Origin of the sequence: Parahoeflea olei, assembly GCF_001703635.1 — a bacterium.
GTDB classification, from domain to species: Bacteria; Pseudomonadota; Alphaproteobacteria; order Rhizobiales; family Rhizobiaceae; genus Hoeflea; species Hoeflea olei.
On the sequence record NZ_LQZT01000001.1, the window covers coordinates 489,146 to 587,293 of the forward strand.

General features: G+C 65.5%; 94 protein-coding genes and 1 pseudogene. 48 read left to right on the forward strand and 47 right to left on the reverse strand.

What is annotated here, in order from left to right; translation table 11 throughout:
• From AWJ14_RS22655 to AWJ14_RS02250, 5 genes are all read left to right on the forward strand, one after another.
• On the forward strand, positions 1–413 hold a 413-nt coding region (locus AWJ14_RS22655; RefSeq protein ID WP_245304096.1), incomplete at its 5' end, for a carbohydrate ABC transporter permease.
• Position 414: 1 nt separating this feature from the next.
• Positions 415–1,374, forward strand: a complete 960-nt coding sequence (locus AWJ14_RS02235) for a carbohydrate ABC transporter permease (protein WP_066174326.1) — start codon at positions 415–417, stop codon at positions 1,372–1,374.
• Positions 1,371–1,643 carry a hypothetical protein gene (locus AWJ14_RS02240; RefSeq protein WP_066174329.1) on the forward strand — a complete coding sequence of 91 codons (273 nt, stop codon included), beginning with the start codon at positions 1,371–1,373 and terminating at the stop codon, positions 1,641–1,643. The genes AWJ14_RS02235 and AWJ14_RS02240 overlap by 4 nt, the downstream gene beginning before the upstream one ends.
• Positions 1,643–2,731 carry an ABC transporter ATP-binding protein gene (locus tag AWJ14_RS02245; RefSeq protein WP_066174332.1) on the forward strand — a complete coding sequence of 363 codons (1,089 nt, stop codon included), beginning with the start codon at positions 1,643–1,645 and terminating at the stop codon, positions 2,729–2,731. The genes AWJ14_RS02240 and AWJ14_RS02245 overlap by 1 nt, the downstream gene beginning before the upstream one ends.
• Positions 2,731–3,822, forward strand: a complete 1,092-nt coding sequence (locus tag AWJ14_RS02250; RefSeq protein WP_066174335.1) for an ABC transporter ATP-binding protein — start codon at positions 2,731–2,733, stop codon at positions 3,820–3,822. Before AWJ14_RS02245 ends, AWJ14_RS02250 begins: the two co-directional genes overlap by 1 nt.
• A gap of 93 nt (positions 3,823–3,915) precedes the next feature.
• On the opposite strand, the gene AWJ14_RS02255 is transcribed toward AWJ14_RS02250, so the two are convergent.
• Genes AWJ14_RS02255 through AWJ14_RS02270 form a run of 4 tightly spaced genes read right to left on the reverse strand, consistent with a single transcriptional unit; the run spans position 3,916 to position 7,773 of the window.
• Positions 3,916–4,899 carry a hydroxyacid dehydrogenase gene (locus AWJ14_RS02255; RefSeq protein WP_066174338.1) on the reverse strand — a complete coding sequence of 328 codons (984 nt, stop codon included), beginning with the start codon at positions 4,897–4,899 and terminating at the stop codon, positions 3,916–3,918.
• Between the two features lie 29 nt (positions 4,900–4,928).
• Positions 4,929–5,660, reverse strand: a complete 732-nt coding sequence (locus AWJ14_RS02260; protein WP_066174340.1) for a FadR/GntR family transcriptional regulator — start codon at positions 5,658–5,660, stop codon at positions 4,929–4,931.
• Positions 5,657–6,826 (reverse strand): mandelate racemase/muconate lactonizing enzyme family protein, encoded by a 1,170-nt coding sequence (locus tag AWJ14_RS02265; protein ID WP_066174343.1) that lies wholly within the window; start codon positions 6,824–6,826, stop codon positions 5,657–5,659. The genes AWJ14_RS02260 and AWJ14_RS02265 overlap by 4 nt, the downstream gene beginning before the upstream one ends.
• Before the next feature lie 59 nt (positions 6,827–6,885).
• Positions 6,886–7,773, reverse strand: a complete 888-nt coding sequence (locus AWJ14_RS02270) for a sugar phosphate isomerase/epimerase family protein (RefSeq protein WP_066174820.1) — start codon at positions 7,771–7,773, stop codon at positions 6,886–6,888.
• A 246-nt stretch (positions 7,774–8,019) separates the two neighbouring features.
• Between AWJ14_RS02270 and AWJ14_RS02275 the strand changes: the two genes are divergently transcribed.
• The 3 genes from AWJ14_RS02275 to AWJ14_RS02285 all read left to right on the forward strand — a co-directional run bounded on the left by AWJ14_RS02275 (position 8,020) and on the right by AWJ14_RS02285 (position 11,295).
• Positions 8,020–8,865 (forward strand): sugar phosphate isomerase/epimerase family protein, encoded by an 846-nt coding sequence (locus tag AWJ14_RS02275; RefSeq protein ID WP_066174346.1) that lies wholly within the window; start codon positions 8,020–8,022, stop codon positions 8,863–8,865.
• A gap of 172 nt (positions 8,866–9,037) precedes the next feature.
• Complete coding sequence (locus tag AWJ14_RS02280; protein ID WP_066174351.1) at positions 9,038–10,093, forward strand: sugar phosphate isomerase/epimerase family protein; 1,056 nt, start codon at positions 9,038–9,040, stop codon at positions 10,091–10,093.
• A gap of 14 nt (positions 10,094–10,107) precedes the next feature.
• Complete coding sequence (locus AWJ14_RS02285; protein ID WP_066174355.1) at positions 10,108–11,295, forward strand: Gfo/Idh/MocA family protein; 1,188 nt, start codon at positions 10,108–10,110, stop codon at positions 11,293–11,295.
• Between the two features lie 407 nt (positions 11,296–11,702).
• Here AWJ14_RS02285 and AWJ14_RS02290 read toward each other — a convergent pair whose 3' ends face one another.
• The 6 genes from AWJ14_RS02290 to AWJ14_RS02315 are packed head-to-tail and all read right to left on the reverse strand — an operon-like array spanning position 11,703 to position 17,176.
• Entirely contained in the window at positions 11,703–12,503 is an 801-nt protein-coding gene (locus AWJ14_RS02290) for a M55 family metallopeptidase (protein WP_066174357.1), read from the reverse strand.
• Positions 12,500–13,537: a DmpA family aminopeptidase gene (locus AWJ14_RS02295; RefSeq protein WP_066174360.1), complete on the reverse strand. Its 1,038-nt coding sequence runs from the start codon at positions 13,535–13,537 to the stop codon at positions 12,500–12,502. The genes AWJ14_RS02290 and AWJ14_RS02295 overlap by 4 nt, the downstream gene beginning before the upstream one ends.
• Positions 13,538–13,562: 25 nt before the next feature.
• A complete protein-coding gene (locus AWJ14_RS02300; protein ID WP_066174363.1) occupies positions 13,563–14,306 on the reverse strand; it encodes an amino acid ABC transporter ATP-binding protein in 744 nt (247 codons plus the stop codon).
• Between the two features lie 4 nt (positions 14,307–14,310).
• A complete protein-coding gene (locus AWJ14_RS02305; RefSeq protein ID WP_066174365.1) occupies positions 14,311–15,429 on the reverse strand; it encodes an amino acid ABC transporter permease in 1,119 nt (372 codons plus the stop codon).
• Positions 15,430–15,433: 4 nt separating this feature from the next.
• Positions 15,434–16,279, reverse strand: coding sequence for an ABC transporter substrate-binding protein (locus AWJ14_RS02310; protein WP_066174368.1), 846 nt, complete (start codon positions 16,277–16,279; stop codon positions 15,434–15,436).
• Between the two features lie 33 nt (positions 16,280–16,312).
• Positions 16,313–17,176 carry a D-amino-acid transaminase gene (locus AWJ14_RS02315; protein WP_066174371.1) on the reverse strand — a complete coding sequence of 288 codons (864 nt, stop codon included), beginning with the start codon at positions 17,174–17,176 and terminating at the stop codon, positions 16,313–16,315.
• 178 nt (positions 17,177–17,354) lie between these two features.
• Here AWJ14_RS02315 and AWJ14_RS02320 point away from each other — a divergent pair, with 178 nt between their 5' ends.
• Positions 17,355–18,326 carry a LysR family transcriptional regulator gene (locus tag AWJ14_RS02320; protein WP_066174373.1) on the forward strand — a complete coding sequence of 324 codons (972 nt, stop codon included), beginning with the start codon at positions 17,355–17,357 and terminating at the stop codon, positions 18,324–18,326.
• Positions 18,327–18,350: 24 nt separating this feature from the next.
• On the opposite strand, the gene AWJ14_RS02325 is transcribed toward AWJ14_RS02320, so the two are convergent.
• From AWJ14_RS02325 to AWJ14_RS02340, 4 genes are read right to left on the reverse strand one after another with little or no spacing between them, the layout of a single operon-like run.
• The gene (locus tag AWJ14_RS02325; protein WP_245304097.1) at positions 18,351–20,207 is read right to left on the reverse strand and encodes an acetyl-CoA hydrolase/transferase C-terminal domain-containing protein; all 1,857 of its coding nucleotides are present in this window, start codon (positions 20,205–20,207) and stop codon (positions 18,351–18,353) included.
• A complete protein-coding gene (locus tag AWJ14_RS02330; protein ID WP_066174378.1) occupies positions 20,200–22,284 on the reverse strand; it encodes a 3-hydroxyacyl-CoA dehydrogenase NAD-binding domain-containing protein in 2,085 nt (694 codons plus the stop codon). The genes AWJ14_RS02325 and AWJ14_RS02330 overlap by 8 nt, the downstream gene beginning before the upstream one ends.
• Positions 22,284–23,573 (reverse strand): acetyl-CoA C-acetyltransferase, encoded by a 1,290-nt coding sequence (locus AWJ14_RS02335; protein ID WP_066174381.1) that lies wholly within the window; start codon positions 23,571–23,573, stop codon positions 22,284–22,286. Before AWJ14_RS02335 ends, AWJ14_RS02330 begins: the two co-directional genes overlap by 1 nt.
• Positions 23,570–25,813 (reverse strand): acyl-CoA dehydrogenase, encoded by a 2,244-nt coding sequence (locus AWJ14_RS02340; RefSeq protein ID WP_066174384.1) that lies wholly within the window; start codon positions 25,811–25,813, stop codon positions 23,570–23,572. The genes AWJ14_RS02335 and AWJ14_RS02340 overlap by 4 nt, the downstream gene beginning before the upstream one ends.
• Positions 25,814–26,041: 228 nt before the next feature.
• Between AWJ14_RS02340 and AWJ14_RS02345 the strand changes: the two genes are divergently transcribed.
• Both AWJ14_RS02345 and AWJ14_RS02350 read left to right on the forward strand, forming a co-directional pair.
• The gene (locus AWJ14_RS02345) at positions 26,042–26,449 is read left to right on the forward strand and encodes a DUF4112 domain-containing protein (protein WP_066174387.1); all 408 of its coding nucleotides are present in this window, start codon (positions 26,042–26,044) and stop codon (positions 26,447–26,449) included.
• Entirely contained in the window at positions 26,446–27,330 is an 885-nt protein-coding gene (locus AWJ14_RS02350) for a formate/nitrite transporter family protein (RefSeq protein ID WP_210183481.1), read from the forward strand. The genes AWJ14_RS02345 and AWJ14_RS02350 overlap by 4 nt, the downstream gene beginning before the upstream one ends.
• A 480-nt stretch (positions 27,331–27,810) precedes the next feature.
• Here AWJ14_RS02350 and AWJ14_RS02355 read toward each other — a convergent pair whose 3' ends face one another.
• Positions 27,811–30,342, reverse strand: coding sequence for a membrane-bound PQQ-dependent dehydrogenase, glucose/quinate/shikimate family (locus AWJ14_RS02355; protein ID WP_083219956.1), 2,532 nt, complete (start codon positions 30,340–30,342; stop codon positions 27,811–27,813).
• A gap of 271 nt (positions 30,343–30,613) precedes the next feature.
• Between AWJ14_RS02355 and AWJ14_RS02360 the strand changes: the two genes are divergently transcribed.
• The 3 genes from AWJ14_RS02360 (at position 30,614) to AWJ14_RS02370 (ending at position 33,392) form a co-directional block, all read left to right on the forward strand.
• Entirely contained in the window at positions 30,614–30,994 is a 381-nt protein-coding gene (locus tag AWJ14_RS02360) for a hypothetical protein (RefSeq protein ID WP_245304098.1), read from the forward strand.
• Positions 30,995–31,171: 177 nt separating this feature from the next.
• Positions 31,172–31,981 carry a trehalose-phosphatase gene (gene otsB / locus AWJ14_RS02365; protein WP_083219957.1) on the forward strand — a complete coding sequence of 270 codons (810 nt, stop codon included), beginning with the start codon at positions 31,172–31,174 and terminating at the stop codon, positions 31,979–31,981.
• Position 31,982: 1 nt separating this feature from the next.
• Positions 31,983–33,392, forward strand: coding sequence for an alpha,alpha-trehalose-phosphate synthase (UDP-forming) (locus tag AWJ14_RS02370; protein ID WP_171904800.1), 1,410 nt, complete (start codon positions 31,983–31,985; stop codon positions 33,390–33,392).
• A 3-nt stretch (positions 33,393–33,395) separates the two neighbouring features.
• On the opposite strand, the gene AWJ14_RS02375 is transcribed toward AWJ14_RS02370, so the two are convergent.
• The 5 genes from AWJ14_RS02375 to AWJ14_RS02395 all read right to left on the reverse strand — a co-directional run bounded on the left by AWJ14_RS02375 (position 33,396) and on the right by AWJ14_RS02395 (position 39,102).
• Positions 33,396–34,388 carry an ABC transporter permease gene (locus AWJ14_RS02375; RefSeq protein ID WP_066174397.1) on the reverse strand — a complete coding sequence of 331 codons (993 nt, stop codon included), beginning with the start codon at positions 34,386–34,388 and terminating at the stop codon, positions 33,396–33,398.
• Between the two features lie 12 nt (positions 34,389–34,400).
• Complete coding sequence (locus AWJ14_RS02380) at positions 34,401–35,906, reverse strand: sugar ABC transporter ATP-binding protein (protein ID WP_066174400.1); 1,506 nt, start codon at positions 35,904–35,906, stop codon at positions 34,401–34,403.
• Between the two features lie 89 nt (positions 35,907–35,995).
• Positions 35,996–36,943 (reverse strand): sugar-binding protein, encoded by a 948-nt coding sequence (locus AWJ14_RS02385; protein ID WP_139112499.1) that lies wholly within the window; start codon positions 36,941–36,943, stop codon positions 35,996–35,998.
• Between the two features lie 149 nt (positions 36,944–37,092).
• A complete protein-coding gene (locus tag AWJ14_RS02390) occupies positions 37,093–38,079 on the reverse strand; it encodes a substrate-binding domain-containing protein (RefSeq protein ID WP_171904806.1) in 987 nt (328 codons plus the stop codon).
• A 42-nt stretch (positions 38,080–38,121) separates the two neighbouring features.
• A complete protein-coding gene (locus AWJ14_RS02395; RefSeq protein WP_066174407.1) occupies positions 38,122–39,102 on the reverse strand; it encodes an NAD-dependent epimerase/dehydratase family protein in 981 nt (326 codons plus the stop codon).
• Between the two features lie 159 nt (positions 39,103–39,261).
• On the opposite strand from AWJ14_RS02395, the gene AWJ14_RS02400 reads away from it, so the two are divergent.
• From AWJ14_RS02400 to AWJ14_RS02425, 6 genes are all read left to right on the forward strand, one after another.
• Positions 39,262–40,002 carry an ATP-binding cassette domain-containing protein gene (locus AWJ14_RS02400; protein ID WP_066174410.1) on the forward strand — a complete coding sequence of 247 codons (741 nt, stop codon included), beginning with the start codon at positions 39,262–39,264 and terminating at the stop codon, positions 40,000–40,002.
• 12 nt (positions 40,003–40,014) lie between these two features.
• Positions 40,015–41,004 carry an ABC transporter permease gene (locus tag AWJ14_RS02405; protein ID WP_066174413.1) on the forward strand — a complete coding sequence of 330 codons (990 nt, stop codon included), beginning with the start codon at positions 40,015–40,017 and terminating at the stop codon, positions 41,002–41,004.
• 46 nt (positions 41,005–41,050) lie between these two features.
• The gene (locus AWJ14_RS02410; RefSeq protein WP_245304099.1) at positions 41,051–42,049 is read left to right on the forward strand and encodes a LacI family DNA-binding transcriptional regulator; all 999 of its coding nucleotides are present in this window, start codon (positions 41,051–41,053) and stop codon (positions 42,047–42,049) included.
• Between the two features lie 291 nt (positions 42,050–42,340).
• Positions 42,341–42,994, forward strand: a complete 654-nt coding sequence (locus AWJ14_RS02415) for a GntR family transcriptional regulator (protein ID WP_280949298.1) — start codon at positions 42,341–42,343, stop codon at positions 42,992–42,994.
• A 34-nt stretch (positions 42,995–43,028) separates the two neighbouring features.
• Complete coding sequence (locus tag AWJ14_RS02420) at positions 43,029–44,012, forward strand: sugar phosphate isomerase/epimerase family protein (RefSeq protein ID WP_066174422.1); 984 nt, start codon at positions 43,029–43,031, stop codon at positions 44,010–44,012.
• Positions 44,009–44,914 (forward strand): PfkB family carbohydrate kinase, encoded by a 906-nt coding sequence (locus AWJ14_RS02425; RefSeq protein WP_066174425.1) that lies wholly within the window; start codon positions 44,009–44,011, stop codon positions 44,912–44,914. The genes AWJ14_RS02420 and AWJ14_RS02425 overlap by 4 nt, the downstream gene beginning before the upstream one ends.
• Here AWJ14_RS02425 and AWJ14_RS02430 read toward each other — a convergent pair.
• A complete protein-coding gene (locus tag AWJ14_RS02430; protein WP_066174430.1) occupies positions 44,896–45,735 on the reverse strand; it encodes an amidohydrolase family protein in 840 nt (279 codons plus the stop codon). The two genes, AWJ14_RS02425 and AWJ14_RS02430, sit on opposite strands and share 19 nt — an antisense overlap.
• Before the next feature lie 10 nt (positions 45,736–45,745).
• On the reverse strand, positions 45,746–46,774 hold the full coding sequence (locus tag AWJ14_RS02435) for an aldo/keto reductase (RefSeq protein WP_066174828.1): 1,029 nt from the start codon (positions 46,772–46,774) through the stop codon (positions 45,746–45,748).
• 94 nt (positions 46,775–46,868) lie between these two features.
• Here AWJ14_RS02435 and AWJ14_RS02440 point away from each other — a divergent pair, with 94 nt between their 5' ends.
• Genes AWJ14_RS02440 through AWJ14_RS02455 form a run of 4 tightly spaced genes read left to right on the forward strand, consistent with a single transcriptional unit; the run spans position 46,869 to position 50,815 of the window.
• Positions 46,869–47,681: a BtpA/SgcQ family protein gene (locus AWJ14_RS02440; protein ID WP_066174432.1), complete on the forward strand. Its 813-nt coding sequence runs from the start codon at positions 46,869–46,871 to the stop codon at positions 47,679–47,681.
• Positions 47,681–48,778: a M42 family metallopeptidase gene (locus tag AWJ14_RS02445; protein WP_066174434.1), complete on the forward strand. Its 1,098-nt coding sequence runs from the start codon at positions 47,681–47,683 to the stop codon at positions 48,776–48,778. Before AWJ14_RS02440 ends, AWJ14_RS02445 begins: the two co-directional genes overlap by 1 nt.
• A gap of 1 nt (position 48,779) precedes the next feature.
• Positions 48,780–50,273, forward strand: a complete 1,494-nt coding sequence (locus tag AWJ14_RS02450; RefSeq protein WP_066174437.1) for an FGGY-family carbohydrate kinase — start codon at positions 48,780–48,782, stop codon at positions 50,271–50,273.
• Positions 50,270–50,815, forward strand: a complete 546-nt coding sequence (locus AWJ14_RS02455; protein WP_066174440.1) for an SIS domain-containing protein — start codon at positions 50,270–50,272, stop codon at positions 50,813–50,815. The genes AWJ14_RS02450 and AWJ14_RS02455 overlap by 4 nt, the downstream gene beginning before the upstream one ends.
• A gap of 5 nt (positions 50,816–50,820) precedes the next feature.
• On the opposite strand, the gene AWJ14_RS02460 is transcribed toward AWJ14_RS02455, so the two are convergent.
• The 3 genes from AWJ14_RS02460 to AWJ14_RS02470 all read right to left on the reverse strand — a co-directional run bounded on the left by AWJ14_RS02460 (position 50,821) and on the right by AWJ14_RS02470 (position 54,564).
• Positions 50,821–51,738, reverse strand: a complete 918-nt coding sequence (locus tag AWJ14_RS02460) for a carbohydrate ABC transporter permease (protein ID WP_066174442.1) — start codon at positions 51,736–51,738, stop codon at positions 50,821–50,823.
• Positions 51,739–51,757: 19 nt separating this feature from the next.
• Positions 51,758–52,864, reverse strand: coding sequence for a carbohydrate ABC transporter permease (locus AWJ14_RS02465; RefSeq protein WP_066174447.1), 1,107 nt, complete (start codon positions 52,862–52,864; stop codon positions 51,758–51,760).
• Between the two features lie 68 nt (positions 52,865–52,932).
• Positions 52,933–54,564 carry an extracellular solute-binding protein gene (locus AWJ14_RS02470; RefSeq protein WP_066174450.1) on the reverse strand — a complete coding sequence of 544 codons (1,632 nt, stop codon included), beginning with the start codon at positions 54,562–54,564 and terminating at the stop codon, positions 52,933–52,935.
• A 242-nt stretch (positions 54,565–54,806) separates the two neighbouring features.
• Here AWJ14_RS02470 and AWJ14_RS02475 point away from each other — a divergent pair, with 242 nt between their 5' ends.
• The 3 genes from AWJ14_RS02475 (at position 54,807) to AWJ14_RS02485 (ending at position 57,422) form a co-directional block, all read left to right on the forward strand.
• Positions 54,807–55,871 carry an ABC transporter ATP-binding protein gene (locus AWJ14_RS02475; protein WP_066174453.1) on the forward strand — a complete coding sequence of 355 codons (1,065 nt, stop codon included), beginning with the start codon at positions 54,807–54,809 and terminating at the stop codon, positions 55,869–55,871.
• Between the two features lie 147 nt (positions 55,872–56,018).
• Positions 56,019–56,471, forward strand: a complete 453-nt coding sequence (locus tag AWJ14_RS02480) for an RbsD/FucU family protein (RefSeq protein WP_066174455.1) — start codon at positions 56,019–56,021, stop codon at positions 56,469–56,471.
• A gap of 30 nt (positions 56,472–56,501) precedes the next feature.
• On the forward strand, positions 56,502–57,422 hold the full coding sequence (locus AWJ14_RS02485; protein ID WP_066174459.1) for a ribokinase: 921 nt from the start codon (positions 56,502–56,504) through the stop codon (positions 57,420–57,422).
• A gap of 23 nt (positions 57,423–57,445) precedes the next feature.
• On the opposite strand, the gene AWJ14_RS02490 is transcribed toward AWJ14_RS02485, so the two are convergent.
• From AWJ14_RS02490 to AWJ14_RS02520, 7 genes are all read right to left on the reverse strand, one after another.
• A complete protein-coding gene (locus tag AWJ14_RS02490; protein ID WP_066174461.1) occupies positions 57,446–58,216 on the reverse strand; it encodes a carbon-nitrogen hydrolase family protein in 771 nt (256 codons plus the stop codon).
• Between the two features lie 101 nt (positions 58,217–58,317).
• Positions 58,318–59,484 carry an iron-containing alcohol dehydrogenase gene (locus AWJ14_RS02495; RefSeq protein ID WP_066174463.1) on the reverse strand — a complete coding sequence of 389 codons (1,167 nt, stop codon included), beginning with the start codon at positions 59,482–59,484 and terminating at the stop codon, positions 58,318–58,320.
• 23 nt (positions 59,485–59,507) lie between these two features.
• Positions 59,508–60,344, reverse strand: coding sequence for an ABC transporter permease (locus AWJ14_RS02500; protein ID WP_083219960.1), 837 nt, complete (start codon positions 60,342–60,344; stop codon positions 59,508–59,510).
• Complete coding sequence (locus AWJ14_RS02505) at positions 60,341–61,219, reverse strand: ABC transporter permease (protein WP_066174465.1); 879 nt, start codon at positions 61,217–61,219, stop codon at positions 60,341–60,343. The genes AWJ14_RS02500 and AWJ14_RS02505 overlap by 4 nt, the downstream gene beginning before the upstream one ends.
• Positions 61,220–61,221: 2 nt before the next feature.
• Entirely contained in the window at positions 61,222–62,319 is a 1,098-nt protein-coding gene (locus AWJ14_RS02510) for an ABC transporter ATP-binding protein (protein WP_066174468.1), read from the reverse strand.
• Between the two features lie 83 nt (positions 62,320–62,402).
• A complete protein-coding gene (locus tag AWJ14_RS02515; protein ID WP_171904801.1) occupies positions 62,403–63,533 on the reverse strand; it encodes an ABC transporter substrate-binding protein in 1,131 nt (376 codons plus the stop codon).
• A gap of 69 nt (positions 63,534–63,602) precedes the next feature.
• Positions 63,603–64,928 (reverse strand): glutamine synthetase family protein, encoded by a 1,326-nt coding sequence (locus AWJ14_RS02520; RefSeq protein WP_066174473.1) that lies wholly within the window; start codon positions 64,926–64,928, stop codon positions 63,603–63,605.
• A gap of 142 nt (positions 64,929–65,070) precedes the next feature.
• Between AWJ14_RS02520 and AWJ14_RS02525 the strand changes: the two genes are divergently transcribed.
• Positions 65,071–65,868, forward strand: a complete 798-nt coding sequence (locus AWJ14_RS02525) for a helix-turn-helix transcriptional regulator (RefSeq protein WP_066174475.1) — start codon at positions 65,071–65,073, stop codon at positions 65,866–65,868.
• A gap of 58 nt (positions 65,869–65,926) precedes the next feature.
• Here AWJ14_RS02525 and AWJ14_RS02530 read toward each other — a convergent pair whose 3' ends face one another.
• Positions 65,927–66,517, reverse strand: coding sequence for an NAD(P)H-dependent oxidoreductase (locus AWJ14_RS02530; RefSeq protein ID WP_066174832.1), 591 nt, complete (start codon positions 66,515–66,517; stop codon positions 65,927–65,929).
• Between the two features lie 607 nt (positions 66,518–67,124).
• Between AWJ14_RS02530 and AWJ14_RS02540 the strand changes: the two genes are divergently transcribed.
• From AWJ14_RS02540 to bioB, 4 genes are all read left to right on the forward strand, one after another.
• Positions 67,125–71,984: a beta strand repeat-containing protein gene (locus tag AWJ14_RS02540; protein ID WP_066174480.1), complete on the forward strand. Its 4,860-nt coding sequence runs from the start codon at positions 67,125–67,127 to the stop codon at positions 71,982–71,984.
• A 115-nt stretch (positions 71,985–72,099) separates the two neighbouring features.
• Positions 72,100–72,768, forward strand: a complete 669-nt coding sequence (locus tag AWJ14_RS02545; RefSeq protein WP_066174483.1) for a GntR family transcriptional regulator — start codon at positions 72,100–72,102, stop codon at positions 72,766–72,768.
• Between the two features lie 82 nt (positions 72,769–72,850).
• Positions 72,851–73,408: a biotin transporter BioY gene (locus AWJ14_RS02550; protein WP_066174486.1), complete on the forward strand. Its 558-nt coding sequence runs from the start codon at positions 72,851–72,853 to the stop codon at positions 73,406–73,408.
• A complete protein-coding gene (bioB, locus tag AWJ14_RS02555) occupies positions 73,405–74,388 on the forward strand; it encodes a biotin synthase BioB (RefSeq protein ID WP_066174489.1) in 984 nt (327 codons plus the stop codon). The genes AWJ14_RS02550 and bioB overlap by 4 nt, the downstream gene beginning before the upstream one ends.
• Before the next feature lies 1 nt (position 74,389).
• Here the strand turns inward: bioB and pdxR are convergent, their stop codons facing one another.
• Positions 74,390–75,805 (reverse strand): MocR-like pyridoxine biosynthesis transcription factor PdxR, encoded by a 1,416-nt coding sequence (gene pdxR, locus AWJ14_RS02560; protein WP_066174493.1) that lies wholly within the window; start codon positions 75,803–75,805, stop codon positions 74,390–74,392.
• Positions 75,806–75,894: 89 nt separating this feature from the next.
• Here pdxR and AWJ14_RS02565 point away from each other — a divergent pair, with 89 nt between their 5' ends.
• From AWJ14_RS02565 to pdxY, 3 genes are read left to right on the forward strand one after another with little or no spacing between them, the layout of a single operon-like run.
• On the forward strand, positions 75,895–76,593 hold the full coding sequence (locus AWJ14_RS02565) for a glutamine amidotransferase (protein WP_066174495.1): 699 nt from the start codon (positions 75,895–75,897) through the stop codon (positions 76,591–76,593).
• Complete coding sequence (locus AWJ14_RS02570) at positions 76,590–77,270, forward strand: MOSC domain-containing protein (RefSeq protein WP_066174498.1); 681 nt, start codon at positions 76,590–76,592, stop codon at positions 77,268–77,270. Before AWJ14_RS02565 ends, AWJ14_RS02570 begins: the two co-directional genes overlap by 4 nt.
• Positions 77,267–78,115: a pyridoxal kinase gene (pdxY, locus tag AWJ14_RS02575; RefSeq protein ID WP_066174501.1), complete on the forward strand. Its 849-nt coding sequence runs from the start codon at positions 77,267–77,269 to the stop codon at positions 78,113–78,115. The genes AWJ14_RS02570 and pdxY overlap by 4 nt, the downstream gene beginning before the upstream one ends.
• Before the next feature lie 21 nt (positions 78,116–78,136).
• Here the strand turns inward: pdxY and AWJ14_RS02580 are convergent, their stop codons facing one another.
• Positions 78,137–78,916, reverse strand: a complete 780-nt coding sequence (locus AWJ14_RS02580) for an alpha/beta hydrolase family protein (RefSeq protein ID WP_083219962.1) — start codon at positions 78,914–78,916, stop codon at positions 78,137–78,139.
• 387 nt (positions 78,917–79,303) lie between these two features.
• On the opposite strand from AWJ14_RS02580, the gene AWJ14_RS02585 reads away from it, so the two are divergent.
• Both AWJ14_RS02585 and AWJ14_RS02590 read left to right on the forward strand, forming a co-directional pair.
• Positions 79,304–80,191 carry a hypothetical protein gene (locus tag AWJ14_RS02585; protein ID WP_066174504.1) on the forward strand — a complete coding sequence of 296 codons (888 nt, stop codon included), beginning with the start codon at positions 79,304–79,306 and terminating at the stop codon, positions 80,189–80,191.
• Positions 80,192–80,263: 72 nt separating this feature from the next.
• A complete protein-coding gene (locus AWJ14_RS02590) occupies positions 80,264–80,734 on the forward strand; it encodes a hypothetical protein (RefSeq protein ID WP_210183482.1) in 471 nt (156 codons plus the stop codon).
• A 44-nt stretch (positions 80,735–80,778) separates the two neighbouring features.
• Here AWJ14_RS02590 and AWJ14_RS02595 read toward each other — a convergent pair whose 3' ends face one another.
• Entirely contained in the window at positions 80,779–81,384 is a 606-nt protein-coding gene (locus AWJ14_RS02595; RefSeq protein WP_171904802.1) for a hypothetical protein, read from the reverse strand.
• A 341-nt stretch (positions 81,385–81,725) separates the two neighbouring features.
• Here AWJ14_RS02595 and AWJ14_RS02605 point away from each other — a divergent pair, with 341 nt between their 5' ends.
• Genes AWJ14_RS02605 through AWJ14_RS02615 form a run of 3 tightly spaced genes read left to right on the forward strand, consistent with a single transcriptional unit; the run spans position 81,726 to position 83,668 of the window.
• Positions 81,726–82,265 carry an RBBP9/YdeN family alpha/beta hydrolase gene (locus AWJ14_RS02605; protein ID WP_066174513.1) on the forward strand — a complete coding sequence of 180 codons (540 nt, stop codon included), beginning with the start codon at positions 81,726–81,728 and terminating at the stop codon, positions 82,263–82,265.
• A gap of 1 nt (position 82,266) precedes the next feature.
• Positions 82,267–82,917 carry a LysE family translocator gene (locus AWJ14_RS02610; RefSeq protein WP_066174516.1) on the forward strand — a complete coding sequence of 217 codons (651 nt, stop codon included), beginning with the start codon at positions 82,267–82,269 and terminating at the stop codon, positions 82,915–82,917.
• Positions 82,918–82,924: 7 nt separating this feature from the next.
• Entirely contained in the window at positions 82,925–83,668 is a 744-nt protein-coding gene (locus AWJ14_RS02615; protein ID WP_066174519.1) for a sulfite exporter TauE/SafE family protein, read from the forward strand.
• Here the strand turns inward: AWJ14_RS02615 and AWJ14_RS02620 are convergent.
• Positions 83,659–84,255, reverse strand: coding sequence for a TetR/AcrR family transcriptional regulator (locus AWJ14_RS02620; RefSeq protein ID WP_066174522.1), 597 nt, complete (start codon positions 84,253–84,255; stop codon positions 83,659–83,661). The two genes, AWJ14_RS02615 and AWJ14_RS02620, sit on opposite strands and share 10 nt — an antisense overlap.
• Before the next feature lie 74 nt (positions 84,256–84,329).
• On the opposite strand from AWJ14_RS02620, the gene AWJ14_RS02625 reads away from it, so the two are divergent.
• A complete protein-coding gene (locus tag AWJ14_RS02625) occupies positions 84,330–85,193 on the forward strand; it encodes a DMT family transporter (protein ID WP_066174524.1) in 864 nt (287 codons plus the stop codon).
• A 37-nt stretch (positions 85,194–85,230) separates the two neighbouring features.
• Here AWJ14_RS02625 and AWJ14_RS02630 read toward each other — a convergent pair whose 3' ends face one another.
• A complete protein-coding gene (locus AWJ14_RS02630) occupies positions 85,231–86,604 on the reverse strand; it encodes an aminotransferase-like domain-containing protein (protein ID WP_066174527.1) in 1,374 nt (457 codons plus the stop codon).
• A 122-nt stretch (positions 86,605–86,726) separates the two neighbouring features.
• Positions 86,727–87,656, reverse strand: a complete 930-nt coding sequence (locus AWJ14_RS02635; RefSeq protein WP_245304100.1) for a branched-chain amino acid transaminase — start codon at positions 87,654–87,656, stop codon at positions 86,727–86,729.
• 161 nt (positions 87,657–87,817) lie between these two features.
• Between AWJ14_RS02635 and AWJ14_RS02640 the strand changes: the two genes are divergently transcribed.
• Both AWJ14_RS02640 and AWJ14_RS02645 read left to right on the forward strand, forming a co-directional pair.
• Complete coding sequence (locus AWJ14_RS02640) at positions 87,818–88,756, forward strand: LysR substrate-binding domain-containing protein (protein ID WP_083219963.1); 939 nt, start codon at positions 87,818–87,820, stop codon at positions 88,754–88,756.
• Between the two features lie 7 nt (positions 88,757–88,763).
• Positions 88,764–89,309, forward strand: a complete 546-nt coding sequence (locus tag AWJ14_RS02645; RefSeq protein ID WP_066174530.1) for a hypothetical protein — start codon at positions 88,764–88,766, stop codon at positions 89,307–89,309.
• Positions 89,310–89,330: 21 nt separating this feature from the next.
• On the opposite strand, the gene AWJ14_RS02650 is transcribed toward AWJ14_RS02645, so the two are convergent.
• Genes AWJ14_RS02650 through AWJ14_RS02660 form a run of 3 tightly spaced genes read right to left on the reverse strand, consistent with a single transcriptional unit; the run spans position 89,331 to position 90,902 of the window.
• Positions 89,331–89,816, reverse strand: a complete 486-nt coding sequence (locus AWJ14_RS02650) for a GNAT family N-acetyltransferase (RefSeq protein ID WP_066174533.1) — start codon at positions 89,814–89,816, stop codon at positions 89,331–89,333.
• Positions 89,817–89,859: 43 nt separating this feature from the next.
• Positions 89,860–90,411 (reverse strand): YbhB/YbcL family Raf kinase inhibitor-like protein, encoded by a 552-nt coding sequence (locus AWJ14_RS02655; RefSeq protein WP_245304101.1) that lies wholly within the window; start codon positions 90,409–90,411, stop codon positions 89,860–89,862.
• Entirely contained in the window at positions 90,408–90,902 is a 495-nt protein-coding gene (locus AWJ14_RS02660; protein WP_066174536.1) for a cupin domain-containing protein, read from the reverse strand. Before AWJ14_RS02660 ends, AWJ14_RS02655 begins: the two co-directional genes overlap by 4 nt.
• Positions 90,903–91,068: 166 nt before the next feature.
• Here AWJ14_RS02660 and AWJ14_RS02665 point away from each other — a divergent pair, with 166 nt between their 5' ends.
• Together AWJ14_RS02665 and AWJ14_RS02670 are read left to right on the forward strand one after the other, a co-directional pair.
• Positions 91,069–92,064 (forward strand): alpha/beta hydrolase family protein, encoded by a 996-nt coding sequence (locus tag AWJ14_RS02665; RefSeq protein ID WP_245304102.1) that lies wholly within the window; start codon positions 91,069–91,071, stop codon positions 92,062–92,064.
• Entirely contained in the window at positions 92,061–92,513 is a 453-nt protein-coding gene (locus AWJ14_RS02670) for a GNAT family N-acetyltransferase (RefSeq protein ID WP_083219964.1), read from the forward strand. The genes AWJ14_RS02665 and AWJ14_RS02670 overlap by 4 nt, the downstream gene beginning before the upstream one ends.
• Positions 92,514–92,647: 134 nt before the next feature.
• On the opposite strand, the gene AWJ14_RS02675 is transcribed toward AWJ14_RS02670, so the two are convergent.
• Together AWJ14_RS02675 and AWJ14_RS02680 are read right to left on the reverse strand one after the other, a co-directional pair.
• Positions 92,648–93,013, reverse strand: a complete 366-nt coding sequence (locus AWJ14_RS02675; protein ID WP_066174540.1) for a cupin domain-containing protein — start codon at positions 93,011–93,013, stop codon at positions 92,648–92,650.
• An 82-nt stretch (positions 93,014–93,095) separates the two neighbouring features.
• Positions 93,096–93,689: a LysE family translocator gene (locus AWJ14_RS02680; RefSeq protein WP_066174542.1), complete on the reverse strand. Its 594-nt coding sequence runs from the start codon at positions 93,687–93,689 to the stop codon at positions 93,096–93,098.
• A 132-nt stretch (positions 93,690–93,821) separates the two neighbouring features.
• Between AWJ14_RS02680 and AWJ14_RS02685 the strand changes: the two genes are divergently transcribed.
• From AWJ14_RS02685 to AWJ14_RS02695, 3 genes are all read left to right on the forward strand, one after another.
• A complete protein-coding gene (locus AWJ14_RS02685; protein ID WP_066174545.1) occupies positions 93,822–94,433 on the forward strand; it encodes a 2'-5' RNA ligase family protein in 612 nt (203 codons plus the stop codon).
• 89 nt (positions 94,434–94,522) lie between these two features.
• Positions 94,523–94,999 carry a PaaI family thioesterase gene (locus AWJ14_RS02690; RefSeq protein ID WP_066174548.1) on the forward strand — a complete coding sequence of 159 codons (477 nt, stop codon included), beginning with the start codon at positions 94,523–94,525 and terminating at the stop codon, positions 94,997–94,999.
• Between the two features lie 168 nt (positions 95,000–95,167).
• Positions 95,168–95,710, forward strand: a complete 543-nt coding sequence (locus AWJ14_RS02695) for an AAA family ATPase (protein ID WP_066174551.1) — start codon at positions 95,168–95,170, stop codon at positions 95,708–95,710.
• Positions 95,711–95,787: 77 nt separating this feature from the next.
• Here AWJ14_RS02695 and AWJ14_RS02700 read toward each other — a convergent pair whose 3' ends face one another.
• From AWJ14_RS02700 to AWJ14_RS22660, 3 genes and pseudogenes are all read right to left on the reverse strand, one after another.
• Positions 95,788–96,747 carry a glucokinase gene (locus AWJ14_RS02700; protein ID WP_066174554.1) on the reverse strand — a complete coding sequence of 320 codons (960 nt, stop codon included), beginning with the start codon at positions 96,745–96,747 and terminating at the stop codon, positions 95,788–95,790.
• A complete protein-coding gene (locus AWJ14_RS02705) occupies positions 96,744–97,781 on the reverse strand; it encodes an SIS domain-containing protein (protein WP_171904803.1) in 1,038 nt (345 codons plus the stop codon). The genes AWJ14_RS02700 and AWJ14_RS02705 overlap by 4 nt, the downstream gene beginning before the upstream one ends.
• Positions 97,782–97,813: 32 nt before the next feature.
• Positions 97,814–98,148: pseudogene (locus AWJ14_RS22660) on the reverse strand (gfo/Idh/MocA family oxidoreductase); the annotation flags it as partial.

The following is a 98,148-nucleotide window of genomic DNA, read 5'->3' on the forward strand; positions in this document are numbered from 1 at the left end:
CGGACATGGCGCTCTACGCCATCGCCATCGTCGATATCTGGATGTGGGCGCCGTTCGTGATGCTGTTGTCGCTGGCGGGGCTTTCGGCGGTGCCCAAGCACCTCTACGAGGCGGCCGAAATCGACCGCGCCTCGGGGCTTTACACCTTCTTCCGCATCACGCTGCCGCTGGTGGCCCCGATCCTGATGATCGCCATCATCTTCCGAACCATGGAAGCCTTCAAGACCTTCGATCTCGCCTATGTGCTGTCGTCCCAGCCGACCACCGAACTGATCGCGATCCGGCTCTACAAGATGGCGTTCCAGGAATGGCAGACGGGCATGTCCTCGGCATTCGCCTACATCGTGCTGATCATGGTCGTGGCGATCACCAATATCTACGTGAAATACCTCAACAAAGTGAAGGCGCGCTGACATGGCTGGCGTACGCACATCCCGGGAAATCGTCTCGAACAGGATCGCCGTCGTGGCGGTGTTCGTGGCCCTCGCCATCATGCTGACCCCGATCTACTGGATCGCATCGACGGCCTTCAAGCCGCGCAATCTCGCCACCACGATCCCGCCGACGGTGGTGTTCGAGCCGACCGTCTCGCCCTTCGTCAAGCTCTTCACCAAGCGCTCGCAGCTGCGCGAGCAGCCCAGCCAGGAAGAATATGACGCGGCCCCCTGGTGGGAGAAGATGGTGTTCGACGGCGGCGAGAAGGTGGTTCGCAATGCCAAGACCGGAGATGTCACCCTGTCCGGCTATGGCGACCGTTTCACCAACTCGCTGATCATCTCCATCGTCTCGACGATGCTCGCCGTGTCGATGGGAACGCTGACGGCCTACGGATTCAGCCGCTTCAAGGTGGCGGGCGAGGACGACTGGCTGTTCTTCATCCTGTCGACCCGTATGCTCCCCCCCGTGGTGGTGGCGATCCCGATGTTCCTGATGTACCGCGTGGTCGGCCTCAATGACACGCATCTGGGCCTGATCATCGACACCGCCTTCAACCTGAGTTTTTCGGTGTGGATCATGAAGGGCTTCATCGACGAGATCCCGCGCGAATACGAGGAAGCGGCGCTGGTCGATGGCTACACGCGCATGCAGGCCTTCTTCAAGGTGGTGCTGCCCGAGGCGCTGACCGGCATGGCGGCCACCGCCGTGTTCTGCTTCATCACCGCGTGGAACGAATATGCCTTCGCGCTGATCATGACCAACCGCAACGCCCAGACGGCGCCGCCCTACATTCCCTCGCAGGTCGGCAGCGGGCTTCCCGACTGGACCGTGATCGCCGCCGGCACCCTGTTGTTCCTCATACCCGTTGCCATTTTCACTTTCCTCCTGCGCAACCACCTGCTGCGCGGCATGTCCTTCGGAGCGATCCGCAAATGAGTTTTCGCAAGTTCAACCAGCATATTCTCGCCCCGGCGGCGCAAGGCCTGATGATCTTCGGCATCATCTCGCTGTGCCAGCCCTGGAGCCTGTTCCTGCACAAATATGGCGTGACGCTCACGCTGATCGGGCTGGTGGCCTTTCTGGTCACCTCCAAGATCGCGCCGGAGCCGGACCCCGAGGAGGATTTCTTCGACGAGTCGCTCGATGTGCTTGAGATCAACCATGCCGCCCGCCCGGCAGGCTCCGGCACCGGGAGCAAAGGCTGATGGCGCAGATCGATATCCGCAACGTGCAGAAATTCTTCGGCCACCTGCAGGTGCTGAAGGATCTCAACCTGACCATCAAGGACGGCGAATTCGTGGTCATGCTCGGCCAGTCCGGCGGCGGCAAGACCACCGCCCTGCGCGCCATCGCCGGGCTTGAAACCGTAAGCTCCGGCCAGATCCTGATCGACGGCGTGGAAGTGCAGGACCGCAAGGCGGCCGACCGCGACATCGCCTTCGTGTTCCAGTCGTTTTCGCTCTACCCGCACATGACCGTGCGCGAAAACATCGCCTTCCCCCTGCGCGCCGTGCGCATGAATGCGGCCGACCGGGACAAGGCGGTGACCGAAGTGGCGTCCACGCTTCAAATCTCGCAGCATCTCGACCGCAAGCCGTCGGCGCTGTCGGGCGGCGACATGCAGCGCGTGGCGATCGGCCGGGCGCTGGTGCGCCGGCCGCAGGCCCTGCTGATGGACGAACCGCTCGGCGTGCTCGACGCCAAGCTGCGCGAACAGATGCGCGCCGAAATCAAGCGCCTGCACATCGCCCGCGGCTCGACCTCGGTCTATGTCACCCACGACCAGATCGAGGCCATGAGCCTCGCCGACCGCATCGTCATCCTGCATGACGGCGTGCTCCAGCAGGTGGGCGCGCCCGACGAGGTCTATCTGCACCCCACCAACCTGTTCGTGGCGACCTTTGTCGGTTCGCCGGTGATGAACGTCAACGGGGTCCGCATCGAGGGCAACAGCGTGATGCTGAACGACGCAAGCCGCGGCTTCACCTTTCCGGATCCGGTCCTTGCCGGGCTCAGCGGAGGAGCCGGCGGCATAACGATGGGCGTGCGCCCGGAAGCCGTCCTGCTCCGCCATGAGCCGGCGGAAGGCTATGTCCAGGCCGTGACCACCAATATCGAGCCGCTCGGCAGCCACGACATCGTCGATGCGCAGGTGGACGGCGCAGTGCTGCGCGCGCGCACCGAAAGCGGCTTCGTGACCGGGGAGGGCCAGACGCTCTGGGTCCGGATCGATCCCGCCCAGGCGCATTTCTTCGACACGGCCACGGGCCTCACATTGCGGGGAGCGAACTGATGGCCGATATCGCACTCAAGGGCATCACCAAGAAATTCGGGCCCAACACCGCCTTGCGCGATCTCGATCTCGACATCAAGGACGGCGAATTCTTCGTGCTTCTGGGGCAGACCGGAGCAGGCAAGACCACCACGCTGCGCGTCATCGCCGGACTGGAAAAGCCCAATTCCGGACAGGTCATGATCGATGGCCATGATGCCACCCACTGGAACGCCGCCGAGCGCGACGTGGCGCTGGTGCTGCAGCAATATTCGCTCTACCCGCGCATGACCGTGCGCGGCAATCTCGAGTTCCCGCTCAAGTCGCGCACCCACAATTTCACCGCCGCCGAGATCGCCGACCGCGTCAACCGGGTGGCGGAGACCTTGCGCATCACCCGCCTGCTCGACCGCAAGGTCGAACGCCTGTCGGGCGGCGAGATGCAGCGCGTCTCGATCGGCCGCGCGATCGTGCGCCAGCCGCGGGTGTTCCTGATGGACGAGCCGCTGTCGGCGCTCGACGCCAATCTGCGCGACGTGTTGCGGGTCGAACTCAAGAAGCTGCACAACGATCTGGGCGCCACCTTCGTGTTCGTCACCCACGACCAGGTCGAGGCGATGTCGATGGGCGACAAGATCGGCGTGCTCAACAGGGGCCGGCTGGTGCAGGTCGGCACACCGTCGGAAATCTACGCCAAACCGCTCAACACCTTTGTCGCCCGGGCGGTGGGCACCCCGCCGATGAACCTGATGGACGGGGTGCTGACGGGGGATGGGGCGCTGCTGGACATGGGCGGCTTCAAGCTTCCGATCGCCGAGCGTCACGGTCCTGACGGCCACCGGTTGCGCTTCGGCATAAGGCCGGAAAACATGGTTCTCTCCGACGACGGCCCGGCAGCCGCCCGGGTGTTCGACATCGAAAACCACGGGGTTCTGAAAATCCTGACCCTCGACGTCAACGGAACCCATCTGCATGCGACCGTCTCCGCACAGACCCAGGTGCATATCGACGAGACCGTGAAATTTGGCTGGAAGCCCGACAAGGTCCTGTCCTTCGATCCGTTGACCGGCATGAATCTCGGCCTCGGTCAGGAGGGGCGGGACAGCGTTTAGAGCGCTCTCCCAGGGCGCGGAGCGGTTCGTCCGGACCAAAGGGGGTGTCCGGGCGGGCCGTTCCCGCATTTGTGGCCAGCTTTGCGCTGCCGCTCAGGCCGTCATGCCGAAACGGCTCCGGTATGCCGGCCAGACCTCCGGGTTGCAGAAATTGAGCGGCATGTCGCCGGCCAGAATCCGGCGCGTCTCCATGACCACGCCCTGCCCCATCCGCAGCATGCTTTCCTCCGTGATCCCGGCCATGTGCGGGGTCAGGATCACGGTGCGAAGCGTGAGCAGAGGATGGTCGCGCGGCAGCGGCTGGCGGTCGAACACGTCGATCGCCGCGCCGCCAAGGCGCCCCTCTCGGAGCGCGGCCAGCAGCGCTGCCTCATCGACCACCGGACCGCGCGCGACATTGACCAGGATCGCGCCCTCCCGCATGCGCGCCAATTCGGCGGCCCCGATCAGGCCACGGGTCTCGTCGGTGAGCGGACAGCACAGCGCCACGACATCGCTCTGCGCCAGAAGATGGGTGAGATCGCACGCTTCCGCCCCCGCCGGCAGATCGTTGGGCCGCGAGGTCAGGGCAAGCACCCGCATGCCGAAACCGTGATAGGCGATGCGATGCAGTGCACGGCCGACATTGCCCATGCCGACGATGCCGAGCGTCCGGCCGCTCAATTCCCGGCCATGGTCGGAATGGGCCCGCGCCGTTGCCCATCCGCCGGACCTGAGGTCAGCGCTCACTTCGGGATATTTCCGCAACAGCGCGAGCGCCGACCAGATGCAATGCTCGGCCACGGTGACCGCGTTCACGCCCGGCACATTCGCCACCAGAACGCCTGCGCGGGTGGCAGCCTCGACCGGGATCATGTCGAGCCCCGCCCCATGCCGCACGGCCGCCCTGAGCTCGGGTTCGCGCGGAAAAATCTCCGCCGGGATCGGCGCGCGCACCACGATGATCGAAGCGCCAGCGCTTTCCTCGATGATCGCTTCGGGCGTGGGCTCGCTGGCGATCACCAGCGTGCCGAGATCACGCAAATCGCGGGTCACCTCAGGGTGCAGCGGGTGAGTTGAAAAGATCACGTCGGACATCGCATCCCGCTGTCATTGAGTTGAAGGGATCACACATGCGCCCGCGGCAGCGCATCCTGCAACGGGTTTTTCTCACCGCTGGCTTCGAGGATCTCGGTCCAGTAGCTCTGCGCCCGGCCCAGATGGGTGTTCATCAGCGCCTGGGCGAGGATGCTGTCGCGCCGGTACAGCGCGTCGAAGATCTGCATGTGTTCGTTGTGCGACTTGATGTTGCGCTCGACCTTGCCGAAATAGATCGGCAACCGCTGTTCGCTGGCCGCATAAAAGCTCGAACAGATCTTGTAGAACATCTCATTCTGGGTGGCGCGCACGATCTCGAGGTGAAACTCGCCATCGAGCCGGTGCAACCCGAGCCCGTCAGCGATCTGCTTTTCCGAGCGGGCGAGAATGTCGCGCAGCCGGTCGAGATTGTCGTCGGTCGCGCGCTGGGCGGCGAGTTCCGCAGCCTTGATCTCGTGGATCTTGCGCAGTTCCACCGCTTCGAAGATCTGCCGCGGCATCAGTTGCACGCCCGCGCGCGCGAGCAGCGCCATCGAACTAAGGCCCGCCGAATCCATGGTGAGATAGATGCCCGACTTGGCGCGCCGCTCGATCAGTTGCAGCGCTTCGAGGATCGCCAGCGATTCCCGCACCTGGCCGCGGCTGACCGCAAAATGCTCGGCGAGTTCCCGCTCGGAGGGCGCCTTGTCTCCATTGGCGCCGGCCGTCTTGACGATATGGGCCACGAGGGCGGGGAGGAATTCGCTTTCGGTATTGTTCATAAGGGTCTGGCGTATTTCTGCAGGATGGCTTCGCGGATCGTGAAGCCGAGGCCCGGCTTTTCAGGGAATGCGATCATGCCATCGCGGGCTTCGACCGTTTCGTCAATGATATCATGTATCATCGGATTGGCGCCAAGGGAAAACTCGACCGTGAAGCTCGCCGGCGATGCGGCGCAGACATGCAGCCCCGCGAAGAAGCAGGGCGCGCCCGCCCACAGATGCGGCGCAAGCCGCAAGTTGAACGCCGAGGCAATGGTGCCGATGCGCATGGCTTCGGTGATGCCGCCGCAAAAGGCCGGATCGGGCTGGAAGATGTCGGCCGCCCTCAGAACGGCGAGATCGCGAAAGGCATAGCGCGTCGCTTCGCTTTCCCCGGTGGCGACCGGGATCGGCACAGCCGCGCGCAGTTCGGCAATGCCGGCCTTGTCGTCGGCGATGATCGGTTCCTCGAACCAGGCAAGATCGCAATCCGCGACCAGATGCGAAAACCGTTTGGCTTCCGCGACCGTGTAGGTGCCATGGGCATCGACGGCGAGTTCGATGTCCGGGCCGATCGCCTTGCGCGCCGCCCGGACGCGCTGCGCCGACACATGCGGCGCGGCGTCCATCGCGCCCACCCGCATCTTCACCGCCCTGAACCCGGCGGTGTCGATATAGGATTGCAGCTGCTCGCCGATCTTGTCCGCCCCGGCCCATCCGCCGGAAGCATAGGCCTGCATCCGGTCCGCCTTGCGTCCGCCGAGAAGCTTCCAGACCGGCTTGCCCTCGGACTTGCCCAGAATGTCCCACAGCGCGATGTCGATGGCGCTGATGGCCGCAACGGTGAGCCCCCGCCGCGCCATCTCCGGCATGGCATGGCCCGCCATCGCCGCCTTGTGCGCGCGCACGCCGTTGTAGAGATCTTCCCAGATGAAGGCGATATCGGCCGGGTCGCGGCCGATGATGCGCGGACCGAAATCCTCATTCAGCAGCCGCACCAGGGTGGCGTAGTCTCCGGAGCTGCCGGCGGCATTCTTGCCCTCCCCCCAGCCCACCAGCCCATCATCGGTCTCGATGCGCAGGATGGCGCTGTCGAAGGTGCGCAGGGTCCCGAAATCGCTGGTGTGCTGGCGGGCCTGCTCGATCGGGATCTGGATCCACCGCGCCTCAACGGATTTGACTTTCATGACAGGGACCCTCGCATCCCGGCGGCGGACCACCCGCCCCGGCAGACCGCCTCCAAGCTTTACTTGATCAACGGCAAGATCGTTTCTGCCGTGATCCGCATCTGGTCCGAGTAGAACTTCTCCGTAAGTAGGCTCGAGCCATGATCCTGGATGAATTTGAGCTGCTCGGGCGAGATGTCGACCGGATCGCGCTCGACCATGTCGGGATAGATCGCGGCCGGCGTGCGGTCGACCGGGGCGACGAACTCGTTGGTGAGCGCGCCGTCATAGCCGATCTCCTTGAGGGTGGCCACGATCTTGGGCCAGTCGAGATGGCCAAGACCGGCGGCGAAGCGGTTGTTGTCGGCAACATGGAAATCATAGAGCCGTTTGCCAGCAAGCCGGATGGCGTCGTAGATGTCGGATTCTTCCATGTTGAGGTGATAGGCGTCGAGGCACACGCCGCAATCGGGGTGCACCGCATCGGCGAGCGCCAGCGCCTGGGCGCAGCGGTTGAAGATATAGGTCTCGAAGCGGTTGAGCGGCTCGATGGCGATCTTCACCCCCACCTTCTGGGAATGCGCAAAACATTCCTTGGTGGCGTCGACCAGCCATCCCCATTCCTCGGCTTCGGTCGCATCGGGCTGCACCTTGCCCACGGTCGCCGGCACCAGCGTGATGATCTCGCCCTCGAGTTCGCTCACCATGGTCAGCACGCTTTTCACGTAATCGACCGTGCGCGCACGCTGGCCTTCGTCCTTGGCGGCGAGGTTCCGCTCGCCGAGCGTCAGCGTCACCGCGCCCCAGCAGCGAATGCCATGCTCCTTGAGCAGCGCCCGGGTTTCCTTGGTGTCGTACTGGGTCGGCTCGCCGGAAATCTCGATGCTCTCATAGCCGAATTGCTTGATGCGCCGAAGCGTGACCTCAAGCGGCTCGGCCCGCATCCAGTTGTGTGTCGACAGGTGCATGCTCATCCTCCCTGGAAGCAGGGCTCCTCCACCCCGCACTCATTGCAAACGCCATTCTGGTTAGACCAATTAATCCGGATTTTTCACATAATCAAGCCTGAGATGAGATTTTGCAGAGCGATTTCCAACAAAATCCGTGTATTTTCCACCTTGCGCACCGATTGGAAAAATGATGTCGTAGCAGCCTTGAGTTTTTGGTATTACCAGATTAGTTCGAATGCATATGCGTGGAACGGGGAGACCGGCGTGAAAATCGGCATGAACATGTTCTTGTGGACCACCCATGTCGGCATGGAACACCACGCGCTGCTGGCGCAGCTGAAGGCGTGCGGCTTCGACGGCGTGGAAATCCCGATCTTCGAGGGCGACGTCGCCCATTACCGCACGCTGGCAACCATGCTCGACGATCTCGGCCTTGAGCGCACGGCAGTCACCGCCATGGGCGACCCTTCGATGAACCTGATCGGCACGGCCCAGGAGCGGGCCAGGGGCGTCGATTACATGCGCGCCACGCTCGACAAGACCCAGGCGCTCGGCGCCAGCCTGATCTGCGGGCCGATGCATTCCACGCTCGGGCATTTTTCCGGCAGCGGGCCGACCGAAGAGGAATTCGCCCGCTCCGCCGGCTCGCAGCGCCAGATCGGCGCCCATGCCGCCGATCTCGGCATCACCATCGCGCTGGAAGCGCTCAACCGCTTCGAATGCTACCTCGTCAACACCATGGACGGTCTCGCCGCCCATCTCGCCGAGATCGACCATCCGAATATCCGCGCGATGTATGACACGTTCCACGCCAATATCGAGGAAACCGATCCGATCGGCGCCCTCACCCGCAATGCCGGCGTCGTGGCCCATATCCACATTTCGGAAAACGATCGCGGGGTACCCGGCCGCGGCAATATACCTTGGGCCGAAACCTATGCCGCAATCCGCGACATCGGCTATGATGGATGGCTGACGATCGAGAGTTTCGGCCGCGGCCTGCCGGAACTGGCTGCGGCCACCAGGGTATGGCGCGACTTTGCCGAAAGCCCCGAGGCAGTGTATCGGGAGGGATACGACCATATCCGCCGCTCGCTCGGCGGCCGCTAGGGAAGCCGCACCAGCTCCCCTCGCGGGACACGAAAGATGGGGGACGACATCGGCGGGAAAGCCCGCCTGTTGCGGATCGTCCGGGTCCGCCAATCCAGGGGCGCAGACCGCGCGCCTCCCAACACAAGCGCCGCAAACGGCGCAGCAAACTTCAGTCTGGAGGTAACGACCAATGAAAACCATCAAGGGCCCCGCACTGTTCCTGGCACAATTTGCCGGCGACGACGCGCCGTTCAATTCCTGGAAATCGATCACCAAATGGGCCGCCGATTGCGGCTACAAGGGCGTTCAGGTGCCAAGCTGGGACGGCCGCCTGATCGATCTCGCCAAGGCCGCCGCATCGAAGGACTATTGTGACGAGTTCAAGGGCGTCGCCGCGGAGAACGGCGTCGAGGTGACGGAGCTGTCGACGCATCTTCAGGGCCAGCTGGTCGCCGTGCACCCGGCCTATGACGAGGCCTTCGACGGCTTTGCCGCGCCCGAGGTGCGGGGCAACCCCAAGGCGCGCCAGCAATGGGCGGTCGAGCAGGTGAAGATGGCGCTCAAGGCCTCGCAGCACATGGGCATCGGCGCGATGGCGTCCTTCTCCGGCGCGCTCGCCTGGCCCTATATCTATCCCTGGCCGCAGCGGCCGGCGGGCCTGGTCGAGACCGCCTTCGACGAACTCGCCAAGCGCTGGCGTCCGATCCTCGACCACGCCGAAGAGTGCGGCGTCGACGTCTGCTACGAGATCCACCCGGGCGAAGACCTGCATGACGGCGTCACCTTCGAGATGTTTCTCGAGCGCGTCGGCAACCACGCGCGCTGCAACATGCTCTACGATCCGTCGCACTATGTGCTGCAGTGCCTCGACTACATCGACAACATCGACATCTACAAGGACCGCATCAAGATGTTCCACGTCAAGGATGCGGAGTTCAATCCGACCGGGCGGCAGGGCGTCTATTCGGGCTACCAGTCCTGGGTCGACCGGGCCGGACGGTTCCGGTCGCTGGGGGACGGCCAGGTCGATTTCGGCGCGATCTTCTCGAAGATGGCCGCCAATGATTTCGACGGCTGGGCCGTGGTCGAATGGGAATGCTGCCTCAAGCACCCCGAAGACGGTGCGCGCGAAGGCGCGCAATTCGTCGCCGACCACATCATCCGGGTAACCGAGCGGGCCTTCGACGATTTCGCCGACGGCGGCACCGACGAGGCCGCCAACCGCCGCATGCTCGGCATTTCGTAAGCGGGAGGCGGACCATGGCAATCGAAGGAACCTCAACCGCAGCCTCGCGGCGCATCCGGCTCGGCATGGTCGGCGGCGGCCGCGATGCCTTCATCGGCGGCGTGCACCGCATCGCCTCGCGCATAGACGACCGCTATGAGCTGGTAGCCGGCGCCTTCTCCTCGACGCCCGAGAAATCGAAGGCCTCTGCCGCCGATCTCGGCGTGGCGCCGGACCGGGCCTATGGCGACTATGTCGAAATGGCCAAGCGCGAGGCGCGGCTCAAGAACGGCATCGAAGCGGTGGCGATCGTCACCCCCAACCACATGCACTATCCGGTGGCGCGCGAGTTCCTCAAGCGCGGCATCCATGTGATCTGCGACAAGCCGCTGACTTCGACGCTCACCGACGCCCGCAAGCTTGCCAAGGCGGCGGAGGCCTCGGGCGCGCTGTTCGTGCTCACCCACAACTACACCGGTTACCCGATGATCCGGCAGGCCCGCGACATGATCGCCAGCGGCGAACTCGGCACGATCCGGCTGGTGCAGGTCGAATATGCCCAGGACTGGCTCTCGGAGAACCTCGAAGAGACCGGCCAGAAGCAGGCGGGTTGGCGCACCGACCCGGAGCGCTCGGGCCTCGGCGGCTCGACCGGCGACATCGGCACCCACGCCTTCAATCTCGCAAGCTTCGTCTCGGGCCTCAAGCTCGAGGAACTCTGCGCCGATCTCGACGCCTTTGTCGAAGGCCGCAGGGTTGATGACAACGGCCATGTGCTGATGCGCTTCGAGGGCGGGGCCAAGGGCATGCTCTGGTGCAGCCAGGTGGCGCCGGGCAACGAGAATGCGCTCAAGCTCCGGATCTACGGCACCAAGGGCGGGCTGGAATGGGCGCAGGAAGACCCGAACTATCTCTGGCACGCGCCGCTGGGCCAACCCAAGCGCCTGCTCACGCGCAACGGCGCCGGCGCCACCGCGGCCTGCCAGCGCATGAGCCGGATCCCGGGCGGCCATCCCGAAGGCTATCTCGAGGGCTTCGCCAATATCTATACCGAAGCCGCGGAAGCGATCCGGGCGCGTCAGGCCGGAAAGCCCGCGCCGTCCGAAGTCATGTTCCCCGGCATCGAGGACGGTCTTGCGGGCGTGGCCTTCGTCACCGGCTGCGTGGAGTCCTCGCGCAAGGGCGCGGCCTGGGTGAAGTTCGCCAATTACATGCGCCGATAGCACTCGGCGCCTGACCCGGCCAGGACATCGGCGTGCAGCTTCTCGTCCCCGATCAGGGATCACGAACGCTGCGCGCCGCTGTTCGTGTTGCGGCACCCGCAGGGTCTGCCACCGCAGGGCCTTACCATTCAGCTTGGCACCAGCCGATCTCGACATCCGTCGCTGCACTTCAGGTTGAGATCCTACTTGCCGACGACGCTCGGAACTTGAAGCCCCGGGACTCGTGCCACAGAAGACCTGGGGGAGAAGCGCAATGGACCAACGAGCCCTGCTTTCACGACGCGCTGTGGAACAGGCCACCCGGCGCGCACGGCAGGGGCCTTGTCCCGGCATCCAGACCGGCCCTTGAGCCGGAAGACCGCCGGGCACGCCCATGCCAAAGATCGGCTCTTGTGCCGGCAACCTCGTCAGGCGGTCAGGAAGCGCAAGGCCCGTTGGATTTCGAAAAACTCCGCGGCCTTGAACGCGACCGAACGGTCCTTGCGCAGCTCGGCGCCGGGATACCAGGACACGCGCCAGGCATCGGTCGGATTGGCGAATTCGACCACGACCTCGAAGGGGCCTTCCAATCCCGGAATCCGCTCCGACGGCGCAGCCGACAGCGCAGCCTCGACGCCGTCGCGGATCGCCTCCCGCGCCCGGGCCGGGCTGATCGAGAGAGCCGCGCGGCCGAACCCTTCAAGCGTCGCCACGGTGGCTATCCCCGGCACCAGCGCCTGCGCGTCGGCACAGATTTCGGCGTCACCGGACAGGAACACCGACGGCACCCGGTAGCGGGCGGCGCACAGGGCATTCATGGTGAATTCCGACACCACCGCACCGTTGAGCAGGAGCCGCGAGATCCGCAGCGTGCTGGTGTGGGCGAGCGGATTGGCTTCCGAACCGGCCTTGGCGTGATAGCCCGTGTAGAGGCAGGCGGTAAAATCCGGCGAAAGCCCGAACATCATGCTGTCGGGATGGCCCGACCAGCCGCGCATCACCCGGGCATAGGCGGGAAGCCGGTCGAGCCGCAGGTTGCGGCCACTGTCATGCGCATCCTTGACCATGATCTCGGTGGCGCCCGCGGCGCGCGCACCCTCGCAGGCCGCGACCACTTCCGCCGTCATCAGCTCGCGGAATTCCTGGTAGTCGGCGTGGGTGCGTTCCGCCTCGTCCCAATGGGCGATGCCCGCGGTGCCCTCGATATCGGCAGAAATGAAGATCTTCATGGTCGATTGGCCTCCGCCCAGTCGGCAAGGGAAGGAAAGCTGCGGCCCGACCGGCCCGCGGTCGCGGGGCTCGCGCACAGTGCGTTGAGCACCGCCTCCTGCGTGGCTTCAGTGGCTGCCCGGAACGGGATGTCGATATGCCGGTCGGCGATCCGCGCCACCGACTGGAAATCCGGGCCGTCATGGGCCACCGGATCGGCGGTGGTGAATCCGAGCGCGATGTCACCAGAGCCGTGCCCCCAGAAAGCGCCGAGTCGGGCGAGCCCCGCGCCCGCACGCCGCGTCACGCGCTGAAGCTGGCGGTCGGACAGCGGCAGGTCGGTGGCGAGCAGGACGATCACCGATCCCTTTTCCGGAGCCGCGGGGCCGCGCGGGTCCGGCCGGCGGCCATCCGGCAGCACGAGGTCGCCCGCCCGCCCGAAATTGGCGAGCACCAGCGCGCCGAGCATGTGGTCGCGACCGCCGATGCGCATCTTTCGCGACGCGGTTCCGATGCCGGCCTTGAACCCGAAGGCGGTCATGCCCGTCCCCGCGCCGACCGCGCCCTGCGCAACCGGACCGGAGGCTGCCGCGTCGAGCGCTTGATCGGCATGCTGCGGCGTGACCGCCAGCGCCTGGATGTCGCTGATGGCGCCGTCATTGCATTCGAGCACGACCGCGTTGACGGTCGAGGTCTCCCGTCCGATCGCGGGATTGGCCGCGATCGCGCGCCGGACCAGCGCCTCCGTGCAGGCCGACACCCCGAATGTATTGGTCAAAAGGAGCGGCGTCTCGATCGTGCCGAGTTCGGCGACCTGGACCAGTCCCGCCGATTTGCCGAAGCCGTTGATGATCTCGACGGCCGCCCGCACCTTGAGACGGAACGGGTCGTCCCCGTGCGGCAGCACCGCGGTCACCCCGGTCGCAAGGCCGTTGCCCGACAGCGTGTGATGGCCCACGCGCACGCCCTCGACGTCGGTGATGGCGTTGAGCGGCCCCGGCGCGAGGCTGTTGGGGCCGTCGCTCCACAGATGGAGGTCGCGCGCTGTGGTCATGTCCGGTCCTTCCCGTTCGGGCGGCCTAGAGCCGCCCGGCTTTTCTCAGGCTGCGCAGGAAGGCCTGGGTGCGTTCGCCCTGCGGATTGCCGAGGATGTCGGCCGGCGGTCCCTGCTCGTAGACCTTGCCCGCCTGCAGGAAGCATATCCGATCCGCCACTTCGCGCGCAAAGCCCATTTCGTGGGTGGCAAGGATCATCGTCATGCCGCCGGCGGCAAGGTCGCGGACGATGTCGAGCACCTCCGAGACCAGTTCCGGATCGAGCGCCGAGGTGATCTCGTCGAGAAGCAGCAGCATCGGCTCCATCATCAGCGCCCGCACGATGGCGACACGCTGCTGCTGGCCGCCCGACAACCGGTCGGGATAGTCGTTGGCTTTGTGGGTCAGCGCGATCCGCTCGAGAAAGGCCATCGCCTTTTCCTCGGCCTCGCGGCGGCTCATGCCCAGCACCTTGGTCGGCGCAAGGATCGTGTTCTCCAGAACCGTCATGTGCGGAAACAGGTTGTAGCCCTGGAACACGATGCCGATGTCGCGGCGCAACCGGTCGAGATCCACGCCGGGTCCGGTGATCCGGTCGCCATGGATGCGGATCTCGCCCGACGAGATTTCCTCGAGCCGGTTGACGCAGCGGAGCAGCGTGGACTTGCCGCAGCCCGAAGGCCCGATCAGGCAGATCACCTCGTGCTCCTCGATATCGAGCGAAAAGTCGGAGATGACCTCAAGGTGGTCGTAGCGTTTGGTAACGTGGTCGATTTCGACGAGCGCCATCGGTCTATCCTCCTGCCCGCATGCGCCGGCGGTCCCGTTCGCTGAGCTTGTCGACGATGCGCGCCTGCGGAATTGTCACCGCGATGAACAGGATCGCGACGGTGGTCACCGCAGACAGGTTGAAGTTATTGGCGGCGATGATCTTGGCCTGGTTGAAGGCGTCGATCGCGCCGATGATGGCGACGAGCGCCGTGTCCTTCTGCAGGCTGATGCAGTTGTTCATCAGCGGCGGGATGATGTTGCGCACGGCCAGCGGCACCACCACGTAACGCATGGTCTTGACGTGGCTGAGCCCCAGCGAGCGGGCAGCGGCGACCTGGCTGTGATGCACGCCTTCGATGCCCGCCCGGTAGATCTCGGATGTGTAGGCACCGTAGGTCAGCGTCAGCGCGATGATGGCGTAGGACGTGCTCGACAGGTCCGACAGGAACGGCAGGTTGGTGAGCGGCAGCCCGAAGCCGATCAGATAGATGGTGATGATCGCCGGCAACCCGCGAAACAGATCGCCATAAGCGATCGCCAGAACCCGCAACGGCCGGCCAGCCGCCCCAGGCAAGGTGCGGGCAAGCGCAATCACCAGCGCCCAGACGAGGATCAGCACCGCCGAGACGGAGAAGATCAGGATATTGGTGCCGAAGGCGCGCAGCACCTTGCCGGCCGAATCGCGGATCAGCACAAGATCGAAAAAGGTTCGGCTGACGGCGGCGTCATTGACCACCATGAACCAGGCGCCGGCGGTGACGATCAGCAGCGCCCCCGTCCAGGCAAGCGCTTTCCACGAGCGCGTCGAGGCCTCGTCGCCCAGCAGGCGGGCGGTGTGAACATCCTCCTGCCGCCCGGCGGCAAGGGATTTCAGGAAGGCGCTTGCCGCCATGACCAGCACCAGCGCCGCAACCAGCGCCGCAATCATGCCCGGCAGCGAGGCAGCCACCGGCGACACCCCCTGGGACACGGCATAACTGCCGATATGCTGCGCCGAGGCGGCGACGACCAGACAGGTCAGGGCCGAAAGCATGAGCGTGAAGCTCGCCCGACCCCTGTAGGTTTTCGTGGAGCGTCGGGCGCGCCATTCGGCGGCGCGCCCTGCTTCATCCTGCGATACCAAGATGATGTGATCGGTCATCGGATCAGTTTTTCCAGACCGGGACATCCTCGGGCTTCAGGCCGCCACGCGCGGCCGCAAGATACTCTTCCTCAAGTGCGGCCAGCGTGCCGTCGGCCGCCATGTCGGCGATGATCCGGTCGATCACTTCCGCCTGCTTGGCGCCCTTGGGGTAGACGCCTGCCGTATCGCGGCCGCCCGCATACTGGCCGACGACCTTGAGCCGGCCATTGGAATTGGAGACCTGACCGAGCACGACCGAGATGTCGGTCATGACCACATCGACATTGCCGGCAGCCAGCGCGGTGAACATCGCACCCGTGTCGTCGAACACCGACAGCTGCGCCTCGGGCAGGTTTTCCTGCACCCAGTCGACCATGATGGTGCCAGCCTGGGTGCCAAGCTTGGCCTGCTTGATGCTGGTCTCGTCGATATCGGAATCCGCGCGCACGGCGAGGCCGAAGGCACCGCGGGCATAGGGCGTCGAGAAATCGACCACCTTCTTGCGCGGCTCTGTGACCGAAATCAGCGCAAGCGCGATGTCGAAAGCCTTGTTCTGGCCGGCAACGATCGAATCGAACGAAGCGTTCTTGAGCACGACCTTGTCGAGGCCCAGGCGCGAGGCGATGTTGACCGCCATGCAGAACTCGCGCCCACTGGTCACCGTCTCGGGCGTGTCACCATTGAACTCGCCGACCGCCGGCAGGTTGATGACGACAGTGAACTGGCCGGGGACGGCGGGTTCGATCTGCTCGGTGCCGGCCTTGCCGAACAGCTTGCAATCGCCATAGCCTTCGGTGGCCAGCGTCGGGGTTGCGAGGGCCAGGAATGCGCCGAGCGCGGAGCCGAGATATTTTACCTTGTTGTTCATTTCGTTCCCTTTTTGGTTCAGCTTGTTGATCGTTCAGAGAGTCATGGCCTCGCGGATGCCCGCTGCATCGAGGTAATAGGCTTGCAGTTTCCGGGTCAGCGGCCCCGGCTCGCCACCGCCCAGCAACGTTTCGCCGATGCGGACCACCGGCGTGACGAAGCTGGATGCGGATGTCTGGAAGGCCTCGACGGCGCTCTGCGCTTCGGCGAGGCTGAAACTTCTTTCCTCGACCACCAGGCCCTGGGCCTCGCACAGCCGCATCAGCGCCCGGCGGGTGCAGCCGGGGAGAGTGGCGTGCGAGTTGGCGCGCGTGACGATGCGGCGGTCGTCCGGAATGATGAAGGCGGTGGAGGAAGCCCCTTCGGTCACGGTGCCGTTTTCGACGAACCAGACGTCGTCGAACCCGCGGGCGCGCGCCTCCCGCTTGGCCATCACCTGGCCGAGCAGCATGGCCGTCTTGATGTCGCGCCGGGCCCAGCGCGGATCGGGAGCGATGTCGACAGCAACGCCATTGCGTTGCGCCTTGGTATCCCGGAGCGCCTTGGCCTGGGTGAAGGCCACGAAGGTCGGCGTGAGATCCGCAGCGTAGAGGAACTCGCGATCCGCTTCCCCGCGCGAAACCTGAAGATAGACGGCGCCTTCCATGAGATTGTTGCGTGCAATCAGTTCACGCTGGATCTCGACAATGCGGTCGAGCGGCATCGGCAACGGGATCGAAAGCTCCGTCAGCGAACGGGCGAAGCGCGCCAGATGCAGGTCGTTGTCGATCATGCGGCCGCCCAGGACGGCGGTCACTTCATAGGCCGCGTCGCCAAACAGGAAGCCCCGATCGAAGAGACCGATCCTTGCCTTTTCCTCGGGCACGAACTCATTGGCACAGTAGACGACTCTTCCCATTTCAGCAGCGGTCCCAGCAGTTTTCAACTGGCAACCGACTATGAACAGGGCCGGAAACTTGTCCAATTCGCATTGGGCAGTTCTCGATGCAAAAATTGCATACTTAACGCAAATCAATGGATTACAGGAGGAATTCGGCTATGATTTCGGGTTCGGGAGCAGAAGGAGCGCGATCTTCATGGAACTCAAATGGCTCGAAGACTTCGTCACGCTTGCGGAGACGTCGAGCTTTTCGCGGGCCGCCGAGATCCGCAATGTCACGCAGCCCGCCTTCAGCCGGCGCATCAAGCAGCTCGAGGTCTGGCTCGGAACGCCGCTGATCAACAGGGGCATGCTGCCGGCGGAACTCACCCTGGCGGGACGCACCTTCCTGCCGATCGCGCAGAACACCATCCGCACGCTCCAGGCCGCACGCGAAACGCTGCAGCCCAATTCGGAAGCCGGCATGGTCTGTTTTGCGGCGCTGCACACGCTGACCGTCACTTTCGTCCCGGCGTGGCTGCAACTGCTCGAGAAGAAGTCACCCGAGACCCGCTTGTCGCTGATCCCCGACCGCGGTGGAATCGAGGCCAACCTGGCCGCGCTGACCGATGGCGAAGTCGATTTCTTTCTCACCTATGCCCATCCGCGGGTCCCCTTTCATCTCGACCGCGAGCAGTTCGATTTTCTTTCGGTCGGGCATGACCGCCTGATCCCGGTGGCCGCGCCGCGCGTGCGATTGCAGGCCGAGAAATGGGTCGATGGCGCAGGCCTGCTCGACAAGGCAGTGACTGAGGGCCTGATGCTGCCCTATCTGAGCTATGGGTTCAGTTCGTTCTTCGGCGTCGCCCTTGGCCGGCTATTCGTCGAACGGCCAAATTTCCGCCGCCGGCCGGTGCATGAGAACTCGATCAGCGCCGGGCTGAAGACAGTCGCGCTGACCGGCGCCGGCATCTGCTGGCTGCCGGAAAGCCTGATCCTCGAAGAACTCGCGACCGGCGCCCTGGTGCGCGTGTCCGCCCGGGAAGACTGGATCCTCGATCTCGACATCCATCTCTACCGGCATCTCGGCAACCAGAGCCGGATCGTCAAGGCTTTCTGGCAGACGGCCAACGCCATTCTGGCCGACACCCGGCAGGAGCGGCCTGCGGACGCTCCTTCGCCCGGGTGATCACCGGGCACGCGCCAGCGACCTTCACGCCGTGTCCGCAGCGCTCTCGGCAATCGCACCGCTCACCAGCAAGCGGTACACCCGTTCCGTCAAAGTCGAGCATTCCCGAATCCCGAGCCGCTCAAGACATGCCGCGTCGGCCGGTGCCGTCAGGCCGCGCGCCGCAAGCCGCACCAGCGATGACCAGGACGCCGAAGCGTTCTTGAGCAGCGCCAGCGCCGGCAGCAGCCGTTGCTCGGTCTCGTTGAAATCGGTGCCGAAGGGGAAGGCTTTGAGCACCCCGTCGCGCCGCGCCGGCTTGAGCCACCGGCCCAGCCGTTCGGGCGTGTTGTTGCGGGCGTCCGCGGGGATTTCGAAATCCGGGGCGATCTTGCCCGCCTTCCTGGCGCTGCCAACGAGTTCCTTCTGAAAACGGCTGTCGGCAATGCCGATCATGGCGGCGATGCATTGCTCGTCGGTCTTGCCGCGCAGGTCGGCCACCCCGTATTCGGTGACGACGATGTCGCGGAAGTGCCGCGGCACGGTTTCATGCGGATAGGCCCAGCGGATGTTGGACACGGTCCGGCCGCCGCTCGACCGCGTGGCGTGCAGCGTCATGATCGATCGCCCACCCTCGAGCGCCGCCGCCTGTTCCACGAAATTGAACTGCCCGCCCACGCCGCTGACGACCTGCCCGCCCTCGATCCCGTCCGAGACCACGGCTCCGAGGCAGGTGACGATCATGGCATTGTTGACGAAGCGGGCATCGCGACGCGCGGCGCGCTTGGCCTGCTCGTCGCCATAGAGCGAATTGGTGAAGGACACCGGCATCATCGCGATCCTGGCACGCTGATCCGCAGGCATATCCCTGAGTTTGCGATAGAAGTCGCGACACTCGAGAAAAAAGCCGGCATGGATTGCGGCGCCGTCGACCTCCCTGCGGATGATCCCGGCCTCGAACAGTTCGAGGATGCCCCCCACCAGCATTTCCGTTACGGCATAGAGCCCGACCTCGAACGGGGCGTGATGGGAATTCGGTCCCGCTTGCGCAAAGGGGCTCGCCTGCACCAGCGGCAGGTAGCTGGCATTCTCCCGGTGCCTGAGAAGCAGCGCTTCGGCGATCGCGTCGCCGATCGAGCCGATGCCGATCTGCAGCGTGCCTCCGTCCGGCACCAGCTGCGAGACATGCAGGCCGATTGCCATGTCCTCGAGGCTCACCGGCCGCCGAACCACGGAGAACGGTTCGAACGACGTCTCCGGTTCATAAACCATGTCGACCTCACCGGCCGGGATCAGTGCCGGCCCCGGCATGAAGGGAAGGCCCTCATTGACCTCGACGGCCAGGCAGAAATCAGCCCTGCCCTCGCGCCGCGCCTTGAGCAGGTCTACGGTGATGTCGGTGTTGCAGCTCAGGCTGAGACTGCCGTCAGCCGCCCGCGCCACCAGTTGCGCCACCACATTGGGCCGGAAATCGATCAGGTAGTCGAAGGCATGGGTGTAGTTAGCCGAGATGTAATGCCGTTGCGCATAGCTGTTGCCGAGCCAGCGCCCCGCCTGGAAGAAGAACTCCCGCACCTCGATATTGGCGGGCAACGTGCCCTCTTCAATCATCCGCGCATAGAGCAACGGCTCGTAGCGGCCGAACAGGCGGTCGCCGGCAGGCTCCAGGAACCGCCGTTCGAGTTCGGATTTCGCCTTCGGGCGCTGCAGCGTCAGCGCGGTCAGGATGACCATGCTCACGGACGGGTCCTCGCAGGCCGCCCGCGTCAGCGCATTGACGATGCCATTGGCCTTGCCGAGGCCCAAGGGGAGCGCGAGCCGGATCTGGCCGCCGGTCCGGTCGATGATCCGGCGGGCCAGGGCGTCGGCATCACGATCTCGCAAGACTGCGTCGTCAGCCAAGGTCTTTCCAGCCGTCATCGGGGGCGAAGCGCGGGCCATGCCGGGTCGCAAGTTCCTTGAGCGCTGCCACCACATCCACCACGCCACGCTCGCGCGCGTAATGGATCGGCCCGCCGCAGAACGGCGCAAATCCGGTGGCGAAAATCACAGCCGCATCCAGCGTGTCCGCATCGGCGACCACGTCCTTGCGCAGGCATTCGACCGCCGCATTGAGCATCGGCAGGATCAGCCGGTCCTGCGCGTCCTCGGGCAACGGATGCTCGGCGGGCTTGCCCTTCTGCGGCTTGCCCTCCTCCCAGCGATAGATGCCCTCGCCGGTCTTGGCACCGAGCTTTCCGCTCTCGACACGGGCGCGCATCCAGTCCGGCACGTCGGGAATGGGCGTCGACAGGTTTTCGCGCAGGCTGTCGGCCACATGCAGGCAGATATCGAGCCCCACCTGGTCGGCCACTTCGAGCGGTCCCATCGGCATGCCGAAGCGTTCCGCCGCATGATCGATCGCGGCCGGGTCGTGCCCCTCATCGACCATCAGCGCCGCCTCGAGGAGATACGGCGTCAGCACCCGGTTGACCAGGAACCCGGGATAGGTCCTGACCGGCGCAGGCAGGTGGTCGATCGCGCCCACGAAGGCGTTGAGCCGGGACAGGGTCTTCTTGGTTGCCTTCTCGTGCGAGACCACCTCGACCAGATCGAGCTTCGACACGGGATTGAAGAAATGCAGCCCCGCGAACCGCCCGGCCGTCCTGACCGCGGAAGCGAGGCCGTCGAGTTCGAGGCTGGAGGTGTTGGTGGCAATGATCGCATCCGGGCGGGCGCGGGCCTCGATCATGGCCAGCAACTCGCGCTTCAGCTCCGGCTTCTCAGGCGCAGCCTCGATGACGAGATCGGCGGTGCGAAGACCGTAGCCCTTGGGGTCGGGCATCAGCCGGTCGAGGGCGTCGCGGATCTCGATATCCGTGAGATGCGCATCGCTGGCGATGCGGGCGGCATGCTTGACCGCCTTCGCCAGCGGCTCGAGCTTGACGTCGCCCAGCGTGACCCGGAACCCCTTGATGGCACAGACGGCGGCGATCTCGGCGCCCATGGTGCCGGCTCCCAGCATATGCACGTGATCGACGCCGCTTTCGCCGGCGCCGTTCTTCTTGAGCCCCTCGCGCAGGAAGAACACGCGGATCAGGTTCTGCGCCGTCTTGGTGGTCAGGAGCCTGGCGAAGGACCGGATCTCCGCCTCCTGCATGGCCTTGCGGTCGCCGCCATGGCTTTCCCACAGGTCGATCAGCGCATGGGGGGCGGGGTAATGCGCCTGCGGCGCCTTGGCCTCGGTCTGCGTGCGCATGCGCGAGGCGGCGAGCTTGCGTGCCGGTTCCAGATCGAAGATCGCGGCCTTGAGCCCGCGGCCGGAGGCTTCCCCGGGCTTGCCGGCCAGGGCCTCCACCGCAGCGCGGACATGGCGCTCCTCGACCACGGTTTCGACGATCCCGAGTGCCTTGGCCTTTCGGGTATGGGCCGACTTGCCGGTCAGCATCATCGTCATGGCTTCGGTCGGATCGATCAGCTCGGACAGGCGGAAGGTGCCGCCGAGCCCCGGATGCAGGCCGAGCCGGACTTCGGGAAAGCCGAACCAGGCCCCCGCGACGGCGATGCGGTGGTCGCAGGCAAGCGCGAGTTCGAAGCCGCCGCCGAGTGCATAGCCGTGCACCACCGCAACGGTGGGACAGGACAGCGCCTCGAGCCGGTCGATCACGCCATGGCCCTCGCGCAGCCGCGCGGTGACGGCAGCCTCGTCGCTGGCATCGCGGAATTCGGAAATGTCGGCGCCGGCGGCAAAGCCCGACAGCTTGGACGAGCGCAGCACCAGAAGCTTCGGCAGGTCGGCCTCAACCGCATCGAGAAGCTTCGACAGGTCTTCAAGCACAGCCTGGGACAGCGTGTTGGCGCCGCCCCCCTTGCCGTCGAGGATCGCCCAGGCGATGCCGGCATCGTCACGGCGCAGCCGCCAGGTGCCAAAGGACCGCGCCTCGCCGGATCCGAGTTCGAGTTCGATCTCTCCGAGCACGTTCAGCACAGGTTTGGTCATCAGGCAGCCTCCACCAGCATGGCGCCGCCTTGGCCGCCGCCGATACATTCGGTCGCAATGCCGCGCTTCTTGCCGAGCCGGGACATCGCCTGAATCAGGTGCAGGACGATGCGGTTGCCGCTGGTGCCGACCGGATGGCCGAGCGCGATCGCCCCGCCATCGACATTGAGGCTGTCGCGGTCGATCCGGCCGAAGGCGTCCGGCAGGTCGAGCACCTCGCGACAGAATTTCTTGTCTTCCCAGGCGGCAAGGCACGCAAGCACCTGCGCGGCGAAGGCCTCGTTGAGCTCCCACAGATCGATCGCCTCGCGCGTAAGCCCGTTGCGCTGCATCATCCGGGTCGAACACAGAACCGGCCCCAGTCCCATGACCGAGGGATCGAGCGCCGACCACTCGCTGTCGCGGATCACCGCGAGCGGCTTGAGCCCGTGTTCTTGGACGGCCTTTTCGCTTGCCAGCACGAGCCAGGAGGCGCCGTCGGTGATCTGCGAGGAGTTGCCGGGCGTCACCTTTCCGTAGGGCTTCTCGAAAGCCGGCGACAGCTTTGCGAGACTTTCCATGTCGCTGTCAGGGCGCACGCCGTCATCGGCATCATAGGCCTTGCCTTCGCGATCGAAGGCCGGTTCCACTTCGCCTTCGAGCCAGCCTTCCTTTTGAGCCCGCCCCAGCCGGTGATGACTTTCCATGGCGTAGCGGTCGGCCTGTTCGCGGCTGATGTTGAAACGATGCGCCAGGATCTCGGCGGTCTGGCCCATGTTGAGGTCCGTGATCGGATCCGTGAGGCCGCGCTCCAACCCGATCACCGGCTTGAAGAAATCAGCCTTCACGCCGGCCATCCGGGTCACGCGGTCGAGCGGCCCCTTGGCGCGCGCCATGCCCGCATACCATTCGACCGCATCGCGCCTAAGCACCAGCGGGGCGTGGCTCAGGGCCTCGGCGCCGCCGGCGAGCACCAGATCGGCCGACCCGTCGCGGATATAGCGGTAGGCAGTGTCGATCGACTGCATTCCGGAGCCGCAATTGATCTGCACGGTGAAGGCGACCATGTCGTCGCCCATCCCCAGACGCAGCACGGCCACCCGGGCCGGGTTCATCTCGTCGGCGATCACGTTGACGCAACCGAGGATCACCAGGTCGAAGCTGTCACGCTTGAGCGGCAGGCGGGCGAGCAGCGGTCGCCCGCACTGGACCGCGAGATCGACCGGGGTGAACGGACCCGGGCCGCTGCGCGCCTTGAGGAACGGCGTGCGCGCGCCATCGACGATGTAGACGGGGCGGCGATCGCTCATTGCGCGGCCTCCCGCGGCCGCTCGTCGAAGCCATCGCGGACGATCTCGGATGGATCGAAGTCATCGACCGCGACCACCTTGTCGACCAGCGCATCGGCCGCGCGCAACTCGGCCGCTTCCGCCTCGCTCAGCGTGCCGTTGGCGACGGCGGCGTCGAGCGGGAGCCTGGCGTCACGCAGCTTGCGGCGCAGCGGCTCGGTGGCGACCACCAGCGAGAAAGCCTCCTCAAGGGTCTTGAGCGGCCCGGTGGCGCCGACCGCACGCACGCCGCGGGTCAGCCGGTCGCGGGTCGGCGACGGCGTGGTCAGAAGCTCGGCGCATTCGCGCGTGAGCTCGTCGGACGGGCCCCGGTGCGATCCGCCCGGCAGCGTCACCGCCCTGAGGAAGACCGCCGCGGCGCGGTTTGGCAGATTGGCGAGCACGGCATCAAGGCTCGCCGCGATCCTGGCAAAGGAATCCTCGGCGGTCCATTCGACCAGCGGGAAGTCGGCCGCCATGTGGCCCTCATCATGCCAGCGCTTCATCACCGCCGAGACGAGATAGAGTTCAGACAGCACGTCGCCGAGCCGGGCCGAGAGCATCTCCTTGCGCTTGAGCGAGCCGCCGAGCGTCAGCAGCGCGAAATCCGAGATCAGCGCGAAGGCGGCGGCATAGCGCGACATCCTGCGGTAGATATCGGCAGCATTGCCATGCGCGTGATCAGGGGCCGGCGCGAAGGCCGCGCCCGTCCAGGCCCGGCCCCAGGCGCGGAACAGGGTCTTCACCGAATGGCCGACATGCGCCCAGAACGCCTTGTCGAAGGCATCGAGCGCCTTGTCCCCGTCCTTGTTGTCGAGCGCCAGGATTTCATCGAGCAGATAGGGATGGCAGCGGATCGCGCCCTGGCCGAAGATGATCAGGTTGCGGGTGAGGATGTTGGCGCCTTCGACGGTGATGCCCACCGGCACGGATTTGTGCAGGTTGCCGAGATAATTGTTGGGGCCGTCGATGACGGTCTTGCCGGCATGGATGTCCATGGCATCGTCCACCGCCTCACGCATCCGGTAGGTGGCGTTCGATTTCATGATGCCCGAAATCACCGCGAGCTTGCGCCCTTCGTCGAGACCGGCACAGGTGAGCCGCCGCGCCGCGTCGAGCGTATAGGCATTGGCGGCCAAGCGTCCCAGATGCTCCTGAACGCCCTCGAACTTGCCGACGGAGATCCCGAATTGCTGGCGGATGCGGGCATAGGCCCCGGTCGCATGCGCCGACAGCGAGGCCGCGGCGCAGGAGAGCGACGGCAGCGAGATGCCGCGCCCTGCGGCGAGCGCACTCATCAGCATCATCCAGCCCTTGCCGGCGAATTCCGGTCCGCCGATGATGTGGTCGAGCGGGACGAAAACGTCCTTGCCCGAGTTCGGGCCATTCTGGAACACCTGTCCGCAGGGGATATGCCGGCGGCCGATATTCACGCCCGGCAGGTGGGTGGGGATCAACGCGCAGGTGATGCCTTCGGCATCGGGGTTTTCGAGAAGCCCTTCGGGATCCTTGAGCTTGAAGGCGAGGCCGAGCACGCTCGAGACCGGGCCGAGCGTGATATAGCGCTTGGACCAGTTGAGCCGCAGGCCGAGCGTCTCCTTGCCGTTCCACATGCCCCGACACACCACACCGGTGTCGCGCATGGCGGAGGCATCAGAGCCCGCATCCTCGCTGGTGAGCGCGAAGGCGGGGATTTCCTGCCCCCTGGCGAGCCGCGGCAGCCAGTGGTCGCGCTGCGCATCGGTGCCGAACTGCATCAGCAATTCGCCGGGGCCGAGCGAATTGGGCACCATCACGGTCACGCCCGCCGCCACCGAACAGGTGGAGATCCGCCGCACCACTTCGGAATGGGCGAAATTGGAGAAGCCGAGCCCGCCGTATTTTTCGGGAATGATCATGCCGAAGAAGCGATGCGCCTTCAGAAAATCCCAGACCGGCCCCGGAAGGTCCCCGGCCCGGGAAATCTTCCAGTCATTGAGCATCGCGCAAAGCTCCTCGCACGGCCCGTCGAGAAACGCCTGCTCCTTGTCGGTGAGCGCGGCGGGCTTGACGTCGAGAAGCTTGCTCCAGTCCGGATTGCCGCTGAACAGATCCGCGTCCCACCAGACCTCGCCGGCATCGATCGCATCGCGCTCGGTCTCCGAAAGGCTCGGAAGCTGGTTGCGCGCCCAGTTGAAAATGGGGCGCGTGAAGGTATCGCGTCGAAAGGTTCGGATGGACATGCGGCGCTCCTGATGGCTGCTCGGGCGGCAAGCGGGGCGACATCGCCGCCCCTCGGCGCCCGCTTATTGCGGCGCGGGTCCCGATGCCAGGAGAGCTTGCGGCCGCCAGGCCTCAAGCTTTGGCGCACGGGTTCACGCCCGGCTGTGGGCTCGATGGGCTAACGCGCGCCGGTTCCATTTGTTCCGCACCGCGAAGGAACAAAAACCGGGCCACGGGGTTGTGACCTCATGCCTCACGCCACTGCAAGCTTCGACCCGATACCTGACCAGGAACTGATCTGTATCGAAAGGGAACTGGTCCGGCTCGACCGGCTGGCCCGCGCGCTCGACAGCCAGTTCCGCTTGCCCGGAACGTCGCTGCGCCTTGGCTTCGATACGATCGTGGGTCTGGTCCCGGGCATCGGCGACATCCTGACGACCGCCCCCGCCACGTTCATCATCTGGCGCGCCCACAGGATGGGGCTCGGCAAACATCATCTCATCCGCATGCTCGCCAATACCGGCCTCGATTTCGCGATCGGCTCCGTTCCGGTGATCGGCGACCTTTTCGATGCCGGCTTCAAGTCGAACCTGCGCAACATTGCGATCCTGCGACAGGTGCTCGGCGCGCGGCAGGCGGCGAGGACGGGCACGTGAGCGGGAGCAGGGACGCACCCAAAGGGGAAGACGGCAAAGATCAGGACGAGATCGCCGACGTGGTCGAGGAGGCCAAGGAGAAGTCCGTCGACAAGGCCTCCAAGCTCTCGCCGCGGCTGATCCATGAAGTGATCCGCCGCGACGGTGAGGAAGAGCTTAAGCGACCCTTTCATTCGCTGTTCTGGTCCGGTCTCGCCGCGGGCATCCTCATCAGTTTCTCGATCACCGGCAAGGCGATGCTGCGCACCTATCTGCCGGACACGGACTGGCGGCCGCTGGTCGATAATTTCGGCTACAGTTTCGGCTTCCTCCTGGTCATTCTCGGCCGCATGCAGCTGTTCACCGAAAACACGATCATGACCGTCCTGCCCGTGGTCGCCAAACCCTCGCGCAAATCCGCGATCAAGCTGGCACGCCTGTGGGGACTGGTGCTGGTCGCCAATGTGATCGGCTGCTTCATCGCCGCCATCACCATCGCCCATGCCGGCGTGCTGCCGGACAATCTTCTCCCCGCCTTTGACGCGCTCGCCCGGCACGCCATGGAGATCCCCGCCGCCGAAGGTTTCGCCCGGGCCATCCCTGCCGGCATCCTGATCGCCGCCTTGGTCTGGATGCTGCCGCAGGCGGAAGGCTCGAGCTTCTGGGTGATCACGCTGTTCACCTGGCTGATCGGGGTATGCGGCTTCACCCATATCGTCGCCGGTTCGGTGGAAATGGCCTGGATGCTGGTGACCGGACAGACCGGCATCGCCCATGCGCTGGGCTCGTTCTTCTTCCCGGTTCTGGCGGGCAATGTCGTCGGCGGAACGCTGATCTTCACCTTCCTGACCTGGGCCCAGGTGCATCAGGAAATCCCTCAGCGGGATGGCGAGCCCGACTGACGCTCCAGCGCCGCAGGGGTGTGTCGCGCCAACAGGCTCATCAGCAATCATGACCGGTGCCGCCGGTAATCCGCCTTTTCCGGCCAGCCCGCCTGCCCGCAACCGCGCCAATCTGGAGTCCCTGGGGAAGACGCAGACGCGCAAGCTGCGGATGCCGCCTCCCCGGTCTCTGGCGTTTGCGAGCATCGACCGCACGTGTGAAGCAATGACCCAGCCGGGAACGGCCATGCCCCTGAACCACGGACGCCGTTCCCTAGAATGATGGCGGGCGGCTGGCGGCTCGCAGCAACGCCCCCTTCCAGCCAACATGCGCACAGACCATGAAGTGCCTGCACCAGAGGGAGAGCCGTGCCGCAAACAGAACCCGGCCCCGTAGGTGGGTCACCACACCGGGGCCGGGTTCTGTTTCGTTTCCGCACGCGGCGCGGGAGGTGGCGGCCGTCTCCGAGGAGACGACCTGCCGTTCCCCTCCGGCGAATTTCAGCGCCTTTCGGGCAACGCATAGGCGATGACATAGTCGCCGATCGGCGTTTCCATGAAGTGATGCCCGCCCGGGGCGATCACGATGTATTGGCGGCCGTCCACTTCATAGCTCATCGGCGTGGTCTGCCCGCCGGCCGGCAACACGGTCTGCCACACCACCTCGCCGGTTTCGATGTCGATCGCCCGGAGCAGGTCGTCGGTCGCCGCGGCGATGAAGATCAGCCCGCCTGCGGTCACGAGCGGACCGCCATTGTTCGGAGTGCCGATCCGGAACGGCAGCATCGAGGGGATGCCGAAGGGGCCGTTGGTGCGGGCGGTGCCGATCGGCTGGTCCCACAGCGTCTTGCCGGTCTTCAGGTCGATGGCGCGGATGCCGCCATAGGGCGGCTCCTTGCACAAAAGCCCTGTGGGCATGCGCCAGCCGGCATTCACGTCGATCGCGTAGGGCGATCCGGCCTGCGCGCCGGCTTCGCCGCCTCCGCCCTCGCCGCCTTCGTTGATCGGCAGGATGCCCTCGGCATCGGCCTCTTCGCGCGGGATCAGGCGATTGAAATTCGGCATGTCGTTGTAATTGGCGATCAGGATGCCGCGCTCGACATCGACGGCGACGCCGCCCCAGTCCGAGCCGCCATTGTAACCGGGATACTGGATCCAGTGACGGTCGGCCGTGGGCGGCGTGTACTCCCCGTCATAGGCGGCGCGGCGGAACTGGATGCGGCACCAGAGCTGGTCAAGTGGGCTCATGCCCCACATGTCCTTTTCGGTCAGCCGCGGCATGTCGAGCGAGGCATAGCCGGAATAGGGCTGCGTCGGCGACAGGTTGTCCGGCTCCACGCCACCCGAGGGCACCTCGCGTTCTTCCACCGGAAACAGCGGCTCCCCGGTCTCGCGGTTGAGCACATAGATCTGGCCCTGCTTGCTCGGCACGATGATCGCCGGAACCGGACCGCCATCGGCGGGGAAGTCGATCAGCGTCGGCTGCGAGCCGAGATCGTAATCCCAGACGTCATAATGGACCGTCTGGAAATGCCAGGCGACCTTGCCGGTCTCCACGTCGAGCGCCACGAGCGCGGTCGAATACTCGTTCTCGGCTTCGGACCGGTTGCCGCCGTAATAGTCGACCGAGGAATTGCCCATCGGCAGATAGACCAAACCCAGGTCCTCGTCGCCGGCGGCGAGCGTCCACATGTTGGGCGTGCCGCGGGTATAGACCTCGCCTTCGGGCGGCAGGCCGTCGATCTCGGGATTGCCGAGGTCCCAGGCCCAGACCAGATCGCCTGTCACCGCGTCATAGCCCCGGATCACGCCCGAGGGCGCGTCTTCGGCCTGGCCGTCCTTGACCTGGGCGCCGGTCACCGCGATGCCGCGCACAATGGTGGGCGGGCCGGAAACGGCATACCAGCCCGGCACGGTTTCACCGATGCCGGCATTGAGATCGACGATGCCCTGCTCGCCGAAACCGGGGCAAGGCTCGCCGGTGCCCGCATCGACAGCGATCATGCGGGCGTCGAGCGTGGTCTCGATCACCCGTGCCGCACAAACCGCATCCGCCTCCGCTTCGGGATCGGCATAATAGGCGACGCCGCGGCAGGTCGCGCCATAGGGAATGGCGTCGGGGGACACGCCCGGGTCGTAGCGCCACTTTTCCGCACCGGTGGCAGCGTCGAGTCCGATCATGATGTTCATGGCCGTGCAGACATAGAGGCTTCCACCCACCTTGAGCGGCGTGTTCTCCGGCGAATATTTGCCCTCGGTCTTGCCCGTCGGCATGTCGCCGCTGCGGAATTGCCAGACCTGCTCGAGATCGCCGACATTGTCGCGGTTGATCTGGTCGAGCGGCGAATAGCGCCGACCTTCATAGCTGCCGCCATAGGCAGGCCAGTCCGCCCCGACCTCGAGCTTCTGCGCGGGGTGAAGCACAGGGGGCTGCTCCTCGGTCGCCGCGGTCGTGGGCGCGCTTGCGTCATCAGCGACGGCTTCAGGTATGGTATCCGTCGCGGTTTCGGAGGCATTGTCCGCAGCAGCTGCCGGCGCGGCATCCGCCGGCTGATTGCCGGACGTCGCATCCCCTGGTACCGTCTCTCCCGACTGGGCTGCTGGAGGTGTCTGCGCCTGCGCAATCGCACGATCCGGCACAAGGGCCGAAAACGCGAGCCCCAGCGCCAGCAGCATGGCGAGCGGCTGGTAGGCCCTGCCATGCGGCGCGATGTATTTGCGCGATCCGGGGCGCGCGGCGAAGGCGGGGATGGTCAGACCGACGAGCGCGAGAATGATGGTGGGCGCCACCACCCGCGGCACCAGCGGCCACGGATCGAGCCCCACTTCCCAGACGGCCCAAAGCAGCGTTCCGATCCAGACCAAGAGATAGACGCCGACGCCCGTCACATTCTTCTCGACCAGCAGTCCCCCGCTGGCAACGAGCCCCAGGCCGGCAATGGCATAATACCAGGACCCGCCGAGCGCCACCAGCCAGACCCCGCCGGCCGCCAGAACGATGCCCAGCAGCAGCAGCAGGCATCCGATCGCCATGATGTAAATGGATCCGAAGGACGGTCGCGCCCTTTCCGAACCTGAAGGGGTTTCAAGCTTCCCTGTACCGGAAAGGGATTTGTCCGCGCGCATTCCATACTCCAGTCTTGATGAGACTCGTGAAACGCGGAAGCCGGGCAAAGGTTCCCTTTGGGGAAGCATTTTTCTGCTGCCGCACGAAATCGGCGCAACCATGCGGTTCGGCCGCAACCAAAATCGCTCTCGGCCGTTTGCCTGTCATCGACCCATTGCCCGAGGAAGGAAGTGACCGATGAACCATCATCCGACGACACCGCGCCAGTTCCGCCGCGAAAGCCTCCAGCCGACGGTCGGCGCGCTCACCGCCGGGACTGCGGCAACGCAGGATGGAGAGGGTCTGAAGCTCTACCGGCTGGTGCCGAGTGCTGCCCCGCACGACCCTCGCTGGGATAATGCCCCCCGGCACGGAGTGGTGCAGGTACGCGCGTTCTCGCCGGCCGATGCGCGTGTGGTGGCAGCCCAGGCGGAGATCGACTTTCTCGACATCCCCGCCAAGCCGGGCGATGGCACTACCACCGAGTCCGCGAGCGCGTTTCGCGACGACAAGCTCTACCATGTCGTGCTGGAAAGCGAGACCGCCGGCGACGGGCCGCGCGGGATTGTCGCCCGATGATGCGTCCCGGCACGCTCTCGCTTCACGCCCCTTGGTCGGACGGCGGGCGGCGCAAGGACAGCTCGCACCCGCCAAGGTCGCAGTCCCCGCGCCTTTCACAGGCCGGAAATCCGCTGCGCACGGGAACCAATTCGCCGCGCTCCCGTTTCACCATGAACCAAGAGATCTTTTTCAGCCATGGAACAGCGACTGGATTACTACACCCTGATTGGCTTCTCGCCGGAAACGGCAGCGCCCGAGGACCTCGATTCTCTCACCCTCCCCGCACAGGGCACCGCCCTGCTTCTCGACTTCGACGGAACCCTGGTGGACATTGCGGAGACGCCCTCCGCCATCAAGGTCGGCGCACGCGAGCGGACACTGCTCAACGATCTGAGCAAGCGGCACGACAACGCCGTGGCGATCGTGTCGGGGCGCAACCTGCATGAGATCGATCACTATCTTTCCGGTTTCACCGGGACGATTTCCGGTGGCCACGGCGCCGAACTGCGCCATGACGGAGAGCATCTGCCCGGCATCGAATGCGATTTCGAACAGCTCGAACATATCAAGAGCGCGGTGATGGAATTCGCGATCATCGATCCGCGGGTGATCGCCGAAGACAAGAGCTTCGGCATCGTGCTGCATTACCGGCAGCATCCCGAGATCGAATGCAAGGTGCGCGATTTTCTCAAGAGCCTCGTGGACGACGATGGCGACTTCGAGCTGCAGGCCGCGAAGATGGCTTTCGAGATCAAGCCGAAGAGCATTTCCAAGGCCATGGCGATCGAGCGCATCATGACGTTCGAGCCCTTCCGGGGCCGCACCGTGATCTATGCCGGTGACGATGACACCGACGAGGTCGCCTTCCGTTTCGTCAACGAACTCGGCGGCACGTCGATCAAGATCGGCGAGGGGCCGACCACGGCCCGGTACCGCACGGCGAGCCCCGCCACCTTCAAGACATGGCTGCGTGCGCAGTCCCGCGCATCCGGGCGGGAGGCCTGAGGTGGCGCGACTGGTCGTCGTTTCAAACCGCGCACCATCCGTCGACGGCTCCAGTGATTCAGGCGGGCTCGTGGTCGCGCTCAAGGAGGCCCTCGCCCGGAACGGCGGCCTCTGGATCGGCTGTGCCCCGGAGCAGCGGGAGGCGCCGTCGAACGAACTGGTGATGCACCAGCGCCCGGATTTCGACATCGGCCTGTTCGAACTCGAACCGCCGCTCTATCGCGATTTTTATCTCGGTTATTCCAATTCCGTGCTCTGGCCGGCGCTGCATGGCCGTGTCGACCTGATCGACGTCAAGCCGCGTTACGCCAAGGCCTATCGCGACGTGGGCCGCCGTCTTGCCCGCCTGGTCGCAGGCGCCGTCAATGACGACGACGTCATCTGGGTGCACGATTACCAGATGATCCCGCTGGCCCATGAGCTCAAGGCACTCGGGGTCAAATGCCGGATCGGCTTCTTCCTGCACATTCCCATGCCCGACCTGCAGACCTTCAAGGCCATTCCCGAATGGCAGGATCTGGCCAGGTGCCTCTCGGACTACGACCTGCTCGGGTTCCAGACCCGGCGCGACCTCAGCCACATGATCAACATCTTCCGCAACACCCTGCGCGGCGAATTGCGCGCCAACGGCACGATGGGCATCTCGGGGCGCGAAGTGGCGCTCGGAAGCTTCCCGATCTCGATCGATGTCGCGGGCTTCAGGGAACTGGCAGCTTCCGGCGCCGACAAGGTTTCGCCCCCGCCGCTGCCGCGCCTGATCGGCGTCGACCGGCTGGATTACTCCAAGGGGCTGCCGCAGCGGCTCGCGGGCTACGAGGCCTTTCTCGAAACCCATCCCCAATATCGCAGCCGGGTCTCCCTGCTGCAGATCGCGCCGCCCACCCGCGACGATGTCGATGCCTACAAAGCGATCCGTTCGGAGCTCGAGTCGCTCTCGGGCCATATCAACGGCCGCTTCGGCACGGTCGACTGGACGCCGGTGCAATATATCCACCGCGCGCTGCCGCGCACCGAACTCGCTGTTCTCTACCGGCTGTCGCGCGTGGGCCTTGTCACGCCGCTGTTCGACGGCATGAACCTGGTCGCCAAGGAATTCGTCGCCGCCCAGGATGAACGCGATCCCGGCGTGCTGGTGCTGTCGCAGTTCGCAGGCGCTGCGGAGGAGATGCCCGAAGCCCTGATCATCAATCCACACGATCCCCATGACATCGCCCAAGCCATCAAGACCGCACTCGACATGCCGCTCAGCGAACGCATGAAGCGCCACAGCGCGCTCTATGCCCATCTCGAGAGCCACAACGTGACGCGCTGGAGCACTGCCTTTCTCAAGCAGCTGACCTCGGTGGAGCGGATCGGACCCGACGGGGTGGCACCGCTTCCCGGGTCGACGCCCTGGTCCCGCACCGCCTGAGCGTCAGCCCTTGTCGCTGTCCAGAAGCGCCTGCATGGCGATCTGCTGGCGCCGGACCTCGCGGTAACGCGAAAACTGCGTGTCGGCGATCACGCCCGCGAGGATGACGCTGCCCATCACCGCGAAATTGAGCGACGACGGAATGCCGAGCAGGTTGACGAGGTTCTGCAGGATCTGCAGCAGGATCACCCCGAGCACCACGCCGACGATCGAGCCTTCGCCGCCGCGCAGCGAAAACCCGCCGAGCACGGCGGCGGCAATGCCGTAGAGTTCATAGAAATTGCCATGGGACGAGGGTTGCACCGAACGGGTATACATGGCGAAGAACACCGCCGAAATGCCCGTCAGAAAGGCGCACAGCACATAGGCCTGGATGATCACCCGGTCGGTATTGATCCCCGAATAGCGCGCCGCCTCCGCATTCTTGCCGACCGCGAACAGGTGGCGGCCGAACACCGTGCGGTGAAGCAGGAACCACGCCCCCACCGCCACCAGCGCGAAGGCGATCACGGAATGCGGGACCCCCGCGGTGCGCCCGGAAACGAGGAACTCGAGCATCGGGAAGTCGGAACCGAAGGTGAAGCCGGCGGTGCCGTCCCTGGTGTAGAACCGCGCCACCCCGCGATAGATCAGGAGCCCGCACAGCGTGACCACGAAGGGCTGCAGCTTGAGCCGCGTAATCAGCCAGCCATGCAGCAGCCCGATCAGCAGCGACAGCACCATGACGATCGCAAGCGCCACCGGCCAGGGCACCCCGAAGCTCGCGATCAGATCGACGAAGATCACCCCGATCAGCGCGATCACCGACCCGATCGACAACTCGATGCCGGCGGTGACGATGACGAAGGCCTCCGCGATCGAGAACAGCCCGAACAGGCCGATCAGGTTGGCGGTGTTGGCCAGGTTGATCGGCGAGAGAAACCGCGGGTTCACCGCGGCAACGATCGCACCGACGGTGACGACAAGCGTGGCAAGGCCAATGTCTTTTTTCTGCATCCTCAGCTCTTTCTATTCCACGGCAAGCCACAAGATGGCTTCCTCGCTCAATTCGTGCCTCTCCAACACCCCGCTGATCCGGCCGCGGCACATGACGGCCACCCGGTCCGACACGCCGATCACCTCCTCCATGTCCGACGAGATCATCAGGAGCGCCACGCCCTGGGCCGCCAGCGCCTGCATCAGCTGATAGACTTCCGCCTTGGCGCCGACATCGATGCCGCGCGTGGGTTCGTCGAGGATGATCACCTTCGGGTTCATCGCCAGCCACTTGGCGAGCACCACCTTCTGCTGGTTGCCGCCCGACAGCTCCGCCACCGCCCGGTCGAGGCTCGCAGCCTTGATTCTGAGCTTGTCCTTCGAGGCATTCGCCAGCATCGTCTCCGCCTCCAGGTCGACGAAGCCGCCCCGCGCCATTGCCCTATGGCTTGGCATTGCGATGTTTTCGAGGATGGGAAAGTCGAGAAACAGGCCCTCGGCCTTGCGGTCTTCCGGCACCAGGCAGATGCCCGCGGCGATCGCGTCGGGAACCGAGTGGCTCGCAAGCCGCCGGCCGCCGATCTCCACCGAACCGCCTTCGAGCGCATCGATGCCGAAGATCGCGCGCGCAAGCTCGGTCCGGCCCGCGCCGACAAGCCCCGCAAGGCAGGTAATCTCGCCAGCCCGCAGGCTCAGATCCACCGCGTGGGTCGGATAGGCTTTGGTGCGCACGCCCTTGAGCGCCAGCACCGGCTGCCCCGGCGCATGGTCGGACTTGTCGTAGAACTGGTTCACATCCCGACCGATCATCATCCGCACCATCCGGTCCCGGCTGATCTCGCCGCGGTCGAGCTCTCCCGCATTGCAGCCGTCCCTGAGCGCCACCACCCGGTCGGCCACCTCGACGATTTCCGTGAGCCGGTGGGTGATGAACAGCACGGCCACTCCGTCGTCGCGCAATTTGCGGATCACGGCGAGCAGTCGGTTGGTTTCCGAGATCGTCAGGCTGGAGGTCGGCTCGTCCAGGATCAGAAGCCGCACATTGATCGACAGCGCCCGGGCGATCTCAAGCAGTTGCTGGTCGGCGAGCGAGAGATCGGCGACGGGGTCACGCGGGCCGAACCGGGTGCCGAGCAGCTCGAGGATGGGGCGGACCTTCTCCTCCATCGCCGCCCGGTCGATGAGCCCGAAGGCGCCGCCGCGCATCTCCCGCCCGAGCAGCACATTGGCGGTCACGTCGAGATTGGAAAACGGATTGAGTTCCTGGTGCACGAAGGCGATGCCGAGCCGGGCCGCGCGCGCCGGCGTGAGCGCGCTCACCGCCTGACCATCGATGATCACCTCGCCCTCGTCGGGCGCGATCGTGCCGCCGAGCACCTTCATCAGCGTGGATTTGCCGGCGCCGTTCTCGCCGATCAGGCCGACCACCTCGCCGCCGCGAATGCCCAGCGAGACCTTGTTGAGCGCGACCGCACCGGGATAGACCTTGGTGATCCCGGAGAGTTCGAGCGAGAGTGGGCCGTTCGTCAATTCAGTCATCTGGGGGTCCGCATGAAAGACGCCACGGGAAGGCTGCACGAACCTTTCGGGCCCGTGCAGCCTCGGACAAGGCGGTAGGATGAGCCGCCTTATCCTCCGATGCGGGCCTTGAGCTCCGCTTCGAACGCATCGACATTGTCCTTGCTGATCTTCTTGGTGGGCACGATGATCAGCCCGTCATCCGGGATTCCGGACTTGTCGCCTTCCAGATAGGCCGCCATCAGTTTCATGCCCTGATAGCCCCACTGGTAAGGGTCCTGCACCACGGTGCCGGCGAAGCTGCCTTCGCGCACGGCGCCGAGCGTGATCGGATCTTCATCAAAGCCGATCACGGTGATTTCGCCGAGCTTGCCGGCGGCCTGCAGGGCCTCGTAGATCTTGGGCGGATTGTAGGAATAGAACCCGACCATGCAGGTGATGTCCGGATTGGCGGCCAGCACATCGTCGACATTCGACCGCGCCCGGGCGAAATCCACGTCGTCGCCGCGCACGTCCACAAGTTCGATGCCCTTGCCCTCGACCGCCTGGCGGAAGCCGGCGATGCGTTCGACCGCGTTGTCGGCGCCAAGGAAGCCGACAAAGCCCATGCACTTGCCGCCATCGGGCATCGCCTCGACCGCGATCTCGCCGGCCTGGACGCCGGCCGCGGTGTTGGACGAGCCGAGATAGGCGATGCGGTTGCTGTCAGGCGCATCGCTGTCGGTGGTGAACAGCGGCACCTGGGCGGCGATGCGGTTGAACGCATCGATCGAGTTCTTCGGGTCCGCCGACGAAATCATGATCGCGTCGGTGCCTGCGGCCACCAGATCGTCCATCAGGGCGTTTTGCAGCGCGGCCGTGCCCTGAGCCGGATAGCGGAACTGCAGCTCGTAGCCGGGAAGTTCGGCCTGGGCCGCCTTCACGCCGGCTTCCGACAGCTTCCAGAAATCGGAGGCCGCATTGACCACGAATGCGAGCGCGGGCTTTTCGTCCGCCACGGCGGCGTCGGCGACAAGCACGGCCCCGGCTGCGATGATAATCGACTTCAGATTGAACATGTCATTCCTCCCTGCAGCCTGTTCCTCCCAGGCCGCGATTGAAAACAGCAGGTTCCGCGAACGATTATAACTGATAATATTACCAACCGGCCGCGAGAGAGACGACGGGGCAGCCCTTGCGGACCGACCCCGCCGCCCTCGGGAGAACCCTAGTTGTTGGCGCAGAAGCCGGGATCTTCCTGGTTGCAGACGTCAAGTCCGGTGAACAGCGGATCCTCGACGGACTCGCCATTGATCAGCTGGATCATGACGTCGGGCGCGCGATAGCCCATCTCGAATGGCCGCTGACCGACCTGCGCATGGCTGCGGCCATCGCGGAAGGCCTGGGTCTGCGGCGGCAGGGTGTCGCCGGCGATGATGATCAGCTCCTTGCTCTTGAGCTTGTCCATCACCTGGTCGGTCACCTGCGCGTAGGCCTGTGGCGCGAACTGCGCCCAGCCGCCGATCAGGATGAAGGCATCGAGATCCGGGTTTGCCGTGAACACGTCCGACATCTGCTGGTTGGCGAGATCGGCCTGGTCGTTGGTGAACACCGGGCAGCCCTCGACCTCGGTCCAGCCGCCCTGGCCGGTCAGCCGGTCGATGCCCTTTTCGCCCGATGCGGTGTCCCGGAAGCCCTGGGCGCGCGCATTGATGTTATCGGCGGCAACGTTGCCGAGCTGCAGGCAGACCGTGCCGCCCTCGGGCTTGAGCGCAGCGGCCTGCTCGGCCATTTTCACGCCCATCAGGTAGTTGTCGGTGCCGAGATAGGTCTTGCGCAGGTCGCGGTCCTGCTCGAGGAAGTCCGCGTCCACGGTCATCACCGGAACCGAGGGCGCAATCGCACGGATGCGGTTGGCCATGGCCGGCGCGTTCGAGGGCGAAATGGCGATTGCCGCCACGCCGCGGGTCAGAAGATCGTCGACGATCTGCACTTCGCCGGCTTCGTCGGCCGACGAGGCCGGGCCGGTGTAAAGGCATTCATATTCGCTGTCGGCATTTTCCGACATCCACTTCTTGCAGCCCAGATTGATCTGCTCGAAGAACGGGTTGTCGAGGCCCTTGACGACGATCGCCAGGGTCTTCTTCTCCTGTGCTGCGACCGGACCGGCCGCAAGCACCACCGCCGACAAGGCGGTCATGGCCATCAGTTTCAGTTTCATGTCTCTCTCCTCCACTTAAACCGGCAAGCCTCCTGCCTAACCGGGATACCAGACGACGCGCGGGTCGTTCTCCTCGCGCTCGTAGTGAAACGCGCGCTCGGCGAGCTGTTCGAGCCCCACCTCCGGCGCCCAGCCGAGCACCATCCGCGCCTTCGAATTGTCGAGCCAGTTGCTGTGAAACGGGGTGTCGATCTCGATCGGCTCCAGGTCGGCACCGGCCTTCAGCAGCCGGCCCACCGCGCCGTAATCCACCGGCCGGTCCATCGCGATGTTGAACAGCTGGCCATAGGCGCGCGGATTGGCGATCGACGCCAGGATCGCCGAAACCAGATCGTCGACATGGACGAAATTGCGCTTGAGATAATTGCCGCCGGCATCGCGCAGCACCGGCACGTAGCGCCCATTGCGGTAGCGCGCGAGCGCCGCCTCGTCGACGATCTCGGTCCAGGGCGGGCCGCCGAACTGGCCGTCGCCGAAGTCGAGCGCGAAGCGGAAATCGTCCTTTTCCATGATCCAGGGCGCGCGCAGCGTGGTCCAGTCGACGCCGTACTGGACGCCAAACTGCTCGACCATGGTCTCCTCGAGCACCTTGGTGAGCGCGTAGCAGCCCGGATAGGCCTTGCGCGCGGAAGCTTCCGTGATCGGCGCGTCATAAGGCTGGAAGATGTGGCCGACCACGCAGTCCCCGCTCAGCAGGATGAACTGGCGCGACGCCGCCGATCCCCGATAAGCCTCGAGCAGCAGGTAGAGCCCCTTGAGCGCCACATCGAAGATCAGGCCCGGCGATTCCTTGACGGCCGCCAGATGCAGCACATGCGTGACCCCGGCCATGGCCTCGGCAACGGTTGCGGCGTCGGAGAGTGACCCCGAGACGATCGCGACCCGCTCACCCTGCTCCACGGGACGGTTGTGACACAGCGCGACGATCTCCCAGTCCGCAAAGCGCGGATCGGCCAGGAAGGCAGGAATGAACACCTGCCCCACCTTTCCCGCCGCCCCCGTCACCAGCAACCTCATCCATCCCTCCCCTTTTCTGCCATTTCTTTCGCAAGTGTTGTTTACTAATAATATTAAGTCAAGATATTAGTGATGCGGCGTGCTAGACTGCGCAGTGGAGGAGCGGGAAGGCGGCGATCAAACGGCGCACCCATAGGGCGAAAAGCGCGAGGAGGAAGAATGTCGCGGCTAGTGATTTCAGGACTGTCGAAAAATTTCGGGGCGATTCAGGCGCTGTCGGATGTGTCGCTGTCGATCGAACCGGGAGAGGTGCTCGGCCTGATGGGCGACAACGGCGCGGGCAAGTCGACGCTGGTCAAGATCATCGCCGGAAACTTCCGGCCGTCGGCCGGCAGCATCAGGATCGACGACAAGCCGGTCGATTTCCACAGGCCGATCGACGCGCAGCGCGAAGGCATCGAGATGGTCTACCAGGACCTCGCGCTCGCCGACAACATGACGGCGGCCTCCAACGTGTTTCTCGGACGCGAGCCGATGCGGAGCCTGGGGCCGCTGAAATATATCGACTACCGGCGCATGAATTCGGTGTCCACGGAGCTCTTCAAGCAGCTCAAATCGGAGACGAGACCGCGCGACCTGGTGCGCAAGATGTCGGGCGGCCAGCGCCAGGCGGTCGCCATCGCGCGCACGCTGCTGTCCGAGCCCAAGATCGTTATGATGGATGAGCCCACCGCCGCGATCTCGGTGCGGCAGGTGGCCGAGGTGCTCGATCTCATCCGGCGCCTGAGCGACCGCGGCATCAGCGTGGTCCTGATCAGCCATCGTATGCCGGACGTCTTCAGCGTTTCCGACAAGGTCGCGGTGCTGCGCCGCGGCCAACTCGTCTGCAGCAAGCCCGCGGCCGATTCGTCCCCCGAAGAAGTGACCGGACTGATCACCGGCGCCATCGAAGCCGCCTAGGAGGACAAGACCATGACCACACTCGATGACATCATCGGCCGCTCCCAGCACGAGAGCCTGTTTTCGCGCATCAGGGGACTTCAGCTCTTCTGGGTCTTCACCGCGGCCGTTCTGGCCTGCCTGGCGCTGACCTTGCTCACGGACAGTTTTGCCAGCGAACGCAATCTCTTCAATGTCGCCCGCAACTTTGCCTTCGTCGCCATCATCGCCATCGGCATGACGGCGGTGATCGCCTCGGGCGGCATCGATCTTTCGGTCGGTTCCACGGTTGTGCTGAGCGCCATGGTGATCAGCGTCGCCATGGCCTCGGGCCTGCCCTTCTGGATCTCCGCGCTGCTGGCGCTCGGCGCGGCCCTTCTCGTCGGGCTCGTGAACGGCGTACTGATCGCCTATGCGGGCATGCCCGCCTTCGTCGTCACACTGGGAACATTGTCGGCGGCGCGCTCGCTCGCCATGGTTCTCTCCGACAACAAGATGATCTGGGAGTTCGGCCCGGACCACGATCTGCTGCTCTGGATCGGCGGCGGCTCCACCTTCGGGCTCCCGCATCCGCTCTGGGTCATGACCATTCTTGCCGTGGTGATGTCGCTGGTCTTCAAATGGACCCGCTGGGGCCAGCATCTCTTCGCCATTGGCAGCAACGAAAACGCAGCCGTGCTGACCGGCATCCCGGTCAAACGGCTCAAGGTGAGCATCTACATGTTCTCGGCGTTGACCGCCGGGCTCGCCGGCATCCTGATGGCCGGCTGGCTCGGCAGCGTCACCACCAATCTGGGCCAGGCGATGGAACTCACGGTGATCGCCGCCGCGGTGATCGGCGGCGCCAATCTGGCGGGCGGGGAAGGCACCGCGCTTGGCGCGGTCGTCGGCGCGCTGTTGATAGAAGTGATCCGCAATTCCCTCATCCTGCTCGGCATCTCGACTTTCTGGCAGGGAATGTTCATAGGTACCTTCATCATCGTGGCCGTGGCATTCGACCGATTCCGCAACCTGCGCACCTAGGGGAACGCGAATTCGGGGCGCCAGGGCACGTAGCATGGAGAATGCCTTGAGACCGACAATGATGGATGTCGCCGCGCGGGCGGGCGTGTCGCAGGCCACGGTATCGCTGATCCTCAATGGCAGTTCGGGCGCCCGGTTCAGCGAAGCGACGCGCAAGCGGGTGATGGATGCCGTCAACGAACTCGGCTACCGCCTGCCGAACCGCTCTGTGGCCGCCGAGCCCTCGGAAAACCGCGTCATTGCCTTCCTCACCGACGAACTGACGACCGACCCGTGGATGGCGCTCGCCTTCGAGGGCGCGCGCGAAAAGGCGCTCGAACTCGGCGTCATCGTCACGCTCGGCATCTTCCGCGCCGGCGAGGATCCGAACGAGGACGTGTTTTCGCTGTGCCAGCGGCAGCCGCTGCTGGGCTATATTTTCGGCACCATCCTGACCCGCAAGATCGACCCGCCGGCAGCCCTGTTCAAGCTGCCGTCGGTGCTGGTCAACTGCTACGACCAGAGCCGGCGCCTGCCCTCGATCCTGCCTGGCGACGTGGCGGGCGGGCGCGCCGCCACCGAGCGGCTGATCCAGGCCGGCCGCAAGCGCATCGGCCTGATCAACGGCCAGGACGGCCTCGACAACCCGCGCGACCGGCTGCGCGGCTACAAGCAGGCGCTCGCCAGCAACGATTTCAGCTTCGATCCCGCGCTGGTGCGCTACGGCAACTGGGAGCCGTCCTCGGGCTATTCCGAAACCCATGCGCTGATGGATCTTCCCAATCCGCCCGACGCGATCTTCTGTGCCAACGACCTGATGGCGCTTGGCTGCATCGAGGCGCTCAAGGAGCGCGGCAAGTCGGTGCCCGGCGACGTCTCGGTGATCGGCTTCGACAACCGCGACATTGCCCAGTTCCTCCGCCCGCCGCTGACGACGCTGCACCTGCCGCTGTTCCAGATGGGCGCGATGGCGGTGGAAATGATCCACGACATAGCCGGCGGGCTGAAAAGCAGCCACGACCAGTTGAAGGTCGAATGCACGATCGTCGAACGGGAGTCCGTGTAGGACGAGGGCAGCCAGCCGGGCGCCTCCAGGCTCCGCGATCACGCCCCAAAACAACCCCTTGGGCCGGGGTGGCGCTTCCAGGGAACTTCGAACAGATGACACAGATGCCGCAGTCAGCCGGCGGCCCCAGGCTGCGGACATGGCCATATCGGCCATGCCGCCCGAGGGTTTGCTTGACAGACCCGATCTCAATCTAACATTCTAGAATGCTGCAACCCTGAGGATAGACCGCTGTCTGACGACACCACCCCACGCCCTGCCCTTCCCCCCCTGGACCAGTTCTCCGGCTCACTGGCCCAGAAGGTCTACATGTCGTTTCGACAAGCGATCCTGGGGCTGACCTTCCGGCCGGGCGAAATCATGCAGAAGCAGGAGATCTGCGCCGAACTCGGCGTCTCGCGTTCGCCGGTCGCGGAAGCCGTCGCGCGGCTTGCCGCCGAAGGCCTCGTCAATGTGGTGCCGCAGGCCGGCACCTTCGTGGCCCGGCTCTCGGTGGAGGAGATCCGCGAAGGCGCCTTCCTGCGCGAGGCGCTGGAGCTGGCGGCCGTCGAGATCGTCGCCTCCACCATCACCGAGGAGCAGCTCGTGCTGCTCAGGCGCAACCTGCGCATCCAGGAAGCGCTGATGCAGGACGGCGACAATGCCGGCTTCTACCAGATGGACGCCAAGATGCATGAGCTGATCCTGTCGTTCACCAGCTACAAGCGGCTGGCTGGCATGGCCGAGACCGCCTGGGTGCATGTCAACCGCGCCCGGCAGCTGATCCTGCCTGCGCCGGGGCGGATCCAGGCCACGCTCGAGGAGCACAAGGCCATTGTCGCGGCGCTCGAGGCCCGCGACCCCGAAGCTGCACGCGCGGCCACGCGCCATCATCTGCGCCAGCTGATCACCTTTCTCGAACCGCTCGCCGAGCAGCATCCCGACCTGTTCGACACCCGCATCTGAAGGCGGTTCGTCACCCCGCCCCGAAAGGCTTCCCATGCCCGTGCTTTCCAATCGACCGCGCTATGCCGCCCGCCTCAACGCCTTCAAGACCGGCCTTCCGGGAAAGCCGACCGCGGCCGACATGATCGCCCGCGCCGGCACGGTCGAGGGGCTTGATGCGGCGGATCTCAACTATCCCGACCATTTCGACGCGCATTCGCCGCAGCAGCTCTCGGCGATCCTGTCGGACCACGGCATGGCGCTCAACGGGCTGGCGATGCGCTACTACACCGACCCGGGCTTCCGGCTCGGCGCCTTCACCAATCCCGACGCCAGGGTGCGCCAGGCCGCGATCGACATCACAAAAAAGGGCCTCGACGCGCTCGCGGCGATGGGCGGCAGGCTGATGACCCTCTGGATGGGCCAGGACGGGGTCGATTACTCCTTCCAGGGCGATTACGCACGGATGTGGGACGACACGATTGCCGCGATCCAGGCCGTGGCCGATCACAATCCGCAGATCGACATCGCCATCGAATACAAGCCCAACGAGCCCCGCGCCTATGCGCTGATGCCCGACATCGGTACAACGCTGCTCGCGATCCGCGACGCGGACCGGAAGAACCTCGGGGTCACGCTCGATTTCGCCCATGTGCTCTATGCCGACGAGATCCCGGCGCAGTCGGCGCGCCTCATTGCGCGGCATTCGAAGCTTCTGGGCGTGCATCTGAACGACGGCTACGGCAAGCGCGACGACGGGCTGATGGTGGGGTCGGTGCATCCGGTGCAGACGGTGGAACTTTTCGCCGAACTCGACGCCATGGGCTATGACGGCGTGATCTATTTCGACACCTTCCCCGATCATGGCGGCCTCGACCCCTGCGCCGAAGCCAGCGCCAACATCGTGATGGCCGAGCGCCTGCGCGCGATCGCGGCCAGCCTTTCCGGTCACACGGGCCTTGCCGAGGCCATCGCTCGCCAGGACGCCACCGCTTCCCTGCGGATCGTCGCCGACGCGCTCTACGGGGCGGGCCGGTGAGCGTCTTCGTCTGCGGCTCACTGCATTACGACGTCGTCGTCAACGCGCCGCATTTGCCCCGCCTCGATGAAACCGTGCCCGGCACCGGCGTGCGCTACATTGCGGGCGGCAAGGGCGGCAACCAGGCGGTCGCCGCGGCACGCATGGGCGCGCCCACCGCCTTCGCCGGCCGGATCGGCGACGATGCCTTCGGCGCGAGCCTGCTTACGACCCTTGCGAATGCCGGCGTCGACACCAGCCAGATGCAGCGCGGCGCCGGCGCCTCGGGCATGAGCGTCGCCATTGTCGACCCCGCAGGCGGCTATGGCGCGGTGATCGTTTCGGCGGCCAATCTTGCCATCGACCCGTCGCTGATCTCGGTCCCGGAGCATACCAAGGTGGTGCTCTTGCAGAACGAAGTCCCCGAAGCGGTCAACCTGACCGTCGCGCTCAAGGGCCGGGCGGCCGGGGCGAGCGTGATCCTGAACGCAGGCCCTGCGCGGCCGATGGGCGCGGACCTTCTGGATGCGATCGACATTCTCGTGGTCAACCGGGTGGAAGCGGCGGACCTGCTGTCGGTACCGGAGGCCACCCTCGATCCGCTTGAGGCCGCGAAGGCGCTGAGCCGGCTCGGCCCGCACGCGGTCATCGTCACGCTCGGGGGTGACGGCCTTGTGTTCTACGAGTCAGGTGTGGCGACCCACCATCCCGGTCATGCGGTCGGGGTTGTCTCGACCCATGGTGCGGGCGATGCCTTTCTCGGCGCACTTGCCGCCGCCAGCGCATCGGGGCACCCGCTCGAAGCCGCGGCCCGCTTCGGGCAGGCGGCAGCCGCGCTGCATGTCTCGACCCCTGTCGACCAGCGCCACATGATCACGCCCGCCGCGGTTCGCATGCTGATGGCTCAGACCTCAAGTCGATAGAACCGCTTCGCCGTTCCGCCAAAGATCTCCCCTTGGTCGGCCGCGCTCAATCCCGCTGCAAACCCTTCCGCCGTCGCGAACCAGGTCTCGTAATCCGAGGCCAGACGGCAGACCGGCCAGTCGGAGCCCCACATCACCCGCTCTGCCCCGAAGGCCGAAATCACGTGGCTTGCATAGGGGGCGAGATCGGCCTCGGTCCACTCCGGCGCGGCTTCGGTGACGAGCCCCGAGAGCTTGCAGCAGGCTCGCGTCTGGTCCGCGATCCGCGCCATGCCGTCGGCCCAGACGCGGAAACTCTGCTCGCCATGGCTGCGAATCTGCGGTTTCATGCAGTGGTCGACCACGGCGCGCATGTCCGGATAGCGCTTCAGGAGCTTGAGGAAATTGTCGAGGTGCCGGGGAAAGCCGAGCGCGTCGAAGGTGAGATCGAAATCGCACAGCGCGCGAAAACCCCATTGCACGTCCTCCCGATGCATCCAGTCGACATCGGGAATGTCCTGGATCATCGGCCGCACGCCCTTGAACTTCGGGTGCTTTGACAGACGCTTCAAGGTTTCGAGATCGGAGGGGTTTTCGAAATCCACCCAGCCGACCACACCCGCCACCGACGGCGTCGCATCGGCGATGCCGAGCATGTATTCGGTCTCGCATACGGTCGCCGCCGCCTGCACCAGCACGGTCGCGCCGATGCCGCAGGCCTCGAGATGCAGGGCGAGGTCGGATAGCACATAGGGACGGGCGAGGATCGCGTTGTCCATGGGCATCCAGTCATAATCGCCGCGCGCGGGCTGCCAGAAATGCTGGTGTGAATCGATCCGCATGCGTCCCTCCTCAGCCGTTGACCGGCGCATCGGCGCGCATCAGGCCCTCGGCCTTCAGATCCGCCCACAGCGCCTGCGGCATCTCCGCGGTCGCGGCCTTGAGATTGGCCTCGACCTCGGCGACACCCTGCCCGCCGGGGATGACCGACACCACCGCCGGATGGCGCAGCGGAAACTGGAACGCGGCATCGACCATGCGCACGCCATGGCGCTGGCAGACCTTTTCGATCCGCGCCACCTGGTCGAGGATCGCCTGCGGCGCCGGGTCGTAATTGTAGAAGGCGCCCGGTTTCGGCCCGGTCGCGAGAATGCCGGAATTGTAGGGCCCGCCGATGATCACGCCGATCCCGCGCTGCTCGGCGAGAGGCAGGAAGCTTTCGAGCGCCTCCTGCTCGAGCAGCGTGTAGCGGCCCGCGAGCAGGAACAAATCGAAATCGCCGCGCTCCGCCATCCATTGGCAGGGCTGCCATTCGTTAACGCCCGCGCCGAAGGCCGTGATCACGCCCTGATCGCGCAGGTCCACCAGCGCCCGATAGCCGCCGTCCATCAATTCCGCGAGCTTGGCGTCGAGCGCTTCCTGGCTGCCGTGATTGAAGATATCGAGATCGTGAGCGAACAGGATGTCGATGCGGTCGACCCCGAGCCGTTCGAGCGAGGCTTCGAACGAGCGCATCACCCCGTCATAGCTGTAGTCATAGACTTCCTTGCGCGCCGGAACGTCGAAGAACTTGCCGATGCAATCGCGCTCTTCACCCGCCTCGCAGCGCCTGAGCAGACGCCCGATCTTGGTGGAGAGCACATAGTCGCCGCGCGGTTTTCCGCGCAAGAATCGGTTCATCCGCGTTTCCGCAAGCCCCAGCCCATAGAGCGGCGCGGTGTCGAAATAGCGCAGGCCCAGATCCCAGGCGCGGGCAAGCACCGCATCGGCCTCCTCCTCGCTGATCGCCCGGTAGAGATTGCCGAGCGGCGCCGTGCCGAAACCGAGTTCCGTGAAGCTGAGCCCGCCATTGCCGAGCCTGTCCCAATGTCGTGTCTTCAATTGCATCTGCGCCTCCCTGCCTGCTAACATGCTAGTATAATTGTGGATCGGCTGCATAGTCCCGCCGGGGCCTTGCCGCAAAGGGAGGATTATTTTGAGCAATTTCAGGACTGTGTTCGGGCAGAAGAAGCCCGTGATCGGAATGGTGCATCTGGGGGCGCTGCCGGGTTCGCCTCTGCATGACAGCGAGGCCGGGATCAAAGGGCTGGTCACTGCCGCGCGCGCCGACCTCACCGCGCTGCAGACCGCCGGCTTCGACGCCATCATGTTCGGCAACGAGAACGACCGGCCTTACGAATTTGCGGTCGATACCGCGTCCACCGCAACGATGGCCTATGTGATCGGCCAGCTCCGCAACGAGATCACCGTGCCCTTCGGCGTCAATGTGCTCTGGGACCCGATGAGCACCATCGCGCTTGCGGCTGCGACCGGCGCCCAGTTTGTGCGCGAGATCTTCACCGGCACCTATGCGAGCGACATGGGTCCCTGGACGCCCGACGCCGGCAAGGCCATGCGCTACCGCGACCGGCTGGGCCGGCGCGATCTTGCCATGCTCTACAATGTCTCGGCGGAATTCGCCGACAGCCTCGACCGCCGGCCGCTCTCCGACCGCGCCCGCAGCGCAGTGTTTTCCTCCATCCCCGACGCCGTTCTCGTGTCCGGCCAGATCACCGGCGAGGCGGCGGCGCTGTCGGATCTCGAAGCGGTCAAGAAGGTGCTGCCGAACACGCCCGTGCTCGCCAATACCGGCGTCAAGCATGCCACCATCGCCGATATCCTCTCGATAGCCGACGGCTGCGTCATCGGCTCGGCACTGAAGATCGACGGCGACACCTGGAAGGCGATCGACCCGAACCGCGCCCAGGACCTGATGGACCGGGCCCGCGCCGCGCGGGGGGGCGCGTGATGCGCGACAGGCTGCGCAGGGAACTCGCCGACCTGATGATGATCCCCGGCCTTTCCGGCCACGAGGAACGGGTTGCGCGCTACATCCGTGACCGGCTCTCGGAGGCCGGTATCGAAAGCCGCGTCGACCGCATGGGCAATGTGATTGCCACGCTTGAGGGTGATGCTGCCGCCCCGTCGGTGATGATCTTCACTCACATGGACCAGTTGGGCTTCTTCGTGCGAAAGATCGAGGCCGACGGGCTGATCCGGGTCGAGCGCATGGGCGGCGTGTCCGAGCGCGCGATGGCGGCGCAGGCGGTGACGCTGTGTGTCGGCGAAACCCGCGACGTGCCGGGCATCATCATCAACAAGGCGCATCACGCCACCACACCCGACGAGAAATACAAGGTGCTGACCGCGCCGGAGATCCTGATCGACACCGGCCACGGATCGAAACAGGCGGTGGAGGCGGCGGGCATCCGCATCGGCACCCCGGTGGTCTATCAGTCCCGCGTCATCGAACTTGCCGGTGATCGTGTGGCCGGCACCTCGGTCGACGACCGTGCGGGATGCGCGGCGCTGCTTGAGATCGCCTGCGGTTTGGCGAAGGGCGGCAGGGCACGCCCCACCGTGCATGTGGTGTTCAGCGTGCAGGAGGAGTTCAACCTGCGCGGCGCGCTGGTGGCGGCCCAGACGCTCAAGCCCGATATCGCTATCCAGATCGACCTGATGCTCGCCACCGACACGCCGGAGCTTGCGGACCGCGGCGAGATGCGGCTCGGCGGCGGCCCCGGCATCAGCCTCTATTCCTTCCATGGCCGCGGAACGCTCAACGGTGTGATCCCGCATCCTGCGCTGGTCGACCTGTTCGAGCGCACCGCCGACAAGCTTTCGATGCCGCTCCAGCGCTCGGCGCAGGTGGGGGTTTTGACCGATCTCTCCTATGTCCAACTGGTGGGCGAAGGCGTGGCCTCGATCGATATCGGCTTTCCGATGCGCCATTCGCACTCGACGGTCGAATGCTGCGACCTCGCCGATCTCGAAGCCATGGCGCAACTCGCCGTCGCGGCCATCACGGGCATCGGCTCCGATTTCAAACTGACGCGGGAGACCTGAGATGGGCTACACGCTCGGCGTCGATATCGGAACCTTCGAATCCAAGGGCGTGCTGGTCGAGGACGGCGGCCGCATCGTCGCGCAGGCCGCCCGCGCCCACGAAATGATCGTGCCCCGCGCCGGCTGGGCCGAGCACCGCGCCGAGGAAGACTGGTGGGGCGATTTCGTCTTCATCACCCGCAAGCTCATCTCCGAAACCGGCATCGATGCCGCCGAGATCCGTGCGGTGGCGACTTCGGCGATCGGCCCCTGCATGCTCCCCGTTGACGGCAACGGCACGCCGCTGATCAACGGCGTGCTTTACGGCGTCGACACGCGGGCAGGCAAGGAGATCGAGGAACTCAATGCCGCAATCGGCCCGGACACGATCCTCGACCGCTGCGGCAATGCGCTCACATCGCAATCGGTCGGCCCGAAGATCCTCTGGTTCAGGCGCAACCATCCCGACCTCTGGGCAAAGACCGCCAAGATCCTGACCTCGACCAGTTACCTGACTTACAGGCTCACCGGGGCCTACGCGATCGACCATTACACGGCGGCGAATTTTTCCCCGCTCTATGACATCGCCCAACAGGACTGGTGCTTCGACCTCGCCGACATCTGCGGGCCGGAGATGTTGCCGAAGCTGATGTGGACGACCGAGATTGCCGGCCATGTCACCGCAGAGGCGGCCCGCGAGACCGGTTTGGCCGAGGGCACGCCCGTCACCTGCGGCACCATCGATGCGGCGGCTGAAGCCGTCAGCGTCGGCGTCCGCGGCTCCGGCGACATGATGATGATGTATGGCTCCACCATCTTCATCATCCTGCTCTCAGACAGGCGGCTGTCCGATCCGCGGCTCTGGCATGCGCCATGGCTGTTTGAAGGCGAGCACGCGGCGATGGCGGGGCTTGCGACCTCCGGCACGCTGACCCACTGGTTCCGAGACCAGTTCGCCCGCGAACTCGAGCGCGACGAAGCCTTCCAGGTTCTGGCGCGCGAGGCGGAAGCCTCTCCGCCCGGCGCGAAGGGACTGATCTGCCTGCCCTATTTTTCTGGCGAGCGCACGCCGATCCACGACGCGCGCGCCAAGGGCACCTTTTTCGGCCTCGACCTGACCCACTCCCGCGGCGACATGTACCGCGCGGTGCTCGAAGGCATCGCCTCGGCCACGCGCCATATCGCCGACACCTATGCCGAGGCGGGGCAGAAGCCCGCGCGCGTGCTCGCCGTCGGCGGCGGCACCAAGAACAGGCTGTGGCTCAAGGCGACGTCGGACCTCTCGGGCCTCGACCAGATCGTCTCAGCCGTCACCATCGGCGCCTCCTATGGCGACGCCTTTCTCGCGGCCCTCGCCGTGGGCCAGGCGGACCCGGACAATATCGCCACATGGAATCCGGCGGAGGAAACCATCAAGGCCGAGCCCCATCCCGCCTATGCCCGGCAGTATCCGCTGTTCCTGAAACTCTATCAGCAGACCCGGGAGATCATGGCGGCGCTGGAGGCGGACCGATGAGGGATTTCGACACAGCCTTGTCTGAACTCGGGGCCGTGCTCGACGCCATGGACATCGGCGAGATCGAGCGCGCGGTGGAGATGATTGCGGAAGCGGGCACGATCGTTGCCTATGGCTGCGGCCGCGAGGGACTGCAGGTGCAGGGCTTCGTCATGCGGCTGTTTCATCTGGGCCTCACCGCCTCGATGCAGGGCGCGATGACCACGCCGCCGCTCGGCCCGGGCGATCTGTTCCTCTGTTCGGCAGGTCCCGGCGAACTTTCGACCGTGAGCGCGCTCATGGGCGTGGCCCGCAAGGCCGGCGCGAAAATCCTGTTCCTGACCGCCGAGCCTGGTTGCACGGCGGCGAAGGAAGCCGACCATGTGCTCGCCATCCCCGCGCAGACCATGGCGCGCGACGTGGGCGGTGCATCGATTCTGCCGATGGGCTCGGTCTATGAAGGCGCGCTGTTCGTGCTGTTCGAGATCATGGTGCTCAAGCTCAGGGACCGGCTCGGCGAAACCAGCGAGACGATGCGCGCGCGGCACACCAACATGGAATAGGCCCGCTATTTCACCGCGCCCGCAGCCATGCCCTTGATGATGTAGCGTTCGAGCACGATGCCGATCGCGATCAGCGGCAGGATCGCGGCAAAGGACAGCGCGGCCATCGACCACCAGCTGATACCCTGGCTGCCGGTCTGGCTCGCCACCATCACCGGCAGCGTATTGGCGTGGGTCGAGGTCAGAAGGGCCGCGAAGAAATACTCGTTCCAGGTCAGCACCAGCGACAGGATGAAGGCCGCGACCATGCCCGGCAGCGCGATCGGCAGCACGATGGTCGTGAACGCGCCCCAGATCGACAACCCGTCGACCAGCGCCGCCTCCTCGAGCTCCTTGGGGATACCCGCGAACTGGTCGCGCATGATCCAGATGACGATCGGCAGCACCGTGAGCGTGTAAAGCAGGATCAGGCCGATCCGCGTGTCGAGCAGCGCGAGCGCCTTGTAGAGCACCAGGAACGGCAGCGCCAGGACCACCGGCGGCAGGATCAGCTGGCTCAGGAAGAAGAAGGAAATGTCGGAATTGCGCATGAAGCCGAAGCGGTAGGAAAAGCGCGACAGCCCGTAAGCCGCGAGCGAACCCAGGAACACGGCCAGCGCCGAAGAGCAAAGCGCGGCGATCGCCGAATTGAAGAAGCGCTTCAGGAACTCCTCGCGCACCGTGGATTCGGCGCCGATGGTTTCGGGCGAGAGGCCCAGCGAGCGCCAGCCGAGCCATTTCGGGGTGTAGTCCCAGAACGGGATCAGGTTGCCGCGCATCACGTCCGGCGCCATCTTGAACGAGGTGGTGATCGTCCAGTAGATCGGAAACAGGCAGATGATCGCCCAGATGATCAGCGCGCCATAGAGCGCCACGCGGGTCGAGAACCATTTGACCCGGGTCGCGCGGTCGGCGGGGCTGTCGTAGAAGATCTGCTCGCTCATGGTCGTCTTCCCTTCCCGCTCAGTACCGCGGCCGCGCCCAGCGATCGGTCAGCTTCATGACGATCGTGATCGCGATCACGATCAGCACCAGATAGACCATCGCCAGCAGCGTGCCGTATCCCACGTTCGAGCGGTCGCGGTATTCGCGGAAGATGAAGCTCGTCACGCTGTCGGTCGCGCCGCCGGGGCCGCCGGCGGTCACGTTGATGATGATGTCGGCCAGCTTCAGCTTGAAGATGATGCGGATCAGGATCACCGTGATCGACACCGGCAGCATCAGCGGAAACGTGACTTCCCAAAAGCCGCGCCAGGCGCGGGCGCCGTCCACCTTGGCGGCCTCCTGGATGTCCTTCGGGATCGCCTGCAGTCCGGCCAGGATCATGATCATCATGAACGGGATATAGGTCCAGGCGTCCATCACCATGATCGTCAGCCGCGCCATCTCGGGCGTGCCGAAGAAGGAGGGGTTCTCCCAGCCGAGTTCGCGTGCGAGCCGGGCCAATGGCCCGAAGCGGGCCTCCAGCATCGACTTGCCGATCATCCAGCTCACCGCCACCGGCGAGAGCATCAGCGGCATCAGGAAGGCCACACGAAAGAACTTGCGCGCCCTAATCTGCGAATTGAGCATCAGCGCCAGCCCGAAGGCGATCGCGTATTCGACGATGATGGCGAGCGTGTAGCGCACCATGTTGGCGAGCGCATTCCAGTAGAAATCGTCGCGCCACATCTGGCGCATATTGTCGAGACCGTTGAAGGTCCGACCGGTCGGCGAAGACAGGTTCCAGTCCGAAAACGCGATCACCAGCCCGAACAGGAGCGGGAACACCACCATGGAGATGACGAACAGCGCCGCCGGCAGCACGAACAGCACGCGCTTGCCGCGTTCGCCGCGGATGAGCACTTGGCCCCAGCACAGGCACACCGCCCACAGCACATAGGCGTAGAGCGTGGGCCGCCAGTTGGCGAAGCCGAAATCCATGCGGCCCGCTTCCTGCAGCGCCTGCAGCCCGGCGGTCACCGCCATCACCAGCGCGGAACCCCAGATCAGGGCACGGCCAAGCGCAATCCGGCGCTCGGAAAGATTGTCATTGGTGACAACGTGAAGGAAATCGCCCTGATCAGCCACTTGCGGATATCCCGAATTGCAGGACGGCGCCGGCGGTCCTGCCGCCGGCGCCGAGGTTGGTCACCCGGTCAGAGCCCGAGCGAGGCCTTGTAGAGCGCAATCTGGCTCTCGCGGCCGATCTGATCGGTGATCTTCTCCCAGGCGGCGGCAATCGCGTCGGCGGTTTCCTGGGCGGAACCGTATTGTCCGGCAAAGCCCTTCGCCAACTCGTCTTCCGCCACAGAGTAGTACTGGAAGATGCCGGGGATGCGGGGCTCGATGGCCGCGTTCGGGTGGTTGTAACTGTCGAGGTTCGAGCCGAGATAATCCTCGATATAGGCGCGGTCGTAGCCCGCCGCTTCCCATTCGTCGTACTGGAAGTGGCTGTTGCGGTAGGGCTGGAAGCCCGAAGGATAGGCCGCCGTCCACAGCGACAGGTCCTTGCCGCCGAGATGTGCCGCAGCCGACCAGGCCGCCTTGCGCTTCTTTTCGTCGCCCGACACCCGGTTGGTGACATAGATGCCCCAGCCGATATAGGCCATGCTCGGCGCCTCGTTCATTTCCTCTTCCCAGGCCCCGGTGCGCCAGTTGTAGCGCCGATCGGAAGCCGGGTTGATGCCGAAGCCGACCACGTCGCCCACCACCGAGGTGTCGGAGGTGCGCGCCGAGGAGCCCACATCGCCCCACCACATCAGCATCGAGCCGGTGCCGGCGAGGAACTGGCTGAAGGCGGTGGTGCCGGGATCGGCGTTGATCTGGTCGGCCGGATAGGCGCCTTCGGTGTTGATCAGGTCCATCACGTCCTGGAACGCCTGCACCCAGCCCGGATTGTTGACGAGCGGCTTCATCGTGTCGGGTTCGAACAGCCAGGCCGGCTCGCCGGGATGCTTGACATAGGCCGTGGCGCGGTTGGCGACGAAGTAGAAGCCGAAGCCGCCCCAGCCCTTGAGCGGATCGAGATAGCCATGCGCGGGAAGGCCGGTGAGCGGGTCGGTCTTGCCGACCAGCGCCTTAGTGACCTCGTTGACCTGCTGCCAAGTCTTCGGAACCTCGGCGCCGCCAATGCCGTCAGGTCCGAAATAATCCGTCCGGTAGGAGAAGGTGTGGCAGTCGCCGTCGATCGTCACGCGGTAGGTCTTGCCGTCCCAGGTGCCGACCGGCGCCTTGAGGTAATCCACCAGGTCGTCGGCCTCGATCTGCGTGGCCACCCAGTCGGGCATCTCGTCGAGCAGGCCGCGGCCTGCGGTATCGCCCTCGAACGGGGCGCCCATTTCGAGAATGTCGAAATCCACCGTTCCGGTGGCGATCGATTGCTGCAGGCGGGCATTGTAATCGGCCTGGGCAAGGTCGATCCAGTTGATCTTCGCGCCGGTATAAGCTTCCCACGGCTTCAGGAAACCGCGGAACAGGAAATTGTGCAGGTTCTGGTTGTTGAGCCCCATGAAGGTCAGCTCGACCCCTTCGAACTCACCTTCAGCCACATTGGCCTTGGTCGCCGCAAGGCACAGTTCTCCGACTTTCTGCCAGTCGGCATCGGTGGGCGAACCGGCGCCCACGCCCGGAATCTTGAGAATTTCGGCACGCACATTGTCCTGCGCGGCGGCACTGCGCGTGCCAAGCCCGCCCATGGCGGCCATGCTGCCGACCGCAGCGGCGCCCTGCAGCAGCCTGCGGCGGCTCATCGCCACCCTGACTGCATGTTCATACAGATCGACTTTCATGAAACACCTCCCAAGGTTACCCGCTCCTCATGCGGTCCGGACCAGGGAGGCGATCCGACTTTGGGTCGTTGAACGCCTTGTCTTCCCAACGGCCGGGTCCGGAAATCCGGACAGGCGGAAAACATTTCAGCCTTCAATCAAGCTGTCAAGCATCTAACATGCTAGCATGATTGGATGATAGACACGGGCTATCAGCTGCGTTACGACTTGCCGACCGGAGCAGCGCAAACCACGGGGGCGGCATGGCGGACGTCAGGATCGAGAAGCTCTACAAGGCCTACGGCACGCTCGAGGTCATTCATGGCGTCGATGTCGACATTCCGGATGGCGAATTCGTCGTGCTGGTCGGCCCCTCGGGCTGCGGCAAGTCGACTTTGCTGCGCATGATCGCGGGCCTTGAGGGCGTGACGGCCGGGGCCATCAAGATCGGCGGACGTGTTGTCAACAACCTGCCCCCCGCCGAGCGCAACATCGCCATGGTGTTCCAGAACTACGCGCTCTACCCGCACAAGACGGTTGCGGCGAACATGGGCTTTGCGCTCAAGATGCAGCGCATGCCGAAACCCGAAATCGACGCGCGCGTGGCCAAGGCCGCAGAAATCCTGGGCCTGAAACCCTATTTGGGGCGCTATCCGCGCGAGTTGTCCGGTGGCCAGCGCCAGCGCGTCGCCATGGGCCGCGCGATCGTGCGCGAACCGCAGGTGTTCCTGTTCGATGAGCCCTTGTCCAATCTCGACGCCAAGCTCCGGGTGCAGATGCGCACCGAGATCCGCGAGCTGCATCAGCGGCTGGCGACGACCACGGTCTATGTCACCCACGACCAGATCGAGGCCATGACCATGGCCGACCGGATCGTGGTGATGCGCGACGGCCATATCTCGCAGCAGGGCGCGCCGCTCGAGCTCTACGACCGCCCCGCCAATGTTTTCGTCGCAGGCTTCATCGGCTCGCCGTCGATGAATTTCCTGGAAGGGCACGTCTCGCGCCAGGGCGGGACGGTCAGTATCCTGGTCGATGGGGTGACCCTTCCGGTCACCGACAGGCCGGGGCTCGAAGAGGGGCGCAAGGTGACCTACGGCATCCGCCCGGAACATCTGGCGCTCGATCAGGCCGGCTTTGAGGCCAAAGTGACGGTGGTCGAGCCGACCGGACCGGAGATCCATCTGGTGCTGCGGGTCGCTGACCGCGAGATCATCGCCGTGTTGCGCGAACGCCACCCGATCCGTCCGGGCGACACGATCCGCATAGCTCCGCAGCCGCAGATGGCGCATCTGTTCGATGCGGAAACCGGTCTGCGGATCGAATGACGGGATGAGGTGCGCGCGGCCGGGGTTCAGGTCCGCCCGGCCCCTGTGATTGGGGGAGACCGTTCGGCACGCAAGAGGCGACCGAACGGGGACAAATTGACAACCGGACCGCCGGACTGGCGGCCGGACCTGCAGGGAGGAACAGACATGCTCAAGGGACTCGATCCCCGTTTGAACGCCGAAGTTCTCTACGCGCTGCGCGCCATGGGCCACGGCGACATGCTGATCATCGCCGACACCAATTTCCCCTCCGATGCCATCGCGCGGCAAACGGTGTTCGGGGAATTGCTGCGGATGGACAACCTGACCGCCGGCGAGGCCGCCGAGGCGGTGCTGTCGGTGCTGCCGCTCGACAGTTTTGTCGATGATTTCGCCGGGCGGATGGAGATCGTGGGCGAGCCCGACACCGTTCCGCCGGTGCAAAGCGAAGTGCAGCAGGCCATCGATGCGGCCGAGGGAAAGCCGCGGCCGATGGTCGGCATCGAGCGTTTCGCCTTCTATGACATGGCCAAGCAAGCCTATGCGGTGATCCAGACCGGCGAGCGGCGGTTCTATGGCTGCTTCATGTTCCGCAAGGGCGTGATCGCCCCCGACGACTAGACCCGGAGCAAGGCCCCAGGGAGGAACTGCATGGCCAAGGTTGTCATTCTCGGTGTCTTCGTCGCCGATACCGCCTATCGTGCCCAGCGCGCGCCGCGCATGGGCGAAACCATCCTGGGCGAAAGCTTCGCGCTCGGCCCCGGCGGCAAGGGCTCGAACCAGGCGGTGGCCGCGGCGAAGGCAGGCGCCGAGACCCATTTCATCACCCGCCTTGGCCGCGACACCTTCGCCGAGATGGCGCTCAAGACCTGGGCCGAGGCCGGCGTCACCCCGGCCGTCACCCAGCACGACGAGGGCTATACCGGCGCCGCCTATATCTTCGTGGAAGCGGGTACCGGCAACAACGCGATCATCGTCTGCCCCGGCGTGGCGGGCGAGATCTCGCGCGCCGACATGGACGCGCGTGCGGAGCTGATCGGCTCGGCATCGGTGTTCGTGACCCAACTCGAACAGCCGATGGACGCCGCGCACCGCGCGCTCGAAATCGCGAGGGATGGCGGCGCGGTCACGATCCTCAATCCCGCGCCTGCCGCCGATCTGCCCGCAGGCATGCTCGCGCTTTGCGACTACGTGACCCCCAACGAATCCGAGGCCGAAGCCCTGACCGGGCTTCCGGTAACGACGCTCGAGGAAGCGGTGCTGGCGGCGGAAAGGCTGATTGCCATGGGCGCCGGCGCGGCGGTGATCACGCTCGGCGAAAAAGGCGCGCTCTATCACGACGGCAAGACAGGCACGCATGTGCCCGCCTTCGATGCCGGCCCCGTATGCGAAACCACCGGCGCCGGCGATGCCTTCAATGGCGGCTTTGCCGCAGCCCTCGCCCGCGGCTTCGCCCCGGTCGACGCGGTTCGCTACGGCTGCGCCACGGCCGGCATCTCCGTCACTCGCTCGGGCACGGCGCCCTCGATGCCTTCGGCGGACGAGATCGACGCGCTGCTTACCCGCAGCTGAGCGCCCAGGAAGGGGGGCCGGTTCTACAGAAGGTCCCGGAGATAGGTGTTTTCGCTGCGCGACCGGTCATAGGCCGACGGGTCGACATCGGCGGTAAGCAGCGCCTCCGACAGCTCGGCCGTCGCCAGCGCCGAGCCGTCGGGCGCGGCGACGATCGACCGGCCGGCAAACTCGAAATCCCCGTCATTCCCGCAATTGTTGACATAGGCCACGAAGATCTGGTTCTCGAAAGCGCGCACCGGAACCATCTTCTCGGCGATGAACGTGCCCGAGGCGCCCGCCGGCGTCGCGGTCGGCACCACGATCAGCTCCGCGCCGGCAACGGCCAGCCGCCGCACATTTTCCGGGAACTCGACATCGTAGCAGATCAGCATGCCGAGCGTGATGCCTTGGTGGGTGAACAGGCAGCTCTGCGGCGCCTCCGGCGTAAACAGCGCACGCTCGTAGTCGCCGTAAAGATAGGCCTTGCGGTAGACCGAAGGCGGGGTCGTGCCATCGGCATAGACGGCGGAATTGTAGACCGCGCTGCCGGCCTTCTCGGCGAAACCCGCGACGATGGCGATGCCGCTGCGGCGCGCGACTTCCTCGAGCCGGCTCACCGCCGGGCCGTCCGCAGGCTCGGCCAGATCGACCATCCGCTCCCCACCGCCATAGCTCATGAGGCTGAGCTCCGGCGTGACCAGAAGCGAGGCGCCGGCCGCTGCCGCCTGTTTGGCGGCGCGTTCGATGCGCGACAGGTTGGCGTCGACATTCGCGCCGGCGGTCTGCATCTGCAAGGCGGAAATACGGATCATGGCGGCTCCTTCAGGGGTAGCGGGCCGGAATGCGCCCACCCGCGCAAACGCCTGTCCGCGCGCTGTGGTTCCCGTTGAGCGACAGGGGCGAAAGCGGCACGTTAGCCTATCGCAGCCCTCAGGATCCGTTTCAAGCCCTGCTCGTCGAGCGGCACCGGGTTGCCCCCGGCGCACGGATCGACCACGCCCATGGCCGCGACCCTGTCGACGTCGATATCGGTGAGGCCCATTGCGGTCAGCGTCTCGGGGATGGCGAGCGTTTCGCGCAGGGTGCGGATCCAGGTGACAACGCCCGCAGCGCTTGCATCCGGGAGATCGAGGAAACGGCCGAGGAAATCGAGCTTGTCGCGGATCGCCGGCATGTTGAATTCGACGACATAGGGCATCAGCACCGCGTTGAGCAGGCCATGCGGGGAATCATGCAGCGCACCCAGCGGATGGGCCAGCGCGTGAATGGCGCCAAGCCCCTTCTGCAGCGCCACGCAGCCCATGCCCGAGGCAATCAGCATCTGCCCGCGCGCCTCGAGATTGCCGCCGTCGAGCGTGGCGACCGGCAGCCATTGCGCGATCAGGCGCAGCGCATTGAGTGCCACGCCCTCGGCCATCGGATGGAACGACGGCGCGCAATAGGCCTCGAGCGCATGCGAGAGCGCGTCCATACCGGTCGCGGCGGTGATGTGCGGTGGCAGCCCGGTCGTCAGTTCCGGATCCATCACCACCACGTCGGGCATCATGCGGGGATGGAACACGATTACCTTGCGGTGCTCGTGTTCGTGCGTGATCACCGAAGAGCGGCCCAGTTCCGAGCCGGTGCCCGCCGTCGTCGGCAGGGCGATCACCGGAATGAGGTTCGACGTGTCCGCGCGCGTCCAGTTGTCGCCGATGTCTTCGAGATCCCACATCGGGATCGTCTGGCGCGCCATCAACGCGATCGCCTTGGCGGCATCGAGCGCGCTGCCGCCGCCGATGGCGACGACGAGATCATGCCCGCCGGCACGCAAGGCGGCGACGCCGTCGGCGACATTGGTGCCCGTCGGGTTCGGCTTGACGTTCGCAAACAGCGCCACCTCGAGCCCGTCGCCGCGCAACGCCTTGAGCGCGCGCTGCACCGGATAGAGATCCTTGAGCCCGTTGTCAGTCACCACCAACGGCCGGTTGCAGCCGAGTTCGCGGGCGATGGCGCCGAGCTGCGAAACGCGGCCATTGCCGAACCGCACCGAGGTCGGAAAGCTCCAGTTGCTGGACACGATCTGGGTATGAAACGACATCGTAACTGCCTTCTTGGTAATCTTCAGGAAAGGGGCTGGGCGGCGTTCTGCCGCCTCAGCGCGCGCCGGCGCATGAACTCCGCGAGGCCCACCAGGATCAGCGCCGGAATGAAGTTCAGCGTCGCGAGCGCCGGATAGATCGGCGACGAGCCGACGGCGATGCCGCTATAGACGAAGATCGGCAGCGTGCGGTCGGTGCCCGACAGCGAATAGGAGACGTAGAAATTGCCCCAGGAGAGCAGGAACGCGAAGATCCCGGCCGAGAAGATGCCGGGCCACAGCAGCGGGAAGGTGATCTCGCGGAACACTTCCCAGCGGTTGGCGCCGGCATCGCGCGCGGCGTCTTCCAGCGTCTCGTCGAAGCCGTAGACCTGAACGGCGACGATCACCAGCGCGAACGGCGTGATATAGACCACATGGCCGATGATGACGGTGGCGAGACCAGCGGAGAAATTAAGCCAGTTGCCCAAGACCGAGAACCACAACAGCATGACCACGCCCAACAGCAGCTGCGGGAACAGCAGCGGCGCGAAGGTAACGATGCGGAACAGGGTGCGGAACCGGAAATAGTAGCGGATCCAGGCAATCGCGCCGGCAGTCCCGAGCACGGTCGCGATCACGGTGGAAACGGCCGCCACGATCGCCGAATTGATCACCGCGGGAAAGAAGTCGGGCTTGGCGATCAGTTCGCCATACCATTCGAGCGAAAATCCTTCGATCGGGAAGGTCAGCACCCGGCTCGAGGTGAACGAGAACGCCACCAGCGTAACGATCGGCGCATAGAAAAAGATGAGCAGCAGCACGATGGTGCCGACGAGAGCCGTATCGACGAAAGCATTCTTGACGCGTTGCGACATCATGCCGGCTCCCCCCTGCGCGATGGCGTGCGACGGAACACGAAGCCCGCAGCAAGCGCGAGCGTCAGCGCGCCGATGGCGATCAGCACGATCGTCAGCGCCGCCCCGAGCGGCCAGTTGACCCGCGTCTCGAAGCTCTGCCGGATCAGTTCCGAGGCAAGTGGCGAGGTGCCGCCGCCGAGCACCTTGGGCTCCAGGAACGCGCCGAGGCTGAGCACGAAGACCAGCACCGCGCCGGAATAGAGCCCCGGCTTCGACAAGGGCAGCGTGACTTCGAAGAAGGTGCGGATGCGCGAGGCGCCGGCGTCATAGGAGGCGAGGATCAGGTCGCGGTCGAGCCGCGCCAGCGACAGGTAGATCGTGAACATCGGATAGACGGCCAGATTGTAAACCATGCCGATCATGGTTCCGGTGGGCGTGAACAGGATGTCGAGCGCCTCCGGCCCGAAGCCGAGATAGGACAACAGCCAGTTGGCGACGCCGTTGCGGTCGAGCACCAGGATCCAGCCGAAGGTCTTGAGCACCGCATCGGTCAGGAACGCGAAGATGATCAGGATCTGGATCTGGGTGTTGTAGGTCTTGAGCCGCGTCGTCAGCGCATAGGCCGCCGGATAGGCGATCACCACCGAAATCGCCACGCAAATCAGTGCCATGCCGACGGTGCGCAGCATGATCGTCCAGTAATGCGGCTTGGAGAAGATCTCGGTCCAGATCTTGAGGTCCCAGGTCCAGTTGAGCCGGTAGTACTGCGTCGTCTGGAAGGTGAGCACCACCGTCATCGCGAGCGGAATGAGAAAGAAGACCAGCATGACGAGCGCCAGCGGCATCACCGCTGCCACCAGGACCGGGTCGTTCCATGTCTTGCGCTGGCTTTTCATGGCTACTCCGACAGCAGGAAGGCGCGGGCGGGCTCAAAGCCGATCCGGACCTCTTGATCGACATCGGCAGCGAGTTCGAACGAGCCCGGCAGGTCCATCACCACCGGCGCTTCGAGCCCGGCAACCCGGATGCGGTATTGCGTCGACGACCCCTTGATGAAGTATTCGTCGACCACGCCGCTCAGCGTCCAGGTCTCAGGCCCGGGCTCGCCCTTGACGAAGGTGATGGATTCGGGGCGGATCAGAAGCGATTTGCTGCCCGCGCCGAGGAATTCGGAAACATTGCCGGGCGCGATCACCGCGGGCGCGCCGGAGGCCAGCGACGAACTCACCGTCATGCCGCCATTGCCGGCGGGGGCCACATCGACGGGCAGGAAGTTCGTCTCCCCGATGAAGCCGGCGACGAACATATTGGCCGGGCGATAATAGATGTCGGTCGGCGTGCCGGTCTGCACCACATGGCCCGAGCGCATCACGCAGATCTTGTCGGCGAGCATCATCGCCTCTTCGAGATCATGCGTGACCAGAACGAAGCTGGTGCCGATCTCGCGGTGCAGCTTCTTGAGCTCGGCCTGCAGCGATTTCTTGAGCTTGGCGTCGAGCGCGCTCATCGGCTCGTCGAGCAGAAGCACGCCCGGCTGCGAGACCAGCGCCCGCGCCAGCGCCACGCGCTGCTGCTCGCCGCCCGAAAGCTGCGCCGGAAAGCGGTCGAGATAGGCGATGTTGAGATGCATCAGTTCGAGCATGGACCTAACGCGCCGGTCGATCTCGGCAGGATCGACCTTCTGCAGCTTGAGCGGAAAGCCGATATTCTGGGCGACGGTCTTGTGCGGGAACAGCGCGAGCTTCTGGAACACCATCCGGGTCGGCCTCTGCGCCGCCGGAACGCCGCGCATGTCCCTACCCTCGATTTCGAGCAAACCGTCAGTCGCCTCCTCGAACCCGGCGAGAATTTTCAGAAGCGTGGTCTTGCCGCAGCCCGACGGGCCGACGAGGGCGACGAATTCGCCTGCGCCCACCTCGAGCGAGACGCCGTGCAGCGCCCGCACCCGGCCGTAGTCCTTGATGATTTGAGACGCATCGATGATCGGGGTTGCCAAGAGGAGCTTCCTCGCTGTGGTAAATGGCTGCCGGCGCCGCCCGCTCATGAAAACGGGCGGCGTCTTTCGCTTTGGGCCTCGCCTTAGCGGGCCGCGAGTTCTTCCTGCCAGATGGCGAGCATGTCGTCGATGTTCGGCGCCACGGTGTGGAACTGGCTGTTGTCCCAGGCGGTCCACATGTAGTCCATCTGCAACGCCTTCTTCTCTTCCTCGGAGAACAGCGCTTCGGCCTTGGCATTGGGCACCAGGTTGCAGGTGGCCTCGGTGATGGCGAGATGCTTGGCCACTTCCGGCGAAACGATGTATTTCAGGAAGTCGGCGGCAACCTGCGAGTTCTTGCCGTTGTCGATCAGGCCCGTGGCTTCCATCCAGATGATGCCTTGCTTGAGCCCGTCCTTGGGTTCGGGCACGATCGACTGGATGTAGTCGTGACCCTTGAGCCGGAGCGACGAGGTGCAGTAGGTGCCGCCGCCGATCAGCGCGCGGAACGAGCCGTCAAGCAGGCCCTTCTGGGCAATCGCCAGGTCGCCGACGATGGCGCGTGTGTTCTTGAAGGCAGCACGGAGAACCTTGCGGACTTCGCCGAGCGCTGCGTCGTCGAGTTCCTCGTAGGGGTTGACGCCGGCATAGAGCGCGAGCGGCATGATCGGCCAGTCACCCCAGTCGAGCAGGCAGATCTTGTCCTTGTAGGCGCTGTCGAACACCGGCGCATAGCTCGACCAGGTTTCGAGCTTGTCGAACTTGGTGTTGACGGTCGGGCCGACCCAGCCCCAGCGCGTGGGCAGGCCGGTGGCCTTGCCGTCGAACTGCAGCGGCTCGAACGGCGCCTGGAACTGCGGATAGAACTCGGCATACTGGTCGGCGAACTCGGCGTCGTCGAGGAAGCGGCAGAAGCCGGCGGGGCCCATGCGCTGGATCCAGGGGCTGTCGGAGGACACGAGATCGAAATCGCGCGAGGCGCCGGCTGCAAGCTTGGCGAAGCCGCCGGCCGAGTCCGTGATCAGGTCGACGGCGATGCTGACATCCTTGTCCTTCTGGAACGGATCGAGGATCGAAGGCGCGTTATAGCCTTCCCAGCACATGTAGTTGAGGCTCTCGGCGGCCGAGGCGCCGCGCGGCAGGCCGAACAGGCCAGCGCCTGCGGCGGCGAGGCCGATGCCGCCCATGCCCTTAAGCATCGAACGGCGGTTGATGTCATTTGGAAGCTTTTGCATCCTGTCTGTTCCCTTCTTCTTCATGTCGGTTTCTTTCTTCGGTCAAACACAAGACCCGCGGAGAACGGGTCAGACGATCCCCAGGTAGCGCCTGATCTCCCACTCGCTCACCTGTTTCTGGTACTCGGCAAACTCGACCTGCCTGGAGCCGACGAACCAGTCGACGAACTCCGCCCCGAAGATCTCGCGCGCCACCGGGCTGCGGTCGAGGCGATCGGCCGCCTCGCCGAGATCCCGCGGAAAGGCGGCGTCGGCAGCGGGTGCAGCGGCATAGAAGTCCTCGCCGCTGCCCGCCGGCGGCTCGATTTCGTTGCGGATGCCGTAAAGCCCCGCCCCCACGCAGAGCGCAAGCGCGAGATAGGGATTGGTGTCGGCCGAGGGGACGCGGAATTCGAGCCGCGTGGCCTCGGGGCTGTCGTTGATCACGCGCACGGCGGCCGTCCGGTTCTGGACGCCCCAATTGGAGGAGGTCGGCGCCCAGGCGCCGGGCACCATCCGCTTGTAGGCATTGACGGTCGACGAGCACATCGCCAGCAGCTCCGGCATCAGCTTCACGAGCCCGCCGATGAAATGTCGCGCGGTCCGGCTGATGCCGTCCGCTGCGTCGGGATCGGCGAAGGCCGGATTGCCGTCGCGGTCGCGCAGCGACACATGCAGGTGGCCCGACTGGCCCGACAGCGCCGGCGACAGTTTCGACATGAAGCTGACCGTCAGGTCGTTGCGCGAGAAATAGGCGCGCGCGAAATTCTTGAACAGCATCGCATCGTCGGGCGATTTCATGCCGGTGGCATAGGTCAGCGGCGCCTCGAAACACCCCGGACCGAGTTCGGTGTGGATCGCATCGAGCCCGACGCCAAGCGTGGTCATGGTCTCATCGAGCCCCGCAAGCAGGTCTCCGTGCATCGCCGATGTCTGCAGCGAATAGGTACGGTTGCCGGGGGCGAATTGCTTGAGGTCACGATATTTCTTGGCGCGCAGGCTTTCCTGCGTCTCGTCGAAGACGAAGAACTCGAATTCGAAGGCCGATACCACATCGAAGCCGATGGCGGCCGCTTCGTCGATCAGCGCCTTGCAGACATTGCGCGGCGACCGCTTGCCGAAATCGCCCTCGAAATCGGCCAGGCAGATGGCGCTGTTGTCCGCGAAGGGATATCTGCGCACGGTGTCGGCGAACAGCCTCGCCGGACGGTCGACGAAGGCGCCGTCCAGATAGGTCTTCTCAGCGATATCCCAGAAATAGAGAACCTCGCAGAAGGGATAGCCGGATTTGCCGAGCTTGACGGCCTTGTCGGCCGAGACCAGCTTGTCGCGAAACTCCCCTTCCGGGTCGACCATGCCGACATGGACGGATCTGGCATTGATCTTCTCGAGCGCAGCTTGCAAATTGGCGGGCATTTATTTCGGGCCTGGCTTGGTTGTCTTGGCAACAATCGCCTCAGGTTAGGTCCGGTTCGAGTGCAAGAAAATAGCCCGATGGGGATAGACGTGGCAGTCTTGCCGTGGTCCGTTCTGCCGGCAGAAAAGGAGAAGTCTACCGGTGGACAAGGCATTTGCAGCGTGGAACGAGGCGATTGCAAAGGCGATCGCATCTGTCGGCACGCCACAATTCGCCCCACGGCTCGGCGACGCCCTGTCCAGCATCCTCGATTTCGACATCCTGATGGTGTTTGCCTATCTCGGCACCGACAAGCCGGTCTGCCTGCACCACAACATGACGCCGATGCGCGCACGCACGGTGGTGGACGCCTATGTGTCCGGCCCCTACGTCCTCGATCCGTTCTACAACACCGCCAATGATCCGGCGGCATCCGGCGTCAGGCGACTGCGCGACATGGCGCCCGACCAGTTCCACAAATCCGAATATTACCGTCGGCATTACAAGCTGACCGGCATCCGCGACGAGGTCGGCATCCTGTGCCGGCCCGCCGGCTGGACCGGCGTCGTCGTCAGCTTCACCCGTCCGGTCACCGCACCGGCCTTCGGGCGCCACGACATCAAGGCGGTCCGCGCCGCCCAGCCGGTGATCCAGATGCTGGCCGACAGGCACTGGAGCCGCAGCACCTCAGCCGGGGAAGCTTCGGACAAGCCGCCGGCCCCGCCGCGCGACCCGATCATCGCGCCGCTCAACAGAATGACCGACGGCATTCTCACACCGCGCGAGATCGAGATCACCGCGCTGGTGCTTCAGGGCCATTCCAGCGGTTCGATCGCCCGGCACCTCACCATCGCCGAAGGGACGGTGAAGAACCATCGCAAGAACATCTATCACAAGCTCGACGTGTCGAGCCAATCCGAGCTGTTCGCGATGTTCATCCAGCAACTGTCCGCGCACTGAACCGTGCGAGGCGACCACAGCCGCCGGCATCGGCCCGGCCGGGGGCACGGGACGGAACTCAGGCCAGTTTTGCGGTCATGTTCACGAGCCGCCGGGCCTGATGCGCCACCGAGGCCTTGCCCTTGTCGCTGATTTTGCCCGGCTCCATGGAGTAGCCATAGGGGTTGCCGCCGGTTTCGAAGATGGCCTGGTCGGTGTAGCCCGGCGCAACGATGATCGCGCCCCAATGCATGGCCGTGGTGTAGAGCCCGATCAGCGTGGTCTCCTGGCCGCCGTGCGGGTTTTGCGCGCTGGTGGTGGCGGTAAAGGTCTTGTTGGCGAGCTTGCCTTCGAGCCAGAGCGGGCCCAGCGTGTCGATGAAGGCGCGAACCTGGCTCGGGGCCGAGCCGTAGCGGGTCGGCACACAGAAGAAATAGCCGTCGGCCCACAGCATGTCGTCATGGCTGATTTCGTCGATCGCGGAAGCGCGTTCCACCTGCGCCTTCCAGGCATCCTGGCCTTCCACAACGGATTTCGGCGCGGTTTCGGCGAAGCGGCGAAACCGGACATCGGCGCCGGCCGCCTTGGCTGCCTCGACCGCGGCCTCCGCCACGCCCTGGTTGGTGCCGTAGGTGCTGTAAAACGCAATCAGTATCTTGGGGGATGCCATGTCTGTCTCCTTGATTTCCAATTGTCTGGGGTTTCCAATTGTCTTGGGTTTCCAATTGACCGGGGTTTCCGGTTGACCGGCGCGAGCCGCCGGGGTCGTGGCCGCCCCGCCCATGCAGAACCGAGCGGATTGGCGACAGCGCTTTCGTCACGCCCCGTCGGGGCTGTTCGTGGCCGCCATCGCATCGACCGGGGCCGCATCGAAACACCGTCCGTCGGGCTGCACCACTCCTCGCCGGCCCATAGTGTGTTGCGGCGGCTCCTGATAGCAAACGATGCAACGCCCTCCCGGTTCCAGCGAACATGGCTTGAAGCGCCATGATACCGGCAGCACGGATGGTCCCGGATCTCCTTCGGGACGTGCGGATTGCCGGTTCGACGCGTCGCCTCGTCGCCTTCCCGGACAACCAGGGGATGGACCCGGTCCGCAGTGACCGCGGAGGCTGCCCCCCCCCGGAACGGTATTCGCACGGATGCCTTCCGGACCCGACCAGATTCCTCATCCCGACCAGATTCCTCATGCTGAAATGAGATATTTTCAATAATGGCCGGTTCGGGCCAGCGGATAAGGTCGATGCTACATTTCCCTCCATCGATGCGATTCCGCCATGACGTATTTCAATTTCGACATGAAAAAGCTTGGCCTTTCAATGAAGACCGAGCGCAAAGCTCTTTCCCGTCTCGCCATGGCGGCCGCAATTGTGGTGCTCGGCGCCCATCCGGCACTGGCGCGCTCCGCGGGTTGCACCCAGATGATGGCCGACTTCAACAGTTCGATGACACCAGCCTCCTCCCTGGAGAAAAGCTACGCTGCCTCCAGCTTCGATCCCAGCGAAGAAGCCAAGTTCACGATCGTGATGGGACCGGAGCCCGATTTGGGCGAGTTCGAAGTCGCGGGGCAGGGCGGAACGCCGCAATATATCTTGAATATCGACAACACCACCTATCAGACCGGCTCGGCATCAACCGTCATCACCGGCACACAACTGACCACAACCGGGTTGCGGATACGGCTGGAAGGATACCAGTTGTCCACCGGCGGCCTGTGGGTGGTTGCCGCGGACTGCGGTGTCGACGGCCCCCCGCCCCCGTCCATCACCAGCCAACCCTCCAACAGTTCGGTTTCCATCGGCGGGACCACCAGCTTCAGCATCGCGGCCTCCGATGCGACCGCTTACAAGTGGCAGGTCAACAGCGGTTCGTCCTGGACCGATCTTGCCGACAATGCCACCTATTCCGGCACGACCACCACCACCCTCAGCCTCACCGGCGTGAGCCTTGCCATGAACGGGTATCAGTACCGCGCGATCGCAACGGGCGCGGCCACGCCCGACGCCACCTCGAACGCAGCAACCCTGACGGTCAACAAGGCCACCCCCAGCGTGTCCATCGCGAGTTCGAGCACGACGCCCGTCTTCGGGACATCCGTGACCTTCACCGCGACCCTGTCGGGCGGGCTTTCGCCTTCGGGCACCGTCACCTTCAAGGACGGGGCCACGACGCTGGGCACGGGAACGATCTCGGGAACCACCGCCACCTACTCCACCGCAGCGCTGGCCGCCGGCAACCACTCCGTTACGGCCGAATATGGCGGCGACGCCCAGAACGCGACCGCAACCTCGGCGCCCGTCGCCGTGACAGTGGGCAAGGTGACCCCCACCATATCGGTGGCGAGTTCCGATACGGCGCCGGCTTTCGGCACATCGGTGACCTTGACCGCAACCCTTGCCGGCGGCGCGTCGCCCTCAGGAACGGTCACCTTCAAGGACGGCGCCACAACCCTTGGTACCGGCACGATATCGGGCACGACTGCCACCTACTCTACCGCGGGGCTCGCCGTCGGCAGCCATTCGATTACCGCCGAATATGCCGGCGACACCAACAATGCCACCGCGACCTCCGCCGCCGTCACCATCACTGTCGCCAAGGTCGAGCCCACGATCTCGGTCTCGGCGTCCGATGCTGCCCCCGCCTTCGGCGCGTCGGTGACGCTGACCGCAACCCTTGCCGGCGGTGCATCGCCGTCAGGAACGGTCACTTTCAAGGACGGCGCCACAACCCTTGGCACCGGCACGATATCGGGCACCACCGCCACCTACTCGACCGCGGCCCTCGCCGTCGGCAGCCATACGATCACCGCCGAATATGTCGGTGACGCCAACAACCTGTCGGCAGTTTCGGCATCCACCACCGTCACGGTCGCCAAGGCGACGCCCACACTCACGGTGTCGCCCTCCACAGCCACACCGGCCTTCGGTGCGTCGGTGACCTTCACCGCAACATTTGCCGACAGTTCCGCCCCGACGGGCACCGTCACCTTCAAGGACGGCAGCACGACGCTCGGAACAGGCACCATCTCCGGAACGAGCGCAACCTATTCGACATCGGCGCTGTCGGTCGGCAGCCACTCGATCACCGCGGAATATGCAGGCGACACGGACAACGCGCCCGCCAGTTCCACGAGCGTTGCCGTCACGGTCGCAAAGGCGGTCCCAACGCTCTCGGTCACCAGTTCCAACATCGCGCCCTCCTTCGGCACCTCGGTGACCTTGACCGCGACCCTTGCCAACGGATCCGCGCCCACCGGCACCGTCACCTTCAAGGATGGCGCGGCAACGCTCGGAACCGGAACGATCTCCGGAACCACCGCAACCTATTCCACATCGGCACTGTCGGTCGGCAACCATTCGATCACCGCAGACTATGCAGGCGACGCCGACAACGAGGCAGCAGCGTCTTCGGCCTTGACGATCAGCGTCGGCAAAATCGCCCCCACGATCGCGCTCACCGCCTCCGACGCCACTCCGGCGCTCGGCGCATCGGTGACCTTCACCGCGACGCTTGGCGGCGGCGCATCGCCGTCAGGCACCGTCACCTTCAAGGACGGCGCCACCACGCTCGGAACCGGGACCATATCCGGAACCACGGCGACCTTCGCGACGTCGGCGCTCGCCGTCGGCAGTCACTCGATCACCGCGGACTACGCTGGAGATGCGAACAACGGCGCGTCGAGCTCGCAGCCTCTCGCCGTGACGGTCATGAAGCTCACTCCCACGATCGCACTCACCGTCTCCGACGCCAACCCGGCGCTCGGCGCGTCGGTGACCTTCACCGCGACGCTTGCCGGCGGCGCATCGCCGTCAGGCACCGTCACCTTCAAGGACGGCGCCACCACGCTCGGAACCGGGACCATCTCCGGAACCACGGCGACCTTCTCCACGGCAGCGCTCGCGGCCGGCAGCCATGCGGTGACCGCGGACTATGCCGGCGATGCGGACAACGAGGCGGTATCGTCGTCCTCGGTGACCGTGACCGTCAGCAAGCTCACTCCCACGATCGCGCTTGCCGTCTCCGACGCCAATCCGGTGCTCGGCGCGTCAGTGACCTTCACCGCGACGCTTGCCGGCGGCGCATCGCCGTCCGGCACCGTCACCTTCAAGGATGGAACCACGACGCTCGGAACCGGCGCCATTTCCGGCACCACCGCAACCCTCTCCACCGCGGCACTCGCAGCCGGCAGCCATGCGATCACGGCGGACTATGCCGGCGACGCGAACAATGAAGCAGCAACCTCGTCGCCCGTGACCGTGGCGGTCGACAAGCTTGTCCCCACGATCGCGCTCACCGTTTCGGATGCCAATCCGCAGCAAGGCACCTCGGTGACCTTTACCGCAACGCTTGCCGGCGGCGCATCGCCGTCCGGCACCGTCACCTTCAAGGACGGAACCACGACGCTCGGAACCGGGACCATCACCGGCACCACGGCAACCTTCGCGACGGCGGCGCTCTCCGTCGGCAACCATGCGGTCACCGCAGACTATGCCGGGGACGCGAACAACGAGGCGGCCTCATCCTCTCCGGTGAGCGTCACCGTCGAGCAGACGGTAAGCTTCACTTTCGCGCCTTCGACAGGCTCTCTCGGCGATGCCATGGCCGGCGAGGAATACCGCCAGTCCCTGTCCGTCACCGGCGGCACCGCTCCGCTGGTCTTCAGCATCGTCTCCGGGACATTGCCGGACGGTCTGGTGCTCAACGTCTCGACCGGTGAACTGAGCGGAAGGCTTTCCCCGGACACGGAACTGAAGCTCTACAGCTTCACCATCGGCGTGCGCGACAACACCGGCGCCACCGGTGAGGCGGCCTACACGCTCAGGGTCGTGGAGCAGAAGGTCACCGTGGTCGACAAGCAGCAGACCGTGCCCGCCGGCTCGTCCCCGCTCAATGTCGACCTCGCGCAGGGCGCGACCGGCGGCCCGTTCATCTCCGCCGATATCGTCACCGTCTCGCCGCCCGACGCGGGCACCGCCACCATCGTCAACGGCGAGTTTGCCGCGGCAGGCGGCGCTACCCCGATCGGCTGGTATCTCAAGTTCACGCCGAACCCGTCCTATTCAGGCCAGGTCAAGGTGCAGTATCGCCTGACGAGCACCCTCGGCGTCTCCAATACCGGCACCGTTACCTATCTCCTGAGCTTCGATCCGGCCCAGGTAAGCTCGGACATCGATCAGCATGTGCGCGGCTTCGTGGAGACCCGGCAGGGCCTGATCGCGTCTTCGATCGAGATCCCCGGCCTTCTGGAACGAAGGGCAATGGCCGGCGCCAACAGTCCGGTCACGGCGCGGGTGATGCCGTCCGGCGACAGCATGAGCGCAAGCTTCGCCACCAGCCTGGCCCAGATGAGGGGCGCCGGCAGCGACGGCACCGCCACGGCCACCGGTCCCGGGCTTTCGCCCTTCAATGTCTGGGTCGATGGCAAGCTGATCCTGCACAACCGCGACCAGAACGACGGTCGCTGGGGCGAGTTCGGACTGGTCTCGGCAGGCGTGGACTATCTGCTAACGGACCGCGCGCTGATCGGAGTGAGCGTCCACTACGATCACATGACCGATCCGACCGATGCCGATGCGCGGCTGACCGGCAATGGCTGGCTCGCCGGGCCCTATGCCTCCTTGGAACTCGGAACCGGCGTGTTCTGGGACACGAGCCTTCTGTATGGCGGCTCTTCGAACACCATCGACTCCGCATTCTGGGACGGATCGTTCGACACGCGCCGCTGGCTGTTCGACACCTCCATCAAGGGGCAATGGCGGCTCGATGCAGCGACCACGCTGACACCCCGGCTCAGGGCCGTCTACTTCTCCGAAACCGTCGATGACTACGCGGTCGCCAACAGCGCCGGCAACAGCCTGGTCATCCAGGGCTTCACGACCGAACAGTTGCGCGTGAGCCTTGGTGCGGAGCTTGCTAGACGCTTCACCCTGGACAACGGGATGACGATGACAGCGAAACTGGGCCTGACCGGCGGGCTCTCGGGCCTGGACAATGCCACAGGGTTCGGCCAGACCACGGCCGGCCTGTCGCTCGAGATGCCGGAAAGCTGGAACCTCGATTTCGGGCTCCTGTTCGGCCTCGAGGACGAAGGACGGACATCCGCCGGCGCGAAGCTGGGGCTCAGGACGCGATTCTAGAGCGACCGGGGCCGGCATGGCATGTGCCGGCCCGCTTCTTTTCGGGTGCCCCGAACCCGCGCGCAGGATGTCAGCGTGCATCGACAGGATGCGCGTCCTGGATTATCTATGATTCATGGGATCAGCGACAGAAGAACCGATTTCCGACCGGATCGCCCGCATCCTTGCGGACCGGATCATCTCCGGCGAGCTTCAGCCGGGCGTGCGCCTGCGGCAGGATCATGTCGCCAGCGAGTTCGGCACCAGTCACGTCCCGGTGCGCGAGGCCTTCCGCGCCCTGCAAACGCAAGGTCTGGCGGAGAACGAACCCTGGCGCGGGTTTCGCGTCACCGACTTCGACGTGGCGGAGTTGCGCGAGGTGGCGGAGATGCGGGCAAGCCTGGAATCGCTCGCCCTGCGCCACGCGGCGCCGAACCTGACCCGGGCGATTCTCGAGGAAGCGGAAGAGGTTACCCGCCACGGAGACCGCGCCGGCAATGTCCGCGACTGGGAGGCCGCGAACCGCAGGTTTCACCGCCTGATCCTCACGCCATGCCGCATGCCACGGCTGCTCAGGACGATCGACGACCTGCAGGCGGCCAGCGCCCGGTTCCTGTTCGCGGCCTGGCGCAGCGACTGGGAAGCACGCACCGATCACGACCACCGCGCCATCCTGGATGCCCTGCGCAAGGGCCAGACGGAGTTCGCCTGCACCACGCTGGCGCGCCATGTCGGCTGGATCGGCAAGCGCAAACCGACATCAAAAAACGCTGACCCAAGAGTGACTTACGAGATTCCGGGATGATTATCTATAATCCTGATTGATCCAGAAGAAGCGCCTCCGGAATTATAGATAGCGTTGAAACCTATCTTCGGAGGCCAGCCTCATGGCATTGCTCACCCCCTCTCTGTCACGCTCCGCATCGCTCTGGCGCAATGTCGCCCTCACGCTGTGCGGCGCAACCCTGATCACGATCAGCGCGAAGGTGCAGATCCCGTTCTGGCCGGTGCCGATGACGCTGCACACGCTGGCCGTGGTCTTCCTCGCGGCCGCGCTCGGCCCCCGGCTCGGCTTCGCGGCCATGGCCACCTATCTCGCCGCCGGGGCAGCGGGCCTGCCGGTCTTTTCCGGCTCGCCGGAACGCGGGATCGGGCTGGCCTATATGGCGGGTCCGACCGGCGGCTATCTCCTCGGCTACCTGCTTTCGACGCTCGTGATCGGCCGCCTGGCCGCCGGGCGCGGCCTGATCGGCCAGGGGCTGGCGATGCTGGCGGGCCTCGGCGTGATCTATGCGTTCGGACTGATGTGGCTCGCCAATTTCGTGCCCGCATCCGGCCTGATCGCCGCCGGCTTCGTCCCCTTCATCCTCGGTGACCTGATCAAGATCGCGCTCGCGGCCACCGTCGTGACCAGCCTCCGCCGGTTGAAAGGCCCCGCGGCATGAGCGACATCAGGACCGACTGGACCATGGAAGAGGCACGGGCGATCCACGCCCTGCCCTTTCCCGAGCTGATGCACCGCGCGCAGACGCTGCACCGGGCACGGTTCGACCCGGCCGCGATCGAAACGGCGAGCCTCCTCAGCATCAAGACCGGCGGCTGCCCGGAGGATTGCGGCTACTGCTCGCAATCGGCCCATCACAAGACCGGCGTGAAGGCCACCAAGCTGATGCAGGCCGACGAGGTGCTGGCGGCCGCCCGCCGCGCCAAGGCCGCTGGCGCCCAGCGCTTCTGCATGGGGGCTGCCTGGCGCAGCCCCAAGGACCGCGACATGGACGCGCTCTGCGCGATGGTGCGGGACGTCTCGGAACTCGGCCTCGAGACCTGCATGACGCTCGGCATGCTGACGCCCGTCCAGGTGGCGCGGCTGAAGGCGGCGGGCCTCGATTTCTACAACCACAACATCGATACCTCGCCGGATTATTACCGCAAGATCGCGTCGACCCGGACGATGGAGGACCGGCTGGAGACCGTGAACCACGTCCGCAGCGGCGGGATCCGGGTCTGCTGCGGCGGCATCATCGGCATGGGCGAGGCGGAAGAGGACCGGATCGCCATGCTGGTGACGCTGGCGACCCTTCCGGCCCATCCCGACAGCGTGCCGATCAACCTGTGGAACGAGATCGAGGGCGTTCCGGTGCAGCAACTCGCCGAGCCGGTCGACCCCTTCGCCCTCGTCCGCCTCGTCGCCCTGGCGCGCATCCTGATGCCCGCCTCGGTGGTGCGCCTGTCCGCCGGCCGCACGGGAATGAGCGACGAATGGCAGGCGCTGTGCTTCCTTGCCGGGGCGAACTCCATCTTCGTCGGCGACCAGTTGCTCACCACCGGCAACCCCGCGGCCTGGAAGGACCGGGATCTATTGGCGCGGCTCGGCATGCACACAGCGCCGGCCCACCCCCGGCTGTCGCCGATGGCGGCGGAATAGCTCAGCCGGGCCAGCAACGGGCGAGGATTTCCACCGCCCGGGCAATCTGCCGCTCCTCCAGCGCCGCATAGCCAAGGCGAAAGGCCTGCGGCGCTGCCTCTTCCAATGCGAACCGCGAACCGGGGAGAAGGGCGAGACCGGACTCACCTGCCCGCGCCGCCCAGCATTCCGCCGAGACGTCGGGACACCGGAGCCACAGCGCCAGTCCGCCCGCCGGCACGTCGAAGGCGATCCGGTCGCCCAGATGCTCCCGCAGGGCCGTGGCCAGAACATCGCGACGGGCACGATAGACCCGGCGCGCCTTGCGCGCGTGGCGGCCGAGTTCGCCGTCGCGGATCAGTTCCGCCAAGGCCGCTTCAAGCGGGGCGTCGCCCTGCCGGTCGATCGCCGCACGCGCCGCGGCCATGCGGCCGAGCACGGGTTCCGGCGCCAGCGCATAACCCAGACGAATCCCGGGCGAGAGCAGCTTCGACAGCGACCCCACATAGATCAGCGGCAGGTCGGCAGGCGCACGCGCTGCCAGCGGCAGGACCGGGCGTCCCTCGAAGCGATAGTCATGGTCGTAATCGTCCTCGATCAGCGTGATGCCGCGACGTTCGACCAGATCCAGAAGCTGCAGCCGCCGCGCGGCCCCCATGGTCACCGTGGTCGGATACTGGTGATGGGGCGTGACATAGACCGCCGCGATGCGGGGGGCGGACACGATCGCCTCCTCCAGAGTCGTGACCGAGAGGCCGCCCGCATCGACCGGAACGCCCCGCACCTCGGCGCCCGCGGCCCTGAACGCCTCCCAGGCAAGCGGATAGCCGGGCTCTTCCACGGCAATCGCCTGGCCCGGCTTCAGCACCGCCTTGGCTGCCAGAAACAACGCCATCTGGCTGCCACGCGCCACCAGAAGCCGCGACGGATCGGCCACCACGCCCCGGTCCGAGGCGAGATAGGACACCAACGCCTGGCGCAGCACCAGCATGCCGCGGGCATCGCCATAGTCCGACCCGGCCCGGAAGGCGGGCGACAGCAAGGCGCGGCGGAAGGCGCGCGCCAGGGCCGTGTCCGGCACCAGGGTCGGGTCCGGCGCGCCATCGGTGAAGGCCAGCGGCGGCGGCACCATGACCGGCTCCGCGGGAACCGATATGGCGACCGGGGCCGCCATGTCGTCGGGAAAATCCTGCGCGACGAAGGTGCCACGCGCCGGCTCGGCCTCAAGCCAGCCCTGGGTCAGCAGCTCCTGATAGGCCGCATCGACCGTGTTGCGATGGACGCCGAGCTCCCGCGCCAGCGCACGCGTGCCCGGCAGGCGGACGCCGGGCCGCAGCCGGCCGCGCAGAATGTCGCGGGTGATCGCCTCGGCGATCGCCAGGAACAGCGGACCGCGCGGGTCTTTCTCGATATCGAGCGCAAGCGGATGCGCGGGCATGACAACCGGCCTATCAGAATTTCAAGAACTGGCACTTTTCCATAGGCCGGATATTCGCGAGACAGGCGTGAAAACGCAAGAGGCCTCTCATGTCGAAATCCGCCCTGATCCTGCGCCATCTCGCCTTCGAAGATCTCGGCAGCTTTGCCGCCGTGCTTTCAGACGAAGGCTACAGGCTGATCCACGCCGAAGCCGGGATCGATCCCTTGCCGGACCCGCTCGGACCCGACCTCGTGGTGGTGCTCGGCGGCCCGATCGGCGTCAATGACGCCGATACCTATCCCTGCATGGCGGCGGAGCGCGCCTGGCTTCGTCCGCGGCTCGACGCACGCCGCCCCACGCTCGGCATCTGCCTTGGCGCGCAACTGATGGCATCAGCCCTTGGCGCAAGGGTCGCGGCGATGCCGCACAAGGAAATCGGCTTCGCTCCGCTGACGCTGACCAGGGCCGGCGCCGATGGCCCGCTCGGCCAGCTCCGGGACGCCCCGGTTCTCCACTGGCACGGCGAAGCGTTCGACATCCCGGCCGGAGCGGAGAACCTCGCCGCGACGGCTGCCTGCCCGACCCAGGCCTTTGCCATGGGGCCGGCGATCCTGGGGCTGCAATTTCACCCCGAGGCCGCAGAGCTGCCGGCCTTCGAGCGCTGGCTGATCGGTCACAGCGTGGAACTGGCCCAGGCCGGCGTCGACCCCAACAGCCTGCGCAGCCAGGCCGCCACCCATGGCGCCCCGCTCAAGCGCGCCGGCCAATCCATGCTCCGCACCTGGCTGCGGGAGTTGCCGGCGTGACCGGCATCACGCTCCTGACCGGCCGCGCCCGGCCGCTTGCGGGAAGCCAGGCGCTGAGCGGGATCGCAAAACGTCCGACCGACCGGCCGCTTCGGCTTGGCCCGGAAGGCTTCGACGGTGACGAACAGGCCGACCGGCGCGTCCATGGCGGCATCGAAAAGGCGGTGCATCACTATCCGCTGGATCATTACCCGCTCTGGCGCGGGGAGCTGGGGGATTTGCCGGCCCTTGAAGCGCCCGGCGGGTTTGGTGAAAATATCTCGGCATCCGGCCTCACTGAAGCCGGCGTTGCGGTGGGAGACATTTTCCGGCTGGGCACGGCGCTGGTCCAGGTCTCCCAGGGGCGGCAACCCTGCTGGAAGCTCAACCACCGCTTTGGCGTGCCGGACATGGCCCGCCGCGTGCAGAAGACCGGCCGCACCGGCTGGTACTACCGGGTGCTCGAACAGGGCATCGTGACAGCGGGAGACCGGCTCGAGCTTGTCGACCGCATTGCCCCGGACTGGACGCTGTACCGGCTCTGGCATGCGCTTTATGTCGACCGGCTGAACCTCAATGAGCTCAAGGGCATCGCGGCCCTCGACGTGCTGGCGGAAGGCTGGCGGAAATACGCGGTCCGGCGGCTGGAAAGCGGCCGGGTCGAAGACTGGCGCAACAGACTGGACGGCACGTCATGACCCCTCCCCCCTTCGTGATCTCGATCCAGAGCCAGGTCGTATTCGGCCATGTCGGCAATTCCGCGGCCCTGTTTCCGATGCAGGCGGCCGGGCTGGAGGTGGCGGCGATCCCGACCGTGATCTTCTCCAACACGCCCGATTATCCGACACTGCGCGGCCGAGCGCTTCCGCCGGAATTCTTCTCCGACCTGTTGCAAGGCGCACGCGAGCGCGGACTGCCAGAGCGGGCAGACTTCATCCTGACGGGCTATATCGGTTCGCTGGATGTGGCGATGATGGTGGCGGACTTCGTGGCCGAGGCCAAGGCCGTCAATCCGCGCCTCAGCTATCTTTGCGACCCGGTGATGGGCGATAGCGGGCCAGGCCTCTATGTGCCCGAAGCCATCGCCGACGTGATGCGCGAGCGTTTGCTGCCGATGGCCGACATCGCCACGCCGAACCCATTCGAACTGACCTGGCTGACCGGCCACGAAATCGCCGGGCTTGCGGATCTCGAAGCGGCCAGGGCAAGCCTGAAGGTCGCGCCCGGCGCCTCCCTGATCGCCACGGGCTGCGCGCTGGAAGATACACCGGCCGGGCATATCGAAAGCGTCATTCTCGGCGCTGAGACCCCGAGCCGCCATCCGGTTGAACATCTGCCGGTGGCGCTGCCGGGAACGGGCGATCTGTTTGCCGCGCTGATCATCACGGGTCTGGCGCGCGGATTGCCCCTGCCCCGAACCGTTGAGCAGGCGCAGCGTCTCACCTCACGCGCGCTGGACCACGCCCGCACGCTCGGCGCCGGCGAAGTGGTGCTGAGCGAAGCGGAGTTCCGCCGGGACCTTCTGACGCTCGCGTCCGCGTAGCGGCACACGGTCACCCCGGCATCACGGACACACCGAGGGCCGGCCGGCGCGGGCCAGAAGCCAGTGCCTCGACAGATCCAGTATCTGGGCCAGCCGGCTGGTCCCTGTGCCGTCGACCATGCCGTGGTCGAGCCCGCCCTCCTCCCAGTAGGTCAGGTTGCACCGCCCGCTCTGCTCGAAGGCAGCCACGGCCAGGCGCGCGGAGGCAACCGGCACGGACAAATCCGCGCTTCCGTGAATGAGAAGCAGTGGGGCGTCACTTTCCATCATGAAATCCACCGCCCGGCGATCGATACTGTCGGCCCAATAGGCAAAGCTCGATCCGCCCCAGACTTCGGCGCTTTCCGGAGTGTCGCGGATTCTCTGAAAGACGAGATCGATATCCGGCAGCTGTTCCGCGGGCACGCCTGCCCGCTTCATGTCATCGAGCATGACCTCGCGGATATCCTCGCCAAAGCGCCGTCCGCCACCGAGCGACATCAGGATCGCGGCATCGACAGGGTAGGACGCGATGAAACGCGCGGCCACCTCGGCCCCTTCCGAGCCGCCGAACACGAACAGCCGGCCATCCCACCAGCCCGCGCCGTCGAGCTCCTCCATCACGCGCAGATAATCCTCGACGCGCTGGCTGTTGGTGCCGTGGCGATAGAAGGCTTCGGAGCAGGACTCCGGATCACCGGTGGGCGACACGCCGTATTTCTCGACGGTCACGGCGGCAAAATCGGCGAAAACGGCGCGCGCCAGGGCAAGGCCGGTGCTGGCGCTCACGGGCGCGCAGCCGGATCCCTGCATGAAGATCATGACCGGAACTTCCGCGTCACCGGACGGACGTGTGATCGACCAGTCAAGAACGCTCCCGTCCGCCCGTGCAAGCCGACGCTCCTCTGCCTCCGCCGAGGCGGCAAAGCCGAGCAAAGCGGCAGTCACAGAAGCGGCGGATATCCAGGCCCACCGAAACATTTCCGCCCTCCACCTTTCGCATGCGGTCCCCAGAAACCGAGGCGCTGTCGTCTCCTGATCCTGCCGCTTTCCTTTGACCGCAGGACCATGCCGGAAAACGCTGCGCACCATCTACCGATGCAGACCTCAGCGACACTGAGAAATGCAGGACTTCATTTGAGAAATTCTCATTTCAAAAAGCACGCCCCGCTCACTATCGCCGGGGAGGAGTGGCAGAGGACGGGAAACATGCTCGACCGATACGACAAGGTCCTCGAAGCCTTGGGCGCTCCAGCCTGGCTGCGGGAATACCGGCTTGGCGCCTACCTGAAGGACACCTTCCTGATTGGCCAGCCCGCCGAATATTATGGCTGTCCGCCCGCCCTCGTTCCCCTGACCTCGAACGGCAGCCTGCCGGCCTATGAGGGGATCTGGACGCGCTGGTTCTGTGACGAGCCGGACGATATCCGGCGCTATGTTTGCGCAGGCCCGGAGGATGACTTCCTGCTTGAGGAGGTCGCCCTAGACGATGCGCAATTTGCGCACTGGCTTGCCGTGCGTGCATTCGTCTACCAGGACGGAGAAGACGAGGCGGGTGAGCTGGCGGCATTCTGCGAGGCCGCCGGCCTTTCGGATCGTCAAGTTGCGGAGATCGATGCGCATACCCTCGCATTCGGTGACGATCCGGAACAGTTGCACAGGCTCGCGGCGTTTGCCGGACACCTGCCCGCGGGCATCGGGGAACGACCGGCCGAGCCGATGACGGCCAACCTCTCCGGCCTGCCGGACGATGATCCGTCGCGGATCGCCTATTTCGAACTGAGCCAGCATGGGCGCTCGGCGCTGCGGACCGAGCGATCGTGGATCCCGCCATGGCTCGGGCCGAACGCGGTGCAGAGCGATCTTTTCAACGGCTACCTTGGAAGCGGGCGCCTTAGCGAGGCCTGGTTGACCCTCAACAGCACCGGGTGGGCGATCCGAGAGGCCCGACAGGCCGCCCTTGCCCTCGCGGAAGCCGCAGGCAATCCGGTTTTCAAGCTTCAGATGCAGGCTTGGGTTGCGTTCACGCTCGACGAGGAGCGCTTCATTCCGGACGAGGAGCTCGGCGCCGGGACCTATGAAAACTACGATTATTGAGAGTGCCGGCCGGGTGATGCCGGCCATCAAACCGGTATCATGCGCAAGGCTCGAATCGGCAGGGCGGAGCGCATGAGCAAATTGGAAACCACACTTTTCATTGTCGCCCTCATGCTCGTTATCGGATGCGGCTGGCTGGCGATTTTTCTCCATGTCCGAAGCCGCCTGTCGGCAGCAAGGGACAGCCGGATCGAGGTCTTTGGCGAGGGCGCACGCATCCCGTTGGTTGCCGCATTCTCCGGATGGAAAGGCATTCCGTGGCTCTGCTGGTCGTCAAGCGACCTGAAGCCAACCCTGGTACTGCATGCCGACCACATCGAATGCCGCGTCCTTCGGACCCGCAGGAAACCCTATGATGCCGTTTCCAGGGTGGACTACCGGCAAACCGCGGGAACCACCAACATCGTGCTCGAGTTTTCCGATTCCGTGTCGAGTTTCGTCGGCAATACCGCCAACCGGGACCTTGCCCGCGACGCGATCCAGCGCCTCGCCCGGATGGGCTGTCCCCTGTCGCCGCGGTCGCGCGCGCTGATTGATGGCTGAGCCGATCGGCCTGCGGTGTCTCCCTGCCGCGAGGCACGCAAGGTTCAGCCGTTCGCCGCCATGAAATTGCGCGCGAAGCACGTCTCGTGCTCGCGCCGCAAAGATGCAATCAGGATGCCGACGCCGTCGACCAATGGCGCGACCCAGGCGATCGCGCCGCACGGTCGCGCTTCCAGCCTCTGCCTGTCGTGCGCAAGAAGCCCTAGGAGGAATTCGGCTTCCAACAGGTCCGCAGTGGACGCCCGGTCCATGACCAGCATCGGCTGCTGCCCGAAATCCCATCGCCCATAGGCGGCATAGGCCTCCCGCATCGCAGCCTCATGTTCCGAGGAAACGAGCCAGAGCCGTTCCCTGAGCAACAGCTTGCGCATGCGGCCGACAAGGTCCGGCCGGCTGCCCACTTCGAGCAAGCGGTGTCCCGCCGCCCGGAAAGGCTCGGCCTGCCCCGACAGAAAACTCACCCGGCCGAACCGCAACAAGGATCGGGTGCAGGCATCGAGTTCGGGATCCGTCGGGCTGCCCCAAAACGGGTTCACCGGTCTCTCGCCTGCCAGGGTTTCCCATCGCCAGCCAAGGATGGCGGCTGCCTCCGGCCAGAGCTTCCGCGACGCGACAAGCAACGGATCCCGATCCGCCAGTCTGTGCGGCACCACGGTGACCGGGCCGTCTGGGAGTACACACATCCCCCTTGCTAACCGCTTCCAACTGCCTATCCCAGAGCAGCAGACATGAGAAATACTGCAGGTCAGTTGAGATGACTTCAATTTGGCGGCACCCTCGGCCCCTTATGATCCCGAGGATCGAGAGCGGGGATGATCAGGATGACAACCAATCGCTTGCAGGCCGGCATCGGCAGCGCCGGAATCCGTCGGGGGAGCACGGGGGCGGCCAGCCGCGTCAGGCCCCGCGGTAGAGCGACGGTCGCCAAGCAGCGTTCCGGCGGCCAGGATGCCATGCCCCTCAACCTCGGCGGACAGGGGGAGATGGATCGATGACCTCATTCCTCACGCTGCCGGGGATCGGCGGCTCCGGCGAAACGCATTGGCAGACCCTGTGGGAGGCCGCAGATCCGGGCTTCGCCCGGTTCCGCCCATCCGACTGGGATGCGCCGGACCTTGCCGACTGGCTGACCGCGCTGGAGCGGCACATCGACCAGTCCGGGCCGCGGCCTGTTCTGGTCGCGCACAGCCTCGCCTGCCTGCTCGTCGTTCATGCCGCCGAGCGCATCGCAGACCGCATCGGCGGCGCATTCCTGGTGGCTGTACCCGATCCCGGCTCCGCCGCGTTTCCCGCGGCAGCGTCAAGCTTCGCGGATCCGCCGCGACGGCCGCTGCCGTTCCCGGCCCTCATCGTTGCGAGTTCCGACGACCCCTATGCCGCGCCGGCTTATGTCCGGTCCTGCGCGCAGGCCTGGGACGTTGGCCTGATCGACATCGGCGCCTGCGGCCATATCAACGGGACCAGTGGCCTCGGCGCCTGGGGCCAGGGGCGCCAGTTGCTGGCCGCGTTCCATGCCGGACTGAGGCGTTAGGATGGACCCGCTTTCCGCAGTCATCGCCTTCTCGATCGCCGCTGCGCTTTTGACGATCACACCCGGCCTGGACACCGCGCTGGTGTTGCGCACCGCCGCCGTGGACGGCGGCCGGCATGCCATGCAGGCCGGTGCAGGGGTCGTGGCCGGCGTTCTTGGCTGGGGGCTGCTCGCATCGGCGGGCCTCGGCGCGGTTCTCACCCTGTCGGAGACCGGCTACCGGATCGTTCAGTATCTCGGAGCGGGCTACATCATATGGCTCGGGTCGCGGATGCTGCTGGCCGCGGTGCGCGGGAGCACGAAAGACGGCGCAATGCCTGCCGGCGAACCGGCGGAACGCTCCGCCGCCCCGGCCGTCAACTGGTTCTGGCGCGGGCTGATGACCAACCTCCTCAACCCGAAGGTCGGGGTGTTTTACGTGAGCTTCCTGCCGCAGTTCATTCCCCCCGATGTCCCCGTCGTGGCCTTCGGCATCGCCCTGGCGGCGATCCATGCCGTCATGGGGCTCGTCTGGTTTGCCGCCATCACCGCCGCGACGCGGCCTTTCACGCGCCTTTTCAGGCGCCGTCTGTTCACGCGCGGGATCGATGGCATGACCGGTTCCGTCCTGATCGCCTTCGGCCTGCGGCTGGCCTTCGAAAAGCGGAGCTGACCCGGACATGGATGCAACCACACTCGCCCTTCTGATCGGCGCAGGCCTGGTGGGCGGCGCCTGCAACGCGGTTGCCGGCGGCGGAACGTTCTTCACCTTCCCCGCGCTGCTTGCGGCCGGCGTCCCTCCGGTCGCCGCCAATGCCACCAGCGCGATTTCCATCTGGCCCGGACACGCAACCAGCCTGTTCGGTTACCGGGAGGAACTGCGCCGCCATGCAGGGCGACTGAAATCCGCCGCGCCGGCTTTCGTGCTCGGATCGTTGATCGGTGCCTGGCTGCTCTCGGTGACCGGCAACGGCCTGTTCCGTCAACTCATTCCGTGGCTGTTGCTGGCTGCGACGGTGTTGTTTGCGATCGGCCCGAGACTGCGCTCCTGGATTGCGCCGACCGGCTCCGGGACATTGCCGAAGCCGGTCATCTTCCTCATCGATCTCTTGGTTGCGATCTATGGCGGCTATTTCGGTGCGGGTCTCGGTATCCTGCTGATGGCCGTCCTGACGCTGATCGGGCTCAGCGATGTGAACGAAGCCAATGCCGTCAAGAATGCATTGGCGACGATCGTGTCCAGTCTCGCGGTCGCGGTCTTCATCGTGACCGGGATCATCGCCTGGGGGCCGGGCGCGGCGGTACTCGCCGGCGCCGTCGCTGGCGGCTATCTGGGAGCCCGATTCGCGCGCTGGATCAACCCGAGGATCCTGCGCGCCATCATCATCGCCGTGGGACTTGGCCTGAGCTGGATCTATTTCTGAGGCGCGGCAGCGGCCAGCAGCGCCTCCAGCGTGATCTGCCGGAAGCGGGCAACCGGCGCGATGTCGCCTTCCGCGCGCATCCTCAGAAGCGCGCCTTCATACCCGTCGATGATCGCATCGGCGAGGCCGGAAACATCCGCAGTGTGACGCAATTGCCCCCGCTCCCGGGCTTCCGACAACAACTGCGTGAGATTGTCCCGCCAGGTCGCGAACGCCGATTTCAGCCGGTCGCGGAGGATGTCGCTGTGGGGGGCGCTGGTCTGGGACAGGACTCCATACAGGCAACCCGCGGCGGGGCCGGCTTCCGCCATTTCGTCTTCGAGCGCGGCAAAATAGGCGCGCAGCCGGTCAAGCGGATCGGCTTCCCCCGCCATGTGACCCGCCACGAAGCCTGAATAGGACCTGCCGTAGGCGTCCAGGACCTCCAGCGCGAACCCCTCCTTGCTATCGAAGAAATTGTAGAACGAGCCTTTGGGAACACCCACGGCAGACAGGATCTGCTGGATGCCGATCCCCTCATAGCCTTTCGCCATGAAGGCATTGATCCCTTCATTGAGCAGAATTTCACGCGTGTTCCGTCGACCCATTTGACAAAATTAGACCGATCGTCTTAGCTCGTCAACCGGTTAAGTAGACCGGTCGTCTTAAGGGAGTGAACGGCATGGGTGAACGGCGTCTCTACGGGGTGTTGCTGGTGACGGCAGGGACCGCATTGTGGAGCCTCGCGGGGCTGTTCGTGCGGGCGATCGATCTTGGCCTGTGGGATCTGGTCTTCTGGCGCTCGGTCTTCGCAGGCCTTTGCCTGATCGCGATTGCGCTTGCGCGACCGGGAGAAGCAACCCGGTTCGGATGGCCCGGATGCCTGGCCGCCGGCCTCTCGGCGGCCGCGATGTTCTGCTATATCGCCGCGCTGACGCTGACGACCGTTGCCAATGTCCTGATCATCTATGCGACCCTCCCCTTCGTCACGGCCGCCCTTGCCTGGACGATCGGGCGCGAAGTGGCATCGCGTCGCCTGCTGGTGGCGAGCACGCTGTCCCTGGCGGGGATCGGGCTGGTCGCAGGCACCTCCCTGACGGCAACCGACATTGCCGGCAACATGCTGGCCTTTGCCATGACCGTGAGCTTCGGCGCGCTGCTCATCGTCACGCGCCGCCAGCGCAGCCTCAACATCGTCCATGTCAACGCCGCTGGAGCCGCCCTGTGCGCGGCCGCGGTATTTCCCTTCTCATCGGGCCGGCTGCCCGAAATCGACGCGCTTGTGTTGATCTTCCTGCTCGCGCTTCTCACCACCGCGCTCGCATTTCTGCTGTTTCTCGCCGGCGGGCGTCACGTCGCATCGTCGGAATCGGCGCTGATCGCCCTGCTGGACGTCGTGCTCGGTCCGCTCTGGGTCTGGATGGCCTTTGCCGAAGATCCCGGACGCGGCGCGGTTTCCGGCGGCTCAATCGTCATTGCATCGGTGGCCTGGTATTTCTGGCCGTCGCTGCGCCGATCCTGGACCAGCCGGAGGGCCGTGCGATAGCGCAGCGCCGCTTGCGTGCGCAAAAGCTCCGTTGGAGCTAACGCGCCATCCATCGCTCCGGCCCGGGCGAGGTCCCCAGCCGGTCGACGATGTTCTTGAGCGCGGCAAGCGCCTGTTCGAGATCCTCCGCGGAGGGAGCGCCGATGCACAGCCGGATCCCCGAGCCGCTTCCGCCGGCGCAGGTGGAAGATGGCGGCGTGAGCAGGATTCCGAGCGCCTTCGCCGCCGTATGCACCGCCTCGGCATGGGCGCGGCCCATCGGCATCCACAGATGATAGCCGACATGGATCGGCCGGCGCACGGCCTCGCCCAGCAGGTCCGTTGCCAGCGCACGGCGGCGATTGGCTTCTTCCTGTATGGCGGCACTGATGGCATCGGCGGTTCCGTCGAGCAGCCATTGTTCCATGACCGAGCAACTCAAGGGACTGATCATCAGCCCGCTGGCATGCACTGCGGCCTCCGCCCGCTCGAGCCAGGCTGGCGGAACCACGAGACCGCCAATCCGCAGGGCCGGATTGAGGGTTTTCGAAAGGCTGTTGATGTAGAAGACATGCTCAGGCGCGAGGCTGGCGATTTGGGGATAGTCGGGGTCGGGCGACAGCGAGTAGACGACGTCCTCGATCACGACGACGTCATGCGTGCGGCAGATCTCCGCGATCGCCTCGCGCCTCGCCCTACTCATCGAACTCGTGGTCGGGTTCTGCATCGTCGGCGTGAGATAGACCGCGGACCGGCCCTTGCCTGCAGCGACCACCGCCCCTTCGAGCCGGTCGGGCAGCATTCCTTGCTCGTCCATGTCCACCGACACCACCCGCACGCCGAGATGGCGGGACACGCTGAGGGCACCGGGATAGGTCTGCTCTTCCAAGAACAGCGTCCCGCCGGGACCACACAGGGTTGAGAGGCTCACCGACAGGGCATGCTGGGCGCCGCCGGTCAGCAGCAGGCACCGGGGATCGGCCTCCATGCCGAGGCGGTGAAACCATCGCGCCAGCTCGTTGCGAAATCGTGCATGCCCCGTCACCGGCGGATAGGTGTTGAACACATCCGCATCGATACGCCTGGCGATCGCGGTGAGGGACTGCGACAGAAGCCTCTCGCTGATGACGGCGGGCGGTGCGTTTCGCGACAGATCGATGGCCGGCCCCCTGCGGGCCTCGGTCACCGCCACGAAGGTGCCGCGGCCCTTGACGGAGCGCAGCAGGCCGCGCCGTTCGAGAATTCCGTAAGCCTTGGTGACCGTGCCCAGTCCCAAGCCGAGACGCCAGGCGAGATCGCGGTGCGCGGGCAGCCTGTCGCCGGCATCCAGGTGGCCGGCGATGATGTCTTCCGACAAGGCGGCGACGAGCCGGCCGCAGGGCGACTCGCTGCCTTCGGCGAGCCGTGGCTCCCAGGGTGATTGCAGACGCATTGGCAGAGCCCGATAGTGTCACATGACGCTTTTATATTTTACGAAAAGTGTCCCGTCCAATATCATTCATGGCCAAGAGACGATTTCTTTGCCCGAAGCCATATTCCATGAAAGATCCATTGCTATTCTGCCTCGACCAGACAGCCTTGTGCCTGAACGGGATCTTTTCCGCGGACGGAGGCGTGAAACGCGGCGACAAGGCCGCGCGTGCATGGTCCCACGGACCAGCGGGCCTGAAGCTCCGGGCCTGCCAGTTCGATGACGGGCCGGATTTCGACTGCGGTTCCCACCACGAAGACTTCGTCGGCGGCACACAACTCCTTGAGGGAAACTGTGCGCTCTTCGACCGCGAGGCCGCCCTGTCGGGCAAGCTCGAAGACGTGACGCTTGGTGATGCTGTCAAGAAAGCAGTCCGCTCGCGGGGAGACGAGCGTGCCGCCCGTGACCATCACGATATTGGCCGCGGTCGTTTCGGCGACATGTCCGTCGAGATCGAGCAGCAGGGCATCGTCGAAGCCCTGCGCATTCGCGGCATGCCGTGCGAGCGTGCCGATCATGTAGAGGCCGGAGCATTTGGAAGCCGTCGGCGCCGTGTCGGCACGCGGCCGCCTCCAGCACGACAGCGCCAGGCGCATGCCCGCAGCGCTCTCGCCCCGGTCGGGCGGGGTCGGCCAGTCCCAGGCGGCGATGGCCACATGAATCGTCGCGTTCGAGGCAGCCACAGTCACGCTTTCGCTGCCGCGCCAGGCAATCGGGCGGAGATAGGCGTCTCCGAGTTCGTTGGCCCAGATCACGGCTTCGCACGCCTTGACGAGTTCAAGGGCGGCGTTCGGCAGCCTGTAGCCGAGGATCTCCGCCGAGCGTTGCAGCCGGGCGATATGGTCATGGGCACGAAAGATCTTGCCGTCATAGGCGCGGATCCCCTCGAACACCGCCCCGCCGGCATGCAGCGAATGCGTCATGACATGGAGCCGGGCCTCTTGCCAGGGAACGAGCGCGCCGTCGAACCAGATCAGGCCATCGCGGTCATCGAAGGAAAGCATGTCGCCCATGGCTGTCGGGAACCTTTGCAAGACATCCCATATTCCCGGAAACCGCCCCGACAGCGAGTGAGCAATCTTCAGAAAAGACTGAGATTTCGTCGCCCGGACAGCGGGCCACCGGAAGGGCCTACGCGCGCGCGCCTCGCGACAGGGGCGAAAGCGAGGGCGCGATGACCGACCCCATGCGGCTCACGGTGCCCCTCAACGCCTTGCGGGCGTTCGAGGTCGCCGCACGTCACATGTCCATCAAGGATGCGGCCGAGGAGATCGGCGTGACGCCCTCCGCCGTCAGCCATCAACTCCGGATTCTCGAGGACCTGCTCGGGGTGGAATTGATGCGCCGCGTCGGCCCGCGCCTCGAACTGACCGAAAGCGGACGACAGCTTTCCCCGGATCTGACCATCGGCTTCGCGCGCATCGTCGAGGCGGTCGGGACCTTGAAGCATGAGCGCAAGCTTGGGCCCTTGCGCCTGTCGATGCTGCCGACTTTTGCGGTCCACTGGCTGTCGCCGCGCATGGCTTCCTATCCGTTTGCGAGATCCGGGTTCGAACTGCTGATCTCCACGACCCAGGCCGCCGTCGATCTGGGCGCCGGCGTGGCCGACGCCGCGGTGCGCCACGGCTCCGGGAAGTGGCCCGGTGTTCTCTGCGATCGCCTGTTCGACGAAAACCTGAGCCTGCTCGGCCGTTCCGCCGATTGGGAGGGCCACGGCGGGCCCGATATCCGCAAGGCCGTCGCCGCGGCCAACCTGTTTCTGTCACAGCATCGGCGCGACGACTTCCAGCGCTGGAACGAGACCTTGCCGGGCGGCCCCTTGAAGCCGGCCGCGATCACCTATGTCGATTCCTCGAGCCTTGGACTCAAGGCGGCGATCGATGGCGCCGGGATCACCTTCGCGGGCATCGAGATTGCCGGCTGCGACATCGCCGCCGGCAGGCTGAGCCCGATCGTCGACCACCAAGTGCCGGCGAATGCCGCGTACTATCTGTGCTATCCCACAGCCCTTGAGCGCGATCGCCGCATCCGGAACGTCCGGACATGGATGCTCGCGGAGGCGGAGAAGACAGGCCGTGAGCTGAGCGGGAGACACGGCAATAGCCCCGGATGATGACCCCGTGACTGCACCCCTGCCCGACGCTCCCGTCTACCTGTCATACTGGCGCGCCGCGCTGCTGGCCGTCTTTGCGCTGCCGTTTGCCACGGGCGCCCTGGCCCTCATGGTTGCAGCCTTCGATGCCCGCTCTGTTTCGGCCTTCGCAACGGCTGCCTTTGCCGCGTCCTGCCTCATGGCCGTGACGTTGATGGTCGTGTCCTGGCTGGTCAGATATCGCCGGAGCCGCGGTCCGATGTATGTTTTCACGGCCGATGGCCTCATCGTCGCACGGCATTTCGGCGGCAACCCGATCCCCTGGCAGGATGTCTGGATTTCCTCGTCGATGCCGCTACGCGCGGGCCTGATCACCGTGAATGTGGATTACCGCAAGCCGGAGTTCCGCTCCGATCCCCACCGCCGCTCTCTCGCCTACTTCGAAACAGACAGGCACAAGACCATGCGGCGGATCGTCATGCCGAACATCGCGACGCTGAGGGGCGGCGAGCTGCGGCGCCGGTTGATCGCCTATGTCCGGGCAAGCGGGACCGATCTCCCCACCGGGGTATGAGGTGGCCGAAACCAGCTTGGCTCAGGCGGCGCCATTGCCGGGCCAAACCACATAGCTTTTCCAGGGCGCCGGATGGGCGAAGCGCTGGTAGGTGCGGAGCGCGGCGGCATTGTTCTCGGGCACCAGCCATCTCAGATGGACCCACCCGCGTGCGCGTCCGATCCCGGCGACGGCCTCGATCATCCGCTGAGCCAAGCGCCGGCCCCGGACGCGAGGAGCGACATAGAGGTCATCGAGCTGTCCCGCCCGCCCGTTTGCAATCGCTTCCGGCAGATCGAAGACCACCGCCAAGGCCGAGAGCGTCTCGTCGAGGAAGCCGCCCATGACCTCCGCCACCGGACTGGAGAGCAAGGCGGTTGCGGCTTCCAGCTCTCTGGATTCCGGTGGCGTGTTTGGGTCCATCTCCAGGCGATAGGCAGAAAGGAGTGGAGCGAACTGTGCCAGGTCCTCGCAGGAGAGGCGGCGAATCCGCAAACCGTCAGCTGGATCGGCTTGCGAGCCTGCCATGTTCGTCTCCTCCTCGTCCGTTGCCGTGCTCCCGGTCCGCGCTTCAGCGCCCGAAGAAGCCGGTGATGCTCGCCTTGTCGAGCATGTGGCTGTTGATCATGAAGCCTGCCATCGCGCCGGGCGAGGTCGCGTTCAACTCCAGTGTGGCGACATCCAGGGCATAGACCGTCACCACGTAGCGATGCGGCGCGGCCCCGACGGGCGGGCATGGCCCGAGATAGCCTGAGATGCCGAAATCCGTGTTCGTCGCCAGCGCTTCGCGCGGTTGCGACCGCTCGCCAAGGCTCGTCACATCCGCAGGAATATTGACCAGAACCCAGTGCCACCAGCCGCTTCCTGTCGGCGCGTCCGGATCGAACATGGTCACGGCAAAGCTCTTCGTGCCCGCTGGCGCATCGGTCCAGGTCAGGGCCGGAGAGATGTTTTCGCCCGTGCAGCCCATCGTGTTCAGCGAGAACCGCGAAGGGATCGTTCCGCCGGTCTCGAAGGATGGGCTCTCGAGTTCCATCGCCGACGCGGCAGCAGGCAGGGTGGCAAGTGCCGCAAGCAGGACAGCGGCCGAGCGTCGGAAGCGGATTTTCGCGGAGGCCATCATTCCTCACCCTCCCAGTATCCGACGCCGGCATCCTTCTTCACGGTCAGCTCCAGCCGCCGGGCGGCCTTCTCCCCGCCCGGCGCGGCACCGGCGTAAACCGCGACTTTGCCGCTGTCGGGATATTCGAGCACATCCGGCTCGTTCATCGTGCTGACTGCCAGATAGCGCAGCGGTTCTGTTGCGCCCGCCCGCAACTGATGGGCCGTTTCGACCCCGCCCGCGGGGCAGACGACCACGTCGCCGGCGGCCACCTCATAGTCCTCTCCGCCATGACGCAAGACGCCGGTCCCGCCGAGAATGACAAACAGTTCGTCATTGGCGTGATGGCAATGGAAAGGCCAGGCCTTCTTGCCCGCAGGCACCTCGACATAGCGGGCGCCCAGAAGCTTTGCGCCAAGCGGCGCCGCCACGGAGGCGAGGTGCGCTTCGTAACTCTCCCCGTGGGACTGCGCCGTAAGAGGCAAGGCGCGGAGGCTGACGATCTGATGCATGGGCGGTCTCCTGTCCGGTTTCGAACTCCTGGCCAAAAGAGCTCGCAACCCCGGGTGAAACAATTGAACGGTTCTCATGCCATGCGGAGGGATGCTCATTCGACCATCCCCGCCTTCAGCGCCGACAAATACGGAACCTTGAAGCGAAATTTGCAGGGACGCGCGCGTGATCAGCCCAAAGCACGGCACGGCAGTATCAGGTGACCGGGACGGCCCGGCAATGGCGGCGCCGCTGTGCCTTGAAGCCGGCGACGGCCAGCGTCTCGGCGGATTCCTGTGGCGGCACGGCGATGGCGCGGCCGCACGGCCGGTCGTGGTCATCAGCGCGGCCACCTCCGTGAGATGCCGCTATTACTCCCGTTTCGCCGACTATCTGTTTGCCCACGGCTTCGACGTCATCGCCTTCGATTACAGGGGCATCGGGGAATCGAGGCCGGAAAGGCTGTCCGGTTTTCACGCCGACTGGGTGGATTGGGGCGCTGAGGACCTCGAGGCCGCGTTGAGATACGCGCTCGACGCATTTCCCGGACAGCCGCTTCATGTCGTCGGCCATTCGATCGGCGGCTTCGCCATCGGCATTGCCCCGTCCAGCAGGAAGGTCGCGCGCATTCTCACCGTTGGCGCCCAATTCGCCTATTGGCGGGACTACGACGCGGCCCGGCGCCGGCAGATGTATGTCAAATGGCACATCGCCATGCCGCTGCTCACACGGCTGTTCGGCTATTTCCCGGCCAAGCGGCTCGGCTGGATGGAGGACACGCCCGCGGGCGTGGTCCGCGACTGGAGCCGGATGACGGCCCGCTTCGAACACACGCTGCGGCAGGACCGGTTCATCGCCGGGGAGCGCGAATCCGAATTGCTCCGGCAACGCTTTGCCGGCGTCACGGCACCGGTGCTGGCGATCGGCCTCGATGATGATCCGCACGGGACCCCGGCGGCCCTCGACCGGCTGCTCGACTACTTCACCTCAAGCCACCGGCGTCATTGGCGCATCGCACCGGCCGAGATCGGCGCGCCCGCGATCGGGCATTTCGCCTTTTTCCACGACCGGTTCAGGGACAGCCTTTGGCCGCTCGCGCTCGACTGGCTGCGCTCGGGCGGGATCGCAGCGGATGCACCCGGCCGGTTGTCGGCCGAAGCCATGCCCGGAGAGAAGACGTGACGACAACGATCAAAGCCGCGCGCCCGCAGGACAGAGAGGCCTGGCAAATGCTGTGGCGTGAAAACTGCGCGCATTTCGGCGCAGACGGCATGAGCGAGACCGTGGTAGACGGGCTGTGGTCGCGAATTCTCGACCCTTCCTCACCGATCGATGCCTGGCTCGCCTTTCACGGCACAAAGCCCGCGGGACTGGCCCATACGATTGTCCACCCGCACAGCTTTTCGCTCCGCCCCGTCTGTTGCCTCGAGGACCTTTGGGTTTCGCCCCGCCACAGGAACCGGGGGATCGCCACCTGCCTGATCGAGCATCTGAGCGCTTTGGGCAGGCAAGCAGGCTGGCGCCGTCTCTACTGGGAGACCGGGCTGACCAACACGGCCGCCCGGCATCTCTATGACCGCCTTGCCACACAGAGACCGATGGCGATCTACCAGATCGAGTTTCCGGACTGAACGGACGCCCGGGGAGATCACCGGTCGCTGAAGCGCCATTGCGCCATGGACATCGGCCAGGCCACGGCAGCGCGGCCGGGGGCTGGGCGCCGTCTCGGGCGGCCCGGAGAGGCGCCCGATAGAGCCTGGGCGCATCATCCGGCCGCCCAGCTCGCTGGATCGACGGGATAGCGGTCACCGGAGGTGCCGGGACTGGAGGAGAGAACAAAAATGAGGTCGGACGCCCCGTCGTTTCTCACCCAGTGCGGCTGGCCTGCCGGCACATGAAGCCCCTGCCCCGGTCCCATGCAGACAGCACCGTCGGGGGTGCGCACCGTCATCTGCCCATCCAGAACGTAGAAGAACTGGTGCGCCTGGCGGTGCATGTGAGGCTCTTCCGCCGATGCCGGCGGCATCGATTCCTGCCGGACCTGAAAATGCGTCAGATCCAGCAAACGCCAGCCCGAGCAGACCTCTCCCCAGCTATAGAAGTTCTCGCTTGCAGCTTCGACAGGCTTCATTCCACAGACTCCGTAGCATCGGCGCCGAAAAGCGCCTCTTCATTGATTATTCGGCCATGCGCGCGCCGCGTCGGCCATGGTTTCAAAGCCAGAACAGTCCTGCCGTCAGCGCGGCGAGCGCGGCCATCGTGCGGTTGATCAGCAGCAGCTTCGACGGATCATGCAGGACCTGTCGCAATCCCGCACCGAAGGCTGCCCACATCGCCAGGCAGGGAATGCCGATGACGGTGAACATCACCGAGGTGAGGAGCAGCTGGGCCACATAGGTTTCGCCCGGCTTGATGAAGGCGGCGATGACGGTCACCGCGATCAGCCACGCCTTCGGATTGACGAACTGGAAGGCCGCGGCCTGAAAGAAGGAAACCGGTTTGGCCAGCGACGCATCGGAAACCTCGGCGGCGCGCCAGAGTTTGAAAGCGAGCCAGAGCAGGTAGAGCGTGCCGACAAGCTTGAGGCCCGTCTGGATGCGGGGTTCGAGCGCAAAGACGGCGCCCAGCCCCGCACCGACCGCTGCGAGCTGCACGGCGACCCCGAACGGAATGCCGAGAATATGCGGCCAGGTTCGCGTCATGCCGAAGATCAGGCCCGAGGTGGTGAGCATCAGGTTGTTGGGCCCCGGCGTGATGGTCATCACGAAGGCGTAGAGGGCAAGCGCTGTCAGTGTCGTCGTGTCCATGCAAGGGTCCGTCGGCAGGCCGTCTCCGCAGCGGAAAAGGGCCCTTACTACTTGCCACCGAATGGCGGGCGGCGGTGCTGAGAATTCGTCACCCAAGGATGAGCGCTTCTCTCTGGCTTGCCGGCAGTCGGCATGCAGGATGTCCCGAACACCACGGATTTCAGCCATTTTCACGGAGCAGGCAGGCCGGTGCCCTTGGCGATCACCGCACGACTGGACGCGAACCTGTCCGCACAGGTCGACCGGTTGTGCGGACAGCCTGCCCTTCGCCCGCCCGATGTCGAAGAACGCCTCGACTATCCCGCACACATCACGCTGGCAGTGCTCGAAGAAGGGGCGTCCGTCGAGCGGGTGCTCTTCAAGCTTTCGTTCGCCTGTCTGGAGACCGAACGGGTCGCGGTCAGGATCAGCCATGTGGGAGCCTTTCCTGGAAGCCCGGCCCATCTGTTCCTGGCGCCGGTCGCAACGCAGTCCTTGCTTGCGTTGCATCAACGTCTCTCAAAAGCCGTTTCGGCGGAACCGGTACACCCCCATTACCTGAGGGACGCCTGGGTTCCCCACATCACCCTTGCAACCTGCAACGGACAGCCCGACGCGGCTTTCGGGGCCGCCATGCGGCAGTTCGAAGACTATCGGGGCCATATCATCGGTATCGAGCTGGTGCGCTTTCCGCCACCCCGGATTGTCGCGCATTTTCCGCTGCCAGCCCGCCCGCGACCGCCGCAGAGGGGGCCGGAATCCTGAATTATTCTCAGCCTTAGCTCAGTGCTTCTCACTCCGGTCCGCCATCATCCACCACTAGGCTTGAATACGGGAGACAAGCAGGAGGTGTCATGAAAGCGGAAATCGGCGGCGCCGTGGATGCGGGCGTGGAACAGAGGGTGCGCGACAGCTTTCAGCGCCAGGGGCTGATGGGGCACCTGGGGGCGACGCTGTCCGAGGTGCGCCAGGGACTGGTTTCGATCCGGATGCCGTTTCGGCCGGAGCTTTCGCAGCAGCACGGCTATTTCCACGCCGGCGGAACCTCGGCAATCGCCGATTCCGCGGGCGGCTATGCGGCCTTCACGCTGTTTCCGGAACTCAGCTCGGTGCTCACCGTCGAGTTCAAGATCAACCTGCTCAATCCGGCGCGCGGCGATGCTCTCGAAGCCGTCGGCAAAGTGGTCAAGGCCGGCCGGACCCTCACCATCTGCCAGCTTGAGGTCTTCGCCGATGATGCCGGTCAGCGAACGCTGGTGGCGATCGGCCAGCAAACGCTGATCTGCATGCACGGGCATCAGGATGCACCGAAGCCGGCAAGGGCCGGGTAGGCGACGCCGGCACCGGTCCGGGCTCCCACAAGGCAGGTCCTGCAGCCGAGTTAGGCCCATTGCAAAGGCGGGCTTCGGTGGCTAACCTTTCCCAAGCGCTTCGACACGGCCCCGCTTCAGCCCGGGCCATCGGCGCTTCCCCCCAACAGACACAATCGAGGATGGCACATGTGTGACCATATGTTCGTCGTGACCGGTGGTCCCGGTTCCGGCAAAACCAGTCTGATCGACGCCCTGGTCCGCCGGGGACATCGCAGCATGCCCGAGGCCGGCCGGGCGATCATCCAGGATCAGGTGCGGATAGGCGGATCGAGCCTGCCCTGGGGCGACAGGGCGATGTTCGCCGAACTGATGCTGGGATGGGAGTTGCGCTCCCATCACGAGGCGTCGACGCTCGAAGGGCCGGTGCTGATGGACCGGGGCATACCCGATGTCGTCGGCTATCTCACGCTCTGCGGCTTGCCTGTTCCGGACCATGTGGAAACGGCGGCGCGCCTCTATCGCTACAACAGCCGCGTCTTCATCGCGCCCTATTGGGACGCGATCTTCGCGCAGGACGCAGAACGCAAGCAGGACCGGCAGGAAGCCGAGGCAACCGCCCGGGTCATGGCCGAAACCTATGCGCGTCTCGGCTATCAGCTGATCGAACTGCCGCGAACCAGCGTGGAGGCGCGCGCAGACTTCATCGAGACGCAGCTTTCCAGTCGATGACGGCGCCGGGTTCGCCCTGGAAACAGGACGGACGTGCCCCGACGGCTCGGCTCGATAATCCACCCCCTCGAAGCGGGCTATCCTGCGGTAAGCGACAGCCCTGCCTGGAATTCATGGCAGCCAAGGAGGGCGGCATTGTCATCGAGCACGAGCTGAACCGGGAAGGCTTCCATGGTGGGCGCCATGCGCCCCTTGGCCCTGAACGCGGGCAGGAAGCCGGCATCGGGACCCACGAGCAGGGGTCGCAGCGCATTCGCCATTCCGCCCGTGACATGAACGCCGCCGGTCGCCAGGAAGACCAGCGCCAGATCGCCGGCGGCACGGCCGAGCATGCGCACGAACTCTCGGCAGGACCGCAAGGCAAGCTCATCATCCTCTGCAAGCGCCGCGGGGACGATCTGCTGGCTCGACGCATGCCGCGGCGTCCGGCCCTCCAGATCACACAGGGTCAGGTAGATTTCAGCCAGGCCTGAGCCGGAGAGGACGCGGTCGTTCGAACACCGTCCATGCCTGTGCGAGATCCGCGTCTGGAGCGCGCGATCGAGGTCGGTTTCGGCCACGAAGGTCGAATGCCCGGCCTCGCAAATCACCACGGACCCGTTGGCGAGACGGGCAGCACAGTTGAAACCGGTCCCCGCCCCGAGGATGAGGCGGGTCCCGGTGCCGGACGGCGTCCCCGCCTGCAGCGCATGCGACTGCAGCATCTCGGGAGCCGCCAGCGCGTGGCCAAGGGCTTCGAAGTCATTGAGGAGGTGCACATCCGCCACCCCCGTCGCGCCGCTGATGTCCTGCCGGTCGATCACCCAATCGAGATTTGTCAGGGCAACGACATCGCCCGTGACCGGGGCTGCAAGCGCGATCACCAGCCGCTGCGCCGGCGCCACACCGGGCCTTGCATGATACTCCCGCATCAGCGCTGCAAAGGACGCGTGATCCTGGTTGCGGAAGCGGGCAACGGAGGCCGTATCGAGATGCCCGTCGACATATTGCCCGATGCGGCAATGCGTTCCTCCCAGATCGCAGACGCTTGTGATCATCGTGTCACGGTCACCTTGTTGAGATGCTGCGGGGCATCCGGGTTCAGCCCCAGGCTCACGGACAATTCCTCCACGAAGCGATAGAAGCTGAGAATCTGGGCGATCGGATCAAGGAGCCGGTGCGCGGTCTTCACGCAGGGCAGCACATGCGCGCCGGTCTTTTCATGATCCACCGTGAACACCGTCGACCCGGTTTCGCGCAGCCGCAGCACGCCGTTTTCGACACCTTCGCGGCCGGCCTCATCGGTGAGAAACGCCAGCGCCGTCAGCGACGGTCCCGACAGCGCGAGCGGGCCGTGGATCATTTCCGCCGCGCTGAAGGCCTCGGCCCGGATCAGGCAGGTTTCCTTGAACTTGAGTGCGGCTTCACTGGCGATGCCGAGCGCGGGACCGCGTGCGGTCACGAACACGTTGCCCGGACGGCTGAAGCGCTCAAGCGCAGGCGACCAGTCGCAGCCCAGCGCCCTGTCGAGATCGCCGGGCAGCGCACGCAGCGCCTCGGCCAGCGCGGGGTCTTTCGACCAGCCGGCCACGATCGCGGCCAGCGCCACCAGCGAGGCAATGAAGGTTTTCGTCGCGGCCACCGCAAGTTCCGGCCCGGCCGCCATGGGAAGCACCGTGTGCGAGGCCTTGGCCAGCGGTGAGGCAACATCATTCGTCAGGGAAATGCCCAGCGCACCCGCCCCTGTCACCGCCTGCATGAACAGCTTCAGGTCATCGCTGCCACCGGATTGGGAAATCGCGATGACCGGCGTGCCCTCGAGCTTCCAGTGCGCGCCATAGACCGACGACACCGACGGCCCGATGGAGGCGACCGGCAGGCCGAGACCTATTTCCACGAGATACTTGAAATAGGTTGCGGCGTTGTCGGAACTGCCGCGCGCACAGGTGACGACAAGACCGGGGTTGAGCGACGCCAGCCGGTCCCCCAGCGCCAGATACGCGTCGAGCGATGTTTCCAGCTGTCCTGCGATCACGCCGGGGACAGACAGGCTTTCCGCCTTCATGCGGGTGGATGCGGCAATGTGGGGCATCAGATCGGGGCCTGCTGATTGAGGGAGCGGCATCAGTCGCTTGGGCTTTGAATGCGCGCGACCGGCGGAACGTAATCGTCCAGATCGGTCGCAGGGAAATGCACGGTCTGCCCGGTCTCGGCCGAACGATAGAGACCGATCAGGATCTCGACGACGGCCAGGCCGTCATGGAACGTCTCCGACGGCGTTTCGCCCTTGCGGAAACACTCGGTCATGTGCCGGTTTTCGTCGGTATAGCCATAGACGCCCGCCTCATCCTCAAGCACCGGCATCAGTCCCTGTTCGGCGTTCTGCTTTTCGACCAGATCTTCCCCTTCCGCGCCCCTCACCTCGCGCGACATGAACACCTTCAGGCCGGTCGAAAGCG

What these genes read in the sequence shown, in the direction of transcription:
- AWJ14_RS02495 (WP_066174463.1), bottom strand. Translation starts at nt 59,484, where the DNA reads ATGTCGTTTCATACCCAGATCGTGTCCAGCAACTGGAGCTTTCCGACC.
- AWJ14_RS02285 (WP_066174355.1), top strand. Translation starts at nt 10,108, where the DNA reads ATGGCAATCGAAGGAACCTCAACCGCAGCCTCGCGGCGCATCCGGCTC.
- AWJ14_RS02695 (WP_066174551.1), top strand. Translation starts at nt 95,168, where the DNA reads ATGTGTGACCATATGTTCGTCGTGACCGGTGGTCCCGGTTCCGGCAAA.
- AWJ14_RS02540 (WP_066174480.1), top strand. Translation starts at nt 67,125, where the DNA reads ATGACGTATTTCAATTTCGACATGAAAAAGCTTGGCCTTTCAATGAAG.
- AWJ14_RS02480 (WP_066174455.1), top strand. Translation starts at nt 56,019, where the DNA reads ATGCTCAAGGGACTCGATCCCCGTTTGAACGCCGAAGTTCTCTACGCG.
- AWJ14_RS02380 (WP_066174400.1), bottom strand. Translation starts at nt 35,906, where the DNA reads ATGACTGAATTGACGAACGGCCCACTCTCGCTCGAACTCTCCGGGATC.
- AWJ14_RS02375 (WP_066174397.1), bottom strand. Translation starts at nt 34,388, where the DNA reads ATGCAGAAAAAAGACATTGGCCTTGCCACGCTTGTCGTCACCGTCGGT.
- AWJ14_RS02615 (WP_066174519.1), top strand. Translation starts at nt 82,925, where the DNA reads ATGGATGCAACCACACTCGCCCTTCTGATCGGCGCAGGCCTGGTGGGC.
- AWJ14_RS02550 (WP_066174486.1), top strand. Translation starts at nt 72,851, where the DNA reads ATGGCATTGCTCACCCCCTCTCTGTCACGCTCCGCATCGCTCTGGCGC.
- AWJ14_RS02470 (WP_066174450.1), bottom strand. Translation starts at nt 54,564, where the DNA reads ATGAAAGTCGATCTGTATGAACATGCAGTCAGGGTGGCGATGAGCCGC.
- AWJ14_RS02295 (WP_066174360.1), bottom strand. Translation starts at nt 13,537, where the DNA reads ATGACCACAGCGCGCGACCTCCATCTGTGGAGCGACGGCCCCAACAGC.
- AWJ14_RS02650 (WP_066174533.1), bottom strand. Translation starts at nt 89,816, where the DNA reads ATGGCAGGCTCGCAAGCCGATCCAGCTGACGGTTTGCGGATTCGCCGC.
- AWJ14_RS02260 (WP_066174340.1), bottom strand. Translation starts at nt 5,660, where the DNA reads ATGAACAATACCGAAAGCGAATTCCTCCCCGCCCTCGTGGCCCATATC.
- AWJ14_RS02235 (WP_066174326.1), top strand. Translation starts at nt 415, where the DNA reads ATGGCTGGCGTACGCACATCCCGGGAAATCGTCTCGAACAGGATCGCC.
- AWJ14_RS02385 (WP_139112499.1), bottom strand. Translation starts at nt 36,943, where the DNA reads ATGTTCAATCTGAAGTCGATTATCATCGCAGCCGGGGCCGTGCTTGTC.
- AWJ14_RS02355 (WP_083219956.1), bottom strand. Translation starts at nt 30,342, where the DNA reads ATGGCGATCGGATGCCTGCTGCTGCTGCTGGGCATCGTTCTGGCGGCC.
- AWJ14_RS02270 (WP_066174820.1), bottom strand. Translation starts at nt 7,773, where the DNA reads ATGCACCTGTCGACACACAACTGGATGCGGGCCGAGCCGCTTGAGGTC.
- AWJ14_RS02475 (WP_066174453.1), top strand. Translation starts at nt 54,807, where the DNA reads ATGGCGGACGTCAGGATCGAGAAGCTCTACAAGGCCTACGGCACGCTC.
- AWJ14_RS02360 (WP_245304098.1), top strand. Translation starts at nt 30,614, where the DNA reads ATGAACCATCATCCGACGACACCGCGCCAGTTCCGCCGCGAAAGCCTC.
- AWJ14_RS02660 (WP_066174536.1), bottom strand. Translation starts at nt 90,902, where the DNA reads ATGCATCAGATCGTCAGCCTCCGCGCCTTGCCTCTTACGGCGCAGTCC.
- AWJ14_RS02630 (WP_066174527.1), bottom strand. Translation starts at nt 86,604, where the DNA reads ATGCGTCTGCAATCACCCTGGGAGCCACGGCTCGCCGAAGGCAGCGAG.
- AWJ14_RS02460 (WP_066174442.1), bottom strand. Translation starts at nt 51,738, where the DNA reads ATGAGCGAGCAGATCTTCTACGACAGCCCCGCCGACCGCGCGACCCGG.
- AWJ14_RS02445 (WP_066174434.1), top strand. Translation starts at nt 47,681, where the DNA reads ATGCGCGACAGGCTGCGCAGGGAACTCGCCGACCTGATGATGATCCCC.
- AWJ14_RS02590 (WP_210183482.1), top strand. Translation starts at nt 80,264, where the DNA reads ATGAGCAAATTGGAAACCACACTTTTCATTGTCGCCCTCATGCTCGTT.
- AWJ14_RS02395 (WP_066174407.1), bottom strand. Translation starts at nt 39,102, where the DNA reads ATGAGGTTGCTGGTGACGGGGGCGGCGGGAAAGGTGGGGCAGGTGTTC.
- AWJ14_RS02610 (WP_066174516.1), top strand. Translation starts at nt 82,267, where the DNA reads ATGGACCCGCTTTCCGCAGTCATCGCCTTCTCGATCGCCGCTGCGCTT.
- AWJ14_RS02430 (WP_066174430.1), bottom strand. Translation starts at nt 45,735, where the DNA reads ATGCGGATCGATTCACACCAGCATTTCTGGCAGCCCGCGCGCGGCGAT.
- AWJ14_RS02515 (WP_171904801.1), bottom strand. Translation starts at nt 63,533, where the DNA reads ATGCAAAAGCTTCCAAATGACATCAACCGCCGTTCGATGCTTAAGGGC.
- AWJ14_RS02345 (WP_066174387.1), top strand. Translation starts at nt 26,042, where the DNA reads ATGCCTCACGCCACTGCAAGCTTCGACCCGATACCTGACCAGGAACTG.
- AWJ14_RS02405 (WP_066174413.1), top strand. Translation starts at nt 40,015, where the DNA reads ATGACCACACTCGATGACATCATCGGCCGCTCCCAGCACGAGAGCCTG.
- AWJ14_RS02315 (WP_066174371.1), bottom strand. Translation starts at nt 17,176, where the DNA reads ATGGGAAGAGTCGTCTACTGTGCCAATGAGTTCGTGCCCGAGGAAAAG.
- AWJ14_RS02520 (WP_066174473.1), bottom strand. Translation starts at nt 64,928, where the DNA reads ATGCCCGCCAATTTGCAAGCTGCGCTCGAGAAGATCAATGCCAGATCC.
- bioB (WP_066174489.1), top strand. Translation starts at nt 73,405, where the DNA reads ATGAGCGACATCAGGACCGACTGGACCATGGAAGAGGCACGGGCGATC.
- AWJ14_RS02245 (WP_066174332.1), top strand. Translation starts at nt 1,643, where the DNA reads ATGGCGCAGATCGATATCCGCAACGTGCAGAAATTCTTCGGCCACCTG.
- AWJ14_RS02505 (WP_066174465.1), bottom strand. Translation starts at nt 61,219, where the DNA reads ATGAAAAGCCAGCGCAAGACATGGAACGACCCGGTCCTGGTGGCAGCG.
- AWJ14_RS02640 (WP_083219963.1), top strand. Translation starts at nt 87,818, where the DNA reads ATGACCGACCCCATGCGGCTCACGGTGCCCCTCAACGCCTTGCGGGCG.
- AWJ14_RS02655 (WP_245304101.1), bottom strand. Translation starts at nt 90,411, where the DNA reads ATGATGGCCTCCGCGAAAATCCGCTTCCGACGCTCGGCCGCTGTCCTG.
- AWJ14_RS02305 (WP_066174365.1), bottom strand. Translation starts at nt 15,429, where the DNA reads ATGACCGATCACATCATCTTGGTATCGCAGGATGAAGCAGGGCGCGCC.
- AWJ14_RS02300 (WP_066174363.1), bottom strand. Translation starts at nt 14,306, where the DNA reads ATGGCGCTCGTCGAAATCGACCACGTTACCAAACGCTACGACCACCTT.
- AWJ14_RS02420 (WP_066174422.1), top strand. Translation starts at nt 43,029, where the DNA reads ATGCCCGTGCTTTCCAATCGACCGCGCTATGCCGCCCGCCTCAACGCC.
- AWJ14_RS02455 (WP_066174440.1), top strand. Translation starts at nt 50,270, where the DNA reads ATGAGGGATTTCGACACAGCCTTGTCTGAACTCGGGGCCGTGCTCGAC.
- otsB (WP_083219957.1), top strand. Translation starts at nt 31,172, where the DNA reads ATGGAACAGCGACTGGATTACTACACCCTGATTGGCTTCTCGCCGGAA.
- AWJ14_RS02450 (WP_066174437.1), top strand. Translation starts at nt 48,780, where the DNA reads ATGGGCTACACGCTCGGCGTCGATATCGGAACCTTCGAATCCAAGGGC.
- AWJ14_RS02680 (WP_066174542.1), bottom strand. Translation starts at nt 93,689, where the DNA reads ATGGACACGACGACACTGACAGCGCTTGCCCTCTACGCCTTCGTGATG.
- AWJ14_RS02490 (WP_066174461.1), bottom strand. Translation starts at nt 58,216, where the DNA reads ATGATCCGTATTTCCGCCTTGCAGATGCAGACCGCCGGCGCGAATGTC.
- AWJ14_RS02265 (WP_066174343.1), bottom strand. Translation starts at nt 6,826, where the DNA reads ATGAAAGTCAAATCCGTTGAGGCGCGGTGGATCCAGATCCCGATCGAG.
- AWJ14_RS02565 (WP_066174495.1), top strand. Translation starts at nt 75,895, where the DNA reads ATGTCGAAATCCGCCCTGATCCTGCGCCATCTCGCCTTCGAAGATCTC.
- AWJ14_RS02280 (WP_066174351.1), top strand. Translation starts at nt 9,038, where the DNA reads ATGAAAACCATCAAGGGCCCCGCACTGTTCCTGGCACAATTTGCCGGC.
- AWJ14_RS02685 (WP_066174545.1), top strand. Translation starts at nt 93,822, where the DNA reads ATGCAGGATGTCCCGAACACCACGGATTTCAGCCATTTTCACGGAGCA.
- AWJ14_RS02335 (WP_066174381.1), bottom strand. Translation starts at nt 23,573, where the DNA reads ATGAGCGATCGCCGCCCCGTCTACATCGTCGATGGCGCGCGCACGCCG.
- AWJ14_RS02500 (WP_083219960.1), bottom strand. Translation starts at nt 60,344, where the DNA reads ATGATGTCGCAACGCGTCAAGAATGCTTTCGTCGATACGGCTCTCGTC.
- AWJ14_RS02290 (WP_066174357.1), bottom strand. Translation starts at nt 12,503, where the DNA reads ATGAAGATCTTCATTTCTGCCGATATCGAGGGCACCGCGGGCATCGCC.
- AWJ14_RS02255 (WP_066174338.1), bottom strand. Translation starts at nt 4,899, where the DNA reads ATGTCCGACGTGATCTTTTCAACTCACCCGCTGCACCCTGAGGTGACC.
- AWJ14_RS02320 (WP_066174373.1), top strand. Translation starts at nt 17,355, where the DNA reads ATGGAACTCAAATGGCTCGAAGACTTCGTCACGCTTGCGGAGACGTCG.
- AWJ14_RS02675 (WP_066174540.1), bottom strand. Translation starts at nt 93,013, where the DNA reads ATGAAGCCTGTCGAAGCTGCAAGCGAGAACTTCTATAGCTGGGGAGAG.
- AWJ14_RS02545 (WP_066174483.1), top strand. Translation starts at nt 72,100, where the DNA reads ATGGGATCAGCGACAGAAGAACCGATTTCCGACCGGATCGCCCGCATC.
- AWJ14_RS02625 (WP_066174524.1), top strand. Translation starts at nt 84,330, where the DNA reads ATGGGTGAACGGCGTCTCTACGGGGTGTTGCTGGTGACGGCAGGGACC.
- AWJ14_RS02340 (WP_066174384.1), bottom strand. Translation starts at nt 25,813, where the DNA reads ATGTCCATCCGAACCTTTCGACGCGATACCTTCACGCGCCCCATTTTC.
- AWJ14_RS02250 (WP_066174335.1), top strand. Translation starts at nt 2,731, where the DNA reads ATGGCCGATATCGCACTCAAGGGCATCACCAAGAAATTCGGGCCCAAC.
- AWJ14_RS02240 (WP_066174329.1), top strand. Translation starts at nt 1,371, where the DNA reads ATGAGTTTTCGCAAGTTCAACCAGCATATTCTCGCCCCGGCGGCGCAA.
- AWJ14_RS02635 (WP_245304100.1), bottom strand. Translation starts at nt 87,656, where the DNA reads ATGGGCGACATGCTTTCCTTCGATGACCGCGATGGCCTGATCTGGTTC.
- AWJ14_RS02330 (WP_066174378.1), bottom strand. Translation starts at nt 22,284, where the DNA reads ATGACCAAACCTGTGCTGAACGTGCTCGGAGAGATCGAACTCGAACTC.
- AWJ14_RS02620 (WP_066174522.1), bottom strand. Translation starts at nt 84,255, where the DNA reads ATGGGTCGACGGAACACGCGTGAAATTCTGCTCAATGAAGGGATCAAT.
- AWJ14_RS02310 (WP_066174368.1), bottom strand. Translation starts at nt 16,279, where the DNA reads ATGAACAACAAGGTAAAATATCTCGGCTCCGCGCTCGGCGCATTCCTG.
- AWJ14_RS02585 (WP_066174504.1), top strand. Translation starts at nt 79,304, where the DNA reads ATGCTCGACCGATACGACAAGGTCCTCGAAGCCTTGGGCGCTCCAGCC.
- pdxR (WP_066174493.1), bottom strand. Translation starts at nt 75,805, where the DNA reads ATGCCCGCGCATCCGCTTGCGCTCGATATCGAGAAAGACCCGCGCGGT.
- AWJ14_RS02400 (WP_066174410.1), top strand. Translation starts at nt 39,262, where the DNA reads ATGTCGCGGCTAGTGATTTCAGGACTGTCGAAAAATTTCGGGGCGATT.
- AWJ14_RS02605 (WP_066174513.1), top strand. Translation starts at nt 81,726, where the DNA reads ATGACCTCATTCCTCACGCTGCCGGGGATCGGCGGCTCCGGCGAAACG.
- pdxY (WP_066174501.1), top strand. Translation starts at nt 77,267, where the DNA reads ATGACCCCTCCCCCCTTCGTGATCTCGATCCAGAGCCAGGTCGTATTC.
- AWJ14_RS02580 (WP_083219962.1), bottom strand. Translation starts at nt 78,916, where the DNA reads ATGATCTTCATGCAGGGATCCGGCTGCGCGCCCGTGAGCGCCAGCACC.
- AWJ14_RS02700 (WP_066174554.1), bottom strand. Translation starts at nt 96,747, where the DNA reads ATGATCACAAGCGTCTGCGATCTGGGAGGAACGCATTGCCGCATCGGG.
- AWJ14_RS02690 (WP_066174548.1), top strand. Translation starts at nt 94,523, where the DNA reads ATGAAAGCGGAAATCGGCGGCGCCGTGGATGCGGGCGTGGAACAGAGG.
- AWJ14_RS02705 (WP_171904803.1), bottom strand. Translation starts at nt 97,781, where the DNA reads ATGCCCCACATTGCCGCATCCACCCGCATGAAGGCGGAAAGCCTGTCT.
- AWJ14_RS02485 (WP_066174459.1), top strand. Translation starts at nt 56,502, where the DNA reads ATGGCCAAGGTTGTCATTCTCGGTGTCTTCGTCGCCGATACCGCCTAT.
- AWJ14_RS02530 (WP_066174832.1), bottom strand. Translation starts at nt 66,517, where the DNA reads ATGGCATCCCCCAAGATACTGATTGCGTTTTACAGCACCTACGGCACC.